The organism is Microlunatus soli, assembly GCF_900105385.1.
Classification (GTDB): Bacteria; Actinomycetota; Actinomycetes; order Propionibacteriales; family Propionibacteriaceae; genus Microlunatus; species Microlunatus soli.
Genome location: NZ_LT629772.1, coordinates 2,229,680 through 2,345,022, shown reverse-complemented (window position 1 = coordinate 2,345,022; position 115,343 = coordinate 2,229,680). Strand labels below are relative to the sequence as shown.

At 66.7% G+C, this 115,343-nt stretch carries 89 protein-coding genes, 1 tRNA gene and 2 pseudogenes (1 of these 92 cut by a window edge); 48 read left to right on the top strand and 44 right to left on the bottom strand.

Annotated features, from left to right (window positions below):
- Positions 1 to 29: 29 nt before the first annotated feature.
- Positions 30 to 575 (top strand): hypothetical protein, encoded by a 546-nt coding sequence (locus tag BLU38_RS10840; RefSeq protein ID WP_157683374.1) that lies wholly within the window; start codon positions 30 to 32, stop codon positions 573 to 575.
- A gap of 38 nt (positions 576 to 613) precedes the next feature.
- Here the strand turns inward: BLU38_RS10840 and BLU38_RS10835 are convergent, their stop codons facing one another.
- The gene (locus BLU38_RS10835; protein WP_231920285.1) at positions 614 to 2,149 is read right to left on the bottom strand and encodes a class I SAM-dependent methyltransferase; all 1,536 of its coding nucleotides are present in this window, start codon (positions 2,147 to 2,149) and stop codon (positions 614 to 616) included.
- Positions 2,150 to 2,230: 81 nt separating this feature from the next.
- The gene (locus tag BLU38_RS10830; protein ID WP_231920284.1) at positions 2,231 to 4,564 is read right to left on the bottom strand and encodes a DEAD/DEAH box helicase; all 2,334 of its coding nucleotides are present in this window, start codon (positions 4,562 to 4,564) and stop codon (positions 2,231 to 2,233) included.
- Positions 4,565 to 4,894: 330 nt separating this feature from the next.
- On the opposite strand from BLU38_RS10830, the gene BLU38_RS10825 reads away from it, so the two are divergent.
- Together BLU38_RS10825 and BLU38_RS10820 are read left to right on the top strand one after the other, a co-directional pair.
- Positions 4,895 to 7,276 (top strand): sodium-translocating pyrophosphatase, encoded by a 2,382-nt coding sequence (locus tag BLU38_RS10825; RefSeq protein ID WP_091524278.1) that lies wholly within the window; start codon positions 4,895 to 4,897, stop codon positions 7,274 to 7,276.
- Between the two features lie 89 nt (positions 7,277 to 7,365).
- On the top strand, positions 7,366 to 8,511 hold the full coding sequence (locus BLU38_RS10820) for a CPBP family intramembrane glutamic endopeptidase (protein WP_091524275.1): 1,146 nt from the start codon (positions 7,366 to 7,368) through the stop codon (positions 8,509 to 8,511).
- A 22-nt stretch (positions 8,512 to 8,533) separates the two neighbouring features.
- Here BLU38_RS10820 and BLU38_RS10815 read toward each other — a convergent pair whose 3' ends face one another.
- Positions 8,534 to 9,043: a hypothetical protein gene (locus BLU38_RS10815; RefSeq protein ID WP_091524271.1), complete on the bottom strand. Its 510-nt coding sequence runs from the start codon at positions 9,041 to 9,043 to the stop codon at positions 8,534 to 8,536.
- 163 nt (positions 9,044 to 9,206) lie between these two features.
- On the opposite strand from BLU38_RS10815, the gene BLU38_RS10810 reads away from it, so the two are divergent.
- The 4 genes from BLU38_RS10810 to BLU38_RS10795 all read left to right on the top strand — a co-directional run bounded on the left by BLU38_RS10810 (position 9,207) and on the right by BLU38_RS10795 (position 13,776).
- Positions 9,207 to 10,067 (top strand): ABC transporter substrate-binding protein, encoded by an 861-nt coding sequence (locus BLU38_RS10810; RefSeq protein WP_091524268.1) that lies wholly within the window; start codon positions 9,207 to 9,209, stop codon positions 10,065 to 10,067.
- Positions 10,064 to 10,942, top strand: a complete 879-nt coding sequence (locus tag BLU38_RS10805; protein ID WP_091524264.1) for an amino acid ABC transporter permease — start codon at positions 10,064 to 10,066, stop codon at positions 10,940 to 10,942. The genes BLU38_RS10810 and BLU38_RS10805 overlap by 4 nt, the downstream gene beginning before the upstream one ends.
- Positions 10,939 to 11,742 (top strand): amino acid ABC transporter ATP-binding protein, encoded by an 804-nt coding sequence (locus BLU38_RS10800; protein WP_091524261.1) that lies wholly within the window; start codon positions 10,939 to 10,941, stop codon positions 11,740 to 11,742. Before BLU38_RS10805 ends, BLU38_RS10800 begins: the two co-directional genes overlap by 4 nt.
- Positions 11,743 to 11,835: 93 nt before the next feature.
- A complete protein-coding gene (locus BLU38_RS10795) occupies positions 11,836 to 13,776 on the top strand; it encodes an AMP-binding protein (RefSeq protein ID WP_091524257.1) in 1,941 nt (646 codons plus the stop codon).
- Here BLU38_RS10795 and BLU38_RS10790 read toward each other — a convergent pair whose 3' ends face one another.
- The 3 genes from BLU38_RS10790 to BLU38_RS10780 all read right to left on the bottom strand — a co-directional run bounded on the left by BLU38_RS10790 (position 13,777) and on the right by BLU38_RS10780 (position 16,919).
- Positions 13,777 to 14,673, bottom strand: coding sequence for an oxygenase MpaB family protein (locus BLU38_RS10790; protein WP_091524254.1), 897 nt, complete (start codon positions 14,671 to 14,673; stop codon positions 13,777 to 13,779).
- A 174-nt stretch (positions 14,674 to 14,847) separates the two neighbouring features.
- Entirely contained in the window at positions 14,848 to 16,122 is a 1,275-nt protein-coding gene (locus tag BLU38_RS10785; protein WP_091524250.1) for an MFS transporter, read from the bottom strand.
- Between the two features lie 197 nt (positions 16,123 to 16,319).
- Complete coding sequence (locus BLU38_RS10780; protein ID WP_172836114.1) at positions 16,320 to 16,919, bottom strand: TetR/AcrR family transcriptional regulator; 600 nt, start codon at positions 16,917 to 16,919, stop codon at positions 16,320 to 16,322.
- A 138-nt stretch (positions 16,920 to 17,057) separates the two neighbouring features.
- Here BLU38_RS10780 and BLU38_RS10775 point away from each other — a divergent pair, with 138 nt between their 5' ends.
- The 8 genes and pseudogenes from BLU38_RS10775 (at position 17,058) to BLU38_RS10740 (ending at position 26,437) form a co-directional block, all read left to right on the top strand.
- On the top strand, positions 17,058 to 18,191 hold the full coding sequence (locus tag BLU38_RS10775) for a FecCD family ABC transporter permease (protein ID WP_091524243.1): 1,134 nt from the start codon (positions 17,058 to 17,060) through the stop codon (positions 18,189 to 18,191).
- Positions 18,188 to 19,297: a FecCD family ABC transporter permease gene (locus tag BLU38_RS10770; RefSeq protein ID WP_091524240.1), complete on the top strand. Its 1,110-nt coding sequence runs from the start codon at positions 18,188 to 18,190 to the stop codon at positions 19,295 to 19,297. Before BLU38_RS10775 ends, BLU38_RS10770 begins: the two co-directional genes overlap by 4 nt.
- 4 nt (positions 19,298 to 19,301) lie before the next feature.
- Positions 19,302 to 20,183, top strand: a complete 882-nt coding sequence (locus BLU38_RS10765) for an ABC transporter ATP-binding protein (protein ID WP_172836113.1) — start codon at positions 19,302 to 19,304, stop codon at positions 20,181 to 20,183.
- An 85-nt stretch (positions 20,184 to 20,268) separates the two neighbouring features.
- Entirely contained in the window at positions 20,269 to 21,963 is a 1,695-nt protein-coding gene (locus tag BLU38_RS10760; RefSeq protein WP_172836112.1) for an ABC transporter transmembrane domain-containing protein, read from the top strand.
- The gene (locus BLU38_RS10755; RefSeq protein ID WP_091524233.1) at positions 21,960 to 23,732 is read left to right on the top strand and encodes an ABC transporter ATP-binding protein; all 1,773 of its coding nucleotides are present in this window, start codon (positions 21,960 to 21,962) and stop codon (positions 23,730 to 23,732) included. Before BLU38_RS10760 ends, BLU38_RS10755 begins: the two co-directional genes overlap by 4 nt.
- Positions 23,733 to 23,814: 82 nt before the next feature.
- Positions 23,815 to 25,170 (top strand): serine hydrolase, encoded by a 1,356-nt coding sequence (locus tag BLU38_RS10750; protein ID WP_091524230.1) that lies wholly within the window; start codon positions 23,815 to 23,817, stop codon positions 25,168 to 25,170.
- Positions 25,139 to 25,863, top strand: a pseudogene (locus BLU38_RS32340) (histidine phosphatase family protein). Before BLU38_RS10750 ends, BLU38_RS32340 begins: the two are co-directional and overlap by 32 nt.
- Before the next feature lie 133 nt (positions 25,864 to 25,996).
- Entirely contained in the window at positions 25,997 to 26,437 is a 441-nt protein-coding gene (locus BLU38_RS10740) for a hypothetical protein (protein WP_091524227.1), read from the top strand.
- A 15-nt stretch (positions 26,438 to 26,452) separates the two neighbouring features.
- Here the strand turns inward: BLU38_RS10740 and BLU38_RS10735 are convergent, their stop codons facing one another.
- A complete protein-coding gene (locus tag BLU38_RS10735) occupies positions 26,453 to 28,567 on the bottom strand; it encodes an ABC transporter substrate-binding protein (RefSeq protein ID WP_091524226.1) in 2,115 nt (704 codons plus the stop codon).
- Positions 28,568 to 28,816: 249 nt separating this feature from the next.
- Between BLU38_RS10735 and BLU38_RS10730 the strand changes: the two genes are divergently transcribed.
- From BLU38_RS10730 to BLU38_RS10720, 3 genes are read left to right on the top strand one after another with little or no spacing between them, the layout of a single operon-like run.
- Entirely contained in the window at positions 28,817 to 29,713 is an 897-nt protein-coding gene (locus BLU38_RS10730; RefSeq protein WP_091524223.1) for a universal stress protein, read from the top strand.
- A gap of 10 nt (positions 29,714 to 29,723) precedes the next feature.
- Positions 29,724 to 31,136: a sensor histidine kinase gene (locus BLU38_RS10725; RefSeq protein WP_091524220.1), complete on the top strand. Its 1,413-nt coding sequence runs from the start codon at positions 29,724 to 29,726 to the stop codon at positions 31,134 to 31,136.
- Positions 31,136 to 31,813: a response regulator gene (locus tag BLU38_RS10720; protein WP_091524217.1), complete on the top strand. Its 678-nt coding sequence runs from the start codon at positions 31,136 to 31,138 to the stop codon at positions 31,811 to 31,813. Before BLU38_RS10725 ends, BLU38_RS10720 begins: the two co-directional genes overlap by 1 nt.
- A gap of 36 nt (positions 31,814 to 31,849) precedes the next feature.
- On the opposite strand, the gene BLU38_RS10715 is transcribed toward BLU38_RS10720, so the two are convergent.
- The 3 genes from BLU38_RS10715 to BLU38_RS10705 are packed head-to-tail and all read right to left on the bottom strand — an operon-like array spanning position 31,850 to position 34,847.
- Positions 31,850 to 32,623 (bottom strand): ABC transporter permease, encoded by a 774-nt coding sequence (locus BLU38_RS10715; RefSeq protein WP_091524213.1) that lies wholly within the window; start codon positions 32,621 to 32,623, stop codon positions 31,850 to 31,852.
- On the bottom strand, positions 32,620 to 33,576 hold the full coding sequence (locus BLU38_RS10710; RefSeq protein WP_091524208.1) for an ABC transporter ATP-binding protein: 957 nt from the start codon (positions 33,574 to 33,576) through the stop codon (positions 32,620 to 32,622). Before BLU38_RS10710 ends, BLU38_RS10715 begins: the two co-directional genes overlap by 4 nt.
- Positions 33,573 to 34,847, bottom strand: coding sequence for an alpha/beta hydrolase family protein (locus BLU38_RS10705; RefSeq protein ID WP_157683373.1), 1,275 nt, complete (start codon positions 34,845 to 34,847; stop codon positions 33,573 to 33,575). The genes BLU38_RS10710 and BLU38_RS10705 overlap by 4 nt, the downstream gene beginning before the upstream one ends.
- Positions 34,848 to 35,030: 183 nt before the next feature.
- Between BLU38_RS10705 and BLU38_RS10700 the strand changes: the two genes are divergently transcribed.
- Positions 35,031 to 35,930 (top strand): siderophore-interacting protein, encoded by a 900-nt coding sequence (locus tag BLU38_RS10700; RefSeq protein ID WP_091524199.1) that lies wholly within the window; start codon positions 35,031 to 35,033, stop codon positions 35,928 to 35,930.
- Between the two features lie 241 nt (positions 35,931 to 36,171).
- Here the strand turns inward: BLU38_RS10700 and BLU38_RS10695 are convergent, their stop codons facing one another.
- Complete coding sequence (locus BLU38_RS10695; protein ID WP_091524196.1) at positions 36,172 to 36,564, bottom strand: TIGR03618 family F420-dependent PPOX class oxidoreductase; 393 nt, start codon at positions 36,562 to 36,564, stop codon at positions 36,172 to 36,174.
- A gap of 946 nt (positions 36,565 to 37,510) precedes the next feature.
- Here BLU38_RS10695 and BLU38_RS31670 point away from each other — a divergent pair.
- From BLU38_RS31670 to BLU38_RS10665, 6 genes are all read left to right on the top strand, one after another.
- Positions 37,511 to 39,010, top strand: coding sequence for a DUF7059 domain-containing protein (locus BLU38_RS31670; protein WP_231920280.1), 1,500 nt, complete (start codon positions 37,511 to 37,513; stop codon positions 39,008 to 39,010).
- A gap of 72 nt (positions 39,011 to 39,082) precedes the next feature.
- Positions 39,083 to 41,824 (top strand): type I DNA topoisomerase, encoded by a 2,742-nt coding sequence (gene topA, locus BLU38_RS10685; RefSeq protein WP_091524192.1) that lies wholly within the window; start codon positions 39,083 to 39,085, stop codon positions 41,822 to 41,824.
- Positions 41,821 to 43,218, top strand: coding sequence for a hypothetical protein (locus BLU38_RS10680; protein WP_091524188.1), 1,398 nt, complete (start codon positions 41,821 to 41,823; stop codon positions 43,216 to 43,218). The genes topA and BLU38_RS10680 overlap by 4 nt, the downstream gene beginning before the upstream one ends.
- Positions 43,185 to 43,826: a dTMP kinase gene (tmk, locus tag BLU38_RS10675; protein ID WP_091524184.1), complete on the top strand. Its 642-nt coding sequence runs from the start codon at positions 43,185 to 43,187 to the stop codon at positions 43,824 to 43,826. Before BLU38_RS10680 ends, tmk begins: the two co-directional genes overlap by 34 nt.
- 16 nt (positions 43,827 to 43,842) lie before the next feature.
- Entirely contained in the window at positions 43,843 to 44,049 is a 207-nt protein-coding gene (locus BLU38_RS10670) for a hypothetical protein (RefSeq protein WP_091524181.1), read from the top strand.
- 193 nt (positions 44,050 to 44,242) lie between these two features.
- Positions 44,243 to 44,683 carry a hypothetical protein gene (locus tag BLU38_RS10665; RefSeq protein ID WP_091524178.1) on the top strand — a complete coding sequence of 147 codons (441 nt, stop codon included), beginning with the start codon at positions 44,243 to 44,245 and terminating at the stop codon, positions 44,681 to 44,683.
- A 70-nt stretch (positions 44,684 to 44,753) separates the two neighbouring features.
- Here BLU38_RS10665 and BLU38_RS10660 read toward each other — a convergent pair whose 3' ends face one another.
- A complete protein-coding gene (locus BLU38_RS10660; RefSeq protein ID WP_091524175.1) occupies positions 44,754 to 45,413 on the bottom strand; it encodes a hypothetical protein in 660 nt (219 codons plus the stop codon).
- Between the two features lie 131 nt (positions 45,414 to 45,544).
- Between BLU38_RS10660 and BLU38_RS10655 the strand changes: the two genes are divergently transcribed.
- The 6 genes from BLU38_RS10655 to BLU38_RS10630 all read left to right on the top strand — a co-directional run bounded on the left by BLU38_RS10655 (position 45,545) and on the right by BLU38_RS10630 (position 52,092).
- A complete protein-coding gene (locus tag BLU38_RS10655) occupies positions 45,545 to 46,216 on the top strand; it encodes a TetR/AcrR family transcriptional regulator (protein ID WP_091524172.1) in 672 nt (223 codons plus the stop codon).
- A gap of 61 nt (positions 46,217 to 46,277) precedes the next feature.
- Positions 46,278 to 47,462, top strand: a complete 1,185-nt coding sequence (locus tag BLU38_RS10650) for a DNA polymerase III subunit delta' (protein ID WP_091524168.1) — start codon at positions 46,278 to 46,280, stop codon at positions 47,460 to 47,462.
- A 638-nt stretch (positions 47,463 to 48,100) separates the two neighbouring features.
- A complete protein-coding gene (locus tag BLU38_RS32025; RefSeq protein ID WP_197680073.1) occupies positions 48,101 to 48,874 on the top strand; it encodes a LysM peptidoglycan-binding domain-containing protein in 774 nt (257 codons plus the stop codon).
- Positions 48,875 to 49,116: 242 nt separating this feature from the next.
- Positions 49,117 to 50,211 carry a PSP1 domain-containing protein gene (locus BLU38_RS10640; RefSeq protein WP_091524165.1) on the top strand — a complete coding sequence of 365 codons (1,095 nt, stop codon included), beginning with the start codon at positions 49,117 to 49,119 and terminating at the stop codon, positions 50,209 to 50,211.
- 82 nt (positions 50,212 to 50,293) lie between these two features.
- Complete coding sequence (locus tag BLU38_RS10635; protein WP_157683372.1) at positions 50,294 to 51,940, top strand: alpha/beta hydrolase; 1,647 nt, start codon at positions 50,294 to 50,296, stop codon at positions 51,938 to 51,940.
- Between the two features lie 79 nt (positions 51,941 to 52,019).
- Positions 52,020 to 52,092: transfer RNA gene (locus BLU38_RS10630), tRNA-Thr, on the top strand.
- A 73-nt stretch (positions 52,093 to 52,165) separates the two neighbouring features.
- On the opposite strand, the gene BLU38_RS10625 is transcribed toward BLU38_RS10630, so the two are convergent.
- The 5 genes from BLU38_RS10625 to BLU38_RS10605 form a co-directional block, all read right to left on the bottom strand.
- Entirely contained in the window at positions 52,166 to 52,540 is a 375-nt protein-coding gene (locus tag BLU38_RS10625; protein ID WP_197680072.1) for a hypothetical protein, read from the bottom strand.
- A gap of 44 nt (positions 52,541 to 52,584) precedes the next feature.
- Positions 52,585 to 53,010 carry a prevent-host-death protein gene (locus tag BLU38_RS10620; RefSeq protein ID WP_091524156.1) on the bottom strand — a complete coding sequence of 142 codons (426 nt, stop codon included), beginning with the start codon at positions 53,008 to 53,010 and terminating at the stop codon, positions 52,585 to 52,587.
- Between the two features lie 86 nt (positions 53,011 to 53,096).
- Positions 53,097 to 54,320 carry a D-alanyl-D-alanine carboxypeptidase family protein gene (locus BLU38_RS10615; protein ID WP_157683371.1) on the bottom strand — a complete coding sequence of 408 codons (1,224 nt, stop codon included), beginning with the start codon at positions 54,318 to 54,320 and terminating at the stop codon, positions 53,097 to 53,099.
- A gap of 455 nt (positions 54,321 to 54,775) precedes the next feature.
- Positions 54,776 to 56,539, bottom strand: coding sequence for an ABC transporter ATP-binding protein (locus tag BLU38_RS10610; protein ID WP_091524150.1), 1,764 nt, complete (start codon positions 56,537 to 56,539; stop codon positions 54,776 to 54,778).
- Positions 56,536 to 58,278 (bottom strand): ABC transporter transmembrane domain-containing protein, encoded by a 1,743-nt coding sequence (locus tag BLU38_RS10605; RefSeq protein ID WP_231920279.1) that lies wholly within the window; start codon positions 58,276 to 58,278, stop codon positions 56,536 to 56,538. The genes BLU38_RS10610 and BLU38_RS10605 overlap by 4 nt, the downstream gene beginning before the upstream one ends.
- A 547-nt stretch (positions 58,279 to 58,825) precedes the next feature.
- On the opposite strand from BLU38_RS10605, the gene rpsL reads away from it, so the two are divergent.
- On the top strand, positions 58,826 to 59,197 hold the full coding sequence (rpsL, locus tag BLU38_RS10595) for a 30S ribosomal protein S12 (RefSeq protein ID WP_091524143.1): 372 nt from the start codon (positions 58,826 to 58,828) through the stop codon (positions 59,195 to 59,197).
- Positions 59,198 to 59,333: 136 nt separating this feature from the next.
- Here rpsL and BLU38_RS10590 read toward each other — a convergent pair whose 3' ends face one another.
- Positions 59,334 to 60,302 carry a phosphotransferase enzyme family protein gene (locus BLU38_RS10590; RefSeq protein ID WP_157683370.1) on the bottom strand — a complete coding sequence of 323 codons (969 nt, stop codon included), beginning with the start codon at positions 60,300 to 60,302 and terminating at the stop codon, positions 59,334 to 59,336.
- Between the two features lie 269 nt (positions 60,303 to 60,571).
- On the opposite strand from BLU38_RS10590, the gene BLU38_RS10585 reads away from it, so the two are divergent.
- Positions 60,572 to 62,575 (top strand): hypothetical protein, encoded by a 2,004-nt coding sequence (locus BLU38_RS10585; protein WP_091524136.1) that lies wholly within the window; start codon positions 60,572 to 60,574, stop codon positions 62,573 to 62,575.
- 32 nt (positions 62,576 to 62,607) lie between these two features.
- Here the strand turns inward: BLU38_RS10585 and BLU38_RS10580 are convergent, their stop codons facing one another.
- Complete coding sequence (locus BLU38_RS10580; protein WP_091524132.1) at positions 62,608 to 63,612, bottom strand: ABC transporter substrate-binding protein; 1,005 nt, start codon at positions 63,610 to 63,612, stop codon at positions 62,608 to 62,610.
- 182 nt (positions 63,613 to 63,794) lie between these two features.
- Here BLU38_RS10580 and BLU38_RS10575 point away from each other — a divergent pair, with 182 nt between their 5' ends.
- Positions 63,795 to 64,484, top strand: coding sequence for a class I SAM-dependent methyltransferase (locus BLU38_RS10575; RefSeq protein ID WP_172836111.1), 690 nt, complete (start codon positions 63,795 to 63,797; stop codon positions 64,482 to 64,484).
- A 188-nt stretch (positions 64,485 to 64,672) separates the two neighbouring features.
- Here the strand turns inward: BLU38_RS10575 and BLU38_RS10570 are convergent, their stop codons facing one another.
- From BLU38_RS10570 to BLU38_RS10530, 9 genes are all read right to left on the bottom strand, one after another.
- Positions 64,673 to 65,443, bottom strand: coding sequence for an ABC transporter permease (locus tag BLU38_RS10570; RefSeq protein ID WP_157683369.1), 771 nt, complete (start codon positions 65,441 to 65,443; stop codon positions 64,673 to 64,675).
- Between the two features lie 4 nt (positions 65,444 to 65,447).
- A complete protein-coding gene (locus BLU38_RS10565) occupies positions 65,448 to 66,413 on the bottom strand; it encodes an ATP-binding cassette domain-containing protein (RefSeq protein WP_091524122.1) in 966 nt (321 codons plus the stop codon).
- Positions 66,410 to 67,006, bottom strand: a complete 597-nt coding sequence (locus tag BLU38_RS10560) for a PadR family transcriptional regulator (RefSeq protein ID WP_197680071.1) — start codon at positions 67,004 to 67,006, stop codon at positions 66,410 to 66,412. The genes BLU38_RS10565 and BLU38_RS10560 overlap by 4 nt, the downstream gene beginning before the upstream one ends.
- Positions 67,007 to 67,336: 330 nt before the next feature.
- The gene (locus BLU38_RS10555; protein WP_157683368.1) at positions 67,337 to 68,068 is read right to left on the bottom strand and encodes a CDP-alcohol phosphatidyltransferase family protein; all 732 of its coding nucleotides are present in this window, start codon (positions 68,066 to 68,068) and stop codon (positions 67,337 to 67,339) included.
- A gap of 180 nt (positions 68,069 to 68,248) precedes the next feature.
- A complete protein-coding gene (locus BLU38_RS10550) occupies positions 68,249 to 68,728 on the bottom strand; it encodes a DoxX family protein (protein ID WP_091524113.1) in 480 nt (159 codons plus the stop codon).
- Between the two features lie 253 nt (positions 68,729 to 68,981).
- Positions 68,982 to 71,270, bottom strand: coding sequence for a family 78 glycoside hydrolase catalytic domain (locus tag BLU38_RS10545; RefSeq protein WP_197680070.1), 2,289 nt, complete (start codon positions 71,268 to 71,270; stop codon positions 68,982 to 68,984).
- Between the two features lie 167 nt (positions 71,271 to 71,437).
- On the bottom strand, positions 71,438 to 71,794 hold the full coding sequence (locus BLU38_RS10540; protein ID WP_091532245.1) for a VOC family protein: 357 nt from the start codon (positions 71,792 to 71,794) through the stop codon (positions 71,438 to 71,440).
- A 46-nt stretch (positions 71,795 to 71,840) separates the two neighbouring features.
- Positions 71,841 to 73,121: an adenosylhomocysteinase gene (ahcY, locus tag BLU38_RS10535; protein ID WP_197680069.1), complete on the bottom strand. Its 1,281-nt coding sequence runs from the start codon at positions 73,119 to 73,121 to the stop codon at positions 71,841 to 71,843.
- A gap of 894 nt (positions 73,122 to 74,015) precedes the next feature.
- Positions 74,016 to 75,818, bottom strand: coding sequence for a glycoside hydrolase family 2 protein (locus BLU38_RS10530; RefSeq protein WP_091524110.1), 1,803 nt, complete (start codon positions 75,816 to 75,818; stop codon positions 74,016 to 74,018).
- Between the two features lie 177 nt (positions 75,819 to 75,995).
- Between BLU38_RS10530 and BLU38_RS10525 the strand changes: the two genes are divergently transcribed.
- Positions 75,996 to 76,652, top strand: coding sequence for a nucleoside/nucleotide kinase family protein (locus tag BLU38_RS10525; protein WP_231920277.1), 657 nt, complete (start codon positions 75,996 to 75,998; stop codon positions 76,650 to 76,652).
- 33 nt (positions 76,653 to 76,685) lie between these two features.
- Here BLU38_RS10525 and BLU38_RS10520 read toward each other — a convergent pair whose 3' ends face one another.
- Complete coding sequence (locus tag BLU38_RS10520) at positions 76,686 to 77,006, bottom strand: ArsR/SmtB family transcription factor (RefSeq protein ID WP_091524107.1); 321 nt, start codon at positions 77,004 to 77,006, stop codon at positions 76,686 to 76,688.
- A 60-nt stretch (positions 77,007 to 77,066) separates the two neighbouring features.
- On the opposite strand from BLU38_RS10520, the gene BLU38_RS10515 reads away from it, so the two are divergent.
- Entirely contained in the window at positions 77,067 to 78,293 is a 1,227-nt protein-coding gene (locus tag BLU38_RS10515) for an MFS transporter (protein WP_269458171.1), read from the top strand.
- A gap of 105 nt (positions 78,294 to 78,398) precedes the next feature.
- Here the strand turns inward: BLU38_RS10515 and BLU38_RS10510 are convergent, their stop codons facing one another.
- Complete coding sequence (locus BLU38_RS10510; protein WP_157683367.1) at positions 78,399 to 79,601, bottom strand: IS110 family RNA-guided transposase; 1,203 nt, start codon at positions 79,599 to 79,601, stop codon at positions 78,399 to 78,401.
- A 378-nt stretch (positions 79,602 to 79,979) separates the two neighbouring features.
- Here BLU38_RS10510 and BLU38_RS10505 point away from each other — a divergent pair, with 378 nt between their 5' ends.
- Positions 79,980 to 80,402: a hypothetical protein gene (locus BLU38_RS10505; protein WP_157683366.1), complete on the top strand. Its 423-nt coding sequence runs from the start codon at positions 79,980 to 79,982 to the stop codon at positions 80,400 to 80,402.
- A 38-nt stretch (positions 80,403 to 80,440) separates the two neighbouring features.
- Here BLU38_RS10505 and BLU38_RS10500 read toward each other — a convergent pair whose 3' ends face one another.
- The 4 genes from BLU38_RS10500 to BLU38_RS32335 all read right to left on the bottom strand — a co-directional run bounded on the left by BLU38_RS10500 (position 80,441) and on the right by BLU38_RS32335 (position 83,931).
- On the bottom strand, positions 80,441 to 81,160 hold the full coding sequence (locus tag BLU38_RS10500) for an acyltransferase (RefSeq protein ID WP_091524100.1): 720 nt from the start codon (positions 81,158 to 81,160) through the stop codon (positions 80,441 to 80,443).
- Between the two features lie 20 nt (positions 81,161 to 81,180).
- On the bottom strand, positions 81,181 to 81,960 hold the full coding sequence (locus BLU38_RS10495; protein WP_091524096.1) for a phosphotransferase: 780 nt from the start codon (positions 81,958 to 81,960) through the stop codon (positions 81,181 to 81,183).
- Positions 81,961 to 82,052: 92 nt separating this feature from the next.
- Positions 82,053 to 82,877, bottom strand: coding sequence for a sulfotransferase (locus tag BLU38_RS10490; RefSeq protein ID WP_157683365.1), 825 nt, complete (start codon positions 82,875 to 82,877; stop codon positions 82,053 to 82,055).
- A 142-nt stretch (positions 82,878 to 83,019) separates the two neighbouring features.
- On the bottom strand, positions 83,020 to 83,931 hold the full coding sequence (locus tag BLU38_RS32335; RefSeq protein ID WP_407939702.1) for a glycosyltransferase: 912 nt from the start codon (positions 83,929 to 83,931) through the stop codon (positions 83,020 to 83,022).
- 555 nt (positions 83,932 to 84,486) lie between these two features.
- Between BLU38_RS32335 and BLU38_RS10480 the strand changes: the two genes are divergently transcribed.
- Entirely contained in the window at positions 84,487 to 86,112 is a 1,626-nt protein-coding gene (locus BLU38_RS10480; RefSeq protein WP_157683364.1) for a glycoside hydrolase family 6 protein, read from the top strand.
- 57 nt (positions 86,113 to 86,169) lie between these two features.
- Here the strand turns inward: BLU38_RS10480 and BLU38_RS10475 are convergent, their stop codons facing one another.
- From BLU38_RS10475 to BLU38_RS10465, 3 genes are read right to left on the bottom strand one after another with little or no spacing between them, the layout of a single operon-like run.
- Positions 86,170 to 87,594 carry a glycoside hydrolase family 6 protein gene (locus BLU38_RS10475; protein WP_157683363.1) on the bottom strand — a complete coding sequence of 475 codons (1,425 nt, stop codon included), beginning with the start codon at positions 87,592 to 87,594 and terminating at the stop codon, positions 86,170 to 86,172.
- 59 nt (positions 87,595 to 87,653) lie between these two features.
- Complete coding sequence (locus BLU38_RS10470; RefSeq protein ID WP_091524079.1) at positions 87,654 to 88,841, bottom strand: glycosyltransferase family 4 protein; 1,188 nt, start codon at positions 88,839 to 88,841, stop codon at positions 87,654 to 87,656.
- The gene (locus BLU38_RS10465; RefSeq protein WP_197680067.1) at positions 88,838 to 89,983 is read right to left on the bottom strand and encodes a DUF1972 domain-containing protein; all 1,146 of its coding nucleotides are present in this window, start codon (positions 89,981 to 89,983) and stop codon (positions 88,838 to 88,840) included. Before BLU38_RS10465 ends, BLU38_RS10470 begins: the two co-directional genes overlap by 4 nt.
- Positions 89,984 to 90,372: 389 nt before the next feature.
- Here BLU38_RS10465 and BLU38_RS10460 point away from each other — a divergent pair, with 389 nt between their 5' ends.
- The 6 genes from BLU38_RS10460 to BLU38_RS10435 all read left to right on the top strand — a co-directional run bounded on the left by BLU38_RS10460 (position 90,373) and on the right by BLU38_RS10435 (position 101,219).
- A complete protein-coding gene (locus BLU38_RS10460) occupies positions 90,373 to 94,797 on the top strand; it encodes a PKD domain-containing protein (protein WP_231920382.1) in 4,425 nt (1,474 codons plus the stop codon).
- A gap of 170 nt (positions 94,798 to 94,967) precedes the next feature.
- Positions 94,968 to 95,657 carry a hypothetical protein gene (locus BLU38_RS10455; RefSeq protein WP_091524070.1) on the top strand — a complete coding sequence of 230 codons (690 nt, stop codon included), beginning with the start codon at positions 94,968 to 94,970 and terminating at the stop codon, positions 95,655 to 95,657.
- A complete protein-coding gene (locus BLU38_RS10450; protein WP_091524066.1) occupies positions 95,654 to 96,748 on the top strand; it encodes a polysaccharide pyruvyl transferase family protein in 1,095 nt (364 codons plus the stop codon). Before BLU38_RS10455 ends, BLU38_RS10450 begins: the two co-directional genes overlap by 4 nt.
- A complete protein-coding gene (locus tag BLU38_RS10445) occupies positions 96,745 to 98,262 on the top strand; it encodes a lipopolysaccharide biosynthesis protein (RefSeq protein WP_091524062.1) in 1,518 nt (505 codons plus the stop codon). Before BLU38_RS10450 ends, BLU38_RS10445 begins: the two co-directional genes overlap by 4 nt.
- Before the next feature lie 12 nt (positions 98,263 to 98,274).
- The gene (locus tag BLU38_RS10440; protein WP_157683362.1) at positions 98,275 to 99,681 is read left to right on the top strand and encodes a hypothetical protein; all 1,407 of its coding nucleotides are present in this window, start codon (positions 98,275 to 98,277) and stop codon (positions 99,679 to 99,681) included.
- Positions 99,682 to 99,704: 23 nt separating this feature from the next.
- A complete protein-coding gene (locus BLU38_RS10435; protein ID WP_157683361.1) occupies positions 99,705 to 101,219 on the top strand; it encodes a polysaccharide biosynthesis tyrosine autokinase in 1,515 nt (504 codons plus the stop codon).
- Between the two features lie 18 nt (positions 101,220 to 101,237).
- Here BLU38_RS10435 and BLU38_RS10430 read toward each other — a convergent pair whose 3' ends face one another.
- From BLU38_RS10430 to BLU38_RS10420, 3 genes are all read right to left on the bottom strand, one after another.
- A complete protein-coding gene (locus BLU38_RS10430; RefSeq protein ID WP_091524052.1) occupies positions 101,238 to 101,849 on the bottom strand; it encodes an arsenate reductase/protein-tyrosine-phosphatase family protein in 612 nt (203 codons plus the stop codon).
- Between the two features lie 72 nt (positions 101,850 to 101,921).
- Positions 101,922 to 103,475: a sugar transferase gene (locus BLU38_RS10425; protein WP_091524047.1), complete on the bottom strand. Its 1,554-nt coding sequence runs from the start codon at positions 103,473 to 103,475 to the stop codon at positions 101,922 to 101,924.
- Positions 103,476 to 103,736: 261 nt separating this feature from the next.
- Complete coding sequence (locus BLU38_RS10420; protein WP_091524043.1) at positions 103,737 to 104,234, bottom strand: SixA phosphatase family protein; 498 nt, start codon at positions 104,232 to 104,234, stop codon at positions 103,737 to 103,739.
- Positions 104,235 to 104,295: 61 nt separating this feature from the next.
- Between BLU38_RS10420 and BLU38_RS10415 the strand changes: the two genes are divergently transcribed.
- On the top strand, positions 104,296 to 105,300 hold the full coding sequence (locus BLU38_RS10415; RefSeq protein WP_091524039.1) for an acetylxylan esterase: 1,005 nt from the start codon (positions 104,296 to 104,298) through the stop codon (positions 105,298 to 105,300).
- Between the two features lie 301 nt (positions 105,301 to 105,601).
- Here the strand turns inward: BLU38_RS10415 and BLU38_RS10410 are convergent, their stop codons facing one another.
- The 3 genes from BLU38_RS10410 to BLU38_RS10400 all read right to left on the bottom strand — a co-directional run bounded on the left by BLU38_RS10410 (position 105,602) and on the right by BLU38_RS10400 (position 112,521).
- On the bottom strand, positions 105,602 to 106,207 hold the full coding sequence (locus BLU38_RS10410; RefSeq protein WP_231920275.1) for a sugar transferase: 606 nt from the start codon (positions 106,205 to 106,207) through the stop codon (positions 105,602 to 105,604).
- 357 nt (positions 106,208 to 106,564) lie between these two features.
- Positions 106,565 to 111,418 carry a DUF4082 domain-containing protein gene (locus tag BLU38_RS10405; protein WP_091524033.1) on the bottom strand — a complete coding sequence of 1,618 codons (4,854 nt, stop codon included), beginning with the start codon at positions 111,416 to 111,418 and terminating at the stop codon, positions 106,565 to 106,567.
- 65 nt (positions 111,419 to 111,483) lie between these two features.
- Complete coding sequence (locus BLU38_RS10400) at positions 111,484 to 112,521, bottom strand: ACP S-malonyltransferase (RefSeq protein ID WP_091524030.1); 1,038 nt, start codon at positions 112,519 to 112,521, stop codon at positions 111,484 to 111,486.
- 38 nt (positions 112,522 to 112,559) lie between these two features.
- Between BLU38_RS10400 and BLU38_RS32330 the strand changes: the two are divergent.
- The 3 genes and pseudogenes from BLU38_RS32330 to BLU38_RS10390 all read left to right on the top strand — a co-directional run.
- Positions 112,560 to 112,781 (top strand): annotated as a pseudogene (locus BLU38_RS32330) (hypothetical protein); the annotation flags it as partial.
- A gap of 15 nt (positions 112,782 to 112,796) precedes the next feature.
- On the top strand, positions 112,797 to 113,231 hold the full coding sequence (locus BLU38_RS10395; RefSeq protein ID WP_231920274.1) for an acyltransferase: 435 nt from the start codon (positions 112,797 to 112,799) through the stop codon (positions 113,229 to 113,231).
- Complete coding sequence (locus BLU38_RS10390; RefSeq protein WP_091524025.1) at positions 113,231 to 114,058, top strand: glycosyltransferase; 828 nt, start codon at positions 113,231 to 113,233, stop codon at positions 114,056 to 114,058. Before BLU38_RS10395 ends, BLU38_RS10390 begins: the two co-directional genes overlap by 1 nt.
- Here the strand turns inward: BLU38_RS10390 and asnB are convergent.
- On the bottom strand, positions 114,039 to 115,343 hold the 3' portion of the coding sequence (gene asnB / locus BLU38_RS10385; protein ID WP_091524021.1) for an asparagine synthase (glutamine-hydrolyzing). 567 nt of this gene lie beyond the right edge of the window; 1,305 of the gene's 1,872 nt are visible here — the last part of the coding sequence; its start codon lies beyond the right edge, outside the window; it ends in the stop codon at positions 114,039 to 114,041. The genes BLU38_RS10390 and asnB overlap by 20 nt on opposite strands.

Genomic DNA, 115,343 nt, shown 5'->3' with positions numbered 1-115,343 from the left:
CGTTGGTTCTCCTCGCCGGATGCTCAGGCGTGCCCGACGGCGAGCGACCGGGCGTTGTGCCGAGCGCGGTCGCACCGTCGAAGGGAAGCAAGCAATCGGCGGACACAGAGAAGGACAAGCCGTCAACGACGAGTGACCGCGGAAGTGTGGAGCACGCGTACCGGGCCGGGTTCGCCGAGGCCACGCGGATCCAGCGGATGGGCGGGAGTGCAAAGCCGACGCGCGAACTAAAACAGACAATGACCGGGAACTACCTAGAGCTCAACATGGAGGGCATCGCCCCTGGCGTAACGGGCACCGGCGTCCTTCGAATAGGCGTCGTTGTGACAGCACTCAATGAGGAGCGAGGCCGAGCCGTGCTCGTCGGGTGCGAGGACTGGTCACGGTTCGAGGTCGTCGACGACGAGTCTGGGAAGCCGCTATGGGACCCTGGCAGCAGGTATCTGATCCAACACATGGTGGCCGAGAAGGGGCCAGACGATCGCTGGCGGGTCGCCGATCTGAGGAGCACTGAAGCGCTCACGAAGAGTGAGTGGAAGCGCAACGCTTGCGTGCGGGATGGAAACGTCCGCTGACGCTGCGACATTGAGCGGCACCACCTCCGGTTCGTCGGCTATTGGGGCTTCTCGGCGATCGCGAGCAGGTGGGTGACGGGCCAGTCGATGCTGGCGCCGCCGGGGTCGGCCAGGGAGGCTACCGGTGCAATGCGGTTGGTGATCACCCAGTCATTACGCCAGGCATGGGACCCCGGTGCCATCGAGAGACCTGCCTCGGAGATGATCTTGGTCCAGTCGGCGTAGGTCAGTCCGCAGAACTGCTCGTGCGACTCCGACAGCCAGTTGTCGGCGTAGTCCTTGCGGGTCAGGAAGTCCATCGCATCGCCGAGGCGGAGCAGGATCGCGGCGCCACTGGTCTCGGCGCCGATGATGACGCCGGCGTTGCGGGCGAAGTCGTGCTGGAACTGATCGAACTTCGCTCGCGTTGACAGCGCGCCGACGTGGTCGGCCACCTCTGCTCTGGGTAGTCCGTCGAGATCCCTGACGCTGTTGGGATTCCGGCCGTCGGAATCGTCGAGACTCAGGGCGACCTGGCGGTCCGGATCGTCGGGGGCGCAGACATCGGAGTTGATCCAGACGCCGCCGGCAGTGGTGTGGGCTGCGATGTTGTGCACGAAGCGACGGACCGCGTCGAGCCGGCTGGAAGGCGAGGTCGGCGGTGTGTAGGACCAGATCTCGTGGGTCAGTGCGATGCTGATCGAGGTGTCGATCGAGTTCGGCGAGAAGATCGCGTCACCGAGCATGTTGCGTTGATAGAAGTAGACGTTCGGATTGCTGAACACGCCCTGGTTGAGCTTGTGTTCGCATTCGGCCATCAGATGTCGCGCCACCTCGACGCCGAGCAGGTCGGATTCGTGGAATCGCAGGTCACGATCGATCCGCTCCAACAGACCACCCGTCGCGCAGCCGATGTCGAGGATCCGTCCCGGCCGGACGAAGTCGGCGATCTGCTCCCATTTGCGGTCCGACGCCGTCTCGAACGCCTCGGCATAGGTGTGATAATCCCGAGTCGGCGTCAGCCCGCCGTCGTCGCCGATCACCGGATCGTTGACGCACCGGCGGACATGATCATCCAGCCGGTAGCGCTCGAAGACATCCACGGTCGCCGGGTGCGCTGACTTCCGCCAAACGTCGGAGCCGTCGGCGATCTCCAGCAACACGTCCCACGGTCGGGCCGGCTGCGGGTCGAGACCGTCCTCGACCGGCAGCACGGTGTAGCCAAGATCGCGGTACATCGCCGCCACCGAAGCGGTCGAACAGGCAACCGTCGTGGTCGCCGGCGACAGGTCCTCGCCCAGTGCTTCTTCGCAAGCCTTCACCGTGGCGTCGGCGAACAGGTCGGTCGGCGGTACGTCGTGGACCGCGACCACCAGCGACCGGAGCCCGGTCTGGGTCGACAACCGTTCGATCGCGGCCTCGCGGCGGTCGTACGGGACGGGGTTGCGCTTGGTGGTGTGGTGGTTCGCCGACGTGACCGCCCAGACCACTGTCGCCTCCGGGCACTGCCCGTCGGGGCCTGTCACGGACTGCAGATAGTCGGCCTGGAAGGTGGTCAGCACGTGATGGCGGCCCGGGAACAGCAGGAAAGTCACCGGCCATACCGTACCGGGCATATCGGGGAAGATCCTGCCGCGAGTAACCGGCAGAAGTTTCCCCGATGATCAGCCGGCGGGTCAGTCGACGAGCAGCGCCTCCAGCAGCCAGATGGCAGCCTGCTTGTCGAGCATCTGGTTGGCATTTCCGCATTTGGGGGAGACCACACAGGACGGGCAGCCGGCGCTGCATTCGCAGGACCGGAGCCGTTCCAGGGTCGCCTGCCACCAGTCGTCGGCGACCCGGTAACCACGTTCGGCGAACCCGGCGCCGCCGGCCTGGCCGTCATGGACGAAGACCGTCAGCGTCCCGGTGTCGGGATGCAGCACCGTGGACAACCCGCCGATGTCCCAGCGGTCACAGGGCGCAAACATCGGCAGCAGCCCGATCGCGGTGTGCTCAGCGGCATGTGCGGCCGACCCGAGCTGGACCGCCGACAGATCGAGGGCTGCAGCATCGAAGGTCCACCAGACCGCCTTGGTCCGCAGCCGGCGCTCAGGCATGTCGAGTGGTGTCTCGTCCCAGACGTCGCTCGTCACCTCGTCCCGACGCAGATAGCCGATCACCTGGGAGAACACGTCGACATCGCCGTAATGCAGGATGCCGCGGCCGAACGGGCGGGTGAACTGCTCGGCGACCACCTCGACTTCGTTGCTGCCGCGCGGCTCGGTGTAATAGCCGAGCCGGGCGGCGTGCACCAGTGCCTCGGACTCTTCAAGATCAAGTTCGTCGACCAGATAGGTCTCGCCCTGATGCAGATACACCGCGCCCTCGTGCACCGTACCGTCGGCGGCGGCTTGATCGACCGTGCCCAGCACCCGGCCGCTCTCGTCCTCGATGATGTCGACGGTCGGCCCGCCCGAGCCGCGCAGATCCACCGAATCGACCGCCCGGTCCGGCCGGGACCAGAACCACCCTGCCGGCCGCTTCCGCAACACACCTTGCGCCTCCAACCGGCGGAGGGTATTGATCATGGAGTCGCCGAACCAGACCTTGTCGGTGTCGGTGAGCGGCAGCTCCTGGGCAGCCGCGGCCAGATGTGGACCGAGCACGTACGGATTGTCGGCGTGCAGGACGGTCTTTTCCACCGGTTCGTCGAACAGCAGCCCGGGATGATCGAAGTAGTAGGCGTCGAGCGGGTTCTTCGCCGCGATCAAGATCACCTCTGCCTCACGACCGGATCGCCCGGCGCGTCCGGCCTGCTGCCAGAGCGCGGACCGGGTGCCGGGGAAGCCGCAGATGATCACTGCGTCCAGCCCGGCCACGTCGACACCGAGCTCCAGGGCGTTCGTGGCCGCCAGCCCGTGCAGCGACCCATCCTGCAACGCACGCTCCAGAGCACGGCGGTCGGCGGCGAGGTAACCGCTGCGATAGGAATCGATCCGCGGGTCTTCCTTCGGCGGGTTCACGGTCAGTCCTTCGGAAGCACCGGTCAGCCGTGACGCCCGCTCCTGGGCTCGTACGGCAGTCAGCTCGGCCATCCGGCGGGACGGGATGAAGGCAACCGTCTGTTTGCCCGCCGTCACCAGATCGGCGAGCAGCACGGCCGCCTCGTCGGTCGGATAGGCCTCCGGGTCCCACATGATCATCTCGACCGGACCGTGCGGAGACGCGTCCCGATCGACGACCGTGACCTCGTCAGTGCTGCAGCCGATCAGCTCCGACACCATCTCCTCGGCGGCGGTGACGGTCGCCGAGGCGAGGATGAACGTCGGATGCGAACCATGCGCGGCACACAGCCGCCGCAGCCGCCGGATCACCTGCGCGACGTGGCTGCCGAAGACGCCGCGGTAGCGGTGCGCCTCATCGATGACCACATAGCGCAGAGCGGAGAGGAACGATGCCCACCGCCCGTGCCGCGGCAGCATCGAATAGTGCACGAAGTCCGGATTGGTCAGCACATAGGATGCGTGTTCCCGGGCCCAGTCCCGTTCCTGGCGTTCGGAATCGCCGTCGACGGCGGCCACCCGCCAATCCGGCAGACCCACCTGGTCTGTCACCCGCAGTTGATCATGGGCCAGTGCCTTGGTCGGTGCCAGGTAGAGCGCGGTGTGCGGCCGTTTCGGTTTGACGATCAGCTCCCGCAGCTCGGCCCGGCCACCGACCGGCGCACGGGAGGTCGCCGCGACCCCGCCGTAGGTCGCGGCCAGCACCGGCATCAGGTAACCCAGCGTCTTGCCCGATGCCGTACCCGTGGTCAGCGCGACGTGACTGCCGGAATAGGCGGCCTCGGCGGCGGTGACCTGGTGGGTCCACGGCCGCTCCAGACCGGTCGCCCGCAGCGACTCGACGATCTCGGCGGGCAACCAACCCGGCCAGTCGCCGAACTCGGCCGTCCGCCCGTCGAGCCGCCGGCGGTGCCGGACGCGGCCGGCGTCGGTGCCGGACGCGGCGGGATCGGTCGAGATGGTCACCGTCCCAGTGTGCCGCCGCGCTCCGACAGTGCGTCAACGGACGCCCCGGACGAGTGGTCACCGAGGGGACGCGGTCGACGGCGAGTTGTCGGTTCACGATCACTGCACGTGCGCACTACAGACATCCCGACTGCAGGAACTGCGCATCCGTGCACTCCGGGCCGGTCAGTGACGCAGACAACGACAGCGACGCGGGGCCCATCTGTGTCGCCAATGTGACCCAGGTCATGCGTGAGCCGGGCGGTCATGGTTAGACTCCCGGCAAGCTGCGCGCGAGGGCGCGTTGTGGAGTAAATCCGAAACTTCCGCAGCATCAGGAGTGCACGTTTTATGTACTTTCCTACCGCACAACAAGTGACCTTGTCGTCGGGCAATCTCACCGTCGTCGCGATCGTCGCGGTGATCGCGCTGATCGCCCTGGCAATGGCTCTGGTCTTCCGTCGTCAGGTGCTCGCCGCCGGTGAAGGCACCGAGAGCATGCGCACCATCGCGCAGGGCGTCCAGGAGGGCGCCGCCGCCTACCTCACCCGCCAGTTCAAAACCCTCGGTGTGTTCGCTGTCGTCGCGTTCCTGCTGCTGCTGTTGCTGCCGGCGCACACCGACACCGGCGCGTCCCAGGTGCTGCTCCGGATCGGCCGCTCGCTGGCCTTCATCGTCGGCGCGTTCTTCTCCGCGATGATCGGCTACCTCGGGATGTGGCTCGCGGTCCGCGCCAACGTCCGGGTGGCGGCTGCCGCGCGGGACGAGGGCCGTGACCCGGCGATGAAGATCGCCTTCCGCACCGGCGCCCACGTCGGCATGTCGACCGTCGGGCTCGGGCTGTTCGGCGCTGCACTGGTCGTGTTGATCTTCCGCAGCGACGCCCCGACCATCCTCGAAGGCTTCGGCTTCGGCGCCGCCATGCTGGCCATGTTCATGCGTGTCGGCGGCGGCATCTTCACCAAGGCCGCCGACGTCGGCGCCGACCTGGTCGGCAAGGTCGAGCAGAACATTCCCGAGGACGACCCGCGCAACGCCGCGACCATCGCCGACAACGTCGGTGACAACGTCGGCGACTGCGCCGGGATGGCCGCCGACCTGTTCGAGTCCTATGCGGTGATGCTGGTCGCCTCGCTGATCCTGGGCAAGGCCGCCTTCGGCGAGGCCGGGCTGATCTTCCCGCTGATCGTCCCGGCGATCGGCGTGATCACCGCGATCATCGGCATCTTCCTGACTCGCCCGCGTGCGGGGGAGAGCGGGCTGCGGACGATCAACCGGTCGTTCTACATCTCCGCGGTCATCTCGGCGGTCCTGGTCGCGATCGCCGCCTTCGTCTACCTGCCGTCCAGTTTTGCCGATCTCGGCCTGGCCAAGGGCACCTTCAGCGGCCCGATCGACGATCCGCGGGTGGTCGCACTGCTGTCGGTAATCGTCGGCATCGTGCTGGCGGTGCTGATCCTGTCGCTGACCGGCTACTACACCGACACCGAGAACCGGCCGACCAAGGATGTCGCCAAGACCTCGCTGACCGGTGCGGCCACGGTGATCCTGTCCGGCATGTCGCTCGGCCTGTCCTCGGCGGTCTACACCGCGCTGGTGATCGCGGCCGCCGTGTTCGCCGCCTTCCTGATCGGCGGCACCGGCATCGTCGCGCTGTTCTGCATCGCGCTGGCCGGCTGTGGCCTGCTGACCACCGTCGGCGTGATCGTCGCGATGGACACCTTCGGTCCGGTCTCGGACAACGCGCAAGGCATCGCCGAGATGTCCGGCGACGTGGACGGTGACGGCGCTCAGATCCTCACCGAGCTGGACGCGGTCGGCAACACCACCAAGGCGATCACCAAGGGCATCGCGATCGCCACCGCCGTGCTCGCCGCGACCGCCCTGTTCGGCTCCTACACCGACGCGATCCGCGGCGTGCTGGGCGATGCCTACGCCAAGTTCACCGCCGACGCCGTGGTCTACGCACCGCAGACCCTGGTCGGTCTGATCGCCGGTGCGGCCGTGGTATTCCTGTTCTCCGGGCTGGCGATCAGCGCCGTCGGTCGGGCCGCCGGTGCGGTCGTCTACGAGGTACGCCGCCAGTTCCGCGAGATCGCCGGGATCATGGAAGGCACCGGCAAGCCCGAGTACGGCAAGGTCGTCGACATCTGCACCCGGGACTCGCTGCGTGAGCTGGCCACCCCGGGCCTGCTGGCGATCATGGCGCCGATCGCGGTCGGCTTCGGCCTGGGTGCCCCGGCCCTGGCCGGCTACTTGGCCGGTGCGATCGCGGCCGGCACCCTGATGGCGGTCTTCCTGGCCAACTCCGGCGGGGCCTGGGACAACGCGAAGAAGATCGTCGAGGACGGGTACGGCGGCGGCAAGGGCTCCGATGCCCATGAGGCCACCATCATCGGCGACACCGTCGGTGACCCGTTCAAGGACACCGCCGGCCCGGCCATCAACCCGTTGATCAAGGTGATGAACCTGGTCGCCGTGCTGATCGCCCCGGCCGTGGTCGCGATGTCGCCGATCAGCAACTCGTCCAACCCGCTGCGGTTCGTGATCGCCCTGATCGCCTTCGCTGTCGTGGTCACCGTCGTGGTGATCAGCACCAAGCGTCAGGTCGGCATCGCCGATGAGAACGGCGGCGGCAACGGCGGCGGGTCCACGCCGGCGTTGGCCGGTGAGGCTCCCGCTACCTCGGTCGAGACCCCTGAGCGGGCACCGGAGAACACCCACGGCGTCTGAACGGGAGTCGGCAGCGGTCCGGTCGCCGCGCAGGCTGCTCGGAGGGTAGAACACCACGCTCCTTGGCCGCTGCTGACACAATCGGCCCTATGAGCCAGCAGCAGGACCCGTCCGGGAACCACCCATCGGCCCGGCCCGAGTCTCTCGGGCCGGGCCTCGGGGTTCCCGCTCACCAGCCGGTCGTCGGCCCGGCGGGGAATGCCGCCGGCGGCGCGTACGGGGCCGGCGGGTACGGGGCCGGCGGGTACGGGGCCGTTCAGCCGGCCGCCCCGCCCGAACGGCCCGGACCGATGCCGATCACACCCCGGGAGTATCAGCAACTGCCCCGCGGCCTCCGCTTCGCCGGCTGGCGGCCGGTGGTCGCGATCGTGCTCACCGTCGTCTTCGCGATCGGGGCCCAGCTGCTGCTGATGGTGCCGCTGATGATCTACGTTGTCGCGGCCGGGCTCGATCCGATGTCGGTCATCGGCGGCATGGTCAGCGGGAAGGTCGACCCGATCGCCTTCGCCTACCTGATTGCCGGACTGGCCAGCCTGATCCCACTGTCGATGCTGGCCAACCGGATCGCACACGGCATCCGTCCCCGCTACCTGTCCTCGGTGGTCGGCGGATTCCGCTGGGGCTGGCTGGCGCGCTGCCTGATGATCACGCTGCCGCTGTTCATCGTCTACATCGGACTGCAACTGCTGGTGGACGGGCAGACCGGCCCGAAGCCGGAGGGCTGGATCGCGCTGTTGATCATGGTCGTGATCGGTATCCCGTTCCAATCGGCCGGCGAGGAGTATGCCTTCCGCGGCCTGCTGATGCAGAACGTCGGTGCCTGGTTCGCCAACCCCAAGGTCGCGTTGATCGTCTCGATGATCCCGTCGGTCCTGCTTTTCGCGGCCGCCCACGGCAGTTCCGATCCGTGGATCTTCCTCGATCTGGCGATCTTCGCCACCGCCTCCTGCTTCCTGGTCTGGCGCACCGGTGGTCTGGAGGCGTCGGTGGCGTTGCACCTGTCCAACAACGTCACCATCATGATCGGCACCATCCTGTTCGGTGGCTGGGACCAGGCCTTCGTCAGCTCCACCTCGCAAGGCAGCCCGCTGGCGCCGGTGATCACCCTGGTGGTCAACGCGATCGCGGTCGCGCTGATCCTCTGGCAGGCCAAGCGGCAGCGGATCCAGCGGATCTACCGACCGAGCGGCCAGCCGTCCGCGCTGGGGCCGGCAGCTGCGCCGACAGCCCCGTAGGCGTGCACTGCACGCCACGAGGTCAGGCGTTGCCCGTGACCATGGCGAGTTCGTCGGACTGGCCTTGGTTGTCGTACACCGTGATGTAGACCGGCTTGCCCTCCTTGTAGCTCAGATCGCAGACCTTCAGATCGACGGTCTTCGGTGTCTTCGGTGGATTGCAGTCCTCGGGGTTTGCTCCTGGACTACGGAGGATGACGTAGAAGCTGTCGCTGTCGTTGCTGGTGTCGTAGACGTAGGCCTTCTCGCCGTATGGGTGGAACTCGACCTTCCCGATGTAGTGGCCGCTCTTCGTGCGCAGCTCGATCTTCGCGCCGTAACCGCCCGGATCCTTGTGGAAGTAGGTGTTGTCGACCGGGTCGGTGAGGGTCCGGCTCTGATCGGTCGAGACTCTGGTCGGTCCGGGCTTCGGCGACGGATTCGGGCTGTAGGCGTGCGCCGGCGTGGCGACGCCGACGGCGGCGCTTGCCGCCACGATGGCGGCGGCCAAGCCACCGACGATCCGGCTCTTCAGTTGGTTGCGATGCGACACGGTAGGGAGTCCTCTCTGAGACTGCACGATGCGACAGCGTGCTGAGGTCGGTCAGCGTGCCGGTCGGGAGGGGCGGTGACCGTCGACATTCGATCAGATCGAAAACACCCGGTAAGCCGGGCCGTATCATTCCCTGGTCTGCTTTTGGAGAAAGAGGCCCGTCATGTCCCGTCGTTCCGACCTCCTTGCCACCGTCCTCGTCCTCACCCCGCTGCTCGGCATCGCCGCCTGCAGCGCACCGATCGACGAAGCGGCCGAGTCCTCGGCGAGCGCTGCCGACTGCAGCACCGACCAGCTCGCCGTCAAGACCAAGGGCACCTTCACCATCGGCACCGACAAGCCGGCCTACGCGCCGTGGTTCGTCGACGACGACCCGAGCAACGGCAAGGGCTACGAGTCGACGGTCGGTTATGCGATCGCCGACCAGCTCGGCTTCGACAAGTCGAAGGTGAAGTGGGAGACGGTACCGTTCAACTCGGTGATCACGCCGGGTGAGAAGACCTTCGACATCGACCTCAACCAGGTGTCGATCAGCGCCGAGCGCAAGAACGCCGTCGACTTCTCCTCCGGCTACTACGACGTCCGGCAGGCCGTGATCACCTATCAGGGCAGCCCGATCGACGGCAAGACCAAGATCAGCGACCTGACCGGGGCCAAGCTCGGCGCCCAGGTGGGGACGACCTCCTACGACGCCGCCACCAAGCAGATCAAGCCGACCGAACAGGTCGCGGTCTACGACACCAACGATCTCGCCGTGCAGGCATTGAAGAACAAGCAGATCGACGGCATCGTCGTCGACGTCCCGACCGCGTTCTACATGACGGCGGCGCAGTTGGACAACGGCGTGATCGTCGGCCAGTTGCCCTCCGGCGCACAACCCGAGCAGTTCGGGGCCGTGCTGGACAAGGGATCCGAGCTGACCAGCTGCGTCAGCAAGGCAGTGGACACGCTGCGTTCCGACGGCACGTTGGACAAGTTGGAGAAGGAATGGCTGTCGGCCAAAGGAGCGCCGGAGCTGACATGATCACCGAACCCGGCCCGCCGGTCGTCGGCGACGACTGGACACCATCGGACCATCAACTCCGACGGGTCGCCTTCCGTCGGCGGCGAGCCCGTCGGTCGATGGTGATCGCTCTGCTCTCGACCCTGATCGTTGTCGGACTGCTCGGCGCCGGCGTGCTCGGATCTCCTGGCTGGCCGCGCGTCCAGCAGACCTTCTTCAATCCGGCCAAGGCTGCCGAGGCGCTGCCACAGGTGCTGACCGGGCTGTGGCTCAATATCCGGGTGATGCTGGTCTGCGCCGTGCTGATCGGGATCATCGGGTTGGTGTTGGCGATCGTCCGCACCCTGCGCGGGCCGGTGGCGTTCCCGTTCCGGTTGCTCGCCACGGTGTACGTCGACGTGTTCCGCGGGCTGCCGCTGCTGTTGGTGATCTTCCTGCTGGGCTTCGGAGCGCCCGCACTGCGGCTGCAGGGTCTGCCGTCCAGCGTGCTCTTCTGGGGCTGTGCCGCGCTGGTCCTGACCTACTCCTCCTATGTCGCCGAAGTGTTCCGGGCCGGCATCGAGTCGGTCCACCCGTCGCAGCGGGCAGCCGCAAGATCACTGGGCCTGAGTCATCTGCAGACGCTGCGTCATGTCGTGCTGCCGCAGGCGGTCCGTCGGGTGCTGCCGCCGTTGATGAATGATCTTGTCTCGCTGCAGAAGGATTCCGGGCTGATCGCCGTCCTCGGGGTGATCGACGCGATCCGGGCTGCGCAGATCTCGACCGCGACCGACTTCAACTTCACCCCGTACGTGGTGGCCGGGATCCTGTTTGTCTGTCTCACCATCCCGATGGCACGGCTGACCGACTGGATCGCCCGGAAGCAGGGCTTTCACGGGGCAGGTGGTCTGGTATGACCGCGGCCGTTCCCGGAGCATCCAGCCTGCTGTCACTGAGCGGAGTCCGCAAGTCGTTCGGCAGCCGCCGGGAGACCAACGTCGTCCTCCGATCGATCGATCTGGAGGTCGCAAGCGGCGAGTGCGTGGTGCTGATCGGTGCGAGCGGCTCCGGGAAATCGACACTGCTGCGTTGCATCAACCTGTTGGAGACGGTGGACGACGGCATCATCACGTTGGACGGTGTGGAGATCACCGATCCCGGCGTCGCCGTCGATCGGATCCGCGGTCGGATCGGGATCGTCTTCCAGGCCTACAACCTGTTTCCGCACCTGTCGGTGATCGACAACATCACCCTGGCACCGACTCGGGTGCACAAGGTGCCCGTCGCCGCAGCGCGTCGGCGGGCGATGGAGATGCTCGAACGGGTCGGTCTGCCGGACAAGGCGACGGCACGTCCGGACGATCTGTCCGGCGGCCAGCAACAGCGGGTGGCGATCGCGCGGGCCTTGGTGAACGATCCTGCCGTGATGCTGCTGGACGAAGTCACCTCGGCCTTGGATCCCGAGTTGGTCGGTGAGGTGCTCGATCTGCTCGCCGAGCTGCGCAGTGAGGGCATGACCATGATCATCAATACCCACGAGATGAGCTTCGCGAGCCGGATCGCCGATCGGATCTGCTTCCTGCACGGCGGCGAGATCCACGAGCAAGGGACACCGGCGGAGATCCTGCAGGCCCCGCGCCGGGAACGTACTCGGCAGTTCCTCTCCCGACTGGCCGACCGGACGACGCCGCCGTCGGAGCAGGCGCCGGACCGCTGAGTCGGACCGGCCTCGTCCGGCGGCGTCGTTTGACCGAGTGCGCCCGGCCTGTCGCGATGGCAGGATGGACCGACATCGACGTGGGAGGCGAGCATGGGCGCATACGCGGAGAGCTATCGGCGCAGCATCGAGGATCCGGAGGGATTCTGGCTCCAGCAGGCCGACGCGATCGACTGGTTCACCCGACCGCGGTCGGCACACTCGACCGAGCCGGCCGGCTCCGGTGACGTCGACCGTTGGTTCGCCGACGGTGTGCTGAACACCTCCTACAACGCTCTCGATCGACACGTCATCGGCGGCCGTGGTGAACAGCCGGCCCTGATCTTCCACTCCGAGGTCACCGGACGGCGTCGGTCGTTCAGCTACGCCGACCTGCTGGAGCGGGTCGGCAAACTCGGCGGCGCACTGACCGCACTCGGTGTCGGAAAGGGTGACGGGGTGGTGATCTATCTGCCGATGATCCCCGAAGCGGTGATCGCGATGCTCGCCTGTGCTCGGATCGGCGCGGTGCACTCGGTCGTCTTCGGTGGATTTGCGCCCGCCGAGCTGGCCAAGCGGATCGACGACGCTCAGCCGGTGGTGATCATCTCCGCGGCCTACGGCCTGGAGGCGGACCGGGTGATCGCCTACAAGCCGATGCTGGACACGGCCCTGGAGTTGTCCGAGCATCAGCCGCGACACTGCGTGATCGTGCCACGCAATGATCACGCCGACGCACCCGTCGTCGAGATGTCCGAGCCACGTGATCTTGATCTGGCCGCGTTGATGAGGGACGCCCGGATCGAGCCGGCCGTCCCGGTCGAGGTCGCAGCCACGGATCCGCTGTACATCCTCTACACCTCAGGCACCACCGGGAAGCCGAAGGGCATCGTTCGCGACAACGGCGGTCATGCGGTGGCGCTCAGCTACGCGATGAGGTCGATCTTCGATGTCGGGCCCGGTGAGGTGATGTTCACCGCGAGCGACGTCGGTTGGGTGGTCGGGCACTCCTTCATCGCCTACGCGCCGCTGTTGGTCGGTGCAACGACCGTGCTGTACGAGGGCAAGCCGGTCAGTGCCCTTCGACAAGCTCAGGACACCGCCGGGGGACAGGCTCAGGATGCCGGTGCGTTCTGGCGGGTGGTGGCCGAGCACGGCGTCAGGGTGCTCTTCACCGCACCGACGGCGATCCGCGCCATCCGCAAGGTCGATCCGGACGGGGAAGCCATTGCTGCGTCCGATCTCTCGACGCTGCAGACGCTCTTCCTGGCCGGCGAACGGCTGGATCCGGACACCTATCGGTGGGCCGATGATCAACTCGGCGTCCCGGTCGTGGACCACTGGTGGCAGACCGAGACCGGTTGGCCGATCGTCGCCAACCTGCGCGGGCTGGAGCCGATGCCGATCAAGCCCGGATCGTCGACCGTCCCGGTGCCCGGCTACCAGGTGGCGATCCTGGACGAACACGGTACGCCGGTGCCGGTCGGTGCCGAGGGAGCGATCTGCCTCCGTCGACCGCTGCCACCGGGCACCCTGACCGGCGTCTGGGGCGATCCGCAGCGGTTCGTCACCGGCTATCTGGAGACCTATCCCGGCTACTACCTGACCGGTGACGGTGGCTACCTCGATGACGACGGCTATCTGTTCGTGATGGGCCGCACCGACGACGTGATCAACGTCGCCGGCCACCGGCTGTCCACCGGGCAGCTGGAGGCGGTGCTGGCGACCCATCCCGCGGTCGCCGAATGCGCCGTGATCGGGGTCGCCGACCCGCTGAAGGGACAGCTCCCGCGCGGCCTGGTGGTGATCAAGTCCGGTGTCGAGATCGACCATGATCAACTACGCGACGAGCTGGTCGCCCTGGTCCGCCAGGAGATCGGCGCGATCGCATCGCTGCGACGGATCGATGCCGTACCGGCGCTACCCAAGACGCGGTCGGGGAAGGTGCTGCGCAAGACGATGCGAGAGATCGCCGACGGCCAGCACACTCAGGTGCCCTCGACCATCGAGGACCCGTCGGTGATCGACGGACTGCGACCGATCCTGACCCAGTGATCATGCCGCGCCCGGGCGCCGTTCGAAGGTCGCAGCGAATCCCCGGTCGACACTGATCAGCAGTGCCTTGGCCGCCGGCCGGACGACCGCGCGATCCAGGATCGGCAAGGACGGCAGCTCCAGCTCCTGGCGCACCCACGGTGGCAGCGAGGCGACCGCTCCGGCCGCCAACAGCCGATAGCCCGCACCGACCGTGCCGGACAGCGGAGGACGCCACAGCAACAGTTGGGTTGCCGCCCGTGCCTGACCGCCACCCCGCAGCTCGGGACGGAACGCTGCCAGCTGCCGCCGGAGTTGGTCGACGTCGGCCGGTGCATCGGTCACCCCGAGCGCCGAGGCGGTCCGAGCAAGATCGGAGACGTAACGGTCATGCCCGGCCGGGGACAGCCGGCTGGTGCCGTACAACCGATGGGCGGTCAGGAAGCTGTCCGCCTCGGCGACATGGATCCAGGACAACAGGTGCGGATCCGAGGCTCGATAGGGTAGACCGCTTGGCGTGGTGCCGGTGACGTGATCATGGACCCGCAGCACCCGGTCGATCGCTGCCCGGGCTTGTTCCTCGGAGCCGAAGGTGGTGATCGCGATGAACGCTGCCGTCCGCTGCAGACGGCCCCACGGGTCGCTGCGATATCCGGAATGTTCTTCGACGGCTTGCATCGCGACCGGATGCAAGGACTGCAACAGCAATGACCGGATCCCGCCGATCAGCATCGCGATGTCGCCGTGCACCGTCCGCACCGGCGACTCCGCTGGATACCAGCGCTTCGCGTCCTGATCTTCGCGCAGCACGGCGAACGCCGACGTCGGCCCAGTGGTGCCGATCCGCGACCCGACAGCTTCCGCCATCCGGACCCGGATCCGGTCCAGCAGCGGCAGGGCGGTCGGCGCGGCGGTCATTCAGCCAGGCTAGTCCGCTGCGCGAGGGGCTGCGCTGAGCCGTTGCACCGCCCTCGATCACGGGTGCAGACACGGGGTCCGTACCGGCGTGGAAGCCGGCCGCGGCCGAAAGTGGGCCGACCGGTCGGATCGACATCTCCGCATCGATCGGTCCCGGGTGACGGCGTCTGCTGGTCAGCCGTCGCAGACCGCCGTGGCGGCCGGGGTAGCTGCGGGGTCGAGCTCGGGTGCCGATTCGTCGCGGTCCGGACGGCGTTCAACGACCGCAGAGACCGTTGCCACCGCCAGCGCTGCCACCAGCATGGCAACGCCGACCAGGACCGGAGACCGGAAGCCCAGGCCGCCGGCGATCGCCAGCCCGCCCAGCGCGGGACCGACGGCATTGCCGACATTGAAGGCACTGGTGTTGACCGCGGCGGCAAGAGTCGGCGCCGAGCCGGCGAAACCGAACACGCGAGCGTTCAGTGCTCCGGCGATCGAGAAGGCCGCCAACGAGTAGAGGCCGATCGCGATCGCGACCCCGACGGCCGAGCCCACCACGGCGAGTAGCAGCAGTGAGGCCAGCACCGTGGCCCCGAGGCTGATCATCACGTTGGCCAGCGGGCCCCGATCCGCGACCCGGCCGCCGAGCGTCGTCCCGACGAACGCGCCGACCCCGAAGATCAACAGGTACAGCGGGGCCCGGTCCGCCGAAACACCGGTGATGTTGATCAGCAGCGGCGAGAAGTAGGAGAACGCCGCGAAGATCGCTCCCTGGAACAGTGCGGTGGTCAACAGCGCCAGCCACAGCCGGCCCCGACGGAACGCCTGCACCTCCTCGGTGATCAGCTGACGCATCGGACGAATCACCGTTGTCCGGCTGTCGGTGTCCGGGACCAAGATCACGATCGACACCACGCTGGCGGCCGTGGCGACCGCAACCGCCAGGAACGCCGCCCGCCAACCGAAGTGTTCACCCAGCCACGTCCCTGCCGGCACGCCGAGCACGTTGGCGACCGACAGCCCGCCGACCAGGATCGCCAGGGCGCGAGCCATCACGGCCGGACCCGCCAATCGGGAGGCGACGACTGCCGACACTGCCCAGAAGGTCGCGTACAGCACGGCTGAGATCACCCGAGTGATCATCAAGGCCGGATAGTTGTGGACGAACAGTCCGACCAGGTGCAGCAGTAGGTAACCGATCGCGGCGGCGATCAAGGTCAGCTTCCGCGGCAACCGCAAGGTCGCCACCGTCATCAGCGGTGCCCCGATCGCCATCCCGACAGCGAAGGCGGTGATCAACATGCCGGCCTGCGGCACGCTGATCTCCAGGTCGGAGGTCAGATCGGGCAACAGTCCCGCGATCATGAACTCCGAGGTTCCCTGGGCGAAGATCGCGGCGCCCAGCACGTAGACGGCCAGCGGTGGTCTGGTGCGCACCCTCGGCGCTGCCGATGCGGTCGTGGTCATGACGTTCCTCGTATCGGTGGTTCTGGACAATACAGTTCAAAACGGATCGTGGCTTGTGGGGACAGTGGAGCTGGCGGCAGGTCGGAGCGATCCCTGGTTGGTCGCACGTCCTTCGACAGGCTCAGGGGTCTTCGGTCGGCTCAGGGATCTTCGACAGGCTCAGGGGCCTTCGGTCGGCTCGGTGCACTTCGGTCGTCTCAACGCTGATCGGTGGTGGGGCGGAGCAGCTGCAGGGCGGTGTCGATGGTTGCCTGGATCGCGACATCGTCCTCGCTGACCCGGCCGACGATCTGCAGCCCGTTCAGCATGGCGTGCAGCATCCGGGCCAGGTCGCCGGCAGCCAGGTCGGATCGCAGGGTGCCGTCACATTGACCGCGTTCGATGATCCGGGTGATCGTGTCGGCGAATGCCGCCAGGTTGTGACGGGCGAGTTCGGCGATCTGCTCGTCGCTGCGGCCCAACTCGACCGAGGCGGCGAGCACCATGCAGGTCCGGTGGTCGTCGGTCCTGAACTGGATCGCGATCGTCTCCCGGAGTAGTCGTTCCAGGATCTCCCGGCCCGTGTCGTCGTCGTCGAGGTGGTGTGCGCGGTCGGCCGTCTGGGTCTCGTCGTATCGGCTCAGTGCGGCGGCGAAGATCTCCGACTTGCTGCGGAAGGCGTTGTAGAGACTGCTGCGGGACAGTCCCGTGCAGTCGCAGAGCTGGTCGGTCGATGTCGCGCTGAACGAACTGCTGCGGAACTGCTCGATCGCGGCATCGACCACGTCCTCGGTGGAGAAGCTGCGTGGACGGCCCATGGTGCGACCGTAACAGTTATGGACTGACCTGTACAGAAGTGTCTCGGCACGCGACGCGACTGTGATTGTCGTCATGTCCGTGAGATTCTGGGCCGCTGGGGCTTGGGGAGTTAGGCGATCCGAAGTTAGGCTCACCTTATGACCGCGACGACCACCGCACCGGTGCGCCCAGATGAGGGCCATCGGGATCGTGGTCACGCCACAACGCCGAGAGTACGCAAGGCGACCAAGCTGATCCCCGGGCTGGTGCTCAGCCTGGCGGTGCTGGCCGTGCTTGCCGTCTTCAGTATTGCAGTCGGTGCGCGCACCATCTCACCGGGCGTCGTCCTGGACACCATCGGCGACTTCAACCTGTTCCACGCCATCAGCGCCCAGGATGTGATGGCCGGCCTGCCGCAGCGGTACGCCGACGACACCGACCGGCTGGTGATCCTCACCCTCCGCGTCCCGCGAACCCTGCTCGGCCTGATGGTCGGCGCCGCCCTCGGGTTGGCCGGCTGCGTGATGCAGGGCGTCACCCGCAACCCGCTGGCCGATCCCGGCATCCTGGGCATCAACTCCGGCGCCGCCCTCAGCGTCGTCCTGGCGATCACCTTCTTCGGTGTCGGCACCCCCGGCGGCTACGTCTGGTTCGCCTTCGTCGGCGCCGCCGTAGCGGCGGTCATCGTGTACGGCATCGCCGCGCTCGGTCGCGAAGGCGCCACGCCGATCAAACTCGCGCTGGCCGGTGCTGCTCTGTCGGCCGGCTTCGCCGCGGTCACCCAGGCCTTCCTGCTGCTCAACAAGACGACCTTCGACCAGATGCGGTTCTGGCAGGTCGGCGCGTTGGCCGGCCGTGAGCTCGGGATGGTCGGCCAACTGGCCCCGTTCCTGCTGATCGGCTGCCTGCTGGCCCCGTTCCTGGGCCGCACCCTGAACACGCTGTCGCTCGGCGACGACGTCGCTCGCGGGCTGGGTGCCCGGGTCGGGCTGTCCCGCGCCGCCGCCGCGGCCGTCGTGGTGCTGCTCTGCGGCGCCGCAACCGCGGCCGCCGGACCGATCGGATTCGTCGGGTTGACCATCCCGCACGTCGCCCGGATGATCACCGGACCGGACTATCGCTGGACGTTGCCGTTCTCGATGGTGTTGGCCCCCATTCTGCTGCTCGGCGCCGACATCGTCGGTCGGGTGATCGCCCGTCCCGGCGAGGTGCAGGTCGCCATCGTGACCGCGGTGATCGGTGCGCCGGTCTTCATCGCGTTGGTCCGCCGCAAGAAGTTGGCCGAGCTGTGACCGCCCTTCGACAGGCTCAGGGCTCGGTGGCCGGAGCTCAGGGACCCGTGACCGAGCTCGGCGGAACGCCGCTGGGCCGTGCCGACTTCGGTCGGGTCCGGAGCGTACGGCATCGGCTGCTGCGGCGGACGATCATGGTCTGCATCGGGTTGCTGATCGCGCTGCTGGTGGTGTTCTGCGCAGCGATGATCGTCGGTGACTTCCCGCTCGGCCTGTCCGAGCTGTTCTACGCGTTGACCGGCCGCGGGACATCGGCGACCAACTTCATCGTCTACGACCTGCGACTGCCGCGAGTGATCACCGGCATGTTGGTCGGCCTGTGCTTCGGCATCTCCGGCGCGATCTTCCAGGCCATGATCAGGAATCCGCTGGCCACCCCGGACATCATCGGTGTCACCTCGGGCGCCAGCGCCGCGGCCGTCTTCGGGATCCTGATGCTCGGGCTGGGCGGCATCACGATCTCGGTCTTCGCCTTCGCCGGTGCTCTGGTGATTGCGCTGATCATCTACCTGTTGTCCTATCGCGGCGGATTGTCGGGCTACCGCTTCGTCCTGATCGGCATCGGGATGGCAGCGGTGATGTCGGCCGTGATCGAGTACCAGATGACCCGGGCGACCGTGGAGGATGCGCAGACGGCTCTGCTCTGGCTGACCGGGTCACTGTCGTCCTCGTCCACCTCGACGATGACCACGCTGGCGATCCTGGCCGTGATCATCGTCCCGGTCACCCTGATCGCCGGTGGCTGGCTGTCCGGTCTGCAGCTCGGCGACGACACCGCACAGTCGATCGGCCTTGCCGTGCAGCGATCCCGACTGCTGCTGATCCTGCTCGGCGTCGCACTGGCCGCGATCGCGACCGCTGCAGCCGGCCCGGTCGGCTTCGTGGCCTTCGTGTCCGGTCCGATCGCCCGTCGGCTGACCCGCGGCACCGGCACCGCCCTGATCCCCGCCGGCCTGGTCGGAGCGTTGGTCGTCAGCGTCGCCGACTTCGCCGGTCAACACCTGCTCCCTGTCCAACTGCCGGTCGGCATCCTCACTGCCGTGATCGGCGCCCCGTACCTGATCTTCCTGTTGATCAGATCCAACCGTCTCGGTACCGGAGGCTGACGAGATGACCATGATCAAGAACCCGGACGTCGATGTTCGCAGCATCGAATCCGACGAAGCGCCCGCCGTCGCACCGGTGCCGCAACGTCGGCTCGAGGCGACCGGGCTCAGCTTGGGCTACGGCGGACGGGAGATCGTCTCCGACCTGTCGCTGGAGGTGCCCACCGGCCAGGTGTCGGTGATCATCGGTGCCAACGGCTGCGGCAAGTCGACGCTGCTGCGCGGGATGGCCCGACTGTTGACCCCGACCGGTGGTGCAGTGCTGCTGGACGGTAAGAGCGTGCATTCCCAGCCCTCCAAGGAGATCGCCAAGGTGATGGGGCTGCTGCCGCAGGCACCGAACGCGCCGGAGGGCATCACCGTCGCCGACCTCGTCGGCCGTGGCCGCTACCCGCATCAGGGCTGGTTCCGACAGTGGACCGCCGACGACGAACGGGCCGTCACCGAGGCGCTGATCGCCACTGACACCCTGGCCCTGGCCGACCGGCCGATCGAGGAGATGAGCGGTGGCCAGCGGCAGCGGGTCTGGATCGCCATGGCGCTGGCCCAGGAGACCGACATCCTGCTGCTCGACGAGCCGACCACCTTCCTGGATCTCTCGCATCAGCTCGAGGTGCTGGACCTGCTGACCGACCTGAACCGTCGTCGCGGTACGACGATCGCCGTCGTCATGCACGATCTCAACCTGGCCTGCCGGTACGCCGATCACTTGGTCGCCATGTGCGACGGGCAGATCGTCGCCAGTGGCACGCCGAGTGCGGTGATCACGCCGGAGCTGATGCGCGACGTCTTCGGGCTGTCCGCCACCGTGATCGATGATCCGGTGTCACATACTCCGACGATCATCCCGATCGGTCGTCACCACTGCCCGGCCGATGGCCGTTGACGCTGTCGGCGATGCCGCCGACAGAGCTGTTGCCCGGTCGGCGGGAGACAACTCCCCAGCAGACAACGGACCTGCTCCCGGGCAGGTGACCGGTGCTTCGCTGATCCGCCAGATCTTCCGGCGGCGCCGAGGCCCGATGCTGGCGGCCGCCGGCTGTTGGGCCCTGCACCAGACCTGCGAGGCGATGGTTCCGGTGGCCATCGGTCTGATCATCGATCACGCCGTACGGACCGGCGACTGGACTGCGATGCTGGTCTCCCTGCTCGGCCTGTTCGTGCTGTTCGCGGTGCTCACCATGGCCTACCGCAGTGGTGCCTGGCTGGTCCGGCGGGCCGAACTGCTGGAGGCCCACGATCTCCGCGCCTCGGCGGTCAGCCGGGTGTTGTCGCCGGGCGGGATCCGGACCGACCGGCAGAGCGGGGACCTGCTCTCCATCACCACCACCGACGCCGACCTGACCTCGGGAATGATCATGGTCGTGCCGCGGATGGCCGGGGTCGCGTTCGGACTGGTGGTGAGCATCGCGACCCTGCTCACGATCGAGTGGCGGCTCGGCCTGGTGATCATGATCGGGGTCCCGTTGGTCGCGCTCGGCCTGAACGCGTTGTCACCCCGGATCGCCCACCGGACCGCAACCCAGCAACGTGAGATCGGCGCCGCCGCCGCGCTGGCCGCTGATCTGCTGTCCGGGCTACGGGCCCTCCGCGGCTTCGGTGGCGAACGGGTCGCCACCGGCCGCTACCGGCAGTCCAGTCAACGGGCGCGGCAGGCCGCGATCGGCGCTGCCCGCGCGGACGCCACCTTCCAAGGCGTGACCGCACTGGCCGGTGGACTGCTGCTCGCCCTGGTCGCTGCGATCAGCGGTGTGTTCGCGTTGCGCGGCGAGATCACCGTCGGCGAGTTGATCACCATTGTCGGGCTCGGGCAGTTCGTCGCGGAGCCGGTGAACGGTCTGGCCTTCGGCGTCCGGATGCGGGCCCGCTGCGCCGCCGGCGCGGAGCGACTGGCCGAGATCCTGAACGCACCGCTGCGGGTCGCCGGTGGCGACCGCATCCTGACCCCGGGGCCACTGGTCGCGACCGGGCTGGCCGGTGCGTACGTCCGTGACGTGTCACTGGTGGCCGCGCCGGACGAGATCATCGGCGTCGTCAGCGATGATCTTGCCGTCGCCGGAGAGCTGGGACGCCAACTGGCCGGCACCGAGCGTCCGACCGCCGGCCAGGTCACCGTGGCCGACGTCGCGTTGACCGAAGCATCCTCGGCCAGTCGGACCTCGACCCTGCTGTCCGAGCCACACCGGGTCGAGTTGTTCGGCGAGACGCTGCGGTCGGCGATCACCGACGGAGCCGCGGACGCCGCCGCGGTGACCGACGAGGAGATCGGCGAGGTCTTCCGAGCGGCCGCCGCCGAGCAACTGCTCTCCGAGCAAGGTGGCCTGGACCGCGAGCTGGACGAGGGCGGCTCCAACCTGTCCGGCGGTCAGCGGCAGCGGGCGGCGTTCGCCCGCGCACTGCTGGCGGACCGGCCGCTGTTGATCATGTCCGATCCGACCACCGCGGTCGACTCGGTGACGGAGCAGCAGATGGCGACCGGTCTGCGCAGGATGCGTTCCGGTGCCGGCCGGACCACGGTGCTGGTGACGGCGAGCCCGCCGCTGCTGTCGCTCTGTGATCGGGTGGTCTTCGTCCGTGACGGTGTCGACGTGCGCACCGGCACTCATGATCAACTGCTGGCCGATGACGAGTTCGGCGCGGCCTACCGGGCGGTGGTGCTGCGATGACGGCCGAGCTGGTGGCAGCACAGACAGAGCAGAGTGAGGATCGGGCGGTGCCGACCGCGGACGCCGGCCGGACCTGGCGGGTGGTCGGTCGGATCGCTTGGCGGCAACCGTGGCTGGTGTTGTCGGCGATCATCAGTTCGCTGTTGGCCGCCGGACTGTCGGTGATGGCGCCGTACCTGCTCGGATCCGTTGTCGACCTGGTGATCGATCGTGGCACCGTCCGGCAACTGCTCGGCTTGATCGCGCTGGTCGTGCTGGTGGCCGCGGCCGGCGCCGTCGCAACCAGGATCTCCTACGCCCTGGTCGGTCGGCTCGGTGCCGACGTGCTGGCCGAACTGCGCGAACAGGTGATGGACCGCGCCCTGACCGTCGACGCCCGGGTCCTGGAACGAGCCGGCACCGGGGAGATCACCGCCCGGGTGACCGGCGACGTCGCGCAGGTCAGCGAATCGACCAGCCAACTGGTCTCGCTGTCGGCATCGTTGCTGACGGTGCTGGCGACGGCGGTCGGATTCCTGACGTTGGACTGGCGGCTGGCACTGGCCTTCCTGACCGTGATGCCGGTCTATGTGTTGGCGCTGCGCTGGTATCTGCTCCGCGCCCCGCGACTGTACGCCGCCGAGCGGGTCGCGGTCGGCCGCCGCGGTCAGACCGTGCTGGCGTCGATCAGCGGTGCCGAGACGGTGCACGCCTACGGCACCGAGAGCCGACACAGCGACCGCGTCAACGCCGCCTCGCGTGGTGCGATCGGCGCCACCCTTCGGGCCTTCCGCACCCTGCAGACCTTCATGAACACGATGAACCTGGCCGAGGCGGTCGGTCTCGGAGCCCTGCTGTTGACCGGATTCCTGCTGGTCGGTCGGCAGGACGTCACGGTCGGAGCAGTCACTGCCGCCGCGTTGATGTTCCACCGGCTGTTCGGCCCGCTCGGCTTCTTGTTGATGACCTTCGACGACGTCCAGGCGGCCGGTGCTGCGCTGGCCCGGCTGGTCGGCGTAGCTGATCTTCGTCCGCCGCAGCGGCAGCCGGAGCGGCCGGTGCCGGAACGGGCCACGTTGTCCGGGGCCGGGATCAGCCACCGCTACGGCGATGCGGACGTCCTGCACGGTGTCGATCTGACGATCGCAGCCGGTGAACGGGTCGCCGTCGTCGGAGCCAGCGGTGCCGGCAAGACGACGGTGGCGGCGATCCTGGGCGGCGTCTTCCCGGCGACCGCCGGGGCGGTCATGATCGCCGACGATCCGATCGATCGGCTCGATCCGGAGCAGATCCGGCGACGGGTCGCTCTGGTGTCCCAGGAGGTGCACGTCTTCACCGGCACGTTGGCCGATGATCTTCGACTGGCGGCGCCGGATGCCGACGATGATCAACTCCGGGATGCGCTGTGGACGGTCGGCGCCCGCGGCTGGGTGGATGCGTTACCGCAGGGCCTGCAGACCGTGGTGGGGGAGGGCGCCCACCGGCTGACCGCCGCCCAGGCCCAACAGTTGGCGCTGGCCAGGGTGGTGCTCGCCGATCCACCGGTGTTGATCTTGGACGAGGCGACTGCCGAAGCAGGCAGCGCCGGTGCCCGAGCGCTCGAGGACTCGGCCCGGGCTGCCCTTGAGGGGCGGACCGCGGTGGTCGTCGCCCATCGGCTGTCCCAGGCCCAGGAATGCGATCGGATCGTCGTCATGGACGACGGCCGGGTGGTCGAACAGGGCAGTCACCAGGAACTGGTCGATCGGGGTGGCAGCTATGCCCGGCTCTGGCAGGCCTGGCACGCCTGAGCCCGGATCAGTCGGCGGGTGCTGTCCGATCGGGTTGTCGGAGTCCGCCTCCCGCTGATCTTCGGCCCCGTAGAGTCGGGCCATGGAGAATCATCCGACCGAGCTGTCCGCCGAGGTGGCCCGGATCGCCGGTGACCTCGGCGTCCCTGGAGCGGCGATCGGGTTCGTAGACGGTGGCGAACGCGAGATCGTCACGTACGGCGTGACCCGGCGTGATCATGGCGTGTCCATCGACGACAGCACCCTGTTCCAAGTCGGTTCGACCGCGAAGACACTCACCGCGACCCTGATCATGGTGCTGGTCGACCGCGGGGTGATCGAGCTCGATCGACCGGTCCGGCACTATCTGCCGGAGCTGCGTCTGCAGGACGCCGGCGCTGCCGAGACGGTCACGGTCGGGCAGCTGCTCAATCACACGGCGGGATGGGACGGCGGCGACAGCTGGCCGGACACCGGTGAGGGTGATGACGCCCTGCAACGGGCGGTTGCGCTGATCGCCGAGCTGCCGCAGCAGTTCGCCGTCGGAACGAGTGCGTCGTACAACAATGCGGCGTTTCTGGTCGCCGGTCGGGTGGTGGAGACGGTGACCGGCGCGACCTACGAACGCGCACTGTCGCAGTTCCTGCTGGAACCCCTCGGGTTGCACCGGACCGCGACCTCGTTGAACGAGATCATGACCCGTTCCTTCGCGACCGGCCATCGGACCGGGCCGTCCGACCAGGGACTGCAGGAATGCCGACCGTGGAGCGACCCGCGCGGATACCTTCCTGCCGGCGCCCGACTCGCTTCCAGCCTCGGTGATCAACTCAGCTGGGCACGCTTCCAGCTGGGCGACGGTCGATCGGCCGACGGGACTCAGGTGCTGTCGGAACGTTCGCTACGAGCGATGCACGCGCCGACGACGCCGCACGAGTTGATGCCGGGTGTGCAGATCGGCATCGGCTGGCTGCTCCGTGAGGTCGACGGCGTCGGACTGGTCGAGCACCACGGTGACGTCTCCGGCCAGCACTCCACCGTGACCGTGATCCCGGAGCGTGACTGCGGGATCGTCGTGCTGACCAACTCCAGCCCGCAGGGCCGTGAGTTGGCCGAACACGTCGTCCGTCACATCCTGGAATCTCGGCTCGGCCTGATCGAACGGGTGCCCGAACCGCTGCGGCTCGCGCCCGCCGAACTGGCCCGCTATGCCGGCAGCTATCGCACCGACGGCATCGAGTTGCGGATCGTGGTCGACGGCTCCGGATTGATCATCCATGGCACGATCTCCGATGGCGACGACGACGGGGAGACGCTGGCGTTCCCGGTCAAGCTGCTTCCCGGCGAGCGCTATCTGGTCGTCGACGGACCATTCACCGGGTTGCAGGGCGAGTTCGTCTGTGAGGGGACTGAGGTGGTCGGTGCCCGGCATGTCGGCCGATGGGTGCCCAGGACCGGATGATCATGGAAGCGTGTTCCGAGTTGATCAACGACGCGGTCGGAAGGTTGTCGTGCAGAGCATCTATCTGGTCACCCATCCGCAGGCCGAGCACCACGTCGCCGGTCTGGTGGGCGGTTGGTACGACTCGGACCTGACCGAGCTCGGGTGTCGGCAGGCCGAGGCGATCGCGGCCGAGCTGGAGCGTCGACACGACGGCGGGCCGCTCGGGGTCGTGACCTCCGACCTGAAGCGTGCCGGCACACCGCCGAGATCATCGCCGACCGATTGGGCGTCGACTTCCGACTCGACACGGACCTGCGAGAGAAGTCCTACGGAGTAGCAGAGGGCCGGCCGACCGAATGGCTGCGGCAACATCAGATCCCGATCCCGGATGTCGGTGATCGCCTCCGGCATGACGAGGGGATCGCCGGTGCGGAGACGCGGATGGATCTCGCCCGCCGAGCGGACGCGGCGATGGCGCGGCTGCTGGCGCCGCCGCTGCAGAACGAGATCGTGGTGACCCACGGTGGTACCGCGACCCTGTTCCTAGCTGCTTGGATCGAGATGCCGATCGAATCGGCCGGCCGCGTGCAGCTCGGCCTCAACTCGGGTGGGATCACCGAGCTCGGCAAGAATCCGTGGAACCACAGCCACATGATCATCCGACTGAACGACACCGCGCACCTGGATGCGGCAGTGAGTGATCAACTCTGACCTGCCCGTCGTGGCTGCCGGTCGGTGCGACACCGTTGGGTACGCATCGTCAAGACGAGGCGACTGCCCGCCAAGGACTCCTCGAGCGCCGGAAGGGAAGCTGGACGCTGATCCAGCAACCGAAAGGAACCTGATGATGACGAAGAAGGCCTCAGCGGCGTTGCTCGCCCTGACGGCTGGGGCCGTGTTGGCCGCCGGCAGCCCAGCGGTCGCTCATGCCGATGACCCGACGATGCCCGGTAGTGCTGTCGAAGCCTCGACACTTGGCTCCCTGACGGAGACGTCCAGGATCACCTGGCACTGGAAGACCAGGGCCGATTTCGTGCTTGCTATCCGTGACACCGAAGCTGACGGCGTGCACGCCACCGGTCGGGTCCAGACCCGGAGCCCATCCGGTGCGATCACCTCCTACAGCTGGCATCGGGCGGTCGGCGCCGGCGACAGTTACACCGACCACACCTATGCGGCGAACAGCTCCGGGGTGCGGGCGCTGCGAGTGCAGAGCTGCCGGGTCGGGAGGGCGCGCCCGACAGTCTGCGGCTACTCGCAATGGGAACTCAATCCCTTCTACTGAAGGGATTCGCCCTGATCAGCTGTGTTCGTCGGGCTTGTCCCAGAAGTAGCACTCGGGGTCGTAGACGGCCGGGGTCGGATGGATCCACGGGTTGACGAATCCACCGAGCGCAAGGTTTTCGTGCCGCGGCACATTCTGCAGGCCGTTCTTGATGATCATCACCTGCGGATAGTTGGCGACACAGCCCATGAAGAACGGACCGTCGGTGATGTGGGTCTTGAAGATGTCCCAGATGAACTGGGTGCGCTTCATCTCGTCCGGCTCGACCCGGGCCTTGTTGTAGAGGTCCTGCAGCTTGGCGACCGGGCTGCCCTTCTCCGGCTCGAGACGCGGCGGGTGCCGCTTCCACGGGTCGACGTCGAGCTCGGTCTTCAGCGTCTTGGTGCCCAACAGCTGGTACCAGTGGCCCTGCAACGGGGCCCAGTGATCGTACTGCACCGGGACCACCCAGCCGGCGTAGATCAACGGGTGGCCGTCACCGACCTCCCAGTTGGTGTGGCCCATCAGCTTCCCGGTCTCCCACTGATCCCCGAACGTCTGCGGCGGGATCGGGTTCTTGACCATCTGCAGGCCGACGGCCTTCAAATCGGAGACCAGCTGGTTGTCCTTGCTGGTGTGCTCACTGGATTGATCGGCTTGGTAGTCCAACCGGAGCTTCAGCTTCTTGCCGTTCGGCAATTCACGCATGCCGTCGCCGTCGGCGTCCTTGACGCCGATCTCCTCCAGCAATTGCTTGGCCTTCTCCGGGTCGTACTTCACATACGCATCGCGCCAGTCGGTGTAGACCTTCTTGCCCTCATCGTTGATCTGGAACTCTTTGGCCTTCGGACTCAACGTGCCGGTGGTCTTCTCACCGGTGTTGAAGTACACCGACTTGCGGACGGCATCCCGGTTGAACGCCAGCGACACCGCCTGACGGAACTTCGGCTCCCGGATCAACTTGCGGATGTCGGGATCGACGTAGTCGTAGTTGAAGAAGAAGATCGAACCTGTCCCGGAGCCGCTGTCCCACAGGACGATCTCGGTGCCGGCCTTTTCCGAGGAGTCCCGGAGTCCCTTGACATCGCCGAGAGTGATCTGGTTGAACGAGCCTTGGCAGTAGTCGACCGAGCCCTGCTGGACCTGCAGCTTGCCCGCCTCGGGATCGGTGACGACCGAGATCTGGATCTCGTCGAGGTACGGAAGTTGATCACCGTTGGGCATCACCGCCCAGTAGTAGGGATTGCGCTCCAGGACGACGCCCTTGTTGTTGTCGAAGGACTTGCAGCGAAAGCCAGTCATGGTCGGGCAGTCCGGATTGCGGTGCCAGTCCGACTTCGTCGTCATCACGCCGTCCACGCCGTCCCAGTCCGACGGCACGTTCTTGCCGTGGTCGGGGTGAAACTGCTTGACGTAGTGCGCCGGCAGCATCCAGATCGGTCCGTTGTCGCCGTTGCCGCCGTTGGCCCAGGCGGCCAGCTTGTCCGCGGTCATCGGCGCGGGCGTGTCGAAGGTCATCTTCAGCGTCAGGTCGTCGACGGCCTCGATCTTGGCAATTTCTCCCGAACCGGAACGGGCGTCATCCGGCGGCACCTGGGCCATCTTGCCGGGCAGCACCAGCTTCTCCCACCAGAACATGATGTCTGCCGTGGTCCAGGGTTTGCCGTCCGACCATTTCAAACCCTTGCGGAAATTGAAGGTCCACTCACTGGCGTCGTCGTTGCTCTCCCAGGACTCGGCGAGGCCTGGGCCGATGTCCTGGCCGTCGTTCAGATAGCGGAGCATCGAGTGGCCGTAGAAGAACTCACGATCGGACGCGGACTTCGCGGCGCCGGTCGTGGTGACCGTGTTCATGTTCAGCTTGCCGCCGTACTTGCCCGGTTTCACCCACTTGTGCGGGATCACGTACGGGTTGTCCGGCAGTCGTTCCTCGACCGGCGGCAGGTCCTTCAGCGACGGTGACTGTTGGAACTTCTTTGGCTTCGGCAGTGCCTTGGTGGCCGATCCCTTCGCCTGCGAACCGCCGCCGGAGCTGCCACCGCTGGACGATCCTCCGTCGCCGTTACTGCAGGCCGCCAGCACCGCGGCGCCGCTGACGGCTGCCGCGCCGTAGAGGAACCCTCGGCGGGTGAGCTGGGAAGTGGTCATCATTGGTCCTTCCGTGTCCTGAACACCGGCTCGTTCCGGTCGGGACCGAGCCAGCCGCTGCGATACGCCCTCGCGCGAGCGGCGGGAGCATGGTTCACCGACGATAGCGCCATGTCACCCCGCAATCCGTTAACGTCCGGGCAGGTTTCAACTCCTGACACGGCCGCCGGCCGAGATGATCATCAGCTCTGTTGCCGCGTAGGGCGCCTGCTCACAAGGCCGCGTTGAGCAGCAGTACGATCAGGTTGCATCATGACTGATCACATCGTTGTCGGTATCGACGGTTCCCCGACCAGTGCGAAGGCTCTGGGCTATGCAGCGGCAGAGGCGTCGGCATCCGGCGCCGAGCTGGAGATCGTGCACGCGCTGAATCTGCCTACGGTCGTCGACTTCTCCGGGGTCCAGTTGACAGCTCCGCAGATCGACGGTCTGCAGTCCTATGCCGAGGAGTTGCTCGCCGGCGCGAAGACCTGGGTCGCCGAGCGGCATCCTGACCTGACCTGCCGCACCCGGTACGAGGTGGGTGCGCCGACCGCGCTGTTGATCGAGCTGTCCAAGACCGCCACCGCGTTGGTGGTCGGCAGCAGGGGTGTCGGTGCGGTCGAGGGCGCCTTCCTGGGTTCGGTCAGCTCCCGGCTGGCGACCGAGGCGCACTGCCCGGTCTTCATCATCGGCGCCGGTGATCCGACACCGGCCAGCGGCCCGATCGTCGTCGGGGTGGACGACTCCGATTTCAGCGTCGCAGCTGCAGCTTTCGCCCTGCGAGAAGCGGTTCGTCGCAACACAACGGTCCGTGCGGTCACCGGCTACCGGGTTCCGGTGCTGGCCGTGCCGACCGAACCGGACCTGATCACCGCGTTGCAGGAGTCGGAACGGGCCGAGGCCGACAAGGTCATCGTCGAGGTGATGCGGCGGGCCCAGTCGGACAGCACCGCATCGGTGCCGGTCGAGACGGTCACCGTCGACGGTGGTGCCTCGGATGCGATCCTCAGCCAGGCGACCGACGCCCAGCTGATCGTCGTCGGTTCGCACGGCCGCGGGCTGATCGGTCGGCTGTTGCTCGGATCGGTCAGCCGCCGCGTGCTGCAGGACGCGGACCGGCCGGTGGCGGTGGTCAACGTCTCCGAATCCGATCCACAGCAATCCTGATCGGCCGGACGTGCCCGCGCGCCGTGCCGTCATCGGCTGGACTGCCGGGCTGATCGTCGCCACCGCCGCGGCCCTGCTGGCAACGCTCGGCCCGTACGGCGGGATCCTGCTACCGGCCGCGGTCCTGATCGCCGTGACCGCCGGGCGATGGTTGCAGCCGCTGCTGCCCGCGGTAGCAGCGATCGCGATCACCGATCTCATCGGGTTGGCGATCATGATCGTCGTCGAACCGACCCTGCTGCTGTCCCGCGGGATTTCCGGCCAACTTGCGGTGCTGTTCGCCGTCGCCGTTCCCTGGTGGTTGGGTCGACTGCGTCAGACGGTCGTCGTGCAGGCCCGCCGGGAACGTGCGTTGATCGACCAGCAGGCACGGATCAGTGAGCGGTCCTTGATCGCCGCCGACATGCACGACTCGCTCGGCCACGAGCTGGCGCTGATCGCACTCCGAGCCGGCGCCTGGGAGCTGGACCGTACGGCGTCGGACCGGCAACGCGAGGCGGCGGCGGCGATCCGGGACCGAGCGACCGCGGCGACCGATCGCCTGCATGTCGTCGTCGACCTGCTGCGGGACGGCGCACCGGAAGCGAGCTCGGCTCAGGACCTGGAGGCGCTGATCGACCGCGCCCGCCAGGCCGGCCTGCTGATCGCCGAGCCCCAGCTCGGCAATCGCCGGGACACGTGGTCGACCGTGACCACCCAGGCGGTGCACCGGGTCCTGCAGGAGACGCTCACCAACGCCGCCAAGCATGCACCGGGCAGTACGATCACGGTCACCATCGAGGATGCCGATGATCAACTCGACATCGCGGTGATCAGCACCGGTGGAGTCCGGTCGGCCGGCCGCTCGACGGTGAACCCGAACGGTGTCGGACCGGCGAACCGGTCGGGTCTCGGTCTGATCGCGCTGGACGAGCGACTGCGGCAGCTCGGCGGAACGTTCAGCGCCGAACCGCAGCGGGACGGATTCGCCGTCCGAGCAAGGATCCCGCGTCAGCCGGAACGGGAACGCAGCATCGACCCGCCGGCGACCATGACGACTCGGTTGGCGCGACGCCAACAGCGCCGCCGCGTCAGACGGTCGGCACTGCTGCCGGCGATCCTGGCGCTGATCATCGCCGCGGTGCTGTCCGTCGCTCACATCGTCACCTTTGCGCAGACGGCGCTGACACCGGACGACTTCGCCAAGATCAGCATCGGCCAACGCCGATCCGCGATCACCGACCTGCTGCCGCCGCGTGCCCAACCGGGGCCGACGCCGACCCTTTCGGTGCCGCCGGCACCGCCCGACGCACGCTGCGATTTCTACCTCGCGCGAAGCTCGGTGCTGGACTTCGCGTCGGACATGTATCGGATCTGTTTCACCGACACGGCGGCCTCGCCGGTGGTGGCGTCCAAGGACCGCCTGGTCCGTCAGGAGGCGTGATGACTGCAGCAGAGCAGCGGATCAGGGTGTTGTTGGCCGATGACGAACCACTGATCCGGGCCGGAGTCGGCGCCGTGCTGGCTACCGATCCGGCGATCGAGCTGGTCGCCGAGGCGGCCGACGGCCGCGAAGCGGTCGACGGGGCACGCAGCCATCGTCCCGATGTCGTCCTGTTGGACCTGCAGATGCCGGTAACGGACGGGCACGGCGCCCTGACGGAACTGATTCGGGTGATGCCGGAGATCAAGATCATCGTGTTGACCACCTTCGGCGCGGAGGAGAACATCCGGCGTGCGTTGACCGCCGGCGCCGCCGGCTTCCTGCTGAAGGCGTCCGACCCTCGCGAGATGATCACCGCCGTCCATGCCGTGGCCGACGGAGGTGCCTATCTGTCGCCGCGGATCGCCGGGACGGTGATCGCCGGCTACCGCACCGGCGCCGACCCGACGAAGACGCGTGCGGCCGATCAGGTCGGACGGTTGACCGAACGTGAACGCGAGGTCCTGACCCTGGTCACCGTGGGTCTGTCCAATGCCGAGATCGGCCGGAGGATGTTCATGGTCGAAGGCACGGTAAAGGGGCACGTCAGTTCCATCCTGACCAAGCTTGACGTCCAGAATCGTGTCCAGGCAGCGATCCTGGGCTATCAGGCGGGGTTGGCGGACGATCGCCCGTGACCGCCGAATCTGGCCGCAGCGGGGACTTGGGCAACCTCAGGCGTCCCGCAGCCAGAGTGCGAGATATCCGACGAGCTGGCCGACCGCAGCCCAACACCCCAAGATCAACAGTGCGGTTCCGGTCCCGTAGTCGCCGCCGTCCGGGGCCATCAGGACCGAACCGGCGGTGCCGGGCAGATAGAGCTGAGCGGTGTGCAGCCAGTCCGCGCTGGACACCTGGGTGAGCACCGGTCCGGCCAGCAGGAGCAGCAGTGTGACCAGGATGGTGACGATCGTGCTGCGCAGCACTGTGCCCAGTCCGATGATCAGCAAGCCGGTCAGAGCAAGGTATCCGCCGGTGCCGAGCACGGTGCGGAGCCGGTCGGCGGTGCTGGCGACGTCGACCTCGCCGATCATCCAGGACGCCGTGATCATTCCCACTGTTGCGAGCAGCCCGCCGAGGACAAACGACAGGATTCCTACGACGAGGGCCCGCGCCAGCAGTAACTGCCCACGGAGTGGTGTCGAGCGCAACGTCAGCCGGATCGCCCCACTTCCGTATTCCTGGGTGGTGAGCAGGATGCCGATCATCAGGACCGGCAGCTGGCCCAGGATGATCGCATCCGCGGCGATGCCGGCCGACGATGCGGTGATGTCGTAGCCGTTGGCCGCACTCGCCGCGATCGACGAGGCGACGATCACCGCGAAGGCGATGGTCAGCAGCACAGCGCCGAGCACCGCCCAGCCGTTGAAGCGGACGCTGCGAAGCTTGATCAACTCCGCATGGCCGGCGTGCCGGACCGCGGTCGGTGCGTGGGAGATCGTTGTCATCGTCGTGCCTTCCGTCGCGGGCGTCGGCCCGACGCCCGGGTGGTGTCAGCCGCTCCGTCGGTGTATTCGACGGCTGCGCCCGTGAGTTCGAGGTAGGCCTCCTCCAGCGTGGCGGCCTTGGTCGTCAGTTCGTGCAGCCTGATTCCGGTCCGATGGGCGAGGTCGCCGATCTCGGGCAGGCTCGCGCCGGTGATCACCAACTCGTCCGTGCTCGCTCGCTGGACGGTGCAGCCGGCGCCGACGAGCTCAGCTGCGAAGGTCTCCGGCTGCGGGGTCCGGACCCGGACGGCGTTCAGGGATGCTGCCTGCAGGACGTCCTGCAGTGGTGCGTCCGCGATCAATCGGCCGCGGCCGATCACAATCAGGTGATCCGCGGTGTGTTGCATCTCGCTCATCAGATGGCTGGACACCAGCACCGTGCGGCCCTCGGCCGCCAACGACCGGATGAACTCCCGGATCCACCGCACGCCGTCGGGGTCCAGACCGTTGACAGGCTCGTCGAGCAGCAGGATCTCCGGATCGCCGAGCAGCGCTGTCGCGATCCCCAGCCGCTGTGCCATCCCGAGCGAGAATCCGCCGGTCCGGCGGTTGCCGACATCACCCAGGCCGACCTGGTCCAGGACGGTCGCGACGCGGCGCCTGGAGATGCCGTTGCTGGCGGCCACCATCCGGAGATGATCGTGGGCTCGTCGCCCGGGGTGCGCGGTTGCGGCGTCCAGCAGCGCCCCGACGGTCCGGGTCGGGCTGGGCAGGGCGGCGTACGGACGACCGTCGATCGTCACGCTACCGGCGGTCGGTCGGTCCAGGCCGACGATCATCCGCATCGTGGTGGACTTGCCGGCGCCGTTGGGGCCGAGGAATCCGGTCACGACACCCGGCCGGATCGTGGTGCTGAGATCGTCGACCGCGACCCAGTCGCCGAATCGCTTGGTCAATCCGTCGATGGTGATCATGGAATCAACTCCGCTGTCGCTGTCAGGTCGACCGGTACCCGGTCGAGGATCGGTTCGGTGCTGCCGGTCAAGTGGGCCCGGAAGAACGCCCGCAGATAGTCGCGCTGCACGGTGAGTGATCTGCTCGGGTCGACGGTCCCGACCGCATCCCGTACAGCCTGCCGGTCAAGATCGACGTCGTCCGCGACCGCGGCAAGCACCGACGGGAGGTCGGTGAAGCTCAGGTGTTCGCCGTCGGGGAGATAGAGATTGCGCTTCCAGCCCCTCATCAGCTTCCAGTAGCCGGACCAGTCCGGAGCCTCCCGGTAGGTGTGCCGTCGGCCGGAGTCTCCGTCGTTGCCGGCTCCGACCAACAGGAACGGGGTTGTGGTCGTGGCAGTCGGATCGCTGCGATATTTCTCGCCCATGCTTCCGTCCAGGTTCGCTCCGGCCCGTACGCGGTGGTCGGTGCGGATCAGCTCGGCCGAGGCGAATCCTCCGATCGAATGCCCGAAGACGCCGATCCGGTCCAGGTCGAGCTGCGCCGCCAAGCCGGCCGGCAGGTCGCGCTGTTGGACGTCGGGGTTGGCGCCGGTACGGATCCGGCCCAGCTGGTCGATCATGAATCGCAGGTCACGGACGCGCTCGGCCAGGGCCTGCTTCATGTCCACGCCGTGTGCCGGCATCCGAAGCCCGTCGGGAAACTCGACCGGGGCCTGATAGGTGCTGTCCACAGTGACGACGATGAAGCCGTGGCTGACCAGATCCTCGACGAGCGTGGTGCCGATCGCGCGGGGCAACCCGCCGCCGGGTGAGTAGATCAGCACCGGCCGCGGACCATGATCGACAACCGCGGCTCGGGTCTGGGCGTGCGACACCGCACCGCTGAAGTCGACAGCATCCTTGGCAATCCCCAGCTCGCCCGTCGTCTGGTTGAACCAGGAAGCGATCCGCGGTGTCAGGTACGGCGTCGCCGGCAGACCCGCCCGATGGCGGGCCGGATACCAGATGTTGATCATCAGCTCCCGTAGCCCGCCGTTCTCGGCCCAGGGATCGGTCCGGGCCCGGTCCACCAGTTGCATCTCCAGCGTCCCGATCTGCTCCGGACCGGTCGGCGCCGGCAGTGCGAACGGCACCGGGCCGCCCGGACCGGCGGGTGAACTGTGTGCGACGGCTCGGGGGAGCCCGATGACGGCGGCGATGATCATGACAGCGGCTGCTACTGCTGCCACCAGTGCGCGCCGGCGCGGGTGCGGATAGTGCGGATCGATCTGCAGAGGAGTTCGGGTCACGTCATCACTGTGCCGGTCCGGACGCCGGCAGGGCACCGGTCGATCGGCAACAACCACCCCTGACGAAAGTAGGGGGTCGGCGCGGGGGAGGCGTCGATCCGGCAGCGATCAACTGGTGAGATGCCCGGCCCCGGCCCCCGATCTAACAAGTTAGGCTACCCTTAGTAGATCGAGGAGAGGTCGATGGGGTCGATTCGTGAAGGGCTGCGTGCACTGGCGAGGTCCGCCGATGCGCAGATCCTGTGTGAGGTCGAGTTCGAGGGCGTTCGGGAACGGTCCCCGCATTTCGTCCGGGCGTCGATCCGCGGAGCGGGACTCGCCGGCTACCGCACCCGACTGCCCGCCGACGCCTTCAAGTTGATGTTGCCGGCCGCCGGTTCGGGCAGCGTCACGCTGCCGACCCGTGGCGCCGACGGGCTGCCGAGTTGGCCCGACGGTGTCGAGCCGCCGGTGGCCCGGGCCTTCACTGTCCGGGAGTATGACGCCGACGCGTCGCGCATCGTCTTCGACGTCGCGATCCACCCCAACGGCCTGGCGATGACCTGGCTGCGGCACGCCGTCCCGGGTGATGTCGTCGGGCTGGCCGGGATCCGCCACGACTTCGCCGTCGGTGATGTTGATCACCACCTGGTGATCGCCGACGCCAGCGCGCTGCCGGCCGCCGCAACGATCATCGAGTCATTCGGCAAGGGCACCGACGCAACCGTCTTCCTTCAGGTCGAGTCCGAGGCCGACCGGGTCGATATCCCAACACAGGAAGGGATTCAGATCGAATGGGTCGTCTCCCCGCCGTGTCGGGGCGACGGCACGCCACTCGAACGTGCCGTACGCGCCACACCTCGACCCGAAGGTCGGATCCAGGCCTGGATCGCCGCCGAAGCGGGCGTCGTCCGGACGTTGCGCAGCTTTGTCCGTGATCACTGGGGAGTTCACCGCGACGACCTGCACGCCGTCGCCTATTGGAAGTCGGGCCGCACCAACACCGAGACCGATGTGGATGCCGCCCGGCGCTACACCCAGGCGATGGCCGACGGGCTGGATCTGAGCGATCCCGTTGTCGTTCAGGAACTCGAATTCGCCTGACTTCGGACGAGTTCCATGGGTCGATAGCTGGTGTCCAGCCGCCGTCGGCGCCGCCCTCACCTCATGGGTGTTTTCTCAGTAGGTGTTGCGATATCGCCCCTTCACCGGATGTTCTCGGGGCGATTCGGTAGCAGGTGAGGGCGATGTCGCCGGGGTTTGCGGAACGGGTGTGGACTTGGCCTTGCAGCCCGCGGTATTCGGCGCCGGGTGCGCAGATGCCGACCGCATGGTGACCGGCGGGTCAGCCGTGCGGGAGGATGCGCTCCGCCGCAACAGTCAGGACCAACCGGACTTGATCACGGCCGCCGTGCCACGAGTAGGGCTGTCCGGTGTATTTGTGAGCGAGCGCCTCGATGCCTTCGACGCCGCCGTCGGTGCTGACCGACAGCACCCGTCCTCTGATCGCGAAGTAGCGGTGTGGGCGGTCCGGGTCGGCGATCGTGACGGCAACCCGGGGATCCCGTTCGATGTTGCGGACCTTCCGATAGCCCTCGACCGTATTGATGATGATGTTCCTGCCGTCGGTGTCCACCCAGGTCTGGGTCAGCTGCGGCGAGCCGTCCGGCATGGTGGTGGCGAGGTAACAGATCGCCGGGCCACGCAGCAGCTGAAGCAGATCGTCGCTGAGATCCATGACGATCACCCTACGCGCGGAGGTCGGACCCGACCCAGTGATCATGGTCGGGGCACGGAGGTGCAGACTCAGTTCGGCCGTAAGCACGGCGATCAGTGCCGACCCGGGGCACTCGGCCGGATGCCTTCGAGTCCGAGCTGCGGCGACGCCGATCGTTGAGTCGTCCTCGACGGTCGGTGCTCGAGGTCGGCGATCTGTCGGCACCATCTGTCGTTCGTACGGCCCGCCCCCACGGCGCGAGATCGGCGGCGTCGTTGATCAACGTGGCGACCTCGGCGGCCGCCGCGTCTTCGCGCGACTCGCAAGGGCGGTGTTGCTGAGGACGACCGCTACTCCGGAGTCGCGATCAACGTCTCGGCCCTGTGCAACTGATGTCACCTCAGCCATCGGAACGACGTCGACCACCTCGAAGTTCGGCCGAGTGTCCAGTATTCACCGCCCCACCGCCATTCGCCGCCCGGAAGTTCGGCCGAGTGTCCAGAATTCGCGTCCGTACTGTCCGGTCCAGCTCGCGTCGGGTGTGCTGCGCCGACGTCTGGGCCCGCCGTCGTACGCCGCCGCGAAGTTCGGCCGAGTGTCCAGAATTCGCGATCTCAGGTCACTCGCCGCCTGGAAATTCGGTCGACTGTCCGAAGTTCGCGCCCCCACTTCACCGTCTGAGACCGCTCCCTTACGCAGCACTAAAGTTCGGTCGACTGTCCGAGGTCGCGAGGTCGCGGGCGCTCGGTCGCGACGTGCCCATGCTTCCCGGCGCCGTGTCGGAGATCAGGGGCTGATCACGGTGGGAACGAAGATCGCCAGGCTGCCGGCGCGAGGACGAAGGTCAGAAGCGAGTGCTGGGCGACCACGGGCCGCATCCGCCTCCTGTCCACCGTGTCCGGGTGCACGCGAGGGCGGGAGGAGCAGCCGGTCGGCTGCCGGAGCCGCATTGTGTCACGATGTCGTCGTGCTAGCCGATGATGATCTTCGCCGCCTCCGGGAACGGTTCACCGAGCTCGACTACACCGTCGACGCGATCGTCGCGCTGGTGGGTGCTGCCGAGCATGCCGCGCTGGGTCGGAACAACACCACCCCGGCCCGCCGCGCGATCGCCGATGATCATGGTCCGTTGGCGACGTTGACCAAACTCTGGCCGCTGCAGGCGACCGTACCGCTGGATGATCTTGACGCGGCGCTGCCGGGCCTGGTGCAGCCACTGTCGACCGCCGGGCTGGTCCGGATCGATCATGATCAGGCTCGCGCGCTGGTCGACCTGCGACCGTACGGCAGCGACGACGGCGCGTCCGGCTGGATCTTCTCCGATCTGACCCCGGGCCTGGACGGGCCGATGACGCCGGTCGCCGACGACTTCGTCCTCGGGGTGTCGCCGGCGTCGATGACCCTGGCCGAGCTGACGATGCGCCAACCCGTCGGCTCCGCGCTGGACCTCGGCACCGGCTGCGGCGTGCAGAGCCTGCACCTGGCCCGGCACGCCGACCGGGTCGTCGGCACCGACGTCAACCGGCGGGCGCTGGAGTTGGCGGCGGCCACGATGCGGCTCAATCAGGTCGACGTCGAGCTGCGCGAGGGCAGCCTCTACGAACCGGTGCCGGACGAAACCTTCGACCTGATCGTGACCAATCCGCCGTACGTGATGTCCCCGCCGGGGGACAGCCGGCTGACCTACCGGGAGGCAGGACTGGTCGGCGACGAGTTGGTGCAGCGGGTGGTGCAGGAGGGCGCCGCGCGACTCAACCCGGGCGGCAGCCTGCAGGTGCTCGGCAACTGGGCGCAACTGCGCGACCAGCCGTGGCAGGACCGGCTGGCCGAATGGGCGACCCGGACCGGTTGTGACGCCCATATCGTCCGCCGCGAGGTGTTGGACGCCTACGAGTACGTCGAGATCTGGCTCGCCGACGCCGGCCTGGTCGGGGCAGCGGAATATGCCGACGCCTATCGCCGTTGGTGTGACTACTTCGACCGACTGGGTATCGAGTCGGTCGGAATGGGGTGGTTGATGTTCACCAACGCCGGCCGCGAGCAGCCGGTGGTGACGATCGAGGACTGGCCGCACCCGGTCGAGCAACCGATCGGGCACGCCTGGGCTGCCAGAGTCGCCGCGGTCGACCTGGAACAGCGGCTGACCGACGCCGAGCTGCTGAGCCGACACTGGCAATTGGCGCCCGACGTACGACAGGAAACCGTCGGGATGCCCGGAGTTGCGGATCCAGAAGCTATCGTGTTGCGTCAGCAGCGCGGATTCCGACGAGCCGTACGCGCCGATACCGCTCTCGCCGGGGTGCTGGGGGCGTGTGACGGGGAACTGACGCTGGTTCAGATCTTCGGGGGTGTGGCGGCGATCCTCGGCCTGCAGGCCGAAGAACTCGCCGATGAGATGCTGCCGCAGATCCGTCGGCTGATCGTGGACAATCTGCTCGTCGAAGCGGGGACGGAACACGCGGTTTGACCGCACCCCATATATATAGACACCAGAGAGCTGAACACCGGCGACCACAGGGGTCGCAGGAGAGAGGACGCAGTGGCAGCAAACGGGACCGGACACCGTCTGGTGATCGTCGAGTCGCCGACCAAGGTGAAGACGATCGCCGGCTATCTCGGCGACGGATTCGTCGTCGAGTCATCCCGTGGGCATGTCCGGGATCTACCGACCGGCGCCTCCGAGGTGCCCGCGAAGTACAAGGGCGAGAAGTGGGCCCGGACCGGGATCAACGTCGACGACGGCTTCCAGCCGATCTACGTCGTGTCGCCGGACAAGCGCGGCACCATCAAGCAGCTGAAACAGGCGCTGACCGGCGCCGACGAGTTGCTGCTGGCCACTGACGACGACCGCGAGGGCGAGGCGATCGCCTGGCACCTGCTGGAGGAGCTCAAGCCGAAGGTCCCGGTGCGCCGGATGGTCTTCCACGAGATCACCAAGAACGCGATCAACGAGGCGCTCGCCAACCCTCGCGACCTGGACATCGACAAGGTCGACGCCCAGGAGACCCGCCGGATCCTGGACCGGCTCTACGGCTATGAGGTGTCGCCGGTGCTGTGGCGCAAGGTGATGCCACGGCTGTCCGCCGGTCGGGTGCAGTCGGTCGCCACCCGCTTGGTGGTGGACCGCGAACGCGAACGGATCGCGTTCCGCAGCTCCGCCTACTGGGATCTGGACGCCGTGCTGGACGCCGGCGAGTCCGCCGACCCGCCGCAGTTCCCGGCCCGGCTGACCCATGTCGGTGCTGCTCGGGTCGCTCAGGGCCGCGACTTCGATGATCGCGGCAACCTGAAGCAGAGCAACGACACACTGTTGCATCTGGACGAGACGAACGCCCGGCAGCTCGCCGGTCGGCTGGAGTCCGGTGCGTTCTCGGTCACCAGTGTGGAGTCCAAGCCCTACCGGCGGAGCCCGTACGCACCCTTCCGCACCACCACGCTGCAGCAGGAGGCGGGCCGCAAGCTCGGCTTCACCGCCCAGCGCACGATGTCGGTCGCCCAGGATCTGTACGAGGGTGGCTTCATCACCTACATGCGTACCGACTCCATCACCTTGTCCAGCTCGGCGATCAGCGCCGCTCGCAACCAGGTGCAGCGACTGTTCGGCGACGCGTACCTGCCGGAGAAGCCGCGGATCTACGCCAGCAAGGTGAAGGGCGCCCAGGAGGCGCACGAGGCGATCCGTCCGTCCGGTGAGTCCTTCCGGACCCCGGCTCAGACGGGTCTCCAGGGTGACCAGTTCCGGCTCTACGACCTGATCTGGAAGCGCACCGTCGCCTCCCAGATGAAGGATGCCGAGGGCAACACGGTCACAGTCAAGATCAACGCCGTACCGACCGAGGGGGAGGCCTGCACCTTCGTCGCCTCCGGTCGGACGATCACCTTCCACGGCTTCCTGAAGGCCTACGTCGAGTCCCGCGACGACAGCTCGGCCACCGATGATCAACAGACCCGGCTGCCGAATCTGACCGAAGGACAGTCGCTGCGCCCCGAGGAGGTCACTGCTTCGGGGCACGAGACCAAGCCGCCGGCCCGCTACACCGAGCCGTCGTTGGTGGCCAAGCTCGAAGAGCTGAACATCGGCCGGCCGTCCACCTACGCGTCGATCATCCGGACCATCACCAGCCGGGACTATGTGTTCAAGAAGGGCTCGGCGCTGGTCCCGACCTGGCTGGCGTTTGCCGTCACATCCCTGCTGGAGAAGCATTTCCCGCGGCTGGTCGACTACCAGTTCACCGCCGGCATGGAGGCCGAGCTGGACAAGATCGCCGATGGTGATCTTGAACGACTCGCCGTGCTGAAGGACTTCTACTTCGGCCGGGGCGATCAGGAAGGTCTGCACAAGCTGGTCACCGAGCTCGGCGACATCGATGCCCGGGCGCTGTCCACCTTCGGGATCGGTGACCTTGATTCCGGGATCGTCGCCCGGGTCGGCCGCTACGGCACCTATGTCGAGGACAGCGAGGGGCGGCGGGCATCGGTCGCCGATGATCTGCCGCCCGATGAGCTCACCGTTGATCTTGCTCGGGAATACCTCAGCAAGCCGATGGGCGAGGAGCACGAGCTCGGCGTCGACCCGGACACCGGCCATCAGGTGGTGGCCAAGAACGGTCGCTTCGGACCGTACGTGACCGAGGTGCTGCCCGAGGGCAGCCCGAAGGGTGCCAAGCCGCGGACCGGATCGCTGTTCAAGTCGATGAGCGTCGAGGACGTCACCCTGGAGCAGGCGCTCCGGCTGATGAACCTGCCGCGCGTCGTCGGCAAGGACGCCGAGGGGGTCGAGATCACTGCCCAGAACGGCCGTTACGGCCCGTACCTGAAGAAGGGCACCGACAGCCGCTCGCTGACCAGCGAGGAACAGATCTTCGACATCACCGTCGAGGAGGCGGAGAAGATCTACGCCCAGCCCAAGCAGCGCGGTCGGGCAGCGGCCAAGCCGCCGCTGAAGGAACTCGGTGACGACCCGGCGACCGGCAAGCCGATGGTGATCAAGGACGGCCGGTTCGGCGCCTACGTCACCGACGGTGAATACAACGCGACCCTGCGCCGGGACGACTCGGTGGAGTCGATGACCGCCGAACGGGGCGCAGAACTGCTCGCCGAGAAGCGGGCCAAGGGACCGGCGCCGAAGAAGCGCGGAGCCAAGAAGTCGACGGCGAAGAAGACCGCCGCGAAGAAGACGACTGCCAAGAAGGCTCCGGCCAAGAAGGCCGCCGCGAAGACGACCACGGCCAAGAAGACGACGGCGAAGAAGGCGGCCGGCAGCTCCTCATCGAGCTCATGACCGCGCAGGTGTGGCGGTTCGACCTGCCGTACACGACCGAACCTGCACGACTGGACAACGTCGAGCTCGGGCTGCCACGACCGGTGGCCCGAGCCGGCCGGGACGCTGCGTACGCCGCCGAGGTCACGTTGCTGGACGTCGCCGACCATCGGCTGATCCGGTCCGGGATCGAATTGGCGCATCGGGTCATCGAAGGGCGCGGCGACTGGTACCTGCGAGCCCCGAGCTGGCATCCGCTGCTGCCGGACGAACTGGTCGAGCCGTTCGGCAAGGGTGATCTCCCCGAACGGCTCAGTGACCTGACGATGCCGTTCCGGCGTCGGGGTGCGCTCGGCCCGGTCGCGGCAATCAGTCATCAACGCCAGTCCTTCGAATTCCGCAGCGGCGACGAACCGACCGCGGTGCTGCGCGACGACCGGGTCACCGTCCGCCGTGGCGGGGTCACCACGGCCCGCTTCCGGGAGGTCCGGATCGAAGCCGGTCCAGCGGGGCTGAAGTCGAACCAACAGGAGTGGCTGATCGGTGCCCTGGAAGCCAGCGGCGGCACCCTGGTCGAGGAGTTCCCGAGTCTGGCGCAGCGGATCGGCACCCCGGCCACCGGGCTCACCGACTATCCCGCCCCGCGTCCGATCGAACCCGACGCGGGCTTCGAGAACTTCATCGAGTCGGTGGTGGCCGGCCGGCTGCTGGAGTTGGTCACCGCCGACCTCGCCGGCCGGTCCGGCGCCACGACGGCCGCCGATCAACTGGCCCGTGCCGTCACCGGGTTGCGCGCCGAGCTGACCGGTCTGGCCAGCGCCCTGGAGCCGGACTGGTTGGTCGAGCTGGACGAAGAGCTGGGCTGGCTGTCCGGTGCGTTGGTCGAGGTGGTCGTGGAGGACGGCGACCAGGAGGGTCGGCTGCGGTCGGTGCTCCGCCGTGAACGGTATCTGCACCTGCTCGACCTGCTGGTCGGTGCCGTCCGGGGGCCACGGGTCGACCCGAACTCCTCCGATCTACCCGCGGCGGAGACGCTGATCAGCCTGCTGGACGACGCCGTGCAGAAGTTGATCATCGTCGCCGGCCGGCTGACCGGTGAGTCTGCCGGCTCGATGTGGGCCGACGCGGCGGTGGCTGCCGAGGAGGTCAGCCGGCTGTCCCATCTGACCCGGATGGTGGTGTCCAAGAAGCATCGTCGGGAAGCCCGTCGGTTGCGGCCCGCGGTCCAGCTGCTGTTGACCGCACGCGCCGAGGCCGAGCAGGCCGAGCATGATCAACACGAGTCCCGATTCGTCGGCGCTGCGACGGCCTTCGAGCTCGGTCGCAGCTATCAACGGCATCGGCAGCGGATGTCCGAGGCGCAACAAGAGTTCCTCGAGGACTGGAGCACGGCGATGCGGAAGGGCAAACGGTGACCGGACTGTTCGTGGTGTTCGAGGGAGGTGACGGCAGCGGCAAGACCACCCAGGTCGGGCTGCTCTGTGACTGGTTGGCCGGCCAGGGCCGGGCGTTCCTGCGTACCTACGAACCGGGCGATTCCGTTGCTGGGCAACAGATCCGCAGCATTGTGCTGTCGCCGAGCACCGGAGATCTGGCACCCAAGGCCGAGGCCCTGCTGTACGCCGCCGACAAGGCCCATCACCTGTCCGCGGTGGTCCGGCCGGCGCTGGAACGCGGCGAGGTGGTGGTCTGTGATCGCTACGTCGACTCGATGCTGGCCTATCAGGGTGGCGGTCGTGATCTTGATCCGACCGAGCTGGAGCAACTGGCGCGCTGGGCGACCGACGATCTGCGTCCCGACCTGACCGTGCTGCTCGACGGTGAACCGTCCGAACTGGTCGGCGGGATGGCCGACAAGGACCGGATCGAGGCCGCCGGCGACAGCTTCCACCTCGCCGCCCGGGACCGCTTCCGGGCGCTGGCCGCCCGCGACCCCGAGCACTACCTGGTGCTGGCCGCCCGCGACGAGCGGGACGCGATCGCTGCCGCCGTACGGGAGCGGGTCGCCACGCTGTTGGTCTAGCAAAGCTGCATCACCTGTGTCTGAGCTCGTCGTGGTGCGCCGCGGCTACGTGGTCGGTTCGAAGGTCCAGCGAGCGGGTGGGCTCAGCAGTGATCAAGTCTGCCCGGTGGTGGCCGACGTCAGCGCTGTGGTCGACGTCGTCGGGCTGACGGTGGGCGAGTTCATTCCTCGTCAGATCATCGCCCTGCAACAGATCCTGGCCGACTTGCCGCTGATGGACTGACGTGTCACCGACCTCGACACCGTCTGACAGCGCTGGTCGACGGCCAATCGCCGAACAGGGAGGTCGCAGCGCTGATCGGATCTGGCGTGCCCTTCGATCCTGTTCGAAAGGTGCCGGGTAGTGATCGTCTCGCATGACAACGTCGAATGACCGCGGCAGCTGCCGCGATTCATACGACGAGAGGAAACGCGACATGCGACGAAGCACCAAACTCCTGTTGGTCGGCGCCGCGGCCGCCGTTGCATCACCCGGAATGTTGTGGGCGTCCGCACCGACCAGCAACGCCGACCTTCCGGATTCGTCCAACGAATGGGTTGCACACGGGGATTACAAGGCATTCTTCAGCCACACCGGACCAGAGGGCGAGACGCTCAAGGTCTGGAATCCACCCGGCGACGGCGACGCGGCCGTCGCCTACGTCACGTATGCGGCGATGGGTGATCCCGGTCCGGATCTCAAGATCGAGAGCGACCGTTTCGTCCTGACCGAGCCCTACCACAGCTACAACCTGCGGGAAGGTGACAGCGGCAAGTACGACGTGCCCGAGCAGCACCACGTCTACATCAAGATCTGTCGCGGATACGCCAGCATCCCGGGGGACAACTGCGACGGCTACGACACCGGGGTCTCCTGAGCGAGCCGGGCGGCGCGGAACACCCGGCTCGACGATGCCGCGGACCTGCGGTCCGTGCGGCTGCCATGGGTCATCGTCGCTCAGGGCCGGGTGTCCGGGAGCTCGGACGAGAGGCAGTGTCGGTGCGGCGGAGGGCGGCGACCGCGAGCAATACCAGCCCGACGCCGAGCAGGATGCCGTGACCGATGCGGAATTCGATCGGGGTGAAGAACTGCGGCAGATAGCCGATCAGCGCGACACCGGTGACCACCAGCCCGACGCGAACGGGCATCGAGCCCGGACGACGGATCATGATCAACAGGCGGACACCGCAGCCGGCCAGCAGTAGCAGACCTGCGGCGAAGACGGTGATCGCTGCGGGGTGATAGCGGAACGTGTCGGCCGCCGCGATCATGCCCGGGTCACCGGTGGCCAGCGCGACCAGTCCGAGCGCGTGCAGTCCGAAGGCCTCGGCGCCGTAGTAGGGGAGGACCAGGATCGCTCCGGTCAGCGCCAGCCGTCCGGCCAGCCTGTCCTGCCGACCCAGTCCGACCGCCATCGTGACAAATCCGATCATGCCCAGCAGGTGGGCCAGCAGCCAGGCAGGTCGGGCGTACAGCCGGGCGCCGGCCAGGCCGACCTCGGATCCGGATCCGCGCAACATCGGATACGCCGCGAAGGCGACCGCCGCGATGATCAACAGGGCGATCGAGCTGTAGCGAGCCAGTCGTCCTGGCGATTGCTCATTCATGATCAACAAACCTTTCGTCCCCCAGTGGATGAGAGCAGTGCTCTCTGAAGTGAGCATGACACGGCGCCGACGCCTATACAAGAGCGGCGCTCACATTTGTGATTATTGATCGCCTGCGCGAAGATGGGGCGATGGCCGGACCGACCCCACGACAGTTGGCGCGCGAGGAGACGCTGCGCCGGATCAAGACCCTGGCGCTGCAGCAGCTGGCCGAATCCGGTGCCGGCGAGCTCTCGTTGCGGGCGATCGCCCGCGAGCTCAATCTGGTGTCCAGCGCGATCTACCGCTACTTCGCCAGCAGGGACGAATTGATCACGGCGCTGATCACCGACGCCTACAACGATCTGGCCGACGTACTGGAGGAGGCGACCGGGCCGCGCCGCTCGCCGCAACGCCGCTGGCGGGATGTCTGTGGGGCGCTGCGGGACTGGGCGCGGGAGGAGCCGCATCGGTACGGGCTCATCTACGGCACCAGTATCCCCGGCTACCGCGCCCCGCAGACCACCGTCGAGCCGGCGGTGCGGGTGTACAGCGCCTTCTGCCGATCGGTTGCCGACTGGGTCGACGGCCAGCCCGAGGTGCACGGCCGGGCGCTGCGCGGGCAGCTCGCGCAGACCGCCGACGCCCTCGCTCTGGAGATCGACGAGCCGGTGATGCTCGCCCTGCTGGCGGCGTTCGGGCGGATCATCGGAACGATCGGGCTGGAGCTCGGTGGACACTTCGTCGGAGCCTTCGAGCCGGCCGATGACCTGTACGAGGCCGTGGTGGAGCGTGAGGCCGGACAGCTCGGCCTGACGGACTGACGCCAGGGGCTGACCCGCGGTCGGCTCGCCCGATGTCACCGGGAGCAGGCAGAATCGACCCATGACGTCGGCGACCGAGGTGAATCTGCCCGCGAGTGGCTCCCCGCTCACCGGTGTCTGGACCGATCTGGTCGGCCAGGAGCGTCCGGTCCAGACCCTGCAGCGCGCGGTTGCCGGCGGCTCGCACGCGATGTCGCACGCCTGGCTGATCACCGGCCCTCCCGGCTCGGGCCGGTCCAACGCTGCGCGGGCGTTCGCTGCGGCCCTGCAGTGCCCGGACGGTGGCTGCGGAGAGTGTCAGCAATGCCGTACGGCGCTGTCCGGTGCGCATCCCGACGTCACCCTGGTGCGGACCGAGCAGCTGTCGATCGGTGTCGACGAGGTGCGTGAGCTGGTCCGGCGGGCGGCGATGAGTCCGACGCTGGGCCGGCGGCAGGTGCTGGTGGTCGAGGATGCCGACCGGGTCACCGAGCGCGGCGCCGACGCGCTGCTGAAGAGCGTCGAGGAGCCCGCGGCGAAGACCGTCTGGATCCTCTGTGCGCCGACCGCCGACGACGTCGTGGTCACCATCCGGTCCCGGTGCCGGACCCTGCAACTGCACACCCCGACCGTTGCCGCCGTCGCCGGGCTGCTGCAACAGCGGGACGGGATCGAGCCCGAGCTCGCCGATCAGTCGGCCCGCGCCTCGCAAGGCCACATCGGCCGCGCCCGGGCGCTCGCCCGCAACCCGGAGGCGCGGGAGCGTCGGCAGCGGGTGCTGCAGATCCCCGACCGGCTGACCGGGTTGGGTGGTTGCCTGGAGGCGGCCGCGGATCTGATCGCGGCCTGCACCGAGGAGGCCGGCGTCACTACCGCCGACCTGGATGCCCGGGAGAAGGCCGAGCTGGAGCAGGCGCTCGGCTTCGGCACCAAGGGGGCCAAACCCAAGCAGGCACAGGCGGCGATGAAGGACTTGGCCGACCAGCAGAAGGCGCGGAGCAAGCGACTGCAGCGGGACGCGATCGACCGTGCGCTGACCGAGCTGACCGCGTTCTATCGCGACGTGCTCAGCGTGCAGACCGGCAGTGCGGCGCCGTTGGTCAACATCGAGCTGGCGCCGCGGATCGGCGTCCATGCCCGCCGGTCGACCCCGGAATCCACCCTGCACCGGATCGATGCGCTGCTGGCCTGCCGGGAGGCGCTGGAAAACAATGTCGCGCCACTGCTGGCGGTGGAAGCGATGATGATCGGTCTGGTCGAAGGCTGATTCGCCCTGTCGATGATCACCGTCGGTAGATGCGCAACGGGGTTCCACCGCTCGGCGGTTGTGCCCGGCGTGTTGGGTGCGGTATGGCCCGCTCAGGCGGCTGCGACAGCCCCTCGCGACGGACTTTTTTCCTCAGCCTCTCAGTTTGGGCGAGATTGAGGTTCATTCCGCCTGATATCGCCACTCGTTGTGTTCGCGTTAGTCAGAAACTGAGCTTCGGCTTTGAGTTTCGACGCGGGCGAACGTTCTCTGATGGCGGCCGGGATTTGCACAAGCTCGATTCACTTCCTACGGTGATGTCTGCTTCGTAGCCAAAACGTTATCAACGGTGATCGCGCGGCGGATGCGAGGAGATCGACCGCATCAGACATGTGGTCGACACGTGCTCAGCGTGCGCCGGTTCCCGCCGACGTCGAGCCGTCCGGTACGAACCCGACTGGGTTGCCGGATGCCGGGAGAGTCCCGGGCGACAAGGCGGGGGTGGAACCGGCGGGGGTCGGCTGACACAGCCGAGGTCGGGTCCACACGGTGTGGTGGCGGCGTCGGGACGCACGGTCCTGGCTCTGCACGCGGAGGGCGCCTGACAGCCCGTACGCAGGCCACATCGACCAGGCGCACGTCAGGAAAGGGAAGAGGACTTGTCCAACTCCAAGATCACCAAGCGCGTTGTGGGTGCTGCCGGAGCGGCTGTTGCTCTCACCGCCGGCGTCGGCCTGATGACCGCAACCCCGGCGCATGCAGATGTCTGGGACCAGGTCGCGCAGTGCGAGAGCAGCGGCAACTGGAGCACCAACACCGGTAACGGCTTCTCCGGTGGCCTGCAGTTCACCCAGCAGACCTGGAACGCCAACGGCGGTTCCGGCGATCCGTCGAACGCCTCCAAGAGCGAGCAGAAGCGGGTTGCCCGCAACGTGCTGAAGACCCAGGGCCCGGGCGCCTGGCCGGTCTGTGGCGCCAAGGCTGGCCTGACTCGTTCCAACGGCGGCTCCAACTCCGGCGGCTCGAGCGACTACTCCAGCAACAGCAACTCCGAGAGCTCGAACAACTACAGCTCCAACAACGACTCCAACGGCTCGAACTCGAACAACTACAGCTCGAACAACGAGTCCAGCAACAACTACAGCTCGAACAACCAGAGCAACTACAGCTCGAACGAGTCCGGCTCCAACGGTTCGAGCAATTACACCGCTCAGCGCAGCACCGGCACCTACTCCTCCGAGTCGACCCCGGCCCTGCCGAAGCACTCCTACAAGGGCACCGGCGAGTACGTCACCATCCAGTCCGGTGACACGCTGGCCTCGATCGCCTCCGAGCACAACGTCGAGGGTGGCTGGATGGCTCTGTGGAGCATCAACTCCAGCACGATCTCCAACCCGAACGTGATCCTGGCCGGCGCCAAGATCGAGCTCTGATCCGAAGATCACCCGGGACATCGCGCTGATCGTCTGATCAGCGACGACGCACCCAGCACAGCAAGGGCGTGCCCGTCGGGCGCGCCCTTGCTTGCGTCCTACACTCCTAGGCGATCGCTTTGTCGTATGAGTTCGAGCTCCGGCGGCCGGAGCGGGGCCAGCTGAAGAACTCGTACGACATCCGGATCGCCCATCGTCGGCACCATGCCGCCGGTGTGCCGGTCGGCCCGTAAGGTGGCCCCATGACCCGCGTGATGGCCGTCTCGTTCGAGCGGTACGGGCGGCTGTACTACCTGGACGCCGCCGACGCCGACTACCAGATCGGCGATCGGGTGCTGGTGCCGACCGAGGAGGGCGGGCCCGAGGTCGCCGAGTGTGTCTGGGCGCCGGAGTGGCTGACCGAGGACTTCGGCGAACTGCCGCAGTGCGCGGGCAAGGCGGCCGATCAGGATCTGGAGCGTGACGAGGCCAATCGCCGCAAGCGGGCCGAGGCCAAGCTCGTCGCCAAGAAGTTGATCAAGAAGAACGATCTGCCGATGAAGGTGGTCGGGGTCGACTACCTCGACCGCGGCACCGACTTCGACCAGATGGTGGTGGTCTACTTCACCGCTCCGCATCGGGTCGACTTCCGGACCTTGGTCAGCGAGCTGGCGCGGGCGCTGCAGGCCCGGATCGATCTGCGTCAGGTCGGATCCCGGGACGGCGCCCGGCTGACCGGCGGGATCGGCAGCTGTGGCCGCGATCTGTGCTGTGCCACCTTTCTCAAGGACTTCGAACCGGTCAGCCTGCGACTGGCCAAGGCCCAAGACCTGCCGTCCAACCCGATGCGGATCTCCGGCGCCTGCGGACGGCTGATGTGCTGCCTGAAGTACGAACACCCGTTGTACGCCGAGTTCGCCCGGAATGCGCCGGCGGTCGGTAGCCAGGTCAGCACCGCTGACGGCGACGGTGTCGTCGTGGGGCATCAGGTCCCGGCCGACGCGGTGGTCGTCCGGATGCGCGATTCCGGTGCGATCACCAGCTGTTCGCGAGCCTCGGTCTGCGGCTCCCGCGCCGCCTACGAAACCCGCGATCCGCGGGCCGATCAAGCATCCGCTGCCGCAGTCCTCGACCAAGCACTACCGGCCGATGAACCCGACCGGTCAACGCCGGCCGACCAGCCCGACCAGGGATCCCTGAGCTTGTCGAAGGGCCCGTCCGGGCCCGAGGTCGAGGCGGCCGCGACCGAGCGGCCGAAGAAGAAGGAACGCACCAAGGCCCGGCGCCGCCGTCGTCGGCGAGCCGCCGCTGACGGTGACCAGTCCGGAGCATCGGCGCCGGATTCTGATGATCAGTAGTCCCTCGAACGTGATCATTCGACCCAGCCGGCCGGTCCCGTACGTTCGCACCACCTCCGTACCTTCGCACCACGTACACCCGGTGCGAAGGTACGCAACCGGTGCGAAGGTGGTCGGTTTGCTGGGGATCGTGCTGGCGATCCTGCTGACCGGGTGTAGTGCGGGCGGGTCGGGGGAGGGACCCGGGCAGCCGCAGGCCACCTCGACACAACGCTCGAGCCCGACCGCTGGTAGCACCGCGAGCGGTTCGTCGTCCGAGGACGTGCCGTCGGCGACGGCGACCCGGCGCCCGGTCGAGCCGGTGCCGTCCGACGTCCAGCCGAAGGGCATCGACGATCCGCCGCAGGGCAAGGGGATGTCGCGCTACACCAGCCAGAAGATCGTCTGGGAGGACTGCCCGGTCAAGGACGTCCCGAACAAGCAGTGTGCGACCGTGCTGGCGCCGTTGGACTGGGACAAGCCGAACGGGCCGGCGCTGACGCTGGCGTTGGCCCGACGTCCCGGCACCGGCAGCCCGAAGGGTGACCTCTTCATCAATCCCGGCGGTCCGGGCGGGTCGGGCACCGATTACGTCGACTACTTCGCCGCGCACGGGCTGGACAAGCACTACAACATCATCGGCTGGGATCCCCGTGGTGTCGGCAAGTCGACCCCCGTACGGTGTCTGAGCTCCGAACAGATGGAGGACTACACAGCCTTCGACTACTCACCCGATGATGATCAAGAGGTCACTGCCCTGACCAAGATCAACACCGAGTTCGGGCGGGCCTGCCTGAAGAGATCGGGGGAGCTGCTCAAGCACATCTCGACGGCCGACACCGTTCGTGATCTTGATCTGTTGCGGCAGCTGTTCGGGCAACGGCAGCTGGACTACTTCGGCTCGTCCTACGGGACCTCGATCGGGGCGCTGTACGCCACCATGTTCCCGCAGAGCACCGGGCGGATGGTGCTCGACGGCGCAACCAGCATCGGCGGTGCCCCGGAGGTCAGCCAGACCTACGGGTTCGATCGGACGTTGGGAAACTTCGCCACCTGGTGTGCGGCCAACAAGTGCAGCCTCGGCACCAGTCGACAGGCGGTGTTGTCGAAGATCGATCAACTGCTGAAGGGATTGGACAGCCGGACCCTGCCGGGCGGTCGGCGCGATCTGACCCAGGCGCTGGCGACCACCGGTCTGCTGTATGCGCTGTATTCGCCGGCCAGCCAATGGCCGGACCTGCTGGCCGGATTGGAGCAGGCCGTCAGCGGTGACGGGTCGGTGCTGATGCACTGGGCCGATCAGTACAACCAGCGGGACAGTGACGGCGACTTCGGCCAGTTCAACGACTCGTTCCCGGCGATCAAGTGCCTGGACTCCAGCGACGACGGCGTGATCGGTGCGCTGAAGACGTGGCACAAGATCGAGAAGAAGGCTCCGACCCTGGGCCCCTACATCGGCCCCGACCTCGGCTGCCCGACCTGGCCGGTGAAGGCCACCGACGATCTGGACGTCAAGATCAAATACCAGGACCGGCCCGACATCCTGGTGCTCGGCACGACCGGGGACCCGGCGACGCCGTACGAGTATGCCGAGCACATGCACAAGGCGCTGAAGTCCAGCCGGCTGATCACTCTGAAGGGGAACGGGCATCTGGCCTACGACCAGAGCAAGTGCGTCCAGGGCAAGGTGCTGAGCTACCTGATCGACGGCACCGTCCCCGAGCGGGACAGCACCTGCACCGACGGCTGAGACCTCGATTTCCTCCGGCCCGCCGGGCGTCGCTATAGTTGGCTGCCGCCCGTCCGTACGGTTCGCCGCACCCGGGCAGGCCACCTTAGCTCAGTCGGTAGAGCGATTCACTCGTAATGAATAGGTCGTCGGTTCGATTCCGACAGGTGGCTCCGGTGAGTCTTCTGGCCCGCGCAACATCAACTGCTCGGTATCCAGCAGCGATCCCTCCGTGAGAGGTCCTGATCAGGTCGGTTGCGACCAGATCTCATTCAGCCGCCGGATCGCGTCGGTCCTGCTCATGTCCTGGATCTCGACGTCAGGAACACCGTTGCTCAGGAGCTGCGCTACGACGCCGGCCGGGATCGCGTCCTCGGGCGGCTCCAGCGATCCTCGCTCTGGCATGACCTTGTCCTGGACACAGGCCCAGAAGGCGGGTTCGTCGACGTCGAGCTGCTCGCGGAGGATGTGGGCCCACATCGCCGCGCCATAGGTATCGCGGTTCACCGGATGCGAGACCCGCGTCCGCAGGGTCCGCCCGTCGGGCAGCGTCAGCTCGTAGATCCAATGGTCGCCGGTGTTGCCGCGGGCATTTCGGACCTGCACCCACCCTTCGGTCACACAGAACTTCTGGTGATCCTTCCGAGTGGCTGCAGGGAAGCCGGTCACTGTTGCAGCCAGTCCTTCAGCTCGGCGTCGGAGGACAGCTCGATGATCTGCACCAGCCCCCAGTTGTCGGCATGGTTGGGTGCGTGACGCAGATGGTCGGTCCAATCGGCGGCGTACTCGCGGAGCACCTCGACCATCTCGTCGAGGGCCTCGTCGAAGGTTTCACCGTCGGCGGCCAGGGGGAGCCCGGGCAGCATGACGGACCAGCCGCCAGCCTCCCGCACGGCCTGGGCGCGCGCCGGCCGGGTGCGGGCCAGGAAGTAGCGCAGCCGGCCGGCGTCGACGACTGCGGCCCGAGCTCTGCCGCGACGGATGGTTGCCGGCTTGCCCGCCTCGGACGCGTCGAGCAGGTTCGAGATGTGGTCCCGCGCTTCGCTGACCGTGTTGTAGTGGACCGCGGTGCGGTGATCGAGAGTAGACATGGCAGTGAGCCCTTCCTTAGCCATGTACTCAATGTACATCCTGTACAGAGGGCCCTGGCGCGTCAAAGAGCGGCTCCAGGCTCCGCTCAGTAGGTCAGCAGGTCGCGGTGCTGGACCCGCCACTTCAGGCCGGGGTCGCTGATGGTGCCGTCCGAGGTCACGGGCACAGACTTCTTCTCTCCGTTGACGACCACGTCGTAGTGTCCGACCCGTTGGCCCCGGCGCATCGCGTTGACAGCGGGCGTCTCGAGATCGGATTGCACCTCGACCGGTCCCCAGGCCCTGACGGTGATGCCGCGGCCGGCTCGCAGATCGACCTGCTGCCCCCAGGCGGCTTTCGCGGTGCCGAGCGTCGCTCCCTCCTTGACCGGCCGGACGGTGGAGAACTCGTCGTTGAACGTGGGGATGAGTCGCAACAGGTCCCGATCCAGGGTCGGGTGGCTCGGCGCATCGAGGAACACTCCGACCATGGTCACCTGCTTGCCGGCGACGGTGTGGTGCCAGGAGAAGAGCAGGCAGGAGCCGGCCCGCCCGGTGGTGCCGGTCTTGATTCCGTCGATGCCCTTCTTGCCCAGTGCCTGGTTGGTGTTCTCGACGGTGCCGACGCCTGGAACGGTGATCTTCTTCATGGCCACGATCTTGGACAGGGTGTCGTCCTCGCTCAGCAGACGACCGACCGTCAAGAGGTCCGCTGGTGTGCTGACCGTCTCCTCGGACAACCCGCTGGAGTCGGCGAGCACGGTGTCCTCCAAGCCGCGCTCGTCGAGCCACTCGCGGGAGGCGGACAGGAACGCGTCGTAGGAGCCGTAAGCCCAGACCGCCAACGTCTTGGAGTAGTTGTTCGCCGACGGGATCAGCATCAGAGCCAGGCCTTCGCGCTCGCTGATCGTCGTCCCGGCGGTCGCCGGCGCGTTCGATCCACCCTCGGCGAGCGTCTCCTGGTAGTAGCTGACGTCGCGTTCGGTGAGGGTGATGGACGGGCCGTCATCGTCGTCGAGTGGGCGGGCGTCGACGATCATCAGCGCGGTGATCACCTTGGCCACACTGCCGATCGGGCGGGCGTTGTCCGAGCCGAACTCGACCATCGGCTCGGCATCGGCATCGGGATCGGCCAGCCCGGTCTCCGCGTCGTAGCCGAGCGCCGTCACCGCACCGGCGCCGTAGCCGGGGAGGTCGACCGACACCTCTTCGCCAGCGGCGACCGTGACGGGCTTCTCGGTGACGGTCGCGACGGGAAGTGCTGCGGCAGCCGCCCTCCCGACCTGCCAGGCGCCGAGTCCGATCATGATCACTACGAGCAGCAGGACCACCAGCAGGATCCGGCGACGAACGCGCTTCCTCCGCGATCTGTCCGTACGTCCTGGGTTGCGCATTTCCTGTCGCGACGACGTGCTCGATGGGGGCACCAGGGAACCCTATGTCATGGGGTGTTCGCCGACGGCGGGATTCGTGGACACTCGCCCGATATTGGCACTGGGGCCCCTCGGACGGAGGTCGGGATAAGTCGGGAAGATTGGACACTCGGCCGGTATTGGCGGCCGTTATCGGACTCTGGGGTCGGAATATCGGACACTCGCCCAATACTCGTTGTCGTCTGTGGAGAGAGGTACCCGGCGCGAACGGTGCGCTGCGGCCGGGGCGCCACCACGGCTCATCCGGGCAACATTGCTCCGAGCCTCCGGTGGAACGACGACAAGCGGACGGTCGCCCGCCCCGCGGTCAGCGGCAATCGGTGTGGGCAGGGCCGGAAATCGGCCCGCAGGCGTCAACCGATCTCCCCGTGCCAGGTCCGCCAGAGTCGGCTGTAGCTGTTCGCGGCGCCGACGAGCTCGTCATGGGTCCCGAGCTCGACGAGTTCGCCGTTGTCGATGACGGCGATCCGGTCGGCATCATGGGCGGTCTGCAGACGGTGGGCGATGGCGATCACGGTCCGCCCGTGGAGCACGGCGGCCAGTGATCGTTCCGTCCGTCGTGCGGCCGTGGGATCGAGCAGCGCGGTCGCTTCGTCGAGGACGACGGTGTGCGGATCGGCGAGGACGACGCGGGCCAACGACAGTTGCTGGGCTGCGGCATCGTCAAGATCGACTTCCTCGCCGAGATGGGTGTCCAGACCGTGCGAAAGATCTGAGAACCAGTCAGCACCGACAGCGTCCAGCGCGGCGAGCAGTTCGGGATCGGTCGCCGTGGGGTCGGCGATCAACAGGTTGTCCCGCACGGTGTCGTGGAACAGATGATGATCTTGGGTGATCAGCACCACGTGGCGGCGGAGTTGATCGGGCGGCAGGTCGGCGACCGGAGTGTTGCCGATGGTGACCGAACCGGTGTGCGGCCGGTCGAGCCCGGCGAGCAGCCGCGCGAGCGTGGTCTTCCCGGCTCCCGACGGGCCGACGACGGCAAGCCGTTCGCCGGGGTGCACCTCCAGGTCAATACCGCGCAACACGTCGCGGTCGGCGGCGTAGCCGTAGTGGACATCGGCCACCCGGATCCGGTCCCCGCGGGCGTCGTCGGAGCTCGGCGTCGGCTGCGTCGTGGATGGTTCCGTCATCGGCAGCGCGGCCAGACCCTCGACGCGAGCGTACGAGGCACCGGCACCTTGGAGCTGTTCGATCCAGAGCATCAGGGTGTCCAGCGGTCCGGTCAGTTGGCGCAGGTAGACGGTCGCGGTGACCACGACCCCGAGGCTGACCAGCCCGTCGGCGTAGAGAACACCACCGAGCAACAGCACCGCGACCACCGGCAGCGCCAGGCAGACATCGGCCCAGGGAAACAGCACCGTACGCAGCCGCAACGCCCACAGCCGCGCGGATCGCGCGTGCCCGATGGCGGTCTCGGCGGCCTGGTCCCGACGTGCTTGAAGTCCGAGCAGCTCGACGGTGCGGGCCCCGTTGGCGGTGCCGGCGACGACATCGGCCAGCTCGGCCCCGGAGGCGGCGACCGCCAGATAGGCGGGCCGCGCCCGCCGGGAGTACCAGCGCACAGCGGCGGCGACACCGATCAGCCCACCGAGGCCGAACAGGCCGAGCCGCGGATCCAGCAGGAGCACGGCGATGATCAGGAACAGCGCGTGGATGACGGCGATCAGGATCTCCGGGACCGCGGACCGCAGCGTCGCCGCCACCAACGACGCATCCGTGCTGCCCCGGGCGATCAGGTCACCGGTCGGCAGTCGGTCGGCGGCCTGCGGCGGCAGGGTGAGGGTCCGGCGCAGGAACCGTTCCCGGACCCGGGCCGCGGTCCGTTCGCCGAACCGGTAGCCGATCGTGAGCGCCCACCGGCCGAGCAGGATCTGCGCGACGGTGAACAGCACCGCGCCGAAGGCCAGCCGATCCACCGCGGCAACCACGTCGCCGGCGCCGGTCTGGATGGTGTCGATGATGCGGCCGAGCAGCCACGGGCCGACCAGACCGACCGCGGTCGCGAGCCCGTTGACCCCGACGACGCCGAACACCGAACGGCGGTCCGCGCCGAGGTCGCGGATCGCCGCCGCACGCACCTCGGACGGACCGGCGACGGGTAGCTGCCGCGTCATCGGTCCTCGCCCTCGATGTCGTTCTGCGCGCGGGACACCAGATCCCGGTAGCCGGGTACGGTGCGTGTCAGCTCGGCGTGCGTCCCGATCGCCGAAACCCGACCGTCGGCCAGGAAGATGACCTCGTCGGCCCTGTCGAGGACCAGCGGCGACGACGTGCTGATCATCGTGCTGACCTCCCGCCGGGAGTCGCCGAGCCTGTTGATCATGACGGCTTCGGTGTTCGCGTCGACCGCGGAGGTCGGGTCGACGGCGATCAGGACGTCGGGAGCGGCATAGACGGCCCGGGCGAGCCGGATCCGTTGTCGCTGCCCTCCGGAAAGATCCCGGCCGCCGGCGGCGACCGCGGCATCCAGCCCGCCGGGCAGCGCCTGCACCACATCGTCGGCGGCAGCGATCCGCAGCGCGGCCCGGATCCGTACGTCGTCGGGCTCCAGCCGGCCGGCAACGATCTCGCGAACGGTGCCGGCGAACACCTCGGCATCGTTGTCGGCGACGAGCAACCTGGTCCTGAACTCGTTGCGGTCCAGATCCGTGATCGGTACGCCGTTCCAGGTCGCAGCCTCGGTGATCGTCGCCGGGTGGGGGAGTCGTCCGAGGCGCTCGATGACGGTCCGGGCATCGACCGGATGGGTGGCGACCAGCGCCGTCAGCAACCCGGGGCGTACGACGACGCCGGACTCCGGATCGACCAGCGGACCGCACCCGGCCCGCACCGGGACCGGGTCGGTGTCCTGCCCGGCCGGCAGGTTGAGCAGATCGATGATTCGGTGCGCCGCCACCCGGGCCCGGGCGATGTCGCCCGCGCCCTCGATGAACTGGGCGACCGGGACGACCAGCACGGCGACATAGCCGTAGACGGCGACCAGATCGCCGATCGTGATCGCCCCGGACGCGGCCAATCGGGCCGACAACCACACCACGGCAGCGAGGAACAGAGACGGCAGACCGGTTGCCAGCGCGCCGACCCAACTGGCCGGCTTGGCGACCCGGTAGCCGGCCGCCACCACCCGGCGCGACTGCTGGGCATAGCGGTCGGCAACCCACGCCTTGCCGCCCAGACCGTTCAGCACACCGAGCCCGGCGAGCGCGTCGACCAGACGTGTCGTCAGCCGCCCCTGCTGGACGCGATACTCGCCGCCGGTGCGTTCGATGCGGTGCAGCAGCGGGCCGACCGCAACGGCCAACAGCGGAACGCCGAGCAGGATCACCACCGCCAGCACCGGCGAGATCGCGACCAGCAGCACCGCGACGACGAGATAGCCGACGACGGCGCCGACACCGGGTCCGGTGACGGTCAACGCCATCGCGACGGTCTGGACGTCGGCGATGCCGACGGTCACGACCTCTCCCGCATTCACCCGGCTCCGTAGCGAGGCACCCAATCGGGAGGTGTGCCACACCGTCGTCCGGGCCGCCCGGAACGAGGCGTCCATCCTGATCTTGGTCATCGTGCGATGCCGGGCGATCGACAACGCCGCGATCAGGATCCCGGTGATCAACAGCACGACGGACCAACCGACCAAGGCTCGATGATCACCGGCGACGAACCCGTCGTCGATCGCGTGCGCCAACGCCCACGGCGGAACGGCCAGCCCGACAGCCCAGCCGATGCCCAGTCCGGCCCCGACGGCGACCCGACGGAGCTGCGATCGGGTCAGCCAGAACAGGAAACGGAAGGGGCCGGCCAGATCACGCGGCGACGGCGGGCTCCAGCGCTGTTCCGCCCGGTCCGACACCCCGCGATTCGGCAGCACTGCTCACCTCCGCGGCTGTGCACCGGCGCTGGCCATGTCGTTGATCATGGCAGCCCGCGGATACCGGCGGCAGCATTCGTGATCGAATTCACAAATGCTCTGGTGCGGGCCGGGTCCGGCGGTCCGTGGACTGCCCGTGATCGCCGCAGAACAGCCATCTGCCACACTGGCCTGGATGATGTCGATCATTTGACGGGCCCGAGGAGACCTCGGGCGACGATGGTGCCCGGAGTAGACGTGCAGTCTGCCCCCAGCGCGTGGACCACCAGCTGTTCCCGCGCCGGATAAGCCTGTCCACTCGACCACTGACCTGCCGCCTCCAACGCGAGCCGCAGAGTCGCCGAAACCGTGATCATCTCCTTGCCTCGGTGAGCGATCGATCGGGATTCGTGGACCAGGACACGATGCCGCCGCACTGCAGCGACCGATCCCAGCAGCTCGGTCGCGCCGAGCTGCGGTCGGCAGGGCCCTCGCCGGCGCACAGCGCTGCTGCACAGACAACTCCGAACCATCACAGAAGAGGACGATTGTGCCTACCATCCAACAGCTGGTCCGCAAGGGGCGGAAGCCGAAGGTCCGACGAGCAGCAACCGCTGCCCTCAAAGGGAGTCCGCAACGTCGAGGTGTGTGCGTCCGCGTCTACACCACGACACCGCGCAAACCGAACTCCGCGCTGCGGAAGGTCGCGCGGGTGCGGCTCAGCAGCGGTGTCGAGGTGACCGCCTACATCCCCGGCATCGGTCACAACCTCCAGGAGCATTCGATGGTCCTGGTCCAGGGCGGGGGTGTTCATGATCTTCCGGGCGTCCGCTACCGGGTCGTTCGTGGATCGCTGGACACCCAGGGCGTGAAGAATCGGCGCCAGGCCCGCAGCAAGTACGGGGCGAAGCGACCGAGCTGATCGAAACGGTGAACCGGTGGTCGACGGCAGCCGCGTTGATCACCGGGCACCGGGCCCGGCCGGGAGGTTGGAGGAATACGGCGTCCCGGCCGGGCCGCTCCGGCCGATGATCATCCCGAGGCGGCGACGCCGTGGATCAGTCAGCGCAGACCGTGCCGAGCAGCTGCTCCCAAGCTCGCGCATTCGCCACCGTGGCAGGAAAACGGTCGATCCGGTCACCGATCCCGTGACCGTCGTCCTGGGTATCGAAGAACCGTCGGACAGCGTCGGCGATCTTGGCCAGGTGAGTGCCGATCATCCGGTCCAGTGAGCCCGGTCCTGCGGTGAGCGGCGGTCCGCCGGCGACAAGGTAGGCACGGTACGACCGCTGCAACAGCTGCTGATCGGGCGAGTCGCGTCCTCGGCGGGCGAAGGTGGTCAACACGTAGGCAGCCTCCAGCGGGATGCTCTCCGGCCCGGCCGTGTCCCAATCGATCAACATCGGCCGGTCGCCGGCCATCAGGACGTTCCAGGGCTCGAAATCGCGATGACTGAGCGCGTAGGGCGGTGCGGCGTGGAAGGTCCTGACGACCCGTCCGGTCTGTTCGACCACGAGGTCGAGGTGCCTGCGCAGGGACGGTGCCCACGCGGCACCGGCGGTCTCGCCGTCCTGCAGCCAGCATGACCACTGTCGCGGTCTGACGGGCGGAAACTGGCCATACCACCAGTTCGGCGCCGGGCGATCGTCCAGCCTGTGCAGATCGTGAGTGCGAGCCAGCGTCGTACCGACCCATTCGGCGACGTCGTCATCGTCGGCGAGCGGCCGATGTTCGAGGTAGGGAAACGCTCGGAACAGGCCGAACCTGCTGATCTTGGCGACCGACCCGAACACCGGATGGACCGGCCGGATCGGTGCCGGGGTGGCGATCCCTGCGTCCACGGCCTGCTGCTCGACCTGCATGGCCAGCTCGAGTTCATCCTGCCAGGGCAGTTCGTCGTCGGCCCAGAAGCGTTTGATCAACACCTCACCGGCACCGGTCCCGAGGCGCCACGCTTCGACCTGGCCCCGGCGCCGGATCAGATCCGCAGGACCGATCGGTTCGGCAAGTCCGAAAGCTTCGGTCATCGCAGCGACGCTCACACCAGTCACAAGATCCGGAGTGTATCGACGTTCGAATCGACCAGCCGCGCCAGGCGTGGGGACCGAACCAGACGGACTGCCGGCGCAGCCGATCCGGTGTGCAACCGGACCTTCGAGCACCATCGAATGTCGTCGATACCGCACAGCACGTTTCCTAGTGTCGGGCGTCGCATAAGGGCGGGCTCTCTGGTCTGCCGTTGATCACGTCGTGACGGTGCTCGGGTGCGAGTGCGGGTCGACCGAAGGGATGCAGAATGATCAAGCCGATCACGTCCGCGCTCGTCCTCGCTGCCGTTGTTGCCGGACTGGCTCTGCTGGGCACCGAACCGGCTGCGGCCGAGCCGCGTGTCGAAACGGTGACGGCGACGTCGGTACCGCGCGGGCCGTTGGACCTCGACTACGCCGAGACCCCGGGCGGTGCCTCGCTCCCGATCCAACGCGCCACGCTGTCCGACGTCTTCGCGCAGGCGAATCGGGCGGCGACGTACGGCAAGCAGTGCACCTTCGACAAGCAGCCGACCAAGGGCAAGGAGCCGTCCGTACGCTGGTGTTTCAAGCCCGCCGACCGCGACACGAAGGACTGGTACCCGCAGGGTGTGACGAGCGATGCCGACGCCCACTCCGACGAGAGTTGGAACGGCCACAAGGGGCTGATGGTCAGCTGGTACGACACCAGCGATCCCGAGGTTGATCCTGACGATGACGGCATCGAGAAGGGCGTCCGGGTCACCGTCGTCAATACCGAGACGAGGAAGTACCGGCACCTGCTGCTGGTCGAGCCCGTTCCCACTCCTCCGGATCGTCCGGCCACGAAGAACTATCGTGCCGTGACGACGGACGAGGGTGGAAGCCTGCACGCCGGCGGCATCGTCTGGTACGGCCGTTACTTGTATGTCGCCGACACCAAGCGTGGCATTCGGGTGTTCGACCTGGACAACATCTACGACCTGTCCGCCGACCCGAACGGCGACGTCAATGATCCGACCAAAGTCGGTTTGGGTAACGACGGCAAGACCTACCACGGGTACGGCTATCGCTACGTCCTCCCGCAGGTCGGTCGGTGGGAGAACGATGCGCCAGGATCGGGCGACAAGTGCGCAGGTAAAGACAAACCGATGCTGCACTCGTGGCTCTCGCTGGATCGCGCCAGCACCCCGGACCGTCTGATCGCCGGCGAATACTGCGTGGAGAGCTCCGGCCCCGGACGGGTGGCCGCCTGGTCGTTGAAGGACGGCAAGATCGCCAATCGTGGCACGCCGACCCAGGCGTTCCGGATGCCGAACCTGAAACGAGGCAAGTGTCAGAACAACATCCAGGGTGGGCTGAGGAATCAGAAGCACTGGTTCTTCAACGCCAGTTGCAAGGGCACTAAGGAGAACGGCGTGATGTACCGGTTCCGGCCGACCGCTCTGCCGTTCATCTGGCAGAGCGAAGGCATCAAGGAAGGACCGGTTGGTCCGGAGGACCTCAGCTATCGATATCGGGGCGCCGGCGACAAGCGGTTGGTCTACTCGGTGTCGGAGCACCCCGGCAGACGGATGATCTTTGCCCGCAACACCTACGACGATTACTGGGTGCCACGGATCTGTGATCACAGCGACGGCGAACCCTACGCCTTCAGCAAGAACGGCAAGCTGGACGGTCTGACCTGCTTCGAGGCCAAGGGAGACGACCAGTGGGTCAAGGACACCCGCAAGGACGGTCGGGCGTTCGCGGTCAACGTCCGCACCGAATACGGCAAGGAACGCACCTGCGTCGACGACACGGCAGGCTGGACCGAATGCAAGTACAACCACAAGGAGAGCAAGTGCCTCGTCTTCCGCGGCGGGCACAAGGGCTCGAGCACCGGTGAGTTCTTCGGCACCACGCGCTGGGTCTCCGCCGCCACGGGCAACCCTGGCTGCCGTCCTGAGCTGCCCAAGATCTGCAACCCCTCCGACGGTGAACCCTACGCCTTCGGCAAGGGGGACAAGATCTACGGGCTGACCTGCTTCGAAGCCAAGGGTGATGATCAGTGGGTCCTCGACGCCCGGAAGGATGATCAGCCGTTCGCCGTCCTCGTCCGCACCCAGTACGGCAAGGTCCGCAGATGCGTCGACGACACCGCCGGCTGGACGCAATGCGGCTACGACCACAAGGAGAACGAATGCGTCAGATTCCAGGGGTTCACGCGCGACGACACCTTCCAGCTCACCCCCTGGGTGTCTGCTGCCACAGGGAATCCTGGCTGCAAGGGGACTCGGCGCGGAAGCCGCTAGCGACGCGGTGCCAGGAGTGACGGATCTTGGTGTCAGTCGGTGATGGCAGCCAATCTCGGCACCAGGTCCTGCACCGCGTACGGGACGCTGAGCACGGTGTTGTAGGCCATCGCGGCGCCGGCGAAAGGCCGTTCGTAGTAAGGGATCTCCAAGGATCGGCGGCCTCTGACGACGGCGAGCTGCTGGTAGATCTTGTTCCCGGCCAGCCAGCGGCGCGAGTCGGCATCGGCGAGCAGCAGGAGTCGATCAAGGTCCAGGACGTCGGCTCGTTCGGGCGAGATCTCGGCGCCGAACTTGTCGCCGATGATCTTGTTGACCTGCTCCGGTACGGCGAAACCGAGATCGGTCAGGAAACGGCCCCGGGGATCATTCGCGGCAAAGGCGTAGAAGGCGCGCTCGCTGGGGTCGATCACGGCCGCGGTCTTGCCGGCGAACTCCGGATGCTCGGTCCTGATCTTGCTGAATCGGCTGTCCAGGTCGGTCAGCATCCGGTCGGCTGCCGGCGTCGCGCCGACGATCCGACCGGCCGTGCGGAACATCACCGCCCGATCCGTTGTGTACGGGGCACTGTCGGCATCCTGCGCCACCGTCGGGGCGATTGCGCTGAGCTTGGCGTACTCCTGCTTGGTGATCTCGGCGTACAGGCCGACGATCACATCGGGGCGCAGTGACGCGATCTTCTCATAGTTGAGGTCGGCACCGATGTAGCTCGGCGTCATGCCGTCCCACGCCGGTTTGACCCAGGGCCAGGTGTGATCGATGGTCTCGCCGAACCAGGGCCGGACGCCGACCGGTCTGACGCCGAGAGCGAGGAACATCTCGTGATCGGTGTAGCCGACGGTCACGACCCGTTTCGGTCGGGTCCGGATCGTCGTGCTGCCGAGCGCGTGCTCGATCGTGACGGGGAAGTCCGCGTCGTCGGTGACCGAACCGGCCCAGGTCGCAGGTGCTGTCGGAGCCGGGTCGGACTGGCAGCCGGCGACGAGCGGTGCGGCCAGTCCAGCCGTCATCAGGGCGAGCGCGCCGCGCCGAGTCATGCGATTCGAAGTTAGGGTCACCTAAGTAATCCTAGGGCATCTTAGCGCCGTCGACTCCGGCCCGATCATCGATCACATCTGACACGGCGATTCGAGCCGGATTGGGTGCCCGGGTGAGGTCGTGCGGAAGGACGGCACATCCCGCTTGCCGGCGGCCTTCGTGGAAAGGCTTGCGGTCTACTGTGACGCTCGATGCCGATCAGGGAAGCACTGCCTACAATCCACGAATGCATTCTCGATACGACGCCGTGGCGCAGTGGTATGCACGGTTCACCGCGGACTGGTTGCCGGTTTGCGTTCCGTATCTGCCTGAGGATCTCCGAGATCAGAGGGTGCTGGACCTTGCTTGTGGGAATGGTGTGCTGAGCCGATTGATCGCCGATCGCGGTGCGGCCGTCACTGCCGTTGACTCGTCGGCGGGGATGCTCCGCAACGCAACGCCCGCCGATCATGTGGAGTACCGGGAGGGCGATGCGACCAACACTGGTTGGTGGGATGGCGAGCAGTTCGACGGCGTGGTCAGCAACATGGCGCTGATGGACATCGAAGACCTGGATGGCGCGTTGGCGGTGATTGCCTCTGTCACCATGCCTGCCGGGTGGGTCCTCCTGAGTCTGTTGCACCCTTGCTTTCCGGGACGAGAGGACACCGGAACGTTGTCGAGTTGGCCGCCCAGCGACGGCTATTCGTGGGAGGGGTGGTGGACCACCGGTAGCGATGGCGTCCGGGGACATGTCGGCGCTCACCATCGGACGTTGTCGACGTACCTGAACGCGGTGCTCCATGCAGGCCTGGAGTTCGTGGAAGTCATTGAGCCGCCAGCCGATGTGCCGCGATACCTGGTGTTGCGGTGTCGCAGCCGATCAAACTGATCCGAATGGGTGTCGCCAGAATGCGGCCGGTCACGGATCCCTTGTGGCACAACGATTTCCCGCTCTGCCGAGCGCGGTGATGGTGACTGGTGGATCTACCCGGCAGGGCCGATTGCGGAGAGTGCGCCGGCGTCGGCTGGGGAATGCCCATCGGGCCGGCGTTGTGACCCTGGGAGCCTGATCGGACGCTAGAGCTGGAGTCGGTATCGTCGCAGGGCTAGACGGGAGAGAGCGCTCAGTGCGGTGGCGAACCCGGCGAGTGCGACCAGATGTACTGCGGCTGTGGTCCAGTTGGTGCCGAGCATCGCTGCCCTTGCGGCTTCAACGGCCCAATTCACGGGGTTGAGACTCGCGAGGTGTTGCAGCCAGCTCGGCATCTGCTCGGCCGAGGTGAACATCGTGGAGGAGAACATCAGCGGGAAGGTGATGAACAGTCCGACCATAGTCATCGTTTCTTGCCGACGGGCCAGAAGCGCGATGGTGTGGGTGAAGGCTGCGAAGGCAGTGCAGACGAGGACGCCCGCGATCAGGATGATCAGGAATCCGATCGGGCCGGTACGCACGCGAGCACCGAAAACAAGAGCGGTGATCATGACGAACAGGGCCTGTCCCGCGCCGATGAGTGCGGCCTGAAGTGTCCTGGAGGACAACAGTGCGGCTGCCGGGAGAGACGTCGTTAGGAATCTGTCGATCGCGCCCCGCTCGATGTCTTGGACGACCCCGCCGCCTTCCCAGGCGCCATGGTTGAAGGCGGCAAAGATGGCGATGCCCGGTGCGAGGTATTCGAGATAGTTCGCGGTCTCGAACCCTCCGAGCCGAGGAAGCGATTGGAACAGCTGGCTGTAAAGCAGGAGCCAGACCAGCGGCTGGATGATCATGACCGCGATGGCGACGGGTTGTCTGCCGACGATCCGAACACCCCGCCCGAGGAGTACGGCGTGGCCAAGAAGCCTTCTCATGAGATCACGGCCGGTCGGGTCTGGTGTTGTCGTCGGTAAGTCTGCGGCCGGTGTAGTGCAGATAGACATCGTCGAGGCTCGGGCGGGTGACACTGGCCGAGGTGACGTGGAGCCCCGTGGCTTCCAGTCCGGTCACAATCGCCGGCAGTGCATGGCTGCCGTGCTGTACATGTGCGACCACCCGGTTGCCGGCAACACTGACCGCTCGGGAATCGACTTCCCGGATAGCGGCGAGGATGTCCTGGGTGGCTGGTCGCCCGGCGACTTCAACCGTGACGGAGTCGCCTGCGAGCCTTGACTTGAGAACCTCCGGGGCACCTTCGGCGATGACTCGGCCGCGATCAATGATCACGACTCTATCGGCGAGCCGGTCAGCTTCCTCGAGGTAATGGGTTGTGAGGAGGACGGTCAGGGATTGCTGCTGGCCAAGGTTATTGAGTTCGCTCCACAGATCGGCACGCGCTTCCGGGTCGAGACCCGTGGTCGGCTCGTCAAGGAAGATCACGCTCGGGTTGTGAACCATCCCCATGACGATCTCCAGCCGTCGTCGCATGCCACCGGAATACGTCGCCACGAGCCGGTCGGCCGCTGAGGTCAAGTGAACGCGGTCTAGGAGTTCGGCTGCACGTCGTTTGGCAACGGCACGGCGAAGTCCTTGTGCGGCGGACTGGACCAAGAGGTTCTCCCGACCGGTCAGGTAAGCGTCGGTTCCGGCGTGCTGTGCGATGTAGCCGACCGTTGCTCGGACGGATTGCGGCTGAGCGGTGACGTCATGGCCGGCCACGGTTGCAGATCCGCCGTCGGCTCGGGTCAGGGTTGTGAGGATGCGAGTCGTGGTCGACTTTCCGGCACCGTTGGGGCCAAGGAGGCAGACCACCTCGCCCTCAGTGACGGTGAACGAGACATCGGCGACAGCTTGCACGGCGCCATACCGTTTGCGCAGGTGGCGGGCGATGATCGCATCGGTCATGACGCGGTCGACTTGCGTTGTCTGATCCGTGTCACCTTGGAATCGTGCTCGGTCCCTCGAGTCGGCCGGTCACGGTCATCTCCGCGGGCGATCTCTGGCAGCATTCCCTCCAGATCGGCGTGCCAGGCGAGCTCAGCTTTCAGGTGGAGTTCGGCACGTCGGTAGCCGGCAAGGCTCGCCGCTGACAAATGGCCCTCTTGCTGGTGAAGCTCACGACCGGCCAACAGTTCGGCCAACTTTGCGGCGAGCGCTTCTCGGCGAAGCGACAAACGATCCGTCAACGCCTCGGCGTCCAATCCAGCAGGCCACTTCAGCGCGGCCTCAACGGTGGTTGAGCTGACGATCGGCTGAGTGAGGGCGCGATCACGGTGGATGGCCAACTCCGCGCGGCCAGCGTCAGTAATGCGGTACACCGTGCGTCGTGGCCGGTTGCCCTGCTGCTCGGTTCGCATCGGCTCGACCAAGCCCTCGCCCTCCAACCTGTGCAACATCCCGTACAAGGCTCCGACCTTGACCTCGCCCCACTGCTCGATGCCGGTGATCTCGGCCGTTCGCCTGATCTGATGGCCGTGCAGTGGCCCGCCGGCCAGCAACCCCAGGATCAACAGCCGGACTGGGTTCGCATCTCTCATGCAATTAGTCTCACACGACTATCTAGGTTCGTCAACGGTGCCGAACCACAGGAACCACACCCGTTCAGGGATGGCGGATTCGAGTGGTCGTCGCAACACCTGATCTTGTGACGTATTGCAGTTGTGAAGGTCGAGGGGCGGGAGACCGGTTTGGGTCCTGCGGCGCGAGGGAGCATCGTCCACTGCGGCTTGCCAGGCTGTGGGCGTGGATGGAACACGTGGATATCGGTGGCGTCGTGCGCGCAGTCTGGAAAGCATCGCGGGCCAGCGCGGACCGCCGCCGGGCCGTTACTACTGGTCGCGGTGGCGCAGCTGACCCCAGGCATCGCGCCCGAAGGACCACAACAGGGCGGCCAGACCGACTGCGGGGAGGAGCGCCAGCCAGCCGGAAGCGGCCGCTGCGGGGACCATGCCGGCGACCAGCAGACTGATCACCAACAACACCGCCTGCCCCAGACCGATCACCCGTCGCGCCTGACTGAACGGCAGCGGTTGACGTAGCGCGGGCAGCGCCGCGGCGGCGAGCAGATAGGCGTACCGCAGGGCGCCGATGATGATCACCCACCAACCGGCGATGTCGAAGACCACCAGCGTGAAGGTCAGGATCAGCGTGGTCGCGGAGTCGGTCTCGATGTCGAAGCGGGCGCCGAAGGAGCTGGTCTCCCCGCGGTGTCGGGCGATCCGGCCGTCGACGCCGTCGAGGATCAGGCAGATGGTGGCGATCACCGCAGCGGTGATCGCGATGGCCGCGGTCGGCTCGACCCAGACGGCCTGGATGAGCAGCGCGAGGATCCATCCGGTGCCGACCAGCCGGGCCAGCGTGACGATGTTCGCCAGGCCGAATCTGTGTAGTCCCAGCCGGCTGCGCTTCCAGCCGAGGTGTACCAGCAGGGCGGCGGCGAGGTAGCCCAGCAGCCCCAGTCCCGCCGGTGCCGGTGCGGCCGCCATCAGGGCACCGAACGCGGTGATGACAGCGCCGATCACCAGGGGCCGCAGGACGACAAGCTCCGACGTCAGGTTCACGTAGATCAATCTACGGTGTCGGAGCAGCAGGTCGGCCGGGTCGAGGCGCCGGCCACTGGTCGGCATCGGCGAACAGCCGTACCCCTTGGCTTTGCCGTTCCGGACCGGCCGGTGCGGCAACTCCAAGGGGTACGGCTGTGGTGACGTTCGGTGACCGGGGTGCCGGCCGGTGGCGTACGGTCACGAACGGGTGGCGACCCGGCGGACGAAGCGGGCCAGCCGAACGGTCTGCCGCCGACGCAGGTAGACCAGGGCCAGGGCCAGCACGAGGCAGCCGACCGGCATCGCCAGCATGGCCGGCATCATGACCGCGGTGACGACGGTGATGATCACCAGCAGGGCGCTCAGGCCGATCGAGGCGAAACCGGACAGGATCGGGACCATCAGCCCGATCGCGCCCGCCAGTTCGAGCAGTCCGACGAAGATCAACATCGGGTCGCCACCGAGGGTGGCGAAACCGGCCCGGGCCTGTTCGTTGAGGGTCAGCTTGCTGAAGGCCGCCTGGAGGAAGATCAGCGCCAGGGCGAGTCGGAGGACGAAGACGACGACGGTGGCGACGCGCTGCTTGGTGCTGTAGCGGCTGGAGGTGGAGTCTTGATCGGAGGTGGTGACCTGGTCGACGCGGACGGTTCCGGCGGCCGGGGTGGTGGTCTGCGACATTGCTAGCTCCTGGAGGACGTCGGCCTGTCGGCCGGGTGTCGGGCTGTGTTGCCCTTTGCCTATGCGTCGGACCGGAGCCCCACAGATCGACACCCTCCGTGGAACTTTTCTCGAAGATTCTTTCCTTGCCGCCGATATCGAGAGCTCTATGGAGCCAACTAGGTCCCTGAGCCTGTCGAAGGGCACCCGAACAGGTCCCTGAGCATGTCGGTAAAGGTTCAGAGCCCCTTCGACAGGCTCAGGGACCGCTGGGTCAGAGCGTGGCGGTGAACCGGTGGTCGCCGCTGCTCACCGGCTGCGGGTCTTGGCCGGGAAGCCGGACCTCGGCGCTGCTGCCGTCGGGGATCGAGACGTCCAGGGTGAACTGGTCGCCGGCAACCGCCCACGAGCTGCGCACCTCACCGTGCGGTGTGATCAGTGCACCGCGCGCCCAGGTCAGGTCGCCACCAGGCTGCGGGGCGATGCTGATCTTGCTGTAGCCGGGCTCGGCAGCGTCGATCCCGAGCACCACCTTGTGCATCCAGTCCGCGACCGCACCCAACGCGTAGTGGTTGAAGCTGGTCATCTCGCCGGGGTTGATCGACCCGTCGGGGAGCATCGAGTCCCAACGTTCCCAGATCGTGGTGGCGCCCATCGTGATCGGATACAGCCAGGACGGGCATTCCTTCTCCAGCAGCAGCCTGTAGGCCACGTCGGTGTGCCCGGTCTCGCTGAGTGCCCAGGTGACGAACGGCGTACCGGCAAATCCGGTGGACACCCGATAGCCGGCCTTCTCCGCCAGCTCGGCCAGCCGGTTGCCGGCAGCGGCCTTCTTGTCCTCGTCCAGCAGGCCGAAATGGATCGCCAGGGCATAGACCGTTGCACAATCGCTCAGGACGATTCCTTGATCATCGACGTAGGCGTTGTTGAACGCCTCTCGCAGGCGTCCTGCCAGATCGGCGTAACGATCATGATCACCGGACTTGCCCAGCGCCGTGGCGATGCGGGCCAGCAGGTCGGCACTGCGATAGGCGCAGGCGGTCGCCACCACACCCTTGTCCGCCTTGGCCGCCGCGGCATCGTCCGGCGGTGCGTCCGGGTCGAGCCAGTCGGCGAACTGGAAGCCGGTATCCCAGGTCCCGTTGGCCGACAACAGCTTCTCGGTCGCGTCGACGTGGGCGACCATCGAGTCGTACTGGTTCTCCAGCACCGCTTGGTCGCCGTAGGCCTGGTACAGCGTCCACGGCACCCAGACCGCGGCGTCGCCCCAGATCGCGGTCACCGACTGATGGGTATCCGGGCGTTCGGAGCTGCGGTACTTGATCACGTCCGGCGCCACATACGGCACCCGGCCGTTGGCGTCGAGCTGCTCGGCTCGAAGATCACGCAGCCAGTCGGCGAGGAAGCTGTGTACGTCGAACAGGTACGCCGCGGTCGGAGCGAAGGCGGCGATGTCACCCGTCCAGCCGAGCCGCTCGTCACGCTGCGGGCAGTCGGTCGGGACGTCCAGGAAGTTGCCGCGCTGACCCCAGACCACGTTGTGGTGCAGCTGATTGACCAGGTCGTCGGAGCAGGCGAAGGTGCCGATCCGTTCCAGTTCGGAGCTGACCACGACGGCTTCGAGCCCGGCGGCGGTCGCCGACTCCAGGGTGAGCTCGCCCGGCCAGCCCTCGACCTCGGCGTACCGGAAACCGTGGAAGGTCTTGGTGGGTTCGAAGAAGTCCTCGCCACCGGACAGGATGAAGCGGTCGGTCGCCTTGGCGGTCCGCAACGGCCGCGATCCGAGCTCGTCGTGCTCCAGCACCTCGGCATGCCGGATCACGATCTCCTGGCCCTCCGGGCCGCTGACGGTGAAGCGCAGCCAGCCGACCAGGTTCTGCCCGAAGTCGATCAAGGTCTTGCCGGACGGGGAGGTGTTGATCGCCACCGGCGTGATCGACTCGTGCCGGATCACCGGCGGACCGATCGGTTCGGTCAGCAGACCATGATCGAAATCGAGTGCGTGCACGCCGACCCAGCCCTCGGCAGCAAAACCGGGGGAGTCCCAGCCGGGCGTTGCACGCCGAGCGTCGATCGTCTGCCCGTCGTAGATCTGGTTGTCGGTGGTGGTGCTCGGGCCGGCCTGCCAGCTCTCATCGGTGACCACGGTCTGGGTGTGCCCGTCGGCGTAGGTCAGGTCAAGCCGGGCGAGCAGGCCGAGCTCGTCGCCGTACAGGGCGTTGCCGCCGGTGAAGCCGAGCCGGCCGCGATACCAGCCGTTGCCCAGCGCGGCGCCGAGCACGGCGGGTTCGCCGGCGGCGGGCAGCAAACCGGCGACGTCGTAGCTGCGGTGACGCAGCCGCCACTCGTAGCTGCTCCAGCCAGGGGTCAAGACGTCGGGGGCGATCGGCTTGCCGTTGATCTCCACCTCGACGACGCCGAGAGCGGTCACGGTCAGGGTGGCCGCGGTGACGTCGCCGTGGCCGGCGTCGAGGGTGAACTCGGTACGCAGTCGGGGGGCGCCGGCGAAGTCGTCGTCGGCAGCGATCATGGTCGCGCCGGAGAGCGCAGCCTCTTCCGCCATTGGAAGTTCCGTCCTTTGTCTGAAGGGTTTGAAACGTTCTAACGCCACTAGCGAACCAGCCTGCCTCACGGGTGTCAAGAGACCACCGGCAAACTGTCGGATTGGGGAAACCCGTGGCGGCGGGCCCGGTCCGGGTTTCCCCATCATCCCTCTGTCTTCGTGGATGGTCAGTAGTACTCGACCAGGCAGAACTCGTTGCCCTCCGGATCTGCCATCACGACGACAACGCCTTCGTCGTAGTCGTGCCGCTCGCCGGTGGCGGCACCGCCGAGTTCCAGCACCTGGGCGATGCCGCGGTCGATGTCGTCGACGGCGACGTCCAGGTGGATCCGGACCTTGGCCCGTTTGGGCTCGGTCACCGGCTGGAAATTGATCCGGGGCAGCGGAGGCCGATCCCGGGCCAGTCCGGCCCAGCCGGGGAGCGGATCGGGATCGGCCGGCAGATCCAGCAGGGTGCCCCAGAATGCTGCGAGGCGATCCGGATCGGCGCAGTCGACGGTTATCGAGGCCCAGCGATTGGGCATGTCGGTCTCCATGATCATCTGTTCGGTGGGAGTCGGCGGCCGTTACTCAGGTGCCGGTCTGCCAGCTGTTGAGGTAGGCGTGTTGCGCTTCGCTGAGTCCTTCGATCAGGTGTCCCATCGAACGGAGCTTCTGCTCGGCGACCTGATCTTCGATCGATCGCGGCACCGGATGCACGGCAGGGGTGAGACGGGCAGCGTTGGCCGCAAGATACTCGATCAGCAGTGCCTGGGTGGAGAAGCTGAGATCCATCACGTCGGGTGGTGATGCCTCGGCTGCGCTCTGCCCGACGAGGCGTCCGTCAGCAAGCAGGATGACGGTGCTGCCGCTGGGCAGGGTGTACTCGACCGCGTCCGGCCGGACCGGGCGGGCTGCGGTGGCCTGAGCCTTCAGACCGGCCACGTCGATCTCGATGTCGAAGTGTCCGGAGTTGCAGACGATGGCGCCGGTCTTCATGATCATCAGGTGATCGATGGTGATCACGTCCCGGTTGCCGGTGGCAGTGACGAAGATGTCGCCGTGTCGTGCGGCCTCACCCATCGGCATCACGTCGTAGCCGTCCAGCACCGCTTCCAACGCCTTGATCGGGTCGACCTCGACAACGATCACCCGGGCGCCCATGCCGGAGGCACGCGTTGCGATGCCGCGGCCGCACCAGCCGTAACCGGCTACCACCAGCACCGAGCCGGCGAACAGCACGTGGGCTGCCCGGAGGATGCCGTCGACGGTGTTCTGACCGGTGCCGTAGCGGTTGTCGAAGAGGTGTTTGGTGAGCGCGTCATTGAGTGGGACGACCGGGTAACCCAGGGTGCCGTCACGTTCCATGCTGCGCATCCGATGGACCCCGGTGCTGGTGACTTCGGTACCGCCGATGATCCCCTCGAGGAGGTCGGTGCGTTCCCGGTGGATCGTCGCGGTCAGGTCGGCGCCGTCGTCGACGATGACCTGCGGAGCGTGCGACAGGGCGCCCTCGACCTGACGGTAGAACGTGTCCCGGTCACAGCCGTGGATCGCGTACACGGCCGCACCGAAGTCGCGATGGATGGCGGCGGCCACATCGTCCTTGGTGGACAGCGGATTGGAGGCGCAGACCGACACCTCGGCACCACCGGCGACCAGGGTACGACAGAGGTTGGCTGTCTCGGTGGTGATGTGCAGGCAGCCGGCGATCCGAAGTCCGTCCAGCGGTCGGCGGGCGGCAAAATCCTGACGGATGGTCTCCAGAACCGGCATTCGGGTAGCGGCGAAGTCGATCTTGCTGCGGCCTTGGTCGGCGAGTGCTGGGTCTTTGATCATGATGTCTGCGGCGGCGACGTGCATCGCGCACATGACAAGTCCTTTCGCAAATCAACAAAGGAATACGAGACTCCGGCCCGGGCGCCGACAGGCATCGGCGGGGCCGACAAGAAAAGGGCACCTCCTCACGGGAGGCGCCCTTCAGCAGTGAGATCTCGGGTCGAGCGTGGCGGATGAAGTCCGTCGCAGCGCCCCTCGGCCCGGGGGTCCGCGCCCGGAGGACGCGATTCCGATGTCGACGTTAGCACGGTCGGTGTCACCCGCAACCCCTGTTCCTTGATCAGCGAAATGCTGCTCCGTCGGTCGAGGAGGCGGAGGGACCTGGAGTCGAAAGGGTCATTCCGGTTGTTACGGCAGCGGCTCACCGGCGACGAATGCTCGCAACGTCGGGTATCTGGGAGAAGTCCTCGTGATCGCAGTTGCAGCACACTGTTGATCATGAGGGCGACTCCTCGATGGCCGCCCGGAGCCGGAGTGTGTCGCGATGTCGGTGCATCACCTGCGGCCGTTGCTGGGATCATCGGCGACAAGGGCGTCGCGCCGAGGAACGTCGCGACGGCTCGGGTCGTCGGCGGGCCGGCGGCGGCCGTGTACGGCGTCGGGCAGTTCAGGACGCGTCCGCTCGCGACACCCTCAGATCTGCTCGGCCGGGTGAATGCGGCGCGGTGGGTCCACCTGGCATCGCCGGGGTGGTGTCGCCGACGGTCTCGGTGGTGGGCGGGCTGGGCGAGGCTGGTGATTGCAGCATGCGTGATGATCACATCGGTGATCCCACTCGCGATCACCCGACCGGCAACCGCGAACACCTGATCAGACCGTCGCGCGATCCCGCGGCGTCCGAAGGGTGTTCAATGACCAACGCACGACGCCCCGACACCCAGCGGAACCGGGCTCGGGGCGCAACGCGTTGTTGATCTTGGTACGGACCTACTTCTCGTAGGCGGCGGGCCGCAGTTGGGCGGCGCGGACCCGGCCGACGTCCAGCTTCTCCGACCGGTCGAACCGGTAGATGCCGTTCTCCTCCTGGAAGACGTCAGTCAGCTGGGTGTAGCAGTAGCCGAACATGTTCGGATCGTCCAGCAGCGCACCGATCAGGCCTTCGAAGCGGACCTGGAAGCCCTCCTCGTCGGCTACCCGGTCGCCGTAGCCCCAGGACTCGCGACGATCGGTGCCCTTGGCCGCGGCAGCGGTCTCCGGATTCCACCAGATGCCGCCGAACTCGGAGACGAAGTACGGCTGCCCGTTGTACGGCTGGGAGATCGTCCGGCCGTCGTGCACATTGAGATACGGATCGTCGTTGGCCAGGCCCGCCTGATTGGCGGCGAACTTCGCCGGATCCTGCTCGTAGTCGTGGCTGTCGTAGACGTCGGTCTCCGGCACCCGGTGGGAGTAGCCACTGGTGTCCAGCACCGGCCGGGTCTGGTCGATCGCCTTGGTGGCCAGGAACATCCCGCGCATCACGTCGTCCAGCTGGGTGATCCGATCGTGCAGCGGCTGCCAGGTCTCGTTCATCGGGCACCAGCCGATCAACGACGGGTGGTTGAAGTCGCGCTGGACGACCTCCAGCCACTGGGTGATGAACGACGCGGTCGGCTGCTGATGATCTTCGATCTTGCCGTAGCCGCCGGCGCCCCAGTCGGCGAACTCGCCCCAGACCAGGTAGCCGAGCTTGTCGGCGTGGTAATAGAAACGCTCCTCGAAGACCTTCTGATGCAGCCGAGCGCCGTTGAAGCCGGCGGCCAGCGACAGCTCGATGTCGCGGACCAGCGCCTCGTCGCTGGGCGAGGTCATCAGCGATTCCGGCCAGTAGCCCTGATCCAGCACTAGGCGCTGGAAGACCGGTTTGCCGTTGATCTTGATCTGCTTGCCGTCCAGGGACACCGATCGCAGCCCGGCGTAGCTGGTCACCTCGTCCAACGTGGCGCCGGACTCGTCGAGCAGTTGCACGGTCAGGTCGTACAGATGCGGGTCCTCCGGCGACCAGGCGCGTACCTTGTCGTCGGCGATGATCACGGTGCCGGTCGGGCCAAGATCAAGATCGGCGCGGACGGTCTGCTCGGCGACCGGGGTGCCGGCGTCGGAGAAGATGATCTTGATCGAGTTGCCCGGCTGGTTGGCCGACAGGGCAGCCTGGACGGCAAACGATGACGACGCCAGCTGCGGGGTGATCCGCAGGCTCTTGATGTAGGTCTGCGGGACGGCTTCCAGCCAGACGGTCTGCCAGATGCCAGTGGTCCGGGTGTAGTGGCAGTCGGCGTTGGCAAAGTTCAGCGACTGCTTGCCCCGCGCCTGCACGGCCTCCCGCGGGTCGCGAGCACGGACGACGACAACGGCATCGCTGCCTGCCGTCACCTGGGCCGTGATCTCGACGGTGAAGGAGCTGAAGCCACCGCGATGCCGGCCGACCTCGTTGCCGTTGACCCAGATGGTCGCGTCGTGGTCGACGGCACCGAAATGCAGCAGCACCCGCTGACCGTCCCAGTCCTGCGGGATGCTGACGGTCCGGCGATACCAGACCGCTTCGAGGTAGTCGGTGTTTCCGATCCCGGACAGCTCGGTCTCGGGAGCGAAGGGGACGATGATCTCGGAATTCAGGTCACGATCGAGCAGGCCGCGGTCGATGCCGCTGTCCCCGGAGTCGATCTCGAACTGCCACGGTCCATTCAGATTCAGCCACTGGGCGCGCTGCAGTTGGGGGCGCGGGTATTCGGGCTTCGGCACGGTCGTCATGGGCGTTGAGGCTAACAAATCTCCGCGCGCTGTACAACGTTGTAAGACTCGCCGTGGACAACACCCCCAGCCAAGGGTCCTGAGCCCGTCGACGGGCCGCCAATCCAGCCAAGGGTCCTGAGCTTGTCGAAGGACCGAGCGCCCGTGAAGGGCGACCCTGCCGATACGGTTATCCGCGTGCAGCGCATCAGCTGGCCCGGTCCCGGGGCCGACGAGCTCTACGCCCGAGCGGTCCAACTCGTCCGGGCTGCCGGCGGGAGACGCCGGATCCTCGGCATCGCGGGCGCCCCCGCATCGGGCAAGTCGACGCTGGCCGTCGAGCTGGCCGAGCGGCTGGGTCACGAGATGCCCGGCGCGGTCGCGGCGGTCGGGATGGACGCGTTCCACCTTTCTCAGGCGGTCCTGCAACGGCATGGTCTGGTCGAGGTGAAGGGCGCGCCGCAGACCTTCGATGCGATCGGCTACCTACGGCTCCTGGAGCGCATCCGGCACACCGACGAGATCGTGTACGCACCGGAGTTCGACCGATCGATCGAGGACTCGATCGCGCATCGGATCGAGATCGGTCCCGAGGTTCGGCTGGTCGTCACCGAGGGCAACTATCTCTGTCTGGACGCCGATCCGTGGCGTGCGGTGCATGCCGCTCTGGACCAGACCTGGTTCGTCGAGTTGGACGAGCCGGTCCGCCGGCAGCGGCTGATCGAGCGGCACCTGCGCTATGGCCGCAGTCAGGTCGAGGCGGAGCAGCGGGCCGACGGCAGCGACCAACGCAACGCCGAGCTGATCGCCCGGTCGATGCTCAAGCCGGACGTCTGGATCGATCAGCAACCCTGAGTGCCGGTCTCCGGCCTCGGCGGCAGAGGCCGATCAGGTGTCGGCATCGAGCACGGACCGCAACAGGCCGGGGAATCGCTGCTCGAGCTCCTCGGCCCGGATGGTGATGATCCGCTCGCGACCGACCACCTCGGTCGAGGTGAGCCCGGCAGCACGCAGCGTCTTCCAGTGGTGTGACATCGTCGGCGGCGTCACTTCGATGCCGGTGTTGCGGACCAGCACCGAGCAGTTGACCGGCTCGGCCTGGCGATGCAGCGCCCGCATCATCTCCAGGCGCACCGGATCGGCCAGCGCGGCCAGCACGGTGGTCAGCTCGATCGAGTCGGACTTCGGTTGCGGCAGCATCCGCGACATCCCGGATCTCTCCTCCAAATCCTTTGATGATCATCTAACAATACCGTATGCTCCAACACTGTGACGATTCGACAAGCGTCTAACAATTCCGCTTCCGGGGCCGCCGTTGCGAGCTGGCAACTCGGGCTGCTCGCGGTCGGGACCTTCACCCTCGGGATGGACGGCTTCGTGCTGTCCGGTTTGCTGCCCCAGATCGCGGCCGACCTGGAGGTGTCGGTGTCGGCGGCCGGTCAGCTGATGACGATCTTCGCCATCGCCTACGCGGTCGGATCGCCGGTGATCGCCACGGTCACCGGCGCGCTGGACCGGCGGCTGGTGCTCGCCGGAGGAATGATCATCTTCCTGATCGGGATGGCCGCCCAGGCGCTCGGCCCGAACTACCCGGTCGTCGCTGTCGGCCGGGTCGTCGCCGCCATCGGCGCCGCCGGCTTCCAGTCCAACGCGTACGCCGTCGCCGGCATCCTGGCCGGTCCGGAACGCCGCGGGCGGGCACTGGCGACGATCGCTGCGGGCACCACGGTCTCCACCGTGATCGGTACGCCGTTCGGGGTGCTGATCGGGCAGTGGTGGGGCTGGCGAGCCGCGCTCTGGGTGATCACCGGATTATCTCTCGTCTCGGCCGTGGTGGTGCCGCTGCTGCCGGCGGTCCGGTTGCCGGTCACCTCCCTCGGCGCTCGGCTCCGGGTGCTGGGCGACCGTCGGATCCTGGCGATGCTCGGCTGCACGATGTTGATCTTGATCCCCGGGTTCGCCGTCCAGTCCTACCTGCCGGTGCTGATCGCACCGGTCGCCACCGGCGCGCTGCTGGTTGTCGCGCTGACCGTCCGCGGGCTCGGCCAGGTGATCGGCAATCAACTGGCCGGCACCCTGATCGACCGGCGCGGACCCTTCGGCGTCTTGGTCGTCGCGACCGCGGGCACGGCTGTGGCGACGATCGTCCTGGCTCCCGCCCGGCACAGCCTGGTGCCGATGTTGATCATGCTGCTGGTGCTCGGACTGCTGGCCGGTGCCAACATCGTCCCGCAACAGCATCGGCTGGTCTCCGCCAGCGGTGACCTGGCCGCCGTCGCGCTCGGTCTCAACGGGTCTGCGATCTATGTCGGCATCGCGCTGGGTGGGGCCGTCGGCGGGTTGACGATCAAGGTGGCAGGGGTGGCGTGGCTACCGGTCGTCGGTGCGGTGTCGGCGTTGCTGGCCCTTGCCGTGATCGTCGGGACAGCGCCAGAACGCCGTCATCCTGTCGAAAGATCGCCTGCGAATCTACGCCGGCAACGGAAAGGCGATTAGCCTGAATCGAGCAATTCGCATCGCGAGATGCCGCTCATCGACACACTCACGGCTGTCAGATGAAGCCAAGACCTGACACGTCGGGGGGTGTCCCTATGTCGGATGTCAACTGGTTGCGGGTAGCTTTGGGCGGTAGACAGTTCGGGTTCTGATCATGGCGTGGAGGACGTCGCAGCGGCGTCGCGCCAGGCAGATGAGTGCGGCGTTGTGTTTCTTGCCTTCGGCTTGTTTGCGGTCGTAGTAGGCCCGGCTGGCCGGGTCGGCCCGTAGTGCTGCGAACGCGGAGAGGAAGAACGCTCGTTTGAGGTGGCGGTTGCCCGAACGTGCCGGGAACTCGCCGCGGATCGAAGTGCCGGATCGTCGGGTGACCGGGGCGAGGCCGGCGTAGGCAGCCAGGTGGCCGCTGGTGCGGAAGGTGGACGCGTCGCCGACTTCGACGAGGATTCTTGCTGCGGTCCTGACCCCAACGCCGGGCATCGAGGTCAGGACCTCGGCAAGAGGGTGAGCATCGAGCACCTGTTCAACCTCGGCTGCCAGGTGAGCCCGCTGATCCAGGGCCTCGGTCAGACTCTTGGCGAGCCTGGGCAGGACGCGTTCGGCTGCTGCTGCGCCGGGGACGGTGACGGTCTGCTCGGCCAGTGCGGAGACGATCTGGTCGACGAGTTCTGCCGCGCCCCGGCGGTTGGCTGCGGTAGCGGTCGTAATCATCCTTGCTCGGCCGGCCGCTGCCATGCCCCGCGGTCCGCCGTATTTCATGATCAACGCGAGCACAGCCTTGGTATGCAGGCGGGGGCCCAGGATCCTTTCCAGGGCAGGAAAGATCTGTGTCAACAGGCCACGGATCCGATTACTCAACCGTGTCGCTTCGGCAGCGAGGTCGTCGTCGAATCCGATCAGCACCTTCAACTCAGCCAACACATCCTCGCCCACGTCGACCCGGCGCAGGGTGTGCGGCATGGTGCGGGCAGAATCGGCGATCACATAGGCATCGCGGGCATCGGTCTTGGCGCTGCCGGGGTGCAAGTCGGCGATCCGCCGCATCGCCAGCCCTGGCAGGTAGGCGACCTCGATGTCCATCGCCCGAGCGACCGCGACCGGCAGCGCGCCGATCGTGTTGGGTTGATCGACCACGACGAGGACTCGTCCTCGAGCAGCTAGCTCGGTGAACAGTCGTTCCAGGCGTTCCTGGTCCTGCGGCAGTTCGGCATCGAAGACGCGGTGGCCCTGCCTGTCCAGCGCGCATGCGTGATGGGCACTCTTGCCGACGTCAAGTCCGCACCAGATCGTGATCGGCTCGTCTGCATCCAACGCTGACTCTCCTCTGCGGTCGAGTCGGTCACCGATCAGGCATCAAGTCCCGGCAGCCACGTTACGACGAGACCTCACTGGGCCGTGTCCCTATCAGCGGTCACCCGATGCCACCCGGCCCGGCGACAACACCCCCCGGATCATTGACAACAGGGGCAGTAAGTCATACCAAGCCCGGCGACCGAAGCCCTTGCCTCAAGGGCCACCAGAAAGGTAACGGGCGACAGATGGTTGGGCCTGATAGCGCCGTGCTTGATCCTGCATGGGCCAGGACCGGGCACGGATTCGCGCTGCACGGGAACGCACCAAGCGCCTGGCGCCGACGCCGGTGCGCGACGTCGTCCGGCAACTGCTCGTCGGCCGGGCCAGGATTCAGAAATGCGGGCTCATCCGACGATCCTACGAGTACGACCGAGCCCGCTACGTTTGGTATTGGTTGTCGCGCGGTGCGACGGTCTAGCCGGCAAATTTTGCCGCTCGGATCACGGCGGTCTACCACAACATCGAGAAGGGCCTGGTGCTGCCAAGTCCGAGAACGGCGTTCGGGGCCGCGACGGTACTGATCTGCTCGATCTGCTTGACATCTATCGATCGCGCTACGGAGACGACCGCGTCACGTACGCGGCGATTGCCGCTCTCGCGGCCTACAACCGATTCAATCGATCCGCTGGGCTACCGACGTTCGAGCTGCCCGATGAAGAAGTGATCATCATGCTGGTGGCGCTCGGACACCTTCCTGAGCAGTTCGAGGTGGCGGCTTCGCCTCGTGCGCCGATCGAGGAAGCACTTCGTTCGCTGTAGCGGTGACTACCAGGCGATCAACGATATGAGTACGTTGATCAGTCGCCCTGACCGCCCTCTGGCCGGCGCTGCTTCAGCAGCTTGGCCGGGACGCCACCGTAGATCCCGAATGACGGATAGTGTCCCGCGGTGAGTACGGATCCGGCCGCGACAACGCAACCGTCGCCGAGTTCGACGCCGTCGAGGATCGTCGCTTTGGCGCCGATCCAGCAGTCGCGACCGATGGTGATGCCCTGATGGGAGACGCCCTGCTCACGGATGGGAGTGTCGAGGCGTTGGGTGTTGTGGTTCTCGGAATGAAAAGAAACGAAGTTCCCGATGATCGTGTCTCGGCCGATGGTGATGCCGCCCGCACAGCCGTAGAAACAGTCCGTACCGAGGCCGACATTGTCGGCAACCCGGATCCCGTGTCCCAGCGACTTGAGGCTGCCGGTGCATTCGATCCGGGTGTTGCGGCCGATCGACACGTTGTCCCCGAGCCACACTCCATCGGTCGACAGGGCATCGACCAAGCTGCCGGGCCCGAAGGTCACCGAACGCCCGAGGTGAATGTTGCGTCGGGACCTGATCGTTGCCCGGGAACCGACGAAAGCAGTGCGCCCGCGTTCGCCGAAGGCGGCCATCGCTCGTGCCCGCATCAGTCCACGCTCGGCGGAGATCCGAGCCAGATCAGGCAGCTCGATCCGATCGTCGAGTGCATAGGAACTGCCCTTGGCCCGGCTCGCGATCACGCTCAGCAGCCGGCTCGATCGACTCATGAAATCCCCGATTCCTTGGTTCACAGACAGCGATTGAGCCGCTGCAACATGATCGTGTTCGGCCCCTGCGGATGCCCGGTCTCCAGCCGCTCGGTGATCCGCTCGGCCCAGTAGGCAGCTCCACTGCGCTCGACACCGCGGATCTCGCGTCGGGGTCGGATGACCCCGACGGCCGCTTCGAAGTAGGCCCGGTCGGCGCCGTGCGGCGCCAATTCCGCGTCCTCCCAATCGAAGAGCCACAGTTGTCCGCGATGATCATGGCGGAGGTTCCAGGGGCTCAGGTCGCCATGTGCCGGCGTCCGGTCCCGGGTCGCCGCAAGGCCGTCCACCCGGCTCAGGACCTTGATCAGGTCTTGTTCGAATCCGTCGGGGAGTCGCAAGCATGGTCGGTGCGGGGCAGTGAAGACCATCTCCTGAGCTGACCAGCTCCTGCCGTCGCCCAGTCGCCCGACACCGATCGGTCGCGGGGTCCTGAAGGCGGAGATGTCGGCCTCCTGGGCAGCAGCCAGCAGGCGTTGCTCCAGTTCGAGTGACCGGCCGCCCTGTCGGATCTTGATCATGAAAGAGCCCGCGGATCCCGTTGCCAGGAAGGTTTGCCCGCCGCGCACGTCACGCCGGCGATAGGTCGCGACCGCATTCAGATCATGTCGACCGAACCCGAGCGCGCCGCTGATCTCCCGCAGCTCGGGGAGATCGAGCCGGCCGCTACGCCCCGGGAAGAATCTCGGGCCGAACAGACGGATCCACGCCCACGCCAGCCATTGCGCGGTCAGAATCGCTCGTCCGGAAGCGGCGTACATCGTGATGCCTCGGACAGCCGCTGCCCGGGAGTTCCGAGGTAGCTGGACAACCGACGCTCCGGGAGGGAACCACACGCCTGCTGTTGTGTCGCTCATACCCAGTCCCAGCTGATGCCGGTCAGCCGGCGCAGGACTTCGGCGTCCGGTCTGAGGAGCTCCCGTACCTGGCTCCGGTCGGACTCGGGCAGGTCGGCTCCCGGTGCGGCATTGCGAGCCTCTCCGGTGGAGAACAGGCCGGGGCTGATCTCCAAGAACTTCGCCACGCGATCGAGCTCGGCGATCGGATCGGCGTAGTAGTCCTCGCTCCTGACCAGACAGATCGAAGCCCTGGGAACATGCTGACACCACCGTTCCAACGCAGCGCCGTAGCGGCTCTGTCCCAGGTAGGTCTGATGCTCGTGGGCGTAGCTGTAGAAACGCGGATCGGCTAGCTTGCTGGCGTCGGTTCCGACTCGATCCTGCTCCGCGGCCAGCGCCTCGCTGAACGACAACGACTCCCGTCCCTCGCGGACGCGTTCCTTCCAATGGCTATGGGCACGCATGACCGGATCACGAAGCACAGCAAGGATCTTGACCTTCGGGAGATCACGGGCGACCCGTCCGGGGGCTTCCGGGTGAGTCAAATAGTAGGGCGAGCCCTCGCCGGTGATCACCGGCCCGCCGGAGCTCGACTGTTGAGCCCGACGAGCTCGAGCCGAGGGCAGGTGGGAGGCGTACCAACGTCGGCCGCGGAAGTAGTTGCTGTCGAAGTAGTGGATCCCCTTGGTTGCGGCAGCCTTGGGCAGATGATCCGGCCGCGGAAAGAGTGGCGCCACTTGCGGGTGGGTGATCAGGTCGTAGTAGAAGGAGGTCGAGCCGCCCCGCTTTGCTCCGATCAGCAGGAAATCCGGATCAGGTCGCAAGGTGGACGTCGCCATCCCGAAGCCCCGAATGCCCGATCGGCCGGCAGCTACGATTCCGCGTCGCAGAGCCGACCCGACCGTGGAAGAGCGAGATGTCACTCGGAGAACGCTATCGCCAACCGAAGGCTTACGTGCGATCCATCGCAATTCCGTCTGTTCATGATCGGCGTGGGATCCGGTCGATGCGTCCGGCACCCGATCGTCCGTACTCGTGATAGGCAAAGCCGCAGGCGCCGAGTGACATTCCGAAGCCCCGGAGCAACGTACGGGTGCCCCGAGCTTCATGCTCAACGGACCGAACGATCTTTCCGGCAACGGCCCGCGCCCCGCCGGCAGCAAGGCGGCTGAGGCCCCGCCCTGCCAGCGTCGCACGAGCCACAACGCGGTCGGGAGCTCCGGCGGCGAGTTTCAACGTCACGAGCGCAGCGCTGTTGCCAGTGCTGATCGCACGTTGCCGGACCCACCGGCGCGTGGATCGACTTGTCGGAACGACATCGAGCACGATCGCCTCGTCGCACCAGACCATCGGGACACCCGCCCGATGCAGTGTCCGGGTGAAGAGGGTGTCCTCGCCGCCGGTGGTCCCGAGATCCGGATCGAACTCCAGCCCGAGCGAACGGACCACCCGAAGATCGAGCAGCAGATTGTTGGTCACCGCCACATCGAGAGCCGTGCCGGTCGGCATCCGTCGCCGTCGGAAGAAGCCGCCAGCCGTGATCCACTCATCCGGATCGGTTTCGAATTCGGAGACGACCGGGCCCTGGACGACGTCGCTGCCGTATTCCTGCCGACACGCCACCAGCAACTGCAGCCATCGATCGGTAGGTCGCTCGTCATCGTCGATGAATACCAGCAGGTCGAAACCGATGCTGGCTGCGAGAGCGCGGTTCCGCGCTGCGGAGATGCCGGGGGTGGATTCCTGCTCGTATCTGAGCGGAATCTCGTCGGGATGTTCCGAACGGATGGCTTCGACGACGGGGAGAGCGCTCCCGGCGGGATCATTGTCGACGACGAGGATCTCGACCTCGAATTGGTCCGCGTGGACGCTGCGAGCTTGCGTCAGGAGCATCGGCAGCAGTGCGGTCAGGTCGTCCGGTCGGCGATAGGTGAGCACCCCGATCACCAGACGTTCTGGTGCGGTCATGGGTTATTGATCATGATCGACTTCATCTCGCGAAGAGCCTAGACGACCGGTATCGATTTCGCCGGGGTTTCGGGTGATCCGTGGCACGGAGTTCGGCCGGAGCGCCGGCCCGGACAACTGGGACCGTAATCCCACGATCCGACTGCTAATTTCGTCGCCGGACGAGCGCAGGATTCCACCAGTCTCAGCCGTCGTTGAAGCTGAATTCGGGGCCATCGGTGTGCGACGACTCGGAACGGTCAACGGTGGGGCGCTTCTCGGTGATCGCGGGTGAATCACCTGGTCAGCCCCAGGTCCAGACGGCCGAGCCCGAGAGCGGACGACCGCGATACTCCTGGTGGGAGTAGCGCGGTTCGGCCATCGCGCCATCGGAAGTGACTGCAGCGGAGATCTTCAGCAGGTTGGAGCACGGGTTGCCATCTCGTCGCTGCTGGGCTTAGATCCGAATAAGGAAAAGCCCTTCGGTCTCCGAGCCACCTCGTGACCATCCCCAAAGGAGCTCAACCTATGACGATCTCCCCCGGATCGGTGCGTCCAGCTCTCGCAGTCACGGCAGCCGCGTCGCTGGCGATCGGGTTAGCGATTGCGTCGCCGACATCGGCGGTCGCCGAGAAGGCGCCGAGTGCGCAACGGCAGTGCCGGTCGATGACGACGCCGACCTATCGTGTCCTGAACCCCGAGACAAGCGCGACGCTGCTGACCACCTGGAAACGCGAGAAGCAACGAGCAACCGGCGAATACGGATTCTCCAGATCACAGGGGGATCCGTTCCAGGTCAGCCGAAAGGCCGGGGCCGATCTGGTGCCGGTGCATCGCCTGTACAACCCGCGAACAAAAGACTTCCTGTGGACCAAGTCTGCCCGGGAGATCGGCCGGGCGACATCCAGCTTCGGCTACCGGGACGCAGGCGTCGACTTCTACGCGGCTACCTCCGGCGGATCCTGCTTGACACCGGTGTATCGCTACGTCAAGAACGATGTCAGACGGTATGCCGTGGGGGCGGGCGAACGGGCGGCGCTGTCGCGCGCCGGCTGGAGCTATGAGAGCATCGCGTTCTTTGCCGCCGAGAAGCCGGCAGTCGTGAGCAGCACGAAGGCGTCAGTCAAGAAGAGCCCGGCCAAGAAGGTCGCCCCCGCCAGGAAACAGCCCGTGAAGCCGTCCACCACGAAGGCCGCCGTCGCCAAGACCTCCGCACAGAGCAACGAACCGCTGGCGCAATCCCCGTACCTGTACAAGGGCACGCACGCCTGGAAGGCGTATCAGGCCGAGAAGAACCCCAAGGACAAGCGATTGTTGTATCAGATCGCCAGCACACCGACCTCGATCTGGCTCGGTGGCACGTCGGGTGACGGCGGGTTGGTCGACAAGATCACGACCGAGGCGGCAGCACGACATCAGACGCCACAATTCGTCCTCTACGCGATCCCCTATCGCGATTGTGGTCAGTACGCCTCCGGGGGTCTGAGCAGCGTCGCGCAGTACAAGAAGTGGGTCGATGCGGTGAACAAGGGCATAGGCAACCGCAAGGCGGTGGTGATCGTCGAGCCAGATGCGATTGGGATGTCCTGCCTGTCGACCGCTCGACAAGCTGATCGCAACGCGATGCTCCGCTACGCGATGAAGACGCTGTCCAGTGGAAACACCTGGGCCTACATCCACGCCGGGAGCAACAATCTGGACCCGAAGTGGGCGGCAGCGGCGATCAAGAAGGCCGGTGTCGGGGAGGCGCGCGGCTTCGCCGTCAACGTCTCCAGCTTCGACGCCACCGCCAACGAGATCGCCTACGGAAAGGCCGTGAACAAGGCGCTGGGTACGAAGAAGCATTTCGTGATCGATACTTCGCGCAACGGTCTCGGTCGCCACTCCGGTTCCAACGGGGGTGCGCCGGCCTGGTGCAATCCGCCCGGCCGGGCGCTCGGATCCCGTCCGACATCGACGACGGCCGATCCGATCGTCGACGCCTACCTCTGGATCAAGCGACCGGGTGAATCAGATGGCACCTGCCACCCAGGGGACCCGTCCGGTTGGTTCAAGTCCTATGCCGTGGGGCTGACTGAGCGGGCGCTCGATCATGGAACTGTCCGCGCGGTGTCGATGCCGAAATGATCATGCCATCATGAGCATGCAGAAAGATGATCATTACGGGCGAACGGTGGATTCGACTCAGGGGAGCGGGAGCTCCGCAATCGTTCCACGCGCTAGAGCTCGTGATGCCAGGCCGATGGCGTAGGACCCGAACCATCCGGTCGGGTCACCCTCGTAGCAGGGGCCATCGGACTCGCCCGGCGGTTTGATCCACAACAGGGCATCGACCTGATCGTCGCCGGTGTGAGGGGTCGGCCGCTCACCGAGAGATCGTCCACGAGGGTTGCACCACCGGGGCACGTCGCCGGTGGAGCCGGCGGCCGGACGCCCCGATCCGTTGCGGGAGGTGTCGACGACGAAGTGCTTGTCCGCGATGCCGGCTGCGGCCAGCCCACGCAGCAGGCGCTTGCCGTAGTCGACCTCGTTGCTGGTGGTGTCGAATCCGGCGACATTGACCGCAAACCCGCGGGCATGCTCGATGCCGGCGGAGATCAACGTCGGAACGATGACCGCCGGATCGAGGCCCGCGCTGCCGGCATGGAGATAGACCCAGGTGTCGGGATCGGCGCTCAGGGTGCGCAGCGCGTAGCGCAACAACGCCAGGCGTTCGGTCGCCTCCGCCGGAGAGAGGCACGACATCCCGATCGCGTCCGGCTCCACGACCACAACGGCCGGCCGGCCGCCGATTCCGGCGCGGATCCCGTCGATCCAGCGGCGATAGGTATCTGGATCGGCGAGCCCGCCGGCGGCGTACCCGTCGCAATCACGACGAGGGATGGCGTACAGCACGAAGTGCGGCGCCTGCCTACGGGCAGCAGCGGCGGCGGTGATCTGAGCAACGTGGGACGTGATGTCGGCGGCACCCCCGAGCCAGATCGCGATCGGGGTCGCGGCGATCTGGTAGAGCAGACGTCGTTCGGCCGGGTCGGTCGCGTCGCGGAAGGCCGACCAACCCGCGGAGTCGGTGGAAAGGTACGGCGGAAGATCCAACGGGCCCTTGCCGTCGGTCGCCGGCCAGCGGAACTCGCTCAGCGGTTCGGCTCGGAAGGCAATGCCCTGGTCCCGCCAACCGGCGGCCGCAAGGCTCTGTGCCGCGGTCGACGTGGTCGCATAGCGGCTGTCTTCCGCTCGCACGAAGCGTCGGACACCGACACCGCAGGCGGTCGATTCCGGCACCCAGAACCGGACTCCGGCGTCGCGATACCCGCGGCGGACGGCATCACCGATCTGTCGGGCGTCGGAGCTGTAGAGCCGGCCACCGGTGGGATCGATCAGCAGATGGGCACCGATCAGTCCGCGACCCGGAGCCGCACTTGCGGAGAAGAGCGCGCCGAGCTGCCATGGACGTTCGGCCCCGCTCGAGGTCGCCGTTGACCCGTCCAACGCGAGCGTCGTCGCATCCGCGGAGGAACGTTCGGCATACACCGGAGATGGCAGCGCTGGGCAGGACTCCACCCCAGGCCCCGAGGCGGTGGTGGACGGTCCCAGCAGGCAGATGATCATCGCACCGACGATGACGGCAGCCGTCGACCACAATCCTCTCCGCAGCGAGGGCTTGGTGATCACGTCCGGCGCGGGGCGGGTTGCCGGCCGACGGCGGCGACCGACTGCAGGACGTCAGCCGCGTAGCGAGCCGGCGCGTAGCGTTCAGCCGTCCGCTGAGCATCGCGGACGGCATCGTCGGCGAACTGGCTCCAGTTCGCGAGGATCTTCTCGATCGCGTCGGCGATCTCCACCGGCGACCCGGGCGCGACTCCGATGCAGGCGTGCAATCCGTCGCTGGCCTCCAGCAGGCCACTGGTGGCGCTGACGATCAACGGGCGACCAGCCAGCGCCGCTTCGACGGCCGTGTTGCCGAACGGTTCGTCGGCGGTCGACGGTACGAGGCTGATGTCGGCATCCGCCGCGAAACCCCAGACGTTGTCGGAGAACCCGTGGAACCGGACGCGATCTCCGAGCTGCCGGTCGGCCACGCGGGACCGGAGCCCTTCTTCGAACCATTCGTAGCCAGAGAACACGGCGCCGACGATGTCCAACTCGGCTTCGATGCCACGATCGGCAAGCTCCGCGACCGCATCGACGACGATATCGGGACCCTTACGGGGTGACAGCCTGCCGACGTAGAGCAGGCGAACCGCGCCCTCGATGTCGGAACGTGGGGCGGTGACCGCCGGTGGTCCCTGGACCGCGTTGTAGACCACGACGGATCGCCGAGCCAGCCGCGGCAACGAGTCCAGCAGGACGCCGCGGCTGAAACGGCTGTTGACGATCAACCGATCGGCGAGCAGCAGCGGCAGGACCAGGGCGCGACGCAGCAGCGGTGAACGACCGGTTTCGCCCTCGTGGACATGGCAGATGACCGGGGTCCGGGTCAGTCGGGCAGCAACCAGCCAGATCGGGGTGATGATGGTGTTGACGATGATCAGCCGAGGCCGCTCACGACGGATCAAGGAGATGGCCGGGAGCAGGCCGCCGACAGCATCCCGCAGCAGCCTGATCATGCCGGCAGGTCGCAGGGCATCCTTGCGAAGAATCGCCGTCGACATGACCACCGGCCGGCCGCCGCGTTGCTCGACCTGGTCCAACAACGGACCGGCCCCGGGGACCGCGACCAACACGCGATCACCGGCCCCCACCAGGGCCGTGACGGTCTCCAACATCATCCGGTCCGAGCCGTACAACTCCGCTCCCGGGTTGGTCACCAGGACCGGCCTGCGGCTGCCGGTCCAGCGGGCAGCCCGACGCCTCATCGGAGCGCTCGCTCGCGATCTCGGACGAGACCCGGCATCGCCTTGACGAGTCTGGCCTCCAGCAGCTCCTGGTACTGACCGGCAACTCGTTCCCAGGTGAACTGGTCCGCGTGGCGCTGGGTGCTGGCCGCGCCAAGCCGACGGCGGAGCTGCTGATCGGTGATCACCTGGTCCATCCGGTCGGCGGCGTCCTCGGCAGACCGGAAGTAGAGCGCCCCGGCCCCGGCAACCCAACGGTTGTACGCGTTGTCGTGGGCGATGATCGCGTTGCCGGCGCCCATCGCCTCGACCAGCGACGGGTTGGTGCCGCCGACCGTATGTCCGTGCAGATAGGCCAGCGAATGGAACCGCAGCGCGTGGGTCGTCTCCGGCTTGTAGATCGAGCCGAGGAAGACGACTTCGTCGCTGGCCGCCTCCCGTACCCGTCGGTGGTAGTCGTCGGTGGCGCCGTCGTAATTCCCCAGCATGGCGAGTTTGACTCCCCGGGGCGCTGCCGAGAAGCCCCGCACCAACTCCAGGATCGAGTTTTCCTGGACAGGGCGGCAGATCAGCGTGAGGTATTGCCCCGGGGTGAGCCCGAGCTCACGGACCGGATGTTCGGGCGCCGAACCAACGGCGTCGGCGCCGTACGGGATCATGGTTATCTTGGATCGCGGCACCCGCCCCTGGAGGTAGCGTTCGATCTCCGGATGATCGGCGATCAGGTCGTGGCCGAGCAGGCCGGCGATCCGCTCGTTGGCGTACAGGAAGGCGCGTTTGGCCGGTCCCCACCGCTCCCGTTGCCACTCGATGCCGTCCATGTTGATCACCAGCGGGATCTTGCGTAGCCGCTGCAGGACGTTGAGGACCGCGGTGTTGTAGCCGAACAACAGGCACAGATCGGAGAAGCGGGCTGCATGCCGCGCTGCGATCCAGTCGAACCGAGCGGTGCCCGCGGGACCGGAGGCAGTGACCGGAATGATCACCCGCTCGATCCCGTTCCAAGAATCCTCTCGGACCGGTCCGGAACCGTCCTCCTGGCAGTAGACGATCACTCGCCAGCCCTGGTCGACCAGGTGTCGCGCAACATTTTCCGCGGCTGTCTCGAATCCGCCGTGCGCTGCCGGAATCCCGCGAGTCCCGAGCATCCTCACCGTGGGCATGGAGACAACTGAAGACGTGGATGACATGTGCTTCCCCCGAAGACGTACATGATGCGGCACCGACAGATCGCTCGCGTGCAGAAGGTTACCCCTCCGGAGGGCTTCTGGATACCTTCAGGACGAAAGCCCGTTACTCATTGCCACGGGCTGTGCGTCGAAACCGTGCTCGACGAATATCGCGATTGTGCCTACGGCCGCCCCGCCGACTGTTACCGTTTGCCCTGGCGTTGCGTTGGGGTCGCAACCAGGTGTCAGTTCGTTCGAGGCGATTCGTCGGGGATCGCAGGAGCGCCGGACGCGTCGGGGTCGGCCCTGCATCCGCGCAGCGAACTGGACAATTCGGGGGAATTGAGATGGGCGGACGGTCGATTCAACGTCGGTTCTTGGCTGTGCTGACGGCACTGGGGCTGCTCACAGCGAGCCTGCTGCTCGGCGCACCCGTGCCAGCAGCCGAGGCCGATCCGTTGCCGAGCCCGCCGCCGTTGAAGGACTCCTCCTCCGACATCGTCAGCGCCGACGCACTGCCGACCGTCCAACTGGACAACGGTGTCGTCTGGTCGCAGGTGATGATCGGCAATATCGTCTACGTCGGCGGCAACTTCTCCAACACCCGCCCACCAGGGGCGGCTCAGGGCACGAACCTGACACCGCGCAGCAACGTGTTGGCCTACGACATCACCACCGGTGACCTGGTGCCCGGCTTTGCGCCGCAGGTCAACGGACAGGTCAGGACGATCACCAAGTCGCCGGACGGATCGCGGCTCTACATCGGCGGTGACTTCACCAAGGTCAACGGCGTGAACAAGTATTTGGTCGCGGCTCTCAACCCGTCGACCGGCGCCTTGCTCTCGACCTTCACCGCGGCTGTCGGTGGCTCCTTCGTCTCGTCGATCGTCGCGACCAACTCGACTGTCTACCTCGGTGGCTTGTTCACCGCGGCGAACGGATCCGCCCGGGCCAATCTGGCTGCCTACAGTTCCTCGGGTGCGCTGCTGAACTGGACACCCAGCACGGACCTCCAGGTCGACGCGATGGTGCTGGCGCCGGGCGGATCAAAAATCATCGTCGGCGGCCGGTTCGGAAAGGTCAACGGAACCGACCAACGGGGCCTGGCCGCACTGGATTCCAGTACAGGAACGACTCTTCCGTGGGCGGCGCCCGACACGATCAAGAACGGGAGTTCGACCGGACCCAACGCGGGCAAGGCCGGGATCTACTCGTTGAGCACCGACGGGACCTCAGTCTTCGGGACCGGCTGGGGCTTCGCCGATGTCAACACCGGCAACCTCGAGGGCGCGTTCTCTGCCAAGCCGGACAGCGGCGAGATCAACTGGGTCGAGGCGTGCCACGGCGACACCTACGGGGTCTTTTCCGACAGTGCGACCGTCTACACCCTGAGCCACGCCCACTACTGCGGAACGGTCGGCGGCTTCCCCCAGTCCGAGCCGGACTGGGGTGTCAACATGCGGCACGCGATCGCCTTCACCGCCGAGCCGACCGGGACCCTCTCTCACGATCCCTATGCCGGCGGCACCTACAAGGACTGGTACGGCACGCCCGGCCCGTCCATGATCAACTGGTTCCCGGACTTCTACACCGGCAAGTTCACCGGCGTCGGCCAGGCAGCCTGGTCGGTCACCGGCAACGGGAACTACCTGTCGCTCGGCGGCGAGTTCCCCGGGGTCAACGGCAGTGCTCAGTACGGTCTGGTCCGCTTCGCCAAGCGGACCGTGACGACACCGAAGCAGGGCCCTCGACTGACCGGGTCCAACTGGCCTATCTCGGTCAACACCGCGGCCCCGGGCATCGCGCGGGTCACCTTCGGTGCCAACTGGGACCGCGACAACATGAAGCTCACCTACAAGCTGATCAGAGACAACGACACCGCCCATCCGGTGGCTCAGAAGTCGGTGTCCTCGACCTTCTGGGATCGACCGACGGTCGGCCTCACCGACTCCTCGGCAACACCGGGAAGCCATAGTTACAAGGTGATTGTGTCCGATCCTGACGGCAACACAGTGACCAGCAGTTCGGTCACCGCGTCCGTCGTGGCGGGCTCGATCAGCCCCTACGGTGCCAAGGTGCTGGACGATGACGCCAGTCTCTACTGGCGGCTCGGGGAGGACTCCGGCAGCAGCGCGCAGGACCTGTCCGGCTCCAACGACGGCATCGTCCGATCCGGGGTGTCCTTCGGACAGCCGGGCGCCATCACCGACGATCCCGACACCGCGGCAAGCTTCAACGGATCTTCCTCCGGCTACGTCGCCGCAACCTCAGCAGGCTCGGCGCGTGACACCTTCACCGCAACAGCGTGGTTCAAGACCACAACCGGCCGAGGCGGAAAGATCTTCGGCTTCGGCAACTCCAACGACGGCTCATCCAGCAACTACGACCGTCACGTCTACATGGACAACGCCGGTCACGTGATCTTCGGTGTCTATCCAGGCTCGACCCAGACGGTGCAGTCGACCGACACCTACAACGATGGCGATTGGCACCAGGCCGTTGCCTCGTTGGGATCGGGCGGCATGCGATTGATCATCGACGGCGAGCAGATCGCGGCCCGGACCGATGTCACTTCAGCCCAGGCTTACACCGGATACTGGCGGATCGGTGGCGACAACCTCGGCGGCTGGCCGTCGGGACCATCCAGCTCCAACTTTGCCGGATCGATCGATGAGTTCGCGGTCTTCGACAGTGTGCTCAGCGCCGACGATGCCCGGGCGCTCTACACGCTCGGCACCGGCGGTCAACCGAATCAGTCGCCGACCGCGGCGTTCACCAGCAACACCGACGAACTGAAGCTGACCGTGGACGCAGCCGACTCCTCCGACTCCGACGGGACGGTGGCGAGCTATGCCTGGGACTGGGGCGACGGCAGTGCCGACGGGTCGGGCAAGACCGCAACCCACACCTACGGCTCGGCCGGTGACTACACGGTCAAACTGACCGTCACCGACAACGACGGAGCCACCGACACGGTGAGTCACTCGGTCACGGTGGCGGCCAACCAGAAGCCGACCGCTGCCTTCACAGCGTCGACCGACGGTCTGGCCGTTTCCGTGGACGCCGCGGGGTCGGCTGATCCGGACGGTACGGTCGCGAGCTATGCCTGGGACTGGGGTGATGCCAGTGCCGACGGGTCGGGCAAGACCGCAACCCACACCTACGCCTCCGCCGGTGACTACACGGTCAAACTGACCGTCACCGACAACGACGGAGCCACCGACGCCGTCACCAAGACGATCACCGTGCAACAACCGCAAGCCGGAGTCATCGCGGCCGATCAGTTCTCCCGGAACCAGACCGGTGGTTGGGGATCGGCCGATACCGGTGGCGCCTGGTCACTGACCGGCAGCACCGGCGCCTACGCGGTGTCCGGTGGGACCGGCAACATCTCCATGACCCAGATCCGCCAGTCCAATGTGGCGCAGTTGTCCGGAGTCTCGACCCGGGACGTGGCGATGCTGGCCGACGTGTCGATGGACAAGACACCCAACGGCGGCGGCGGGTACGCCTACCTCACAGCCCGAAAGACCGCTTCCGGTGAAGAGTTGCTCAAGCTGCAGTTCACCGCCTCCGGCTCGGTCGTGATGTCGCTGTCCCGGCTCAGCGCCGGTGCGGAAACGATCTTGACCTCGGCAACCGTTCCCGGCGTCGCCGCATCCGACACGCTGCGCGTCCGGTTCCAGGTCGACGGCACCGCACCAGCGACGCTGTCGGCAAAGGTGTGGAAGGCTTCCGGGACCGAGCCGTCCAGCTGGCTGCGAACGGTCACCGACAACAGCGCTAGTGCACAGCTGGCCGGCAGTGTCGGCGTACGAACCTATCTGTCGGGGACGACGACGAATCTGCCGGTCACGGCCTCGTTCGACAACCTGCGCGTCACGTCGCCGTCGACCGGCGAGGCGAACCAGGACCCGACCGCGGCCTTCACCACAGCGATCGATCATCTCGTGGTGTCGGTCGACGGGACGACGTCGGCCGACCCCGACGGCACGATCACCGGCTATTCGTGGGACTGGGGCGACGGCACCCCCGACGGGGCGGGCGCAACCGGGTCGCACCGGTATACCGCCGCCGGTGACTACGTCGTCAAGCTCACCGTCACTGACAACGGGGGCGCCACCGCCTCCACGACCCACACGGTGACGGTGGCCGCGGCCGACGACGCTCTTGCCTCCGATGACTTCTCCCGGACGACCTCGTCGGGATGGGGCAGCGCGACGACAGGTGGGGCCTGGACCGTCTCCGGGACGGCGTCGCAATACGCCGTCGCCGACGGGGTCGGCAAGATCACGATCAGCCAGGCCCGACAGTCCAATGTCGCCCAACTCGCTGCCGTGTCGTCCCGTGACCTGGTGCTCACCTCGGACGTCAAGCTGGACCGGACACCGAACGGCAACGGTGCCTATGTCTACTTCTCGGCCCGCAAGACAGCATCGGCCGAGGAGATGTTGAAGCTCCAGTTCGCCGCGTCCGGATCGGTGATCGCCCAACTGTCGAGGCTGGCCAACGGCACCGAAACGATCTTGGCCACCGCCACTGTGCCGAACGTGACGGCGACGGACGCGCTGCGGATCCGTCTCCAAGCCGTCGGCGACGGTACGACGACATCGCTGTCCGGCAAGGTCTGGGCCAGCACGGCTGCCGAGCCGTCGACCTGGCTGGTCACGGCCAACGACGCGACCGCGAGTGTCCAGGGAGCCGGCGGGGTCGCGATCCGGAGCTATGCGTCCGGAACGACCACAACCTTCCCGGTCACCGTTGCGGTGGACAATCTCCGCGTGCTGTCGGCCGCGGCCGGTGCGTGAGCAGGTAGATGATCATGATTGAGAACGCCAATCCAGGAAGAGATTCCGGTGATCCGGGCCTCCGGCCCGAAGCTGGGTTTGAAGGGGAAACGATGACGAATCGTGCGGATCGCTCGGCGGGGGGCCGGTCGTCTTCGGCAGTGCGGAGGTGGGGTCGGGCAGGGGCCGGCGTGTTGGCGGCACTGGTCATCGGGTTGGGAGTCCAGTCCTGTGCCTCTACGCAGGTCGCGGTTCCGGCGGGGCCGGGGTCTGCGGCACCGTCGGTCAAGCCGACGGCATCGACACATCCTTCGGACAAGAGCACCCCATCGGACAAGGCCGACAAGGCCAAGCCGTCGAAGGAGTCGAAGCCGTCGGCGAGCAGCACGGCATCGGCGAAGGCCGACCCGACAGCGACGAAGCCGGCGAAACCGGTGCGTCCGAAGGGAAATATCAAGCAGCGGTCCGAGGACACCCACAAGGTGAGCTACGAGTCGAAGAAGCCGTTGCATCAAACCGCGCGCTTCGACGACGGCGTCACGGTCGCCGTCACCAAGGTCACGGCTGCGAAGGCGGCCCCGGTCGGCCCCGGAGAGGTGGGTGGCGCTGCTGTCGCCACCACGGTCAAGATCACCAACGGCAGTGCGGCGCCGATCGATCTCGGCACGGTGAGCGTGACACTCAGCGGCTCCGACGGTACGCCCGGCATCGTCACCACCGGGGGCAAGTCGGCTCCGCTGGCCGGCACTCTCGACGTCGACGGCTCGAGCCGGGGGACCTACGTCTTCACGCTGGCTGAGTCGTTGCGTAAGCCGGTCACGGTTCACCTGCAGTACGGCTCCGGTCGTACGGTGCTGCAATTCTCGGGCAATGTCGGATGAAAGCTCTGATCCTCTGGGGCGAAGAGCGCTCCGCCAATCTCGGAGTGCGTGCGTTGGGCGCTGGGACCGAGGCGATCCTGCGCCGCATCGATCCGGCAGTCGAGGTCAGCCGCCAGGGCTACGGGCCTGGTGATGCTCCGGTGCGGATCGGGTCGCACCGCTCCCAGCTGCGCAGACTGATCCGAGACACCGACGGATTGACCGACTGGGTGAGGCAGTTCGATCTTGTCCTGGACACCCGAGCAGGGGACAGCTTTGCCGATATCTACGGTCTGCAACGGCTCTGGACGATGAACCTGATGTCCGAGATCGTCGGGCGAGCACGCGTTCCGATCGTCTACAGCCCACAGACGATCGGACCGTTCGGCACTCGCCGTGGCCGACTCCTCGGCCGGCGGGCTCTCGGCACGGCGACCGCAGTGATGGCACGGGATCGGCGCAGTGCCGAGGTCGCGGCCGAACTCCGCCGCCCGGTCGAACTCCTGACCACCGATGTTGTGTTCGCCCTTGATCAACTCGTCGCGCTGAAGACCCACGACATCCTGCTCAACGTGTCTGGGCTGCTCTGGCAACCCAATCCGCACGTCGATCATCTTGGCTACCGCAGGTTCCTGTCCCAGCTGTTCCAGCAGGTTCAGCGAAGCGGTCGGCACGTCACGCTGCTTGCCCACGTCATTGATTCGCCGGACCCGGACAATGACGAACCAGCCTGCCGCGAGTTTGCCGACCAGGTCGCAGAGGCAGGTGACGACCGTCCGGAGATCCTGGTGCCCACGTCACTGGATGACGTGCGGGCCAAGATCGCCACGGCCGAACTGGTGATCGGGTCCCGGATGCATGCCTGCCTGAATGCGCTCTCGCTGGGCGTGCCCGCGATCCCGCTGGCCTACTCGCGGAAGTTCGCGCCGTTGCTGGAGGCGATCGATGGGCCGGACAGCATCGATCTGAAGCGGCAGAGTGATTCCGCGATCGATCGCGTCCTGGAGACGATGGACGACCCGAAGGCGCCCGATCGTGCCGGAGCGGTCCGAGACCGTGCCCAGGAATTGCTGGAGCCGGTGCCGAGATTGTTGGAGCGAGTTGTCGCGTGACGGCTCAACAGGACATCCCGCCACACGCCGACCACGAGGCTGACCGACCGGCAGGCAACGACGGGTCGCTCGGCCGGACCGCCGCACGCGGGGCATCGGTGGTCTACGTCGGCCAGGGTCTGCGGATCGTCCTGCAGATCGTGTCGGTGTCGGTGCTGGCCCGGTTGCTGAGTCCTTCCGACTACGGCCTGATCGCCATCGTGATCGCCGTTGTCGGGGTAGGAGAGATCTTCCGCGACTTCGGTCTCTCCACCGCGGCGATCCAAGCACCGTCCCTGAGCCGTCATCAACGAGCAACGTTGTTCTGGCTGAACACGGCCATCGGAGCCGTCCTGACGGTGGTCGTCTTCTTCGGTGCGCCGGTGATCGCGATGATCTTCGGCTATGACCAGTTGATCGGGATAGCTCGCGCCCTGTCGTTCACCTTCTTGATCAACGGCATGATGGCGCAATACCGGGCGAGTCTGGTCCGGCGGTTGCGTTTCAAGGAAACCACCTTCAGCGACCTCGCCGCTCAGTTCGTCGGCATCGCGGCAGCGTTCGTTGCGGCAGCTCTCGGTGCCGGCTATTGGGCTCTGGTACTGCAACAGCTCCTGCAGGCCGCGATCGGTCTGTTGATCTTGGTCCTGCTGAACCGCTGGCTGCCGCGCCAACCGGCACCGCTGGCCGCCGTGCGACCGATGATCAACTACGGATGGAATCTTGCCGGCAGTCAACTGATCGGGTATCTGAACTCCAATGTCGACACCCTGGTGATCAGTCTGCGGTTCAACGCCGCCTCCCTCGGGTTGTACAACCGTGGCTTCCAACTCCTGATGCGACCGCTGAATCAGATGCGCGGACCGACCAACAATGTTGCGGTGCCGGTGCTCGCGCGGGTGCAGGATGACATCCAGCGCTCCAACGGCTACGTGGTCCGTGGCCAACTGGTGCTCGGCTACACCCTGGTGCCGATCCTCGCCCTGGCCTTCGCGGCCGCCCAACCCGCCGTCGCGCTGTTCCTCGGGCCAGGGTGGTCAACGGTCGCCCCAATCATTGCTGCGCTGGCGGTCGCCGGTGCGTTCGAGACGCTTGCCTACGTCGGCAGCTGGGTCTACCAGGCGCGCGGATTGACGCCACAACTGCTGCGCTACACGCTGATCAGCCTGGCAATCAAGATCGCCTGTGTGCTGATCGGGAGCAACTTCGGAATCATCGGAGTGGCTATCGGATATGCCGTCGCACCGGGCATCGGCTGGCCGATATCGCTGTGGTGGCTGGCTCGCATCACACCCTATCCCCGCAATCAGCTCTGGGCCGGGGCCGGCCGCATCCTGGCCTGCGCGGTGCCGGCTGCCGTCGTCGGACGGCTGGTGATCGACCTCGGCGTGTCCGGCCTGCCGAGTGTGCTGCAGATCCTGATCGCGGCAGCGAGCATTGCAGTGGTCTACCTCGTGGGATGCTTGGTCGGTCCGATTCGACGGGATGTCGCCAGCGTGCTTTCGCTGGCTCGGAAGGCGGTCGCCGCACGATGAACTACGAACTCGGTGTCGGCCGTCGGTCGACACCGCTGTACGGCGATGTCGATTAGTGCCTCAACGCTGGTCGTCGCGTTGCTCGGAGCGGCCGGAGCGCTGGCGCTCGGTCTGGTGTTCCGACACCGGCCGCGGGTCGGCGTCGCCGTCTGGCTGCTCGTCGTCGCACTGATACCGGTCTGGACCGGGGTCACGCTGAAGTTCTATTTCATGCCCGCGACCGTGGTCGCGATGGTTCTGCTGGTTTTTGTCAAACATCGGCTCGGCGAGCTGAGGCTGGGACTGCCGGACTATCTGATGGCAGCGTTCATGCTCAGCTGCCTGGCGCCGATCGTCACCGGCGGTGCGACGCTGTCGACCGCTTTCGTCGTGATCACCAGCTGGCTGTTTCCCTACCTGATCGGCCGATTGGTCGCAGGCCTGGTCGGAGTGCGATGGCTGTACGGAGCGGTTGCTGTTGTCTTCACCGTCGTGGCAGTCGGATTGATCATGGAGATGGTGACGGGATGGAATCCGTTCCTGGCCTTCCCGGATCGTAATCCGGACCTGTTTTCCGTCTGGGGTGATCTCCAGACCCGTGGTGCGGTGACTCGGTCCGAAGGAGCATTCGGGCACTCGATCGCGGCGGGCAGCGCGACCGCGATGGCGATCCCGATGGCGTTGGGGTCACGGTTTCGGCCGTGGCTGCGGTGCGCGATGGCCGTCGTGATGGGGATCGGCGTCGTCCTGACCGTCAGTCGGGTCTCCATCGCCGGAGCCGTGATCGGCGTTGTGTTGGTGTTGTTCCTGCTCCGTGAGCTGGCGCCGAGGATCCGGGCCGGTCTGATTCTCATGTTCGGGGTACTGGCTGCAGCTGCTCTGCCGTTCGTCCTGCGAACGCTGCGCAGCGCAGGGGATGAAGCAACGGCGAGCGCCGGCTACCGCGGATCGCTTCTCGATCTGGTGCCGGGCATCTCCGTTCTCGGGATGTCACCGCTGGCTCGCAAGAGTCCTGACGGCAAGTTCTTCTTCGGCACCTTCCGCTCGATCGACAGTCAGCTGATTCTGACCGGCCTGCAGTACGGGTGGTTCGCCCTGATCCTCGGACTGCTGGGGCTGCTCGCGGCCGTACTGATTGTGATCAGTCGGCGGGGGACTGCAGCGACGATTGCGGTCGTCGCGCAGATCCCGGCTCTGGCGACTGTTGCGCTGATCACTCAGTACGCGGACTTCTTCTGGTTCGTAGTGGGCCTGGCGGTCTGCGGTCAGGTGTCGGAGACACTCGCTCGACGAGGACTCGAGGATACGGCGGGCGACCTGGCGAATGCTTCGGCGAAGCTGTCGGAACGGGCCTCGCCCGACCCACGGTCAGGTAGCCTGACTGCGATCGTGTCGCGCTCGGGTGATTCATCCGGACGCGGATTGTTGGGGGAACAGTGACGGTTATCGATTTCTTGCGGAGCGTGCGGCGGCGTTGGCTGTACGTGCTCCTCGGCATCGTCGTGGGCGGCGGCGCCGGCGCAGCTGCGATCGTCCTCACGACACCGCAGTTCGAAGCCAGCGCGACGGTGTACTTCTCTGTTCCGGCGGCGAGCTCGGCCAATGACCTGGCCCAAGGCGGCAACTATGCCCAGCAACAGTTGACCTCCTACGCCCAGCTGGCGACCGAACCGATCGTGCTCGATCCCGTCATCGAGCATCTCGATCTCGATCAGACCGCGGACCAGCTGGCCGGCGCTGTCACCGCGGTGGCGTCGAACAACACCGTCCTGATCACCATCTCGGCGACCGATCCGAGCGCCGATCGGGCGGCGGCGATCGCCAATGCCGTCTCCGATGAGCTGGGAAGCACGGTCAGTCGGCTGTCGCCGAAGTCCGAGTCCGGTAGGGCTACGGTCGACTATGCGATCGCCGGCCGGGCGGCCGCACCGCTGTACCCGAGCTCGCCGCGCAAGAAAGTTGATCTTGGCGCCGGGCTGCTCGGCGGGCTGATCATCGGGGTGCTCGCGGCCGTGACCCGGGACCGTCTGGACACCCGCATCTGGGGTGAGTCCGACATCAAGGAACTGCCTTCACTGGCGAGGATTCCCTTCGACAAGGGCGCGGACAAGAGCGGCCACTCGCCCTTGATCGCGGATTGGGACGAAGGCTCGGCTCGAGCCGAGGCGTTCCGACAGTTGCGGACAGCCATCCAGTTCGCCGATGTCGACAACCCGATGAAGATTGTCGCGGTGACGTCGTCCATGTCGGGGGAGGGCAAGTCCGGCGTTTCGGCGAACCTGGCGATGGCGTTCGCCGAAGCGGGGCACCGTGTCCTCTTGATGGACGCCGACCTGCGCCGCCCGTCGATCGCTGACTACTTCGGACTGGAGGGCTCGCGTGGGCTGACCAACGCCCTGGTCGGGCAGGTCGACATCGACGACGTGATCCAGGGCTGGGGAGATCGGCACCGGCTGTCGGTCCTCCCGGCGGGCGCCGTACCTCCCAATCCGTCGGAGATCCTCGGCAGCCAACGAATGGCGGCGATGCTGGACGACTTCCGATCCGGCTACGACGTGATCGTGATCGACACCCCGCCGTTGCTGCCGGTGACGGACGCAGCGATCATCGCGGCGAAGGCCGACGGTGCTCTCGTGATTGCCCGATACGGCAAGACCAAGCGGCAGGAGTTCGCCGGATCCACCGATGCGTTGCGTGCGGTCGATGCCCGGATCGTCGGGGCGGTGATCAACCGGGTGCCGACCAAGAAGCGCGGCGCTGCCTACGACTACTATGGAGCAGTCAGTGAGACGGCGCCGGCCGCGGCACCCGTGCCGGCGGACGGTCGGGTCGCGTCGGAACCACCGAACAATCCGGCGAGAGCCGAACACCCAGTGGACGACGAACCTGCGCCGAGCCCGGCCCGTGCTGTCGATCCGCAGCGGTCGATGCGCACGTCCGCGGCCACACCTCGTGAGCAGCCCATCCGGTCGTCCTGACGAGCAGCAGCCGTTTGCCTACTCCGTTGGCTGCGTCGATTGGCCGAAGATCATGTCGTTGGCGTGATCGAGCACTCGGGCACACGCCTTGAACGGTCGATAACGTCGCCCGACCGGGTCGCTCAGGTCCTGTCCGTTTCCGGGGATTTCAGATCGCCTCAGCGCTGTCAGCAACTTGTCGGACGTGTCGCGCAGCGGATCCCAGATCCCGGCCTGACGCACTGCGTTGACGCGGTCGGCGAACTGCAGGATCGTGTATACGTTGTCGCGCAAGCCTGGTTCGGTGTCGACGACGGCAGCGCGATGCTCGCGTGTTGCGGTCAGCACCAGGTCTGACCCACTGAGGCTGTGTGTGTCGACGCGGCGAGTTCGCCAGTCAGGATCAACCATGCCCCGGGCGCGGAGGAGTCGCGCAGTGTTGGGGTGCATCTGGTGACCGGGCAGAGCCAACGTGCCGGCTGACGAGACTGTCCAGTCCAGGCCGAGCTGTTGGACGCGGTGGCGCAGCAGGAATTCGGCCATCGGGGACCGGCATTGGTTAGCCGTGCAGACGACGAGCACCCGCAGCTCATCGGATCCGGCACCGTCGCGCTCGGCTGACGGTGGTGTGGTGGCGTTGTTCAAGGTCACGGGCAGCCTCCCGACAGTCCGTCAGCGTGGAGACCCGGCAGGGTCGCTGTGACGCGCACCGATTGTCGCCGATCAGTAGGCGCCCTTCTTCGCCAGCACGGCATAGGCGGTCCGAGCGAGGATCTGCAGGTCGAGACCGAAGGACCAGTTCTCCACATAGCGAAGGTCGAGTCGAACACTTTCCTCCCAGGACAACATCGATCTCCCACTGACCTGCCACAGCCCGGTGACACCGGGCATCACCTTCAGCCGCCGGCGGATGTCCTCAGCGTAGGCGTCGACTTCGGACTGCAGCGGCGGACGTGGACCGACCAAGGACATCGAACCGCCGAGGACGTTGAACAGCTGAGGCAGCTCGTCCAGCGAATATCGACGGAGGAAATGTCCCACCCGGGTGACGCGCGGATCGTTGGAGATCTTGAACAGTGGTCCGGCGCCCTCATTGCTGTCCTTGAGCTCCGCGAGGCGCTTCTCGGCGTCGACCACCATCGAGCGGAACTTGTACATCGTGAACGGCTTGCCGTCGATGCCGACTCGGGACTGCTTGAAGATCACCGGACCCCGGCGATCTTCGAGCTTCACCGCGATCGCGACCGCCGCGAGCAACGGCGAGATGAACAACAGCCCCAGGCTGGTCAGCACAATATCGGTCGCCCGCTTGACATGCCGGGGCAGACCCGTGAAGTGCGGTTGTTCGACATGCAGCATCGGCAACCCCGAGTAGGGCTGGATGTGCATCCGTGGACGTGCGACATCGATCAGTCCGGGATGGACGAACAGATCGACGTCGACGCCCTCCAGCGACCATGCCAACTGTCGCAGGAAGCTCTGTCGGGTGGCATCGGCTCCGGTGACGGCGACCGCGTCACAGTTCAGCTCGGTGGCAGCTTCGGCGACATGCTCGATGTCACCGAGCACCGGGAGGCCCATTGCTTTCGCACGATCAACACTGCCGGCCGGAACGCAGACGCCGGCGATCCGCATTCCCATGCCGCGCTCTCGCTCCACCGCGCGGCAGAGTTCGTCGACGGCTTCCGGGCCACCGACCATGATCACGCTGCGCAAGGTGCCGCCGGAACGCTGCTCGCGACGGAGTCGTTCACCGACGACGACCCGCACCGCAGTGCTGCCGATCGCAGCCGCCGGTGCGCCGATGGCAACGGCTGCGAGCATCCAGTCGAGGCCGAACCACGCGGCAGGGAGAGCCCCGGACACGATCACGATCGCAGCTGCTCGGAGAACGACCTGGAGCGAGCTGCGAGAACCGAGGCGACTGCGCCGATAGCCCCGGGAGGCGAGGATCACGATCGGCCAGACGATCATCGCGGCACATCCGGCCAGCACCCAAGCGACGGCGCCGATGCCGCTCAGGGCGTCGGCCACCACACCGGTCAGGGCAACCGCGGCCACGGCGGCCGCCGCATCGCCGGCAAGCAGTACGCGAACCGATCGCGTGACGAAGCTGCGGAAGTCCGGCGTCCGGGCCGACCGGCGGCCTCGTCGCTCGGCCAGCTCGTCGACGACGCCGCTGGTGGAGAACGTGTTGACGTGTGTGCCGTCGACCAGTTCGTCGGTGCCGATGGGCTCGGCACTCAGAACTGCGACGGCAGTGTCAGGTGCTGACATTGCCTGATATCCCCCGATATCCCCCGATGAAACGCAACTCAGGTCACGAGGGGTCAGGACAAAGCAAAGCCAGATAACGACCGTCGAGATCCGCTGCGCCCCGATGCGCTGGATCCGAAGGTTGGCCATCTCCCCCGAGACTCATCGCGATGCTATCGCGAAGAGGTCCAGGGCACACGGGGAAAGTCCGAATTGCGCAGTATTCTTTTGCCGAACCACGTTCTTGTCCGACTGTTGGACGATCGCCACCTGCGAAGCGAGTCATTGTCCCAGGCGCAACCAGTCCAGTCGAGCGATCTGCAGATCCGCCCAGGGGGCGTCGACGGCGAACTCCGTCAGGGTCGCGGTCGGGTAGCGACTGTTGATCACGTCCAGGGCCCTTTGGTCCGATCCTGGTCCCGCCAGTTGAGCAGCCAAGCTCGGCAACCCGGGGCCGTGGCCGATGATCATCGCGGTGCCGACCTGTTCGGCGATCAGCCGGACCACGTCGAGCAGCGTGTCGCTGCCAGCGTTGTAGACGTCCTCGTCGAACTCGCAGGGCGTGTCCAGCCCGAGAGCAGTCCAGGTCTGACGGGTTCGCGTCGCCGGTGAACAGACAGCGAGATCGGGACGGACAGCGCGCGACCGGATCGCGTTGCCGACCGCGACGGCCTGCTCCAGCCCGTAGTCGGTCAGCTGCCGATCGCGGTCTCCGCGGCCCGCGGCGAAGTCGACCGCCTGGGCGTGCCGCAGCAGCAAGAGGGTGTGCTCCGATGCCATCTGCTCACTCTACGGTTACTGGTGGGAGCATGATCAACCTGTCGCCGTAGAATCAGCCACCATGGCGATGTTCGATCTCGATCTTGATCAACTCCGGCAGTATCGGCCAACGGTGGCCGAACCGGCCGACTTCGACGAATTCTGGTCCAAGACTCTGGCCGCGGCGCAGGACTTCGACCTGGATCCGACATTCGAGCCCGTCGATGTCGGGACACCGATCTTCGACAGCTATGACCTGACCTTCTCCGGATTCGGAGGCACCCGAGTCAAGGGCTGGGTGAATGTTCCGGCCGGCGCGACCGGACCGCTGCCCACGGTGGTGGAATTCCTCGGCTATTCCGGTGGACGCGGGTTCCCGTTCTCCCGCACGGTCTTCGCCTCGGCCGGGTGGGCCCACTTGGTGATGGACACACGTGGTCAGGGATGGAACACCGGCGGCCCGTCCGCGACACCGGATGATGCGCCCGAAGCCGGCTTCAACCACGCGTCCGGCTTCATGACGTCCGGGCTCGATGATCCGAAGAACTACTACTACCGGCGGCTCTACACCGACACTGTTCGCTGTCTGCAGGCGGCGATCAGCAATCCGTTGGTGGACGCGTCCAAGATCGTCGTCGCCGGCGGCAGCCAGGGCGGTGGCCTGTCGATCGCGGCAGCCGGGTTGGCGTCGTACGCGGGAATCGAGTTGGCCGGTTGCGCGCCGGACGTGCCGTTCCTTTGCCACTTCCAGCGGGCGCTCAAGATCACCGACAACGCGCCATACTCCGAGATCACCAGCTATCTGCACGGTTGGCGGGACCGGGTGGAGACCGCCTACCAGACGCTGTCCTACTTCGACGGCGTCAACCTGGGCCGACGTGCGACCGCGCCAACACTGTTCTCGGTCGCGCTGATGGATGCCACCTGCCCGCCGTCGACGGTCTATGCGGCCTACAACTTCTACGGCGAGCGCGCCGGTGGCCAGCCGGAGAAGTCGATCAACGTCTACTCGCACAATGGACACGAGGGCGGCGGCGACTACCAGACCCAGGCCAAGTTGGAGTGGATCGGCCGGATCTTCGGCTGACAACCGGCCCGTGGGTCGGGGCTGGTCCAAGAACCGGTAGACCCATCCGGCCCCACGTCAGGGAGCCGGATCCAGTGCGTTGCGGCCGTCGAGGATCCGGGGATCGGTTACAAGCCCTTTGAGTCGGTCGAGATCTAGTTCGACGTATCGCAAGTGAGCCATGCTGGCCGGATGAACGGCGCCCAAGTGAGCCGCAGCCGATCACGGAGCTGGTGATGCCAGTTTGTGGCAGTAATGTCATGTTCGGTCGTTAGATTTTGCGCTGTCGCATTCGATCGGGATCTCGGATGAAACGAATTCGTCAAAAGGCGCCTCGGCCGGAAATCACGGCCTGAGCCGTCCTGATCATGATGATCAGATCCAGTCGGATTGACCAGGAGTCCACATATCGCAGGTCGAGCCGAACACTTTCCTCCCAGGTCAACAGCGACCGGCCGCTCACTTGCCACAGTCCGGTGAGCCCAGGAACAACTGTCAGTCTGCGACGGACGACAGCATCGTAGGTGTCGACTTCGGACTGCAGAGCCGGCCGCGGACCGACCAGGGACATCGTGCCGAACAGCACGTTGAGCAATTGTGGCAATTCGTCGAGCGAATAGCGACGCAGGATCCTCCCGACTTTGGTCACCCGAGGATCGTGGACCAGCTTGAACAGCGGCCCGGCGCCTTCGTTGATCGCAGTCAGCTGAGCGAGTCTGGACTCGGCGTCGGCGTACATCGATCGGAACTTGTACATCGTGAACGTTGTGCCATCGATGCCGACCCGGCGTTGCCTGAAGATCACCGGACCGGTCGGCTCGCTGATCTTGACCGTGGCGGCGATCAAGATCAGCAAGGGTGCGAGGACCATCAGCCCGATCGCGGTCAGTCCGAGATCAACGATCCGTTTGGACCTGCGCCGCCCCACGGTCGAGCCGGCGTGTCTGGGATTGACGGTCCTGGACTCCCTGCGTAGCCCCGCTGATGTTGATTGTTCGCCGCGTCGCGTCACGGGGCGCTCGATGAGTGACATATTGAATATCCCCCGATATTCGAAGACCCACCGTCACTGTGATGGGTCTTTGTTTCTCGGGAGATAAGAGGCAGGCTGAGGTCTCGATCGCCGCCGAACCGGCCGGACAATCAGGACGACATATCGGCCCTATGGCTTGCTCCCCCGAGCTGACACCACTCTATCGATATGGGTGCTGATCGGGGCCCGGTTGCAGGAATCTCCCACGACTGCCCGGTGAACATCGCACTGTCCCGGTGAATTCTCCGAGGATCACGCCGTCGTGAAAAGGACGTCCACCCAGTAGTTCGTGCCACCTCCGCTTCGGTCGGGGAACGTACTGGTCGTTGATTCCGCGTAGACGCCGTTGGGTCCGCTGCTACCACCGTTCTTCGGCGCGGTCAGGTCGCCGCGTGTCCAGTCGGTGGCGAAGTAGCCACTGTCGTAGGAGGTGTGACCGTTCGGCGCGAAGTACGAGGCGACGTAGGTCGTGTCGGCCTCGATCGGGATCGGATCGGCGAACATCGCCACTTGCCAGCCGCGTGCGGATTCCGAGGCAACCGGAACCGTGCCGAGCCGTGAGCCGGAAGCGGACCAGAGGCTGACACTGTGTGGCCCCTGCGCGGTCGGGCCGCCCTTGTAGAAGCGGATGCCATTGATCTGACCGGCGATCGCACTGCGGAACTTGACGCCAAGTTCTGTCGGATCCGACGACGAATCCAGCAGTTGAGCCGGCGTCGTGCTTGTCGGCCACAGTGTTTGGGCATCGAGACCGATGACAGTGAAACTCCAACTCTTCTTGGCGCTGAGTGGATTGCCTGCTGTGTCTGTTGCCTCCTCGACCGACGCCGTATAGACCGCGCCCAATGTCAGAGCCGAGGCCGGCGTGAAGCGGGCCCGTTGCGTACTGGCGTCGTAACTGACATCACCGCTGATCAGTCCGCCGCCGGCATCGCGTAGACGCATCACGATCGACGACGCGACGACCGGATCGCTGAAGGTCGCCGTGATCATCGGTAGCCGATCGACACCGGTCTTGCCGTCCGTCGGCGTGGTGTCGGTGACCTGGGCACCGACGGTGTCGGCGAAGATCGCGTCGACCCAGTAGTTCGCCGCGTTGTAGCTGGAGGTCGGGAACGCGGCCGCCCCGTAACGGTAGACGCCGTTGGGGCGGTCACTCGACGAGGCAGGTGCAGTCAGCGGGCCACTACTGACGGAGTTGTTGAGGCCGCCTCCGGTGTGGGCGTAGCCGCCCTTCGGTGCGTGGTACGAGACCACGTACGGGGTGTCGGCATCGATCGTGATCGGGCTGTCGAACATCGCCTGCTGCCATCCGGAACTGCTTTCCTGACTGAATTTCGCGGAGCCGAGGAGTGTCCCGGCCGCCGACCACAGGTGTCCTTCATGGTCTCCGGTGTTCGGTATGCCCTTGTAGAAGCGGACGCCGTTGATCTTGCCGGCGGTGCTCGATGTGATCCAGCAGCCGACCTCGATCGCTGTGCTGTCGTCGACCGCTGTGGTCTGAGGCACGCTCGAGGTGTCCCACAGCGTGACAGGTGTCGTGCCCATCGGCTGGACCGTGGTGAACGACCACGAAACGGGGTCGGCGAGCGCGTTCCCGGCCGTATCGGTGGCCGTGACGGTCGCGGTGTACTTCTTGCCTTGGTCCAGACGTGCGCCCGGGGTGAACGTCGCGACCTGGGACGCGGCGTCGTAGGCCGCGCTGCCGTTGATCACGACGCCGTCTGCTCGTCTGAGCGAGAAGGCCAGCGAGTTCGGATCAATCGGCTCGCTGAACTGGGCCGTCGGTTTTGCGGCCGTGTCGACCGCAATCAGGTCCTTGGCCGGAAACACACTGCTCACTGTCGGCGCGGTGTGATCGGGCGCGGCGACGAACACGATGTCGGCCAGATAGTTCGCACCGCCCGCCGTGCTGCTGGGGAAGCTGCTGACGCCATACTGGAAGACGCCGTTGCCGCCGTCGCTGTTGGCCAGTGCGTGCAGCACGCCCCGGTCGATCCCGCCGCCGAGGAACGCACCCGAGGTGGCGCCGTAGACACCATTTGGGCAGTAGTACGACACCGTGTAGACGGTGTCCGCGGTGATCTCCACCGCCGTCGACAATGTTGCCTGCTGCCAGCCGCCGAGAGTCTCGGTACCGAAGGCGACCGTCGACAGCAGTTCCCCGGTGGCACTCCACAGGTGTCCGATGTGACCGCCGGGTGATCCGGGGGCCTTGTAATAACGCAGCGCAGTGATGCTGCCGTCGATGTCACTGCGGAAGCGGACACCGAGCTCAACGGCGCTGGTGTCGTCGTCGGCGATCACCGCGGGGCGAGCGGCACTGTCCCAGATGCTCGTCGGGTAGCTGCCGGTCGCTCCGATCGTGGTGAAGTTGATCTTGACCGGATCGGTCAGCGGAACGCCGTCGGCATTGGTCGCGGCGCTCAACGTGAAGGTGTACTCGGTCAACGGATCAAGATCAGCCGCCGGCGTGAAGGCCATCGTCAGCGTGTCCGGATCGTAGGCCGTCGCACCGGAGACCGCCGCGCCGGCGGCGCTGCGCAACTCACAGCTGATCGACGAGGCGGTGACCCCTGCGCCGAAGGTGAGAGTGATCGGTTCCTTGACATTGACAGCGCTGACGCCCGGCGCCGGAGTCGAGTCGACGACCCGAGGTGGGTTGGCGTCGTGGGTGGTGAACACGACGTCGACCCAGTAGTTGGTTGCGCCGAAGGACTGGCTGGGAAAGCCGCTCGACCCGTAGCGATATACACCGTTCGGCCCGTCGTCCCCATCGGCCAGGGCGCGGAGTGGGTCGAGGGCGAAGGCCTGACCGAAGTAGCCGGCGTCGGCGGCGTAGTTGCCGACCGGCATGTACACCGAGGCGATGTAGGTCTTGTCGGCGCCGACCGGGACGCTCGGGATCGTGACGGTTTGCCAGCCGGCGGTCGTCTCGTTGTCGAAGGTCGCCTGGGCCAGCGAGGTTCCGGTGGAGCTCCAGAGGTGACCGACATGGGTTCCGGTGTTTCCGCTGCCCTTGTAGAACTTCAGACCCGTGACGAAGCCGGCCTTGTTCGATCGGAACTTGACACCTACCTCGATGCTGCCGGCGTCGTCGGACGAGGTGACCGCGGGGAGGATGCTGTCGGGCCAGATGGAGCACGGGAACTCTCTCGGCCCGGCGACCAGGTTGAGCGTCGTCGGGGTGCCGATGTTGCAGCTGTCGTCGATCCCGCGGACCTTGATCGAGTTGGTGCCGGTTGTCATCAGAGTGAACACGTGGCTCCACGAGGATCGTCCGGTGATCGGGTGCCAGCTGGCACCGTCGTCGATCGAGATCTCCACGGCGGCAACGACGCCATCGGCGTCCTGAGCGGTGCCGGTGATCGTCACCGCGGTGCCGATTGGGAAGGTCGACCCATCGACCGGCGAGCTGATCGTCACGGTCGGGCCCGTGGTGTCGGTCGACTTGTGTGCCGCTGTCAGGCTGCTCATCAGGGTGCTCGGCTGAACGCCCATGTCGGCCAGCACGTTCACCGTCGCCTGCTGCATCGCGGCATCGGTCGCGGTGCCCTGGTCGGCTTCGTGGTAGTCGTCCAACCCATACGCCCATTGGACCGTTCCGGTGCCCCAGACGAGCGCCCCGCTGCTCGCCCTGTAGAGCGTCATGTTGTGGGTGGTCGAGCCGGCCGAGTAGGTGCCGCCGTAATCACGCAGGATCTGCGGCACGGTGACGGTGGTGGAGGAGAGCCGGATGCTGCCCGGAGGTCGGTATCCATTGTCCTCGTCGCAGTCGAACTCGTAGCCCAGGGTGCTCGGTGCCAGCGAACGGCTCTGGCCTGTTGTCAGGTTGGCGACAGCGGTGTTCCGCCAGAACCGCAGCGGTGCGTACTCGGCCGGGACGGTGATGGTGTCATCGGGCTGCCCGGTCGGCAGGATCACCCGGAAGAACTGGCCGGTGAGATCGTTCTGCGGGTGATTCCCGCCGACCGCTGGTGGAGTGAAGCGTGGGTCAGCCCAGGTCCCGGTCCATTCCGACGTCGGGTCGAGGCGTGCACCGTCGAGCGTCTCCTTGTAGCAGACCAATGTCCGGTCGGCGGTGTTCGAGCCGTCGATGGACGGCTCGAACCGGACCCGCCAGAAGTATTCGTTCCCGGTCATGAAGATCATGTTGACGCCGGCATCGCGGGCCGAGGTGACATGCGAGCGCTGGGGACCGGAGACGTATTCGTCGTGGCCGGAGGAGATGAAGATCTTGTGGTTGAGCAGCAGGGTGCCGTCCTGGTGAACGTCGACTCCGCCGCAGTAGGAGACGTCGTAGCCATTGCGCTCGAGGAATCTGACCAGTGGGACCTCGCTGCCGAGGAACATGTTTTCGATGCCGCCACCGAAGATCGGGCGGTTGTAACTGACCTTGTAGGCTCGGCCCAGCGTTGCGCCCTGCTCGCTGAAGTAGAGGCTGTTGTCGCCGTACATGTTGTAGGCCTGCCAGGTCATGTCCGAGGTCTGCACCAGGATGTCGGACGGGCCGTTGCGACGCACCACGAAGATGCAGTGGTTGGAATCGTCGTTGTCCAACCGTTCGAGCAACGCGTAGTAGACCCCGGACACAGCGTTCGTCGGGATCGTCCAGGATGCCGAGACGGCCCAGTTGCCGTAGTCCTTGAGCAGCACGTCCGCCTGCAGGATCGGATTGTCCGGTTGACGCTGCGGCAGTGGGACCGACGGCGTGACGTCGTCGAATCGGCGCGCGCCGGCACCGCCGTACCACCCCATCCGGTAGATCCGGATCCGCCAGTTGGCCGAGTCGGTCTTGACCTTGAACTTGACGGTCTCGCCGGGCAGATAGCTGTATTTGGTCGTGTAACCCTGGATGCTGTCCCGGTTCCAGGATCCCCACTCGTCTTGATCGTTGCCGGGTAGAGCGTTCTCCTGCTCGATGGAGTTGGTCTCGCCGGCTGCCGCGGCCGTGCTGGGACGCAGACCGGGCCATGCCGATCCCGCTGCGGCCGCCAGCCCCGCCGAGCCGAGAAGCCTGCGTCGACTGAAGGTCCATCGCCGCGCGTCGGTGCCTTGTCGCCCGTCCGATCCCGGGCGCGACCGCCCATCGGTTCTGTTCGTCACTATCGTTGCCCCCCGACTCCGAAGGCCCCCGGCGAACCGTCGATCTCGGGTGACCCGCGATCAGGCTACAGCGGCCTGTCCGGGACCGTGGCAGAACCAGGAAACTCTTCCTGGCTTAACTTCTGGGCTAGATGTCGTCCTCCGAGGGGCATCGTTCGAGCCGTGGCTTCGACAAGGTCCAGAGGCGTGCGAATCGGCGTGACCTGCACTCCGGGCATACCCCGCACCACCAGCGCGGAGAGCGCACCTGCAGGTGGCAGTTCCAGGATGGCGACCGAATCGGCTTTGGCCAGGCTGTCCATGATCAGGTCCCAATGAACCGGCCCGGTCAGCTGGGCGACGATGCCGTTGATGTAGCTGTCAGCGCTTTCCGCGAGGAGGCCGTCGAAGCCCGAGACAGCAGGGTGGCGTAGTGCACCAATCCTCAGATCGGACAGTGCCCGATGGACCTGAGATGTCACGTCCGTCATCAGCTCGCTGGTATAGGCGCCGCTGGCGGGCAGCCGCTCGGCTCGGGCGTGGAGTGGGGGAGCGGTGAGCAGTTCGTCGAGCGCGTCAGACGGCCCAGAAACAACGATGGCACCACCGCCGTTGTACGCTGCGACGGACAATCCCAGCTCGTGCGCACGTTCTGTGATGTCGTCCGGATCGCCGCCCAACAAGGCGACCTGGCCGCCTGGTCGACGGCTGGCTGCCGCTGATTGGGCCTGCCCGACACGGACGGCAAGTTGGAGCCCAGCCTCCGGGGCCAATGCTCCGGCAAGGACGGCGACGGCGATCTCGCCCGTGCCATGCCCAGCAAGAATGATCTCCGCCGGGTCGGCGGTTCTCAGGAGTTGTTCGCCGACAAGGATCTGCAGGGCCGTTGCCAACGGCTGATTGGACGCGGGATCGCTCAGGTCCCGCTGGCCAGCAACGGTTCCCAGGTGGATCAGGTCGACTCCGGTGACGTCTGACATCCAGCGGATTCGAGCGACGTCCGTAGGGTCGTCCAGCCACGGAGCAAGAGACCTGGGCGGCACCCAGCCGGCCGTCCCGTTGGCCACCACAGCGATGGGTCCATGTCGGTCCGACGCGTCGTAGCAGTCGTTGCCGACGGTCATGGTCAGTCCCTTCGATTCCGCCCGCGAAGCCCTGTGCAATGGCTAAAGTAAGGATGTCGGCAATGCGCCGGCACGAGTCGCTCACCGCACCTCGGGGGAGTTGTGATGTCATGGTGACGATGAGGCCTCCAGGTGTCTTCATACACCAAAATGCCTTGTGTGAAAGCAAAACCGTCGGTTCGGGCAGTCGTATCTGGGCGTTTGCTCATGTGCTGCCCGGGGCGCGCGTCGGCGCGGACTGCAACATTTGCGATGGTGCCTACGTCGAGGGGCAGGTGCGGATCGGGGATCGGGTCACCGTCAAGAATCAGGTGATGATCTTCGATGGCGTCGACATTGCCGACGACGTCTTCCTGGGGCCGGGTGTCACCTTCACCAACGACCTCCGACCGCGAGCGTTCATCAAACGCGAAGGTGAGGCACTGCTCGGCACCTGGGTCCATCGCGGTGCCACGCTCGGAGCCCGCAGCACAGTGGTCTGCGGCGTGACGATCGGCGAGTACGCCTTCGCCGGCGCCGGCTCGGTGATCACCAGAGATGTCGCGGCCCACGCCTTCGTCGTCGGCAGCCCGGCCAGACAGGTCGGCTGGGTGTGCATCTGCGGCGCCCGGCTCGCCGACGATCTTGTCTGCCGGGTGTGCGACCGGCGGTTCCGCGGCGCTGCCGGGACCATCGAAGTCGCCGGCGATCATGCAAGCGAGTCGGCGTGATGACTGGGTCGGTCATCATCGCCGCGCATGATGAGGAGAGGGTCATCGGGCGCACGCTCGCGGCGCTGGACGAGGCGATGCAGGCCGGCCTGCAGGTCATCGTCGTGCCCAATGGATGTGCAGACCGGACTGCCGCGACAGCGCGTGCGCATAAGAATGTCGAGGTCGTCGAGATCGGGGTAGCGTCAAAGACCGCCGCGCTCCGGGAGGGTGAACGGCGCGCGGGCCCGGGACCGAGGATTTACCTCGATGCCGACATCACGCTGACCAGCAAGGCGGCAGCGGACGTGATCGGCACGCTCTGTCGAGGCGTGCTTGCTGGTCGACCTGCCCACGTTTTTGACACCACGGGAGCCAGTTGGCTCGTGCGTCGGTGGTATCGGGTCAGGGAACAGTTGCCCTCGATCTCCTCGACCCTGTGGGGTGCGGGTTGTTACGCGCTCTCTGAGGCCGGACGGGCAAGATTCCGAGACTTTCCCGAGATCGTCTCCGATGATCTGTTCATCGACAGCCAGTTCCGGCACGATGAGATCGCCATCATTGACACCGACCCGGTCGTCGTCAAAACTCCTCGCCGATCAGCGGATCTGCTGCGGATCCTGCGACGTACGTACAGATCCCAGGCCGAGGTAGCGCAGGGAGGAGTCGGGCTGTCAGACGGACAACGCTCGCAGCTTACCGACCTCGGGATGATGATCAGGAAGTCCCCGTGGCGCGCTTTCGACGCAGCGGTCTACGCAGCCGTGATCATCTACGCGCGGCTCAGTGCACGCACCTCCCACCCGTCCGAGCGTTGGGAGCGGGACCTCAGCTCTCGCGTCGGGTAGAGGTTGTGGCGCTGGGCCGTGAGGCTGAGAAGAAGGTCTCGTGCCAGACCTGCAGAGACATCAGCGTCCAGATCCGGATCTCCTCATTGAACGCACCGCTGTCGTGGCGTTCCAGGAGCCGTCGGACTGCAGACCGATCGAAGACCTCGCCGACAAACGAGCCCGGCCCGCTCAGCCGGTCGAACATGGTGTCTCGCAACGAGGTCCGGAACCAGGCATCCAGCGGCACTCGGAATCCGATCTTGCGGCGATCCACGATCTGGGCGGGCAGGTAGCGACGGGCCACCTCCTTCAGCACCCATTTGGTCTGTCCGGAGCGGACTTTGACCGACGACGGCAACCGGAACGCCAGCTCGGTCAGCCGGTGATCGAGAAGCGGCGGCCGAAGCTCCAATGATGTGGCCATCGACATCCGGTCGCCGCGCTCCAGGAGATTGTCCGGCAGCCAGACGTGGAGATCGGAGAGTAACATTGCTCGGATCGGGTCGCGGGTGTGGGACTTCTGGGTTGTGTCGCGCGCGGCGACTTGACCGAGGAGATCCATCCGCTCCGCGACACTGAACGGTGCGAACCAGGCTCGATACTGCTCATCGCGACCTGGTGTGGACCAAACGCGCAAGGCGATCCGGAGACGTGCCAGTCGCTCCGGCAGGTGCTGGTCGAGGCGTCCGCCGATAGCTCGACGGACGCCACCTGGCACAATAGACGCGGTCGCCATGGCGCGGGCTACGCGATACTTCGGGTAGCCCCCGAAGAGTTCGTCACCGCCTTCGCCGGACAGGACCACCTTCACTTCTGCTCGTGCTGCCTGAGCCAATCGGAACACAGCGAAGTCCGCCGGCTCCGACATCGGCGCATCACGGTGCCAGGTAAGGGTCGGCCAGAGTTCCTCGAAGTCTGCCGCGTCCACGCGCACCTCATGATGATCGGTGCCGACATGCTCGCTGACCTGCCGGGCATAATCCAGCTCGTCATAACGTGGATCGCCGAAACTCGCAGCGAAGGTCTTCAGCCGTCCAGGATGAAACCTCGCCGCCTTCGCCACGATCAGACTGCTGTCGACGCCACCGCTCAGATATGCGCCGACCGGCACATCGGCAACCAGGGCGGACCGAACGGCGTCACCGACTGCAGCATCGACGGCCTCCACTGCAGCCCCCGCACTCCACCCGACCGAGGTAGGCGCAGGTGGTTGCCAGTAGCAGTGATCACTCAGTTCTCGACCGACTGCCACTTCGATCCGGTGTCCCGGCTGCACCTTGTAGATGCCGTCGAAAAGCGTGTG

What these genes read in the sequence shown, in the direction of transcription:
- BLU38_RS10825 (WP_091524278.1), top strand. Translation starts at nt 4,895, where the DNA reads ATGTACTTTCCTACCGCACAACAAGTGACCTTGTCGTCGGGCAATCTC.
- BLU38_RS10820 (WP_091524275.1), top strand. Translation starts at nt 7,366, where the DNA reads ATGAGCCAGCAGCAGGACCCGTCCGGGAACCACCCATCGGCCCGGCCC.
- BLU38_RS10810 (WP_091524268.1), top strand. Translation starts at nt 9,207, where the DNA reads ATGTCCCGTCGTTCCGACCTCCTTGCCACCGTCCTCGTCCTCACCCCG.
- BLU38_RS10805 (WP_091524264.1), top strand. Translation starts at nt 10,064, where the DNA reads ATGATCACCGAACCCGGCCCGCCGGTCGTCGGCGACGACTGGACACCA.
- BLU38_RS10800 (WP_091524261.1), top strand. Translation starts at nt 10,939, where the DNA reads ATGACCGCGGCCGTTCCCGGAGCATCCAGCCTGCTGTCACTGAGCGGA.
- BLU38_RS10795 (WP_091524257.1), top strand. Translation starts at nt 11,836, where the DNA reads ATGGGCGCATACGCGGAGAGCTATCGGCGCAGCATCGAGGATCCGGAG.
- BLU38_RS10790 (WP_091524254.1), bottom strand. Translation starts at nt 14,673, where the DNA reads ATGACCGCCGCGCCGACCGCCCTGCCGCTGCTGGACCGGATCCGGGTC.
- BLU38_RS10785 (WP_091524250.1), bottom strand. Translation starts at nt 16,122, where the DNA reads ATGACCACGACCGCATCGGCAGCGCCGAGGGTGCGCACCAGACCACCG.
- BLU38_RS10780 (WP_172836114.1), bottom strand. Translation starts at nt 16,919, where the DNA reads ATGGGCCGTCCACGCAGCTTCTCCACCGAGGACGTGGTCGATGCCGCG.
- BLU38_RS10775 (WP_091524243.1), top strand. Translation starts at nt 17,058, where the DNA reads ATGACCGCGACGACCACCGCACCGGTGCGCCCAGATGAGGGCCATCGG.
- BLU38_RS10765 (WP_172836113.1), top strand. Translation starts at nt 19,302, where the DNA reads ATGACCATGATCAAGAACCCGGACGTCGATGTTCGCAGCATCGAATCC.
- BLU38_RS10755 (WP_091524233.1), top strand. Translation starts at nt 21,960, where the DNA reads ATGACGGCCGAGCTGGTGGCAGCACAGACAGAGCAGAGTGAGGATCGG.
- BLU38_RS10750 (WP_091524230.1), top strand. Translation starts at nt 23,815, where the DNA reads ATGGAGAATCATCCGACCGAGCTGTCCGCCGAGGTGGCCCGGATCGCC.
- BLU38_RS10740 (WP_091524227.1), top strand. Translation starts at nt 25,997, where the DNA reads ATGATGACGAAGAAGGCCTCAGCGGCGTTGCTCGCCCTGACGGCTGGG.
- BLU38_RS10735 (WP_091524226.1), bottom strand. Translation starts at nt 28,567, where the DNA reads ATGATGACCACTTCCCAGCTCACCCGCCGAGGGTTCCTCTACGGCGCG.
- BLU38_RS10730 (WP_091524223.1), top strand. Translation starts at nt 28,817, where the DNA reads ATGACTGATCACATCGTTGTCGGTATCGACGGTTCCCCGACCAGTGCG.
- BLU38_RS10720 (WP_091524217.1), top strand. Translation starts at nt 31,136, where the DNA reads ATGACTGCAGCAGAGCAGCGGATCAGGGTGTTGTTGGCCGATGACGAA.
- BLU38_RS10715 (WP_091524213.1), bottom strand. Translation starts at nt 32,623, where the DNA reads ATGACAACGATCTCCCACGCACCGACCGCGGTCCGGCACGCCGGCCAT.
- BLU38_RS10710 (WP_091524208.1), bottom strand. Translation starts at nt 33,576, where the DNA reads ATGATCACCATCGACGGATTGACCAAGCGATTCGGCGACTGGGTCGCG.
- BLU38_RS10700 (WP_091524199.1), top strand. Translation starts at nt 35,031, where the DNA reads ATGGGGTCGATTCGTGAAGGGCTGCGTGCACTGGCGAGGTCCGCCGAT.
- BLU38_RS10695 (WP_091524196.1), bottom strand. Translation starts at nt 36,564, where the DNA reads ATGGATCTCAGCGACGATCTGCTTCAGCTGCTGCGTGGCCCGGCGATC.
- BLU38_RS10680 (WP_091524188.1), top strand. Translation starts at nt 41,821, where the DNA reads ATGACCGCGCAGGTGTGGCGGTTCGACCTGCCGTACACGACCGAACCT.
- BLU38_RS10665 (WP_091524178.1), top strand. Translation starts at nt 44,243, where the DNA reads ATGCGACGAAGCACCAAACTCCTGTTGGTCGGCGCCGCGGCCGCCGTT.
- BLU38_RS10660 (WP_091524175.1), bottom strand. Translation starts at nt 45,413, where the DNA reads ATGAATGAGCAATCGCCAGGACGACTGGCTCGCTACAGCTCGATCGCC.
- BLU38_RS10655 (WP_091524172.1), top strand. Translation starts at nt 45,545, where the DNA reads ATGGCCGGACCGACCCCACGACAGTTGGCGCGCGAGGAGACGCTGCGC.
- BLU38_RS10650 (WP_091524168.1), top strand. Translation starts at nt 46,278, where the DNA reads ATGACGTCGGCGACCGAGGTGAATCTGCCCGCGAGTGGCTCCCCGCTC.
- BLU38_RS10640 (WP_091524165.1), top strand. Translation starts at nt 49,117, where the DNA reads ATGACCCGCGTGATGGCCGTCTCGTTCGAGCGGTACGGGCGGCTGTAC.
- BLU38_RS10620 (WP_091524156.1), bottom strand. Translation starts at nt 53,010, where the DNA reads ATGTCTACTCTCGATCACCGCACCGCGGTCCACTACAACACGGTCAGC.
- BLU38_RS10610 (WP_091524150.1), bottom strand. Translation starts at nt 56,539, where the DNA reads ATGACGCGGCAGCTACCCGTCGCCGGTCCGTCCGAGGTGCGTGCGGCG.
- BLU38_RS10590 (WP_157683370.1), bottom strand. Translation starts at nt 60,302, where the DNA reads ATGACCGAAGCTTTCGGACTTGCCGAACCGATCGGTCCTGCGGATCTG.
- BLU38_RS10585 (WP_091524136.1), top strand. Translation starts at nt 60,572, where the DNA reads ATGATCAAGCCGATCACGTCCGCGCTCGTCCTCGCTGCCGTTGTTGCC.
- BLU38_RS10580 (WP_091524132.1), bottom strand. Translation starts at nt 63,612, where the DNA reads ATGACTCGGCGCGGCGCGCTCGCCCTGATGACGGCTGGACTGGCCGCA.
- BLU38_RS10570 (WP_157683369.1), bottom strand. Translation starts at nt 65,443, where the DNA reads ATGAGAAGGCTTCTTGGCCACGCCGTACTCCTCGGGCGGGGTGTTCGG.
- BLU38_RS10565 (WP_091524122.1), bottom strand. Translation starts at nt 66,413, where the DNA reads ATGACCGATGCGATCATCGCCCGCCACCTGCGCAAACGGTATGGCGCC.
- BLU38_RS10550 (WP_091524113.1), bottom strand. Translation starts at nt 68,728, where the DNA reads ATGTCGCAGACCACCACCCCGGCCGCCGGAACCGTCCGCGTCGACCAG.
- BLU38_RS10545 (WP_197680070.1), bottom strand. Translation starts at nt 71,270, where the DNA reads ATGGCGGAAGAGGCTGCGCTCTCCGGCGCGACCATGATCGCTGCCGAC.
- BLU38_RS10540 (WP_091532245.1), bottom strand. Translation starts at nt 71,794, where the DNA reads ATGCCCAATCGCTGGGCCTCGATAACCGTCGACTGCGCCGATCCGGAT.
- ahcY (WP_197680069.1), bottom strand. Translation starts at nt 73,121, where the DNA reads ATGTGCGCGATGCACGTCGCCGCCGCAGACATCATGATCAAAGACCCA.
- BLU38_RS10530 (WP_091524110.1), bottom strand. Translation starts at nt 75,818, where the DNA reads ATGACGACCGTGCCGAAGCCCGAATACCCGCGCCCCCAACTGCAGCGC.
- BLU38_RS10520 (WP_091524107.1), bottom strand. Translation starts at nt 77,006, where the DNA reads ATGTCGCGGATGCTGCCGCAACCGAAGTCCGACTCGATCGAGCTGACC.
- BLU38_RS10505 (WP_157683366.1), top strand. Translation starts at nt 79,980, where the DNA reads ATGCGGGCTCATCCGACGATCCTACGAGTACGACCGAGCCCGCTACGT.
- BLU38_RS10500 (WP_091524100.1), bottom strand. Translation starts at nt 81,160, where the DNA reads ATGAGTCGATCGAGCCGGCTGCTGAGCGTGATCGCGAGCCGGGCCAAG.
- BLU38_RS10495 (WP_091524096.1), bottom strand. Translation starts at nt 81,960, where the DNA reads ATGTACGCCGCTTCCGGACGAGCGATTCTGACCGCGCAATGGCTGGCG.
- BLU38_RS10490 (WP_157683365.1), bottom strand. Translation starts at nt 82,877, where the DNA reads ATGGCGACGTCCACCTTGCGACCTGATCCGGATTTCCTGCTGATCGGA.
- BLU38_RS32335 (WP_407939702.1), bottom strand. Translation starts at nt 83,931, where the DNA reads ATGCTCCTGACGCAAGCTCGCAGCGTCCACGCGGACCAATTCGAGGTC.
- BLU38_RS10475 (WP_157683363.1), bottom strand. Translation starts at nt 87,594, where the DNA reads ATGATCATCTGCCTGCTGGGACCGTCCACCACCGCCTCGGGGCCTGGG.
- BLU38_RS10470 (WP_091524079.1), bottom strand. Translation starts at nt 88,841, where the DNA reads ATGAGGCGTCGGGCTGCCCGCTGGACCGGCAGCCGCAGGCCGGTCCTG.
- BLU38_RS10465 (WP_197680067.1), bottom strand. Translation starts at nt 89,983, where the DNA reads ATGCCCACGGTGAGGATGCTCGGGACTCGCGGGATTCCGGCAGCGCAC.
- BLU38_RS10450 (WP_091524066.1), top strand. Translation starts at nt 95,654, where the DNA reads ATGAAAGCTCTGATCCTCTGGGGCGAAGAGCGCTCCGCCAATCTCGGA.
- BLU38_RS10425 (WP_091524047.1), bottom strand. Translation starts at nt 103,475, where the DNA reads ATGTCAGCACCTGACACTGCCGTCGCAGTTCTGAGTGCCGAGCCCATC.
- BLU38_RS10420 (WP_091524043.1), bottom strand. Translation starts at nt 104,234, where the DNA reads ATGGCATCGGAGCACACCCTCTTGCTGCTGCGGCACGCCCAGGCGGTC.
- BLU38_RS10415 (WP_091524039.1), top strand. Translation starts at nt 104,296, where the DNA reads ATGGCGATGTTCGATCTCGATCTTGATCAACTCCGGCAGTATCGGCCA.
- BLU38_RS10400 (WP_091524030.1), bottom strand. Translation starts at nt 112,521, where the DNA reads ATGACCGTCGGCAACGACTGCTACGACGCGTCGGACCGACATGGACCC.
- BLU38_RS10390 (WP_091524025.1), top strand. Translation starts at nt 113,231, where the DNA reads ATGACTGGGTCGGTCATCATCGCCGCGCATGATGAGGAGAGGGTCATC.